Source organism: Rhodopirellula halodulae, from assembly GCF_020966775.1.
GTDB lineage: Bacteria > Planctomycetota > Planctomycetia > Pirellulales > Pirellulaceae > Rhodopirellula > Rhodopirellula halodulae.
In genome coordinates, this window is the sequence record NZ_JAJKFV010000029.1 from 1035413 (window position 1) to 1150755 (window position 115343).

The 115343-nt window shown below is 56.4% G+C and carries 52 protein-coding genes (1 of these 52 cut by a window edge); 17 read left to right on the forward strand and 35 right to left on the reverse strand.

Going from position 1 to position 115343, the window contains the following annotated elements; translation table 11 throughout:
• Positions 1–608: the 5' portion of a cysteine desulfurase family protein gene (locus tag LOC70_RS16850; RefSeq protein WP_230255156.1), read on the reverse strand. It extends 526 nt beyond the left edge of the window; the window shows 608 of its 1134 coding nt (coding positions 1–608); its start codon is at positions 606–608; its stop codon lies beyond the left edge, outside the window.
• A gap of 231 nt (positions 609–839) precedes the next feature.
• Positions 840–1352, reverse strand: coding sequence for an SET domain-containing protein (locus LOC70_RS16855; RefSeq protein WP_230255157.1), 513 nt, complete (start codon positions 1350–1352; stop codon positions 840–842).
• Positions 1353–1603: 251 nt separating this feature from the next.
• On the opposite strand from LOC70_RS16855, the gene LOC70_RS16860 reads away from it, so the two are divergent.
• Entirely contained in the window at positions 1604–2377 is a 774-nt protein-coding gene (locus LOC70_RS16860; RefSeq protein WP_230255158.1) for a hypothetical protein, read from the forward strand.
• A gap of 58 nt (positions 2378–2435) precedes the next feature.
• Here LOC70_RS16860 and LOC70_RS16865 read toward each other — a convergent pair whose 3' ends face one another.
• The 5 genes from LOC70_RS16865 to LOC70_RS16885 all read right to left on the reverse strand — a co-directional run bounded on the left by LOC70_RS16865 (position 2436) and on the right by LOC70_RS16885 (position 5972).
• Positions 2436–4073, reverse strand: coding sequence for a flagellar M-ring protein FliF C-terminal domain-containing protein (locus tag LOC70_RS16865; protein WP_230255159.1), 1638 nt, complete (start codon positions 4071–4073; stop codon positions 2436–2438).
• A 10-nt stretch (positions 4074–4083) separates the two neighbouring features.
• Positions 4084–4470, reverse strand: a complete 387-nt coding sequence (gene fliE / locus LOC70_RS16870) for a flagellar hook-basal body complex protein FliE (protein ID WP_230255160.1) — start codon at positions 4468–4470, stop codon at positions 4084–4086.
• 64 nt (positions 4471–4534) lie between these two features.
• Entirely contained in the window at positions 4535–4954 is a 420-nt protein-coding gene (flgC, locus tag LOC70_RS16875) for a flagellar basal body rod protein FlgC (RefSeq protein WP_230255161.1), read from the reverse strand.
• Positions 4955–4987: 33 nt separating this feature from the next.
• The gene (locus LOC70_RS16880; RefSeq protein ID WP_230255162.1) at positions 4988–5548 is read right to left on the reverse strand and encodes a flagellar basal body rod protein FlgB; all 561 of its coding nucleotides are present in this window, start codon (positions 5546–5548) and stop codon (positions 4988–4990) included.
• A 1-nt stretch (position 5549) separates the two neighbouring features.
• Positions 5550–5972 carry an ATPase gene (locus LOC70_RS16885; protein WP_230255163.1) on the reverse strand — a complete coding sequence of 141 codons (423 nt, stop codon included), beginning with the start codon at positions 5970–5972 and terminating at the stop codon, positions 5550–5552.
• A gap of 516 nt (positions 5973–6488) precedes the next feature.
• Here LOC70_RS16885 and LOC70_RS16890 point away from each other — a divergent pair.
• Positions 6489–7424: a S26 family signal peptidase gene (locus tag LOC70_RS16890; protein ID WP_230255164.1), complete on the forward strand. Its 936-nt coding sequence runs from the start codon at positions 6489–6491 to the stop codon at positions 7422–7424.
• Between the two features lie 62 nt (positions 7425–7486).
• Here the strand turns inward: LOC70_RS16890 and lexA are convergent, their stop codons facing one another.
• Entirely contained in the window at positions 7487–8089 is a 603-nt protein-coding gene (gene lexA, locus LOC70_RS16895; protein WP_230255165.1) for a transcriptional repressor LexA, read from the reverse strand.
• A 386-nt stretch (positions 8090–8475) separates the two neighbouring features.
• Positions 8476–9249, reverse strand: coding sequence for an undecaprenyl-diphosphate phosphatase (locus LOC70_RS16900; protein ID WP_230255166.1), 774 nt, complete (start codon positions 9247–9249; stop codon positions 8476–8478).
• A 184-nt stretch (positions 9250–9433) separates the two neighbouring features.
• Between LOC70_RS16900 and LOC70_RS16905 the strand changes: the two genes are divergently transcribed.
• Entirely contained in the window at positions 9434–10393 is a 960-nt protein-coding gene (locus LOC70_RS16905; protein ID WP_230255167.1) for a DUF368 domain-containing protein, read from the forward strand.
• Here the strand turns inward: LOC70_RS16905 and rnpA are convergent.
• From rnpA to LOC70_RS16950, 9 genes are all read right to left on the reverse strand, one after another.
• Complete coding sequence (gene rnpA / locus LOC70_RS16910; protein WP_230255168.1) at positions 10376–10759, reverse strand: ribonuclease P protein component; 384 nt, start codon at positions 10757–10759, stop codon at positions 10376–10378. The genes LOC70_RS16905 and rnpA overlap by 18 nt on opposite strands.
• Before the next feature lie 45 nt (positions 10760–10804).
• Positions 10805–12115: a dihydroorotase gene (gene pyrC / locus LOC70_RS16915; RefSeq protein ID WP_230255169.1), complete on the reverse strand. Its 1311-nt coding sequence runs from the start codon at positions 12113–12115 to the stop codon at positions 10805–10807.
• On the reverse strand, positions 12112–13140 hold the full coding sequence (locus LOC70_RS16920) for an aspartate carbamoyltransferase catalytic subunit (protein ID WP_230255170.1): 1029 nt from the start codon (positions 13138–13140) through the stop codon (positions 12112–12114). Before LOC70_RS16920 ends, pyrC begins: the two co-directional genes overlap by 4 nt.
• Positions 13141–13158: 18 nt before the next feature.
• Entirely contained in the window at positions 13159–13614 is a 456-nt protein-coding gene (locus LOC70_RS16925) for a DUF423 domain-containing protein (RefSeq protein WP_230255171.1), read from the reverse strand.
• Entirely contained in the window at positions 13611–14789 is a 1179-nt protein-coding gene (gene nadA, locus LOC70_RS16930) for a quinolinate synthase NadA (protein WP_230255172.1), read from the reverse strand. The genes LOC70_RS16925 and nadA overlap by 4 nt, the downstream gene beginning before the upstream one ends.
• A gap of 212 nt (positions 14790–15001) precedes the next feature.
• Positions 15002–16276 (reverse strand): aminotransferase class V-fold PLP-dependent enzyme, encoded by a 1275-nt coding sequence (locus LOC70_RS16935; protein WP_230255173.1) that lies wholly within the window; start codon positions 16274–16276, stop codon positions 15002–15004.
• Complete coding sequence (locus tag LOC70_RS16940) at positions 16276–26826, reverse strand: PVC-type heme-binding CxxCH protein (RefSeq protein ID WP_230255174.1); 10551 nt, start codon at positions 26824–26826, stop codon at positions 16276–16278. The genes LOC70_RS16935 and LOC70_RS16940 overlap by 1 nt, the downstream gene beginning before the upstream one ends.
• Positions 26823–30965, reverse strand: a complete 4143-nt coding sequence (locus tag LOC70_RS16945) for a hypothetical protein (RefSeq protein ID WP_230255175.1) — start codon at positions 30963–30965, stop codon at positions 26823–26825. The genes LOC70_RS16940 and LOC70_RS16945 overlap by 4 nt, the downstream gene beginning before the upstream one ends.
• 350 nt (positions 30966–31315) lie before the next feature.
• Positions 31316–31663 carry a hypothetical protein gene (locus LOC70_RS16950; protein ID WP_230255176.1) on the reverse strand — a complete coding sequence of 116 codons (348 nt, stop codon included), beginning with the start codon at positions 31661–31663 and terminating at the stop codon, positions 31316–31318.
• A 197-nt stretch (positions 31664–31860) separates the two neighbouring features.
• On the opposite strand from LOC70_RS16950, the gene LOC70_RS16955 reads away from it, so the two are divergent.
• The 4 genes from LOC70_RS16955 (at position 31861) to LOC70_RS16970 (ending at position 36373) form a co-directional block, all read left to right on the forward strand.
• A complete protein-coding gene (locus LOC70_RS16955) occupies positions 31861–33201 on the forward strand; it encodes a sensor histidine kinase (protein ID WP_230255177.1) in 1341 nt (446 codons plus the stop codon).
• A gap of 79 nt (positions 33202–33280) precedes the next feature.
• The gene (locus LOC70_RS16960) at positions 33281–34690 is read left to right on the forward strand and encodes a S41 family peptidase (RefSeq protein WP_230255178.1); all 1410 of its coding nucleotides are present in this window, start codon (positions 33281–33283) and stop codon (positions 34688–34690) included.
• Between the two features lie 211 nt (positions 34691–34901).
• Positions 34902–35282 (forward strand): heavy-metal-associated domain-containing protein, encoded by a 381-nt coding sequence (locus tag LOC70_RS16965; protein WP_230255179.1) that lies wholly within the window; start codon positions 34902–34904, stop codon positions 35280–35282.
• Positions 35283–35416: 134 nt separating this feature from the next.
• Positions 35417–36373 carry a sirohydrochlorin chelatase gene (locus LOC70_RS16970; RefSeq protein ID WP_230255180.1) on the forward strand — a complete coding sequence of 319 codons (957 nt, stop codon included), beginning with the start codon at positions 35417–35419 and terminating at the stop codon, positions 36371–36373.
• Between the two features lie 50 nt (positions 36374–36423).
• Here the strand turns inward: LOC70_RS16970 and LOC70_RS16975 are convergent, their stop codons facing one another.
• Positions 36424–36975: a hypothetical protein gene (locus LOC70_RS16975; RefSeq protein ID WP_230255181.1), complete on the reverse strand. Its 552-nt coding sequence runs from the start codon at positions 36973–36975 to the stop codon at positions 36424–36426.
• A gap of 486 nt (positions 36976–37461) precedes the next feature.
• Between LOC70_RS16975 and LOC70_RS16980 the strand changes: the two genes are divergently transcribed.
• The 4 genes from LOC70_RS16980 (at position 37462) to pepT (ending at position 41445) form a co-directional block, all read left to right on the forward strand.
• Entirely contained in the window at positions 37462–38481 is a 1020-nt protein-coding gene (locus tag LOC70_RS16980; protein ID WP_230255182.1) for a sugar phosphate isomerase/epimerase family protein, read from the forward strand.
• Positions 38482–38733: 252 nt separating this feature from the next.
• Entirely contained in the window at positions 38734–39411 is a 678-nt protein-coding gene (locus LOC70_RS16985) for a DUF4190 domain-containing protein (RefSeq protein WP_230255183.1), read from the forward strand.
• Between the two features lie 160 nt (positions 39412–39571).
• Positions 39572–40210: a DUF3299 domain-containing protein gene (locus LOC70_RS16990; RefSeq protein WP_230255184.1), complete on the forward strand. Its 639-nt coding sequence runs from the start codon at positions 39572–39574 to the stop codon at positions 40208–40210.
• The gene (gene pepT / locus LOC70_RS16995; RefSeq protein ID WP_230255185.1) at positions 40207–41445 is read left to right on the forward strand and encodes a peptidase T; all 1239 of its coding nucleotides are present in this window, start codon (positions 40207–40209) and stop codon (positions 41443–41445) included. Before LOC70_RS16990 ends, pepT begins: the two co-directional genes overlap by 4 nt.
• 19 nt (positions 41446–41464) lie before the next feature.
• Here pepT and LOC70_RS17000 read toward each other — a convergent pair whose 3' ends face one another.
• From LOC70_RS17000 to LOC70_RS17050, 11 genes are all read right to left on the reverse strand, one after another.
• Positions 41465–42481, reverse strand: coding sequence for an esterase/lipase family protein (locus LOC70_RS17000; protein ID WP_230255186.1), 1017 nt, complete (start codon positions 42479–42481; stop codon positions 41465–41467).
• Positions 42482–42614: 133 nt separating this feature from the next.
• Positions 42615–44759: a trypsin-like peptidase domain-containing protein gene (locus tag LOC70_RS17005; protein ID WP_230255187.1), complete on the reverse strand. Its 2145-nt coding sequence runs from the start codon at positions 44757–44759 to the stop codon at positions 42615–42617.
• Entirely contained in the window at positions 44756–45742 is a 987-nt protein-coding gene (locus LOC70_RS17010) for a S1C family serine protease (protein ID WP_315857307.1), read from the reverse strand. Before LOC70_RS17010 ends, LOC70_RS17005 begins: the two co-directional genes overlap by 4 nt.
• A 65-nt stretch (positions 45743–45807) precedes the next feature.
• Positions 45808–47700: a S1C family serine protease gene (locus LOC70_RS17015; protein WP_230255189.1), complete on the reverse strand. Its 1893-nt coding sequence runs from the start codon at positions 47698–47700 to the stop codon at positions 45808–45810.
• A gap of 64 nt (positions 47701–47764) precedes the next feature.
• Positions 47765–49021 carry a hypothetical protein gene (locus LOC70_RS17020; protein ID WP_230255190.1) on the reverse strand — a complete coding sequence of 419 codons (1257 nt, stop codon included), beginning with the start codon at positions 49019–49021 and terminating at the stop codon, positions 47765–47767.
• Positions 49022–49774: 753 nt separating this feature from the next.
• Positions 49775–51121: a flagellar motor switch protein FliM gene (gene fliM, locus LOC70_RS17025; RefSeq protein WP_230255191.1), complete on the reverse strand. Its 1347-nt coding sequence runs from the start codon at positions 51119–51121 to the stop codon at positions 49775–49777.
• Positions 51122–51128: 7 nt separating this feature from the next.
• Positions 51129–52433 (reverse strand): glutamate-5-semialdehyde dehydrogenase, encoded by a 1305-nt coding sequence (locus LOC70_RS17030; protein ID WP_230255192.1) that lies wholly within the window; start codon positions 52431–52433, stop codon positions 51129–51131.
• Between the two features lie 170 nt (positions 52434–52603).
• Positions 52604–75190 carry a tandem-95 repeat protein gene (locus LOC70_RS17035; RefSeq protein WP_230255193.1) on the reverse strand — a complete coding sequence of 7529 codons (22587 nt, stop codon included), beginning with the start codon at positions 75188–75190 and terminating at the stop codon, positions 52604–52606.
• Positions 75191–75288: 98 nt separating this feature from the next.
• Complete coding sequence (locus tag LOC70_RS17040) at positions 75289–93696, reverse strand: Ig-like domain-containing protein (protein WP_315857308.1); 18408 nt, start codon at positions 93694–93696, stop codon at positions 75289–75291.
• A 546-nt stretch (positions 93697–94242) separates the two neighbouring features.
• Positions 94243–95592 carry a DEAD/DEAH box helicase gene (locus LOC70_RS17045; protein WP_230256182.1) on the reverse strand — a complete coding sequence of 450 codons (1350 nt, stop codon included), beginning with the start codon at positions 95590–95592 and terminating at the stop codon, positions 94243–94245.
• A gap of 182 nt (positions 95593–95774) precedes the next feature.
• Positions 95775–96851: an ABC transporter substrate-binding protein gene (locus LOC70_RS17050; RefSeq protein ID WP_230255195.1), complete on the reverse strand. Its 1077-nt coding sequence runs from the start codon at positions 96849–96851 to the stop codon at positions 95775–95777.
• 742 nt (positions 96852–97593) lie between these two features.
• On the opposite strand from LOC70_RS17050, the gene LOC70_RS17055 reads away from it, so the two are divergent.
• Positions 97594–101403: a hypothetical protein gene (locus LOC70_RS17055; protein WP_230255196.1), complete on the forward strand. Its 3810-nt coding sequence runs from the start codon at positions 97594–97596 to the stop codon at positions 101401–101403.
• A 15-nt stretch (positions 101404–101418) separates the two neighbouring features.
• Here the strand turns inward: LOC70_RS17055 and LOC70_RS17060 are convergent, their stop codons facing one another.
• Positions 101419–104256: a PAS domain-containing sensor histidine kinase gene (locus LOC70_RS17060; RefSeq protein WP_230255197.1), complete on the reverse strand. Its 2838-nt coding sequence runs from the start codon at positions 104254–104256 to the stop codon at positions 101419–101421.
• Entirely contained in the window at positions 104249–105331 is a 1083-nt protein-coding gene (locus LOC70_RS17065; protein WP_230255198.1) for an ABC transporter substrate-binding protein, read from the reverse strand. The genes LOC70_RS17060 and LOC70_RS17065 overlap by 8 nt, the downstream gene beginning before the upstream one ends.
• 488 nt (positions 105332–105819) lie before the next feature.
• Here LOC70_RS17065 and LOC70_RS17070 point away from each other — a divergent pair, with 488 nt between their 5' ends.
• Together LOC70_RS17070 and lpxK are read left to right on the forward strand one after the other, a co-directional pair.
• Positions 105820–108441 carry a DEAD/DEAH box helicase gene (locus LOC70_RS17070; protein ID WP_230255199.1) on the forward strand — a complete coding sequence of 874 codons (2622 nt, stop codon included), beginning with the start codon at positions 105820–105822 and terminating at the stop codon, positions 108439–108441.
• Complete coding sequence (gene lpxK, locus LOC70_RS17075; RefSeq protein WP_230255200.1) at positions 108438–109535, forward strand: tetraacyldisaccharide 4'-kinase; 1098 nt, start codon at positions 108438–108440, stop codon at positions 109533–109535. The genes LOC70_RS17070 and lpxK overlap by 4 nt, the downstream gene beginning before the upstream one ends.
• Here the strand turns inward: lpxK and LOC70_RS17080 are convergent.
• Both LOC70_RS17080 and LOC70_RS17085 read right to left on the reverse strand, forming a co-directional pair.
• Entirely contained in the window at positions 109508–110725 is a 1218-nt protein-coding gene (locus tag LOC70_RS17080) for a RimK family alpha-L-glutamate ligase (RefSeq protein WP_230255201.1), read from the reverse strand. The two genes, lpxK and LOC70_RS17080, sit on opposite strands and share 28 nt — an antisense overlap.
• A gap of 83 nt (positions 110726–110808) precedes the next feature.
• Positions 110809–111360, reverse strand: coding sequence for an ATP-dependent zinc protease family protein (locus tag LOC70_RS17085; RefSeq protein WP_230255202.1), 552 nt, complete (start codon positions 111358–111360; stop codon positions 110809–110811).
• Between the two features lie 300 nt (positions 111361–111660).
• Between LOC70_RS17085 and LOC70_RS17090 the strand changes: the two genes are divergently transcribed.
• On the forward strand, positions 111661–112509 hold the full coding sequence (locus LOC70_RS17090) for an SDR family NAD(P)-dependent oxidoreductase (RefSeq protein WP_230255203.1): 849 nt from the start codon (positions 111661–111663) through the stop codon (positions 112507–112509).
• A 10-nt stretch (positions 112510–112519) separates the two neighbouring features.
• Here the strand turns inward: LOC70_RS17090 and LOC70_RS17095 are convergent, their stop codons facing one another.
• Positions 112520–113278, reverse strand: a complete 759-nt coding sequence (locus tag LOC70_RS17095) for an MBL fold metallo-hydrolase (protein ID WP_230255204.1) — start codon at positions 113276–113278, stop codon at positions 112520–112522.
• Between the two features lie 284 nt (positions 113279–113562).
• On the opposite strand from LOC70_RS17095, the gene LOC70_RS17100 reads away from it, so the two are divergent.
• Together LOC70_RS17100 and LOC70_RS17105 are read left to right on the forward strand one after the other, a co-directional pair.
• Positions 113563–114411, forward strand: coding sequence for an ABC transporter ATP-binding protein (locus LOC70_RS17100; RefSeq protein WP_230255205.1), 849 nt, complete (start codon positions 113563–113565; stop codon positions 114409–114411).
• A 41-nt stretch (positions 114412–114452) separates the two neighbouring features.
• Positions 114453–115232, forward strand: coding sequence for an ABC transporter permease (locus tag LOC70_RS17105; RefSeq protein ID WP_230255206.1), 780 nt, complete (start codon positions 114453–114455; stop codon positions 115230–115232).
• The last annotated feature ends 111 nt before the right edge of the window (positions 115233–115343 follow it).

Genomic DNA, 115343 nt, shown 5'->3' on the forward strand with positions numbered 1-115343 from the left:
ATCGCCAACGTGTCGACACCGAGTTGTGTGACATCGATGGGAATCTTTCCAGCCGCCGAAGTTGCGTCGCAATGAACGCGGATGCCGCGATGGCGACAGCGATCGGCAAGCTCCTGAACAGGTTGATCGGTGCCGAGCACGTGGTTGGCAAGCTGCAGGCAAACCAGCTGTGTCGATTCGCGGAAACGTTTTTCAAATTCGTCCGCATCCACATGGCCGTTGGAATCACAGGGGACCAGTTCAACGTCCCATCCCATTCGTCCGAGTTGCAGTGCGGCCTGCATCGCAGCGTCGTGCTCGATCGTGCTGATCAGCAGGTGCGGCGGGCCTTCGACGGGATCGTAAGTTCGGTCACACTCCGCGGCACCGAGGATGCCAAGATTGTTGGCTTCGGTCCCACCACTGGTGAAGACCAGCTCAAACGGTTCGCAACCGATCAAAAAAGCCACCGATTCGCGGGCGCTTTCGATCGCTTCGTTCACCGCCGACGCGTGGACGTGTGATTGCGTCGGCAGCATGAAGTGCGTCGACCAATAGGGCTGCATCGCTTCGATCACCGAAGGAGCCATCGGTGTGGTGCGATTGAAGTCGAGGTAGATCAGCGACACGGCGGGAAAAACATCGGGAGCAAAGCAATGGACGCGAATGTTCCAGATTAACCCCTTTGCTCCACGATTCCAGCCACCGCCCCTCCAAAACCGTCTGCGGGGAAGGAGCGTGACCGGCGGCGATTCAGCCTACTTGCGACTTTCGCGGAATTTGCGAGCTCAGCGGGTGAGCCAACGCTACTGATCACTCACCAGGCCCCCTGCATTGCTTTGTGCTCTGCAAGAGAGAGATCAGCGAGGTTTGTTTTTCCGGCCTTTCGCCAGACGCTTCATCTTTTTGACTTCCTCTTGTGCAACCACCCATCCACGGCAATTGCGGGCACCGCACTGGCATTTAGGATTCCAGTCAAAGGCTTCCCACGCGTAGTCGAAAGTGATTTCAGTTTCAGCCTCGATGTTGCAGATCGCGACCACGCCCAACGAAAAATCCGTTAACTGAACCAATTCGCAGTTGGGACTGCACGAATGGTTCATGAACGCGCCGGGAGTGCTGGGTTCGAGGTACCAGTCCTCGTGCAGATCCATGACGTATTCACTGCCTTCGTAGTGCTTCTTGTTGATCAGTTGTCCTGTGACTTCAAAGACCAATTCACCCGGTTGAAATTGCCTTGCTGCATAAACACCGAATCCGCAACGGCCCGTTCCTTTGACTTCGATGTCATCGTCGTAGTAAGAGCGGTAGGCATAATCTCGATCAACGACAGCTTGGAGCTTCTTGCGGCGTTGTTTATCCAGTGCGGACATTCGAATCTTGGCTCGAGAAAGAGAGGGAATTCAGGGACGGATCTCGCAAGCATTGCGAAAGCAGAGCCTGTCGTCAACGAGCAAACATGTGAATTTGTAACGGCGTTAACGGTGGCACGACCATCAATCAGATTGGAACGAATGTGCCGACTACGCGAGACCACAAAGAAAGGGTTCACAGTGGAGGGGGGGCATGTCGATGCCACCGATACCGCCTCGATTGATTGGTTTCCAATTCATAGGAATGTCCCATGTCGCGTTCGTTGTTCTCCTTTGGTTTTGTAGTGGCCTGTGCGATGGTCGGTACAACAGCTCACGCGGACTTGGATTCCTTGCTTGGCAAGTGGACCCAAGAGGCGTCGGAGGAACAAGCAAGCGGTGATTCGCTTGTGTTGAATCATGCGAACGAATCTGATGTTGTCATGCCACAACATTCTGTGGTTGCCAGTTCGACGCAAACGGTGTCGTTCCCGGGCCAGCCATCGCCGGTCATCAATCCTTATGTGGTTCGTCCATCCGCCGATTGCGGTGGATGCGATTCAGCGGGACCATGCCAAACGCCAGGATGCAGCAGTTGCGGTCCAAAGTTCAACTTGCGAAAGCACTTTGGGGCCGGCTGCAGTTCATGCGGTGAGTTGGTGGAACCTGGGTGCCAAAGCTGCTCTTCGTGCGGATTGGGGGCTAAGTTGAAGGGCTTGGCGAGCAAAAAAGATTGCAACACTTGCGGCGAAATCGTCGAAGGTTGCCAAGCTGGTTGCAATGTCGGGTTGAGCGAATGTCGACCTCACCAGGCACCAGCGTTGCCACCGCCGAGCTCCATTTTGGAATACTTCCGCAGCCGACCTTCGTACTCCGGCATCTGGGCAGGCTACGCGGATGAGACTCGCACCCGTTGCCGCAACACCAGCCCCCATGTCATCGGCAATTGCGATTGCACGGGAGGACATGCACACGGTCATGGTTGCCAGAATGGTGGTTGCCAGCTCGGTAATTGCCAATCGGGTTGCGACAGCTGCGATCACTGATCGGCCACTACACAACGGCATCGACTGCCGCATCGCGGTGAAGGTGCACGCAGTTGGTTTAGGCGGCCTCGCCGACCCAGCTTCGGATAACGTTGGCGGCAACCTCAGGGTTGCCTTCAACCAGCGTGACCAGTTCTTCCTGCAACGTTCCACCTGTGATCTCCATCGCCTCGACTTTTTCAGGCGACTCTTCCACGTTGATCGGTGGGGCGGGTAATTCCAATCCAAATCCTTCTTTGAAGTCCGTTGGATCGGCGTTTCCGCCCAACGATTTCACGCTGCTGCGAGCGATAAAGAGTGCCGCGGCAGCCAAGGCGAGCATCGCCAAAGTCTGCCACGAATCCGACAGCCATGAGATGGCAATGGCGGTGGTGGCGGGTGCATCCAATTCGGGTTCGGGCAGGTCGATGTAGTCCCAGACTTGCACCAATGGGAACCGGTCTTCACCAGCAGCGACATCGGGAAGCAACGCCGTCACGGCTTGCTGGATTTCGGTCTCGGTTTGTTCTTTCAATGCAACCAAGTCCGACGTTTCCATTGGTGTGATGTCATCGACCGTTGCGTCCGGATTGCTTTCCAGTTGCTGCTTCGTCCAAACTTTCTTGTAGTAACTTCGCGGCAGTCCGATCGAGACTTTCACGCGTTTGACCGGCAGGCCCGCGAGTCGGATGGTTTCGTATTCTTGACCCGCTACACGGTTGCTTGATCGCTCGTCTTCTTTGGTCTTGGTGGTTTGAGCCGACGCATCCAGTTTGACGGGACGGTTGCTGCTCAATGCATTGGGCTGGGCTCCCGGGACTCCGCCAGGCACCGGGCGTGAGGATTCCGTCTCGCGTTTGCGCGAGGTTTCGTTGAGCGTGGTAGGCTGATCCGCGTAGGTCAGCTTGGCTTTTTCGGTGCTCATGGTCGGATCAATTTCCACGTGGGTGGCCACGTGAATTTTTCCGTATCCCATCAAGTGATTGCGAATCTTTTGTTCGAACCGCAGTTCTTCTTCGCGACGTTTCCGAGACAATGGATCGTCGTCATCGGCCAGTTCGAATGTCGAGTCACCATTGGTGTCCGTGACGACGACGTCGTCTGGTGACATGCCCGCAAACGAGGATCGGACCATGTCTTTGATTTGCATGATGCGAGCGCGCGGCAGCGGATCCATGCCTTCAGGTTCAACGGTGACACTTGCTGATTGAGGCCTTGCTCGCGAAAGTCCCATGCGTTCGCCTTGGTCGTACTCCACCGTTGCGGTTCGCACATCGTCGAACATCATGATGCTGCGAGCGATGTCGCGAGTCTTCGCGTTCAATTGCCGAGCCATGCGTTGTTCATTGGATTCGAACGGCGTGGCTTGATCGATCGCGGCTTGCACGCTGGTGCGAAGCGAAAGCGGAAGGGAGGCGGAGCTTTCGAGAGCCTTCAAGAATTCGCTGCGTGACTCGATGGGAATCTTGATGCGACGACCGTCGCGAACCCAGCCGCGAAGATCGGCGTTGCCGAAAGCAACTTCTGCTGCGTCCAGGTCGCGTTCGCTAAAGGTTCGACCGCCCAGCAAGTATTCCGTGCTCGTCGTGGTGCTTCCACGCACCAAGAACCCGAGCGCCAACACAATCGCGGTCAGCAGCAGTCCCGCGATAATTCGCGAGGGGACTGGCATCGATGCGTAGACGCTGCGGAACTGGTCGAGTGCGTTTTGAAGCATGGCGAACTAGTTAGATCTGAACTTGTTGGATTTCGCGGTAGGCGTCCATCAGCTTGTTGCGAATCTGCATCAGCATTCGAAACGCCAGGTCGGCTTTTTGAACCGACGTCAACACTTCCGCTTCGTTGACGTCGCCGCCGGTGAGCATGGAATGAACCATTGCGTCGGCGTTGTTTTGCATCGCATTGACGCCTTTGACTTGGTTGATCAAAAGGTCGCCAAGTTCGCCGAAGGCGGAGTCATTGGATGATGCGTTGGTTGCGTCTGGATCCAGCAACGAGAACGCTTGATTGTTCTGCGTGCCTTCACTTTGTCCCGCGCTGCCCATCTGCGATGACGTACCACCTTGCAGTTGGCTGAAGGTGGGCGGCGGACGGAACGAAGCGACGGGACGCATGGAAAATCAGTACGGCAGGGTTTGGGAAACGGTGCATCCCCGGCTCATGTGAGCAGCAAATGGTTTAGGCCAAGATGGTGAGTCGTTGTCGACTCATGTTCTTGCTGATTTCGATCACGCCCACGTTGGCCTCGTAGGCGCGAGTGCTCTCGAGTGCGTCCACCATCTGCGTGGTCAGGTCGATGTTAGGATAGGCCACGTAGCCTTCCCATTTCCCTTCTTGGATGGCCAGCGGATGTTCTGGCTGGTAGCGGTAAAGCGGCTCCGATTCGTCAACCATCACTTCCGAGACTTTGACGCCGGCCGCTTCGCCTGGGCTGGCGGTTTCGTCGGTTTGAAAGACAACTTGGCGAGCTTTGTAGGGGCTTGGGTTGCCGTTCTCGTCCACCAGCGACGAGATGTTGGCAATGTTGCCTGAGATCGCGTTGAGCCGTGTGCGTTGAGCCACCAACGCGGAGGTGCTGATATCCAGTGCACTGATCATGGCGATCTCCAAAAGGAAAATGAGAAGTGTGTGTTAGGCACGTTCGGTGATGGCCGCACGAAGCAGTTCGAACTGGCTGCGGAGCGTCGTCACGGCTAAGTCGTGCAGGTGTTGGTTCTTCGAAATCTCGGTGACTTGTTGTTCCAGGGACACGTCGCTGTTGTCGTGATAAACCACCTGCTCCATGGCTTCGCGAGGACCGGTGAATTGGTCGTCGCGGGTGACGGATTCGGTCTTTCTGGACGGACTCAAGGCGGAAAATTCGTTGGCGGGAATGCCATCGCTGACTGGTCGTGGCATCCCCACGGATCCACCTCGAATCGGGCTTTCGAACGGGTGAGTCACCCATTCGGGGATGTGTCCTTGGGAAAGATCAGGTTGGGTGATTGAGTTGGATTCCGGTGTCGGTTTGCCTCGATCACGAATGGATTCGGCCAACGCGGTTTGGAATGCGTTTTGGTCCAGATCGCGACTGCGATAGTCCGGTGTGCTAATGTTGGCAATGTTGCCCGCGAGCAATTCGTGGCGTCGTTCGGTGAACGCCAACGTTTGCTCCAACGCACCAATCGTGGTCGATCCGACTGGATTGAACATCTCAAGCAGCTCGACGTTGGGCGGCTTGGTAGCGTGGGAACTTGACGGTTACGGCGCCACCGCCTTGTGGGCAATCTTGCCAATTCAGTTCGGCGGACAATGCCGCGGCAATCAGTGGAAGCTTGCAAGCACGCGAGGCGACCACGGATCCGGTGTCGGCCAATTCAATCTCGACGCCGGTATGAGTCTCACAGCCGGTGATGGTCAGTTCGCCACCTTCGGGCATCTCCAGCAACGCCTGGCGAACCAGGCTTTCCATCAGCTGGCAAAACGAGGGGTGATCGACGGGGAGGCGAAGGGACTCGTCCATGTCGACTTCCAGGCAAACAGGTGCCGGGTGAGCGACCAACATGGGTGAAGCGAGCGTTTCCACCAAAATGGCTAAAGGCGGATCGTTGTCGCGACCGATGAATTGATGTGACATGATAGGTTTCCGATGGCGTTCCATTTTGATCGCATCCGTGCGTTCTCGTTTGCTGTTAGCGTTCGAGAGTGGTTTGCCGCAAGATCAATCTTTCTCGGATACCGTTTTTTCATGGTCTCGCCATCATCTCGCGCGAATCGGTTTCGCGGGCTCCGCTTCGGCTCGCGGCGAGGCTGGCTGACCCTCAACGCCGCATCGGCGGCAATTTTGATCGATGGATGTCGCCGATCGGAAGAGGCGTTTCTGTTTCAGGTCGCCGGTCCTTCGATGGCACCCACGTTGTGGGGTCCCACGGTTCGATTTTTATGCCCGCAATGCTCGATCGAACATCGCGTGGACCATGGCGTCTGGCAGTCGCTGATCTCGCAGCAATCGGGGGCGAGTTCACGAGCTCGATCACGTCCACTTTGCTGGCACTGTGGGTATGACCTGTCCGATATAGACGACCAACTTGTGTCGCAGTGTTCTTCGACCGTGTTGCGAGTACGTTCCATTCAGAGGGATGAATTGAAGGGAATGCTGCGGAAAACCAAAGAGGGTGCCGCGGCCACTGAAGATTCGCCCATGGTATTGCTGCGTCATCAAGGTCGGTTGCACGTCAAGCGATTGATCGCAGGACCAGGACAACACGTTTCTGCTGACCTTCATTCGCGGCTACGCGTCGATGGGCGATTGGTTGCCAGCCCAGGGGAGGTTCGCATTCCAATTGACCAAGATGTGCTCCGAGTGGGGGCGATCCGATCACGATGGAGCGAGGCAATTGCCGGGCCCGGTGGCGGTGCCCAATTGGAACGGCAAGACGATGCTCGATGGTTTCTGAAGCCGGCCTCGCGGGAAGAGAGTTCGGGCTGGGTGTGGCTGATCTATCACCACCGCAACGTGTATCGTGGGAACCGAAGCAGCCGAGTGTTGGACGATTGTCCCACGAATTTAGGCTTGTCGAGGCGAATGATGCCGGTCAGTTCGGTCGGTTTGCGGTTTCGTTTTCGGCGGCGCGAGGGGAGTGACTCCGGCCTGATCGCGAGTGGTCATGATGCCGCCGCCGGTAGACTTCAACCGGTTGTGCAAGTTATGCGTTGGACCTTGTCCGGGCCAAGAATGGACCTCGTGAGTGACCTTGATCGTGGTGTGTTGGAGCTTCAGCCGCTGCCCTTGAACTCAGTCCCAGAAAATTCGCGATGGGACGATTCCGGTCTGGGGGACTGGCTGCCGGAAGTGACACCGGAGGCTCCCGTTGCTTTGGGGGTCGATCGTCGACTTTTTGCGGAGATCAGCGAACTTCAACTCTGGCGCCGGATCGAGTATCGCGTGGCACCCGAGACGTCATGGGACCTCGGAAGTGATCATTGGTTTGTCGTCGGGGACAATGTTCCCGTGTCGATCGACAGCCGGACTTGGGGACCGATCAAGACTTCACAAATACTCGGCGTGTGCACGGTGCTGGGAGAATGATCGACGCAGGCGGAGCGTGCGGGAGGGATCACAGCACTGCGTGAGGTATCAAACCGCGTTCGTCAAAGAACGGTGCGGACCGAAGCGACCGCGACACCGACGACTTTTGGATTGGGGACCGTCATCGAAGCCGAGTTTGGATCACCGTTTCGAAGTTCCACGTGTCCATTGGTCGGATGCCAGTAGCGAAGCGAAACCGCACCGGGCATCGTTTCCACGGCGGCGAGCTGTCCCGCCTGCACGCTGTCTTGCTTATTGATCACGATGTAGTCGCCATCGTGAATTCCTTGACTGACTAGAGAGTCGCCTGACATTTGAACAACGAATCGATCCCCGTTGGCCAGGATCTTGCCGAGGTCCACCACTTCTGTGGTTTGCAAGTTGATGTCGGTCGGTTGGCTGCGAACGATGCCGGCCATGGGAAGACCGGTCGGCGAACGTGCGTCTTCGCCGGTGAGCTCAATCGCTCGCGACTTGTTCGCTTTTCGTGTGATCAAGCCTTTGCGTTCAAGAGCACGCAAATGGCACATCACACCATTGGGGCTTCGGATTCCGAAGTGCTCGCCTATCTCCCGAACGGTTGGACCGTAGCCTCGTTCCCGGATCAAAGATCTGACTAACTCGTATACCTCTTGTTGTCTCTCGGTCAGTTGAACGTTTGCCATAGATCTTCGGGAGGGGCATTTTTGGGGTGGGGCAAAGGAGTGATTCCGTCACTCTTCATAAAGCGTAGCATGGGAATCACTTTGATGACGGAGATTTTATCGATGGTTTTCACATCGACTACGTCAGTTACAAAGTGCAACTCATTGCGCCATGCCGCAAGCGAAATTTGGTTCCCGGTCCCTGCTGGTTCCCATAAGGGTGGTATGTGCATTCTTAACCGGCTCAACCACGCCGGCTTACTGTACTGAAGAACACATTTGTGGAGGAATCAGTGGATCCCCTTACCCGCCGATTAGGCAGTCAGAAAGAAGTTCGTCCAGCGGGCGAAAAATGCAGCATCGCGGATCCACCATGTTGAAAACTTTTTAGAAAAAAGTAGATACCGTCAGCGAAGGCTGTAAGCAACCACGAAGATCCCAGCCGGAATGCACCAATAGGCGAACCAATGCAGGCGGTCTTCACGACTCCAGCGAATCAGCCATTTCAGAGCTGCGATGCCGACCACAAACGCGACAGCGGCGCCGATCAGCAAGGCGGCCAATGAGGCTCCGCCTGATGTTCCGTCTTCGATCAGGTCCTTGATCGCCAAAACGGTGGCACCCAGGATTGCCGGGATCGCCAGCAAGAAAGAGAACGTGACCGAATCGTCGCGATTCAATCCCATCAACCGACCACCTAGGATGGTGGATCCGCTGCGGCTGATTCCGGGAAGGATGGCGAAGGCTTGAAAGCATCCCACCAAGAACGCGGGGGCCAGTCCCAGTTTGTCGTAGGTGCCGTTCTGAGGTTTTAGCCGTCCCAAAATGATGAGCATCACGCCAGTGACGATCAGCATCGATCCGGCCAACAATGGGCTGCGAAGGACATGTGGGAATTGAGATTTGATGGTCAATCCAACCACAACCGCCGGTAAGGTGCCAATCACCAACGTTGCAATCACGCGTCGGTCCTTCAGCAGCAACGCCCAAATGCGCTGCCAGAACACCACCAAGATCGAACCCAACGTACCCGCGTGAAGAATGATCTCAAGCGTAACCGACTCACCGAGGTCGCCCAAAAAGGAGCCAAGAATCACCAAGTGCCCGGACGAACTGATCGGGAGGAACTCAGCGATTCCTTGTACGATCGCCAAGACGATGACGCGAATGAGTTCCTGCACGATTGGGTGTCTCGATTAGAGTGGGCATGTGCGTTTGGACAGTTCGATCTAAGGTTACTTGGATCCTTCCTTCGACGGCATCCTGCAATTCAATTTCACCCCGCTTCCTCTTGTTGACGTGACCACTGTGAACGCATCCGCCGACTCCGACTGTTCTGCCGACAAAAGCGATTGTGACGAATCGATGGCTCCGAAACGTGACCGCGTTTCGATGGACCTGCTGAATGTCTTTCGTGGGTTCTGCATGGGAGCCGCTGACACGGTCCCCGGTGTCAGCGGTGGTACGGTTGCTCTGATCCTGGGGCACTACGATCGGTTGATCAAGGCCATCAGTCACGTGGATGGCACCTCGTTGGGAATGCTGCGACGCGGGCGATGGGGCGAACTGTTTCGTCGTTTGGATCTTCGGTTTCTGATCGCATTGGGGTTGGGAATCGTGATCGGGATTGGTGCCCTGGCCGGATTGATGCACTGGCTCTTGCAGCACCGTGTCAATGAAACGATGGCGGTGTTTTTTGGACTGGTGCTCGCCAGCGTGTGGGTCGTGCGACGCAACGTGCAGTCTTGGACGGGCCCTAGGTGGGGCTTGCTTTGCATCGGCGCGTTGGTGGCGTGGGGCATCTCCATGATTCCGGCGACCAATGGGGACGCCAGCTACGGTTTCTTGTTCGGTAGCGCTTCCCTCGCCATTTGCGCGATGATTTTGCCGGGAATCAGCGGAGCATTCATCTTGTTGTTGCTCGGCGTTTACGAGCCCGTGATTGGAATGATCAAGAGCGTGGTGAAGGGACAGCTCGACGCCGTCGTACTCAGTCAGCTTGCCGTGTTCGCGTGCGGTTGTTTGTTCGGTTTGTTGGCTTTCAGTCGATTGCTGAATTACCTGTTGCGACACCACCGCGATGGCACCATGGCGGTTCTGATTGGATTGATGATTGGTTCCGTTGGACGCCTTTGGCCACTTCAACGTGTCACACCAGAAACCGCTGAGTTAGAACTCAAGTATCAAGAGTTCCAGTGGGTTTCTCCTGCTCAATACGACGGAAGCGTGTTGTTGCTGGTCGTGCTCGCCGTCATTGCGGCTGCCGTGGTTATTTTTGCGGACCGGACCACGAGGCGGCTTCAGGCTTCAGCGGTTGCGGCTTGATTGTTCGCGTCGCACGGCGCGGGCGAGAAGTTTGGCAAAGCCTTGATGAATACGTTCCCAATCGGCCGACACATCTTTTTTCGGACGCACCACAAAGTCGTATCCGGTTGGCAGGTCGGCTTGGTGCAAACGAAAGGACTCTCGAATCAAGCGTTTCCAGTGATTGCGAACAACTGCGTTGCCAGTCTTCTTCGGAATGGTGATTCCAATTCGTCGAGGCGATGTGCAGGATTCGTCCTTCCGAATTGCGAAGGCGACTAGGCAGTCGTTTGCAGCAACACTTCCGCGACGCAAGGCTCGTGTGAAATCGCGGCTGCGAACAACGCGAGAGGTCTTGGGGAACTGTTGTGAGTTAGCGGAAGCCATGCATTTCCGATTGGTGGCGGAACTTCGATCGACGGTGAGCTTGCCTCACGTCGCCGAGCATTCAGGTTGCAGTTGGAATTTTAAACGTCCGTCGACCAGGGTATGAGTGACGCGGGCGGACAAGGTTCGCCCTGCCATCGGACTGGATCGGCAACGCGAACGGAACTCGCGTGGATCGACGTTCCAAGATGCGTTCGGATCGATCACCGTGACGTCAGCGTTCTCGCCGATCGTGAGGCTGCCACCGGACACACCCGCAATGCGAGCGGGGGCGACAGAGAGGCATTCGATGGCTCGACGCCAGTCTAAGATTCCAGCCTCGATCAAATCCGTCGCGACGGCTGACAAAGTGGTTTCCAGGGCGCTGGCACCAAAGGGAGCCAAGTCCAAATCGTTGGCTTTCTTCTCGTGGGCTCGCGGCATGTGTCCCGATTCAATCGCGTCGATCACTCCATCGGCGACGGCTTTTTGAAGAGCTTCCACATGCGAAGGACTACGCATCGGCGGGTGCACCTTGTATCTCGAATCGTAGGATCGCAGCAATTCGTCACTGGCAAACAAATTGTGCGGGCACACCGAAGCTGAGATCTGAATGCCGCGTGATTTCACGCGACCAATCATGTCGATCGCGCCCATCGTGCTGACGGGGCCAACGTGCAGTCGTCCTTTGGTGGCTTCCGCCAAACGGACGTCACGTGCGACCGCCAAGTCTTCGGCTTCGGTGGGCAATCCCTTCAGGCCCAAGATCAAACCGATTTGCCCGTCGTGCATGACCCCGCCTTCGGCCAACTCGGGAACCTCGGGCCGGTCAAAGATTGGCAGGTCAAACATGCGGCAGTAGTCGAGCGCCCGCTTCAAGAGCGCGTCGTTTGACATCGGCCGCGGCGAATCGCTGAAGCCCGCTGCACCAGCACGAGCCAGAATGCCAAGTTCCGCCATCTGTTCGGCTTGTCGTCCTTTGCTCAGGCAAGCAATTGGCAACACGCGAACGCCGTCCACTTCTTGAGCGATTTGACGCACCAACTGAACTGATGCGGCGGAGTCCATCAACGGTTTGGTGCTGCTGCAACAAAGCACGGTTGTGTAGCCGCCCGCCAGTGCCGCATCGCTTCCTGTTTGAATGGTTTCATCTTCTTCGCTGCCGGGTTCCCGCAACTCGGTGGCCAAGTCGACCAATCCGGGAGCCACGATTTTTCCCGACGCATCCAAACGCTGTGCATCTGGTGGAAGGTCTCCATCGGAAGTGTCGAGCGAGTGGACTTTCCCGTCGTGCAGCACCAAACGAGCAACCCGATCGACACTGTTTGCCGGATCGATCACCCGACCGCCATCAATGACCCAAGTGGAATGATTCATGCGTGAGTCTCCGAGCTTGCTGCGTTGTCTTTGGCGTTGGCGAGCAGCCACAGGGAAGCCATGCGAACCGCGATTCCGTTGGTCACCTGTTCCAGGATGACCGAATGAGGCCCATCGGCGACTTCGGGGGTGATTTCGACGCCACGATTGATGGGGCCGGGGGCCATGATCAGGATGTCATCTTTGGCGAGTCGCAAGCGTTGACCATTCATGGCGTAAAGCGCCGCGTACTCGTAAACGCTTGGGAAGGGGCGTGCCTTTTGTCGTTCAAATTGAATTCGCAAAAGATTCAAAACGTCACATCGGTGAACGATCTCGTCCAAGCGATGGGCGACTTCAAAGCCAAGTTCTTCCCAGCGTGGGCTGACCAGCGTTGGCGGTCCGCAAATGATCACGTGAGCCCCCAATTTGCGAAGCCCCCACAGATTGCTGCGAGCGGTGCGACTGTGAGCAATGTCGCCGACCAAAGCCACGGTCATGCCGGAAAAAATTGTCTCTGGGTCCGCGGATTCGTTCCGCCAATCTGAGCCAATGCGGTGCTGCAGGATCGTCAGCATGTCGAGCAAGCCCTGCGTGGGGTGCTCATGCGGTCCGTCACCCGCATTTAGAACACAGCAATCCAATTCGCGTGCGAGCAGGTGAGGTGTGCCGGGGGTCGAGTGACGTGTGACCACCCAATCGACACCCATCGCTTCGATGGTCTTGGCCGTGTCGACGAATGTTTCGCCTTTGGCAACGCTGCTGCCGCTGCTGCTGAATTCAACCGTGTCCGCGCCCAACCGTTTGGCGGCCAGCGAAAAACTGTTTCGAGTCCGCGTGCTGTTCTCGAAGAACAAGTTGGCACAGGTTTTCCCCGCCAACAGCGAGACTTTTCGACGACAGCCGTCTGTCATCGTTTTCAGTTGATCTGCCGTTCGAAGAATGGCCAGGATTTCGGCCGCGGATAGCCTTTCCAAGTCCAATAGATGCGGGTGCTGCCAAAGAGCCGGAAAGGACAACTGTTCGGTCGAAAGCGATGCATTCATGGGCGGAAGTTTAAAGCATCAATGTCTGGTCGACGAGGCTCTCAAACCAACAATCAGCAACCAAGCCAGGATCCAGCAAACTCCACCGATGGGTGTGATCGCACCCAAGACCGGCGTGTTAGTTGCAACCAGAACGTAAAGACTGCCGGAAAAGAAAATGACCCCCGCCAACATCAGCCAGCGAACAACGTTGAAAAAACGAGTTCGCGGCAATGAAGAAAGCGTCAACGCCAGCAACACCACCGCGTGGGTCAGGTGATACTTCACGCCGGTTTCAAACTGTTCTAAACGCCGGGCCAGGGTTTCTGCGTCCACGCCAGAACTCTCGAGAAAGTCAGGCAGACCGTGTGCCCCAAAGGCTCCGATTCCAACGGCCGACGCACCAACCAAACTCACCAAGACCAATTCGCTGCGAGTCGGTGCGTTCGATGGAGTCTCGGATGGGATTGGTGCTGATTCAATAGACGAGGTCATTTCACAGCCAACATGCGTTCCAATGCAATCAGGCTCCACTTCGTCGTTTCTTCGTCGACGCGAATTTGGTTGACCAAGTGCCCGTCACGCAGATTTTCGAGCGTCCAACAGAGGTGGGTGAGGTCGATCCGGTACATGGTTGCACACATGCAAACGACGGGACTGAGGAAATGAATTTCTTGTTCGGGGTGCTCGTCTTTGAGTCGATTGACCAGATGCAATTCCGTCCCGATGGCCCACTTGGTTCCGGCGGGTGAGTTCTTCACCGTTTGAATGATCTTGCCCGTGCTGCCACTGACATCCGCAATGTCGTTGACTTCGCGAGGACATTCTGGGTGCACCAAAATTTTGATACCGGGATGCTCGGAACGAAAACGGTTCACATGTTCGGCGCGGAACATTTGGTGAACGCTGCAGTGGCCCTTCCAAAGAATGACACGACTGTTTTCGATTTGTTCGTCGCTGTTTCCACCCATCTCCAACGCGTACGGATCCCAAACCGGCATTTGGTCTTCCGTGATTCCCATCGTCAGAGCGGTGTTGCGGCCCAAGTGCTGATCGGGAAAGAAGAAGACTCGTTGTCCACGTTCAAACGCCCATTCCAGCACGGCCTTGGCATTGCTGCTGGTACAAACGATCCCGCCATGTCGACCACAGAAAGCTTTCAAACTGGCGGCACTGTTGATGTAGGTGACGGGAATCACTTGCTCGGTATCGATCACCTCCGACATGTCTTCCCAAGCGGCTTCGACTTGTGCGATCGCTGCCATGTCCGCCATCGAGCAACCGGCGGCCATGTCGGGCAGAAGCACGTCCACTCGCCGACCGTCGCGGGCCTCCAATCGGTCCGGACGGTTCGCGAGGATGTCCGCCGTTTCCGCCATGAAGTGAACGCCACAGAACACGATCGTGCGACAGCTTTGGCTCTTGGCGGCCATTTCGGACAACTGATAGCTGTCGCCGCGAAGGTCCGTGTGCGCAATCACCTCGTCCTGTTGATAGTGGTGCCCCAAGATCAGCAGTTCGTCGCCCAATTCCTGCCGGACCGCTTCAATGCGTTGCTGGAGCACTTCGTTTTCGAGCGAACGATAGGGCTTGAGCGGATGCAAAGCGTCCGTCTCATCGTTGCCGGAAACGGGCGGGGTTGGAGGCGTCGTGGTGGGCAAATCAACCATGAAAATTTCAATCAGTGTGGAGGCGGCGAATGTGGGTTTCGCGTCACTGCATCATTGAAACCGATCAACATCATTGTTTCCATGCCCAACTTCTTTCGATCCGGTAATGACAGTCAATGACTGCTCAAATCGCAGGAATTTGGACCGCGAACTCGGGCGAATCGGCATCAGACTGTTGGGAGATTGCCTGGCGACGGCGAAGAGGGGCTGGCTCAACAATCCAGGCCGCGGAGTTGGCGGGCAATTTCGGACACCGCGTCGACGGCGCGAGCGATATCGTCGCTGGTTGTCCCATGGCCGCCGCTGAGCCGCACGGTGCCGGTTGACTCTGTCCCCAGATGGTGATGGATTCGACCCGCACAGTGGTGTCCTGAACGGACTTCGATGCCGAATTCCGCATCAAGGATTGCGGCCGCGTCGTCCGGTGGCAGGTCGGGTCCAAAGTCGATGCTGGCGATCGGAAGTGGCCCCGCATTTCCAATCACGCGAATGCCCTCGATGGAACGAAGACCGTTGTGCAGCTGTTGCGAGAGACGCGAAAGTTTGGATTCGTCCGATTCGGTTTGGTCGGAGTCCGAGTTGCTCCTCGTCAACGCCGTCGAAGTGGACGATTGCAACGCTGCGATCCATCCCGCCATCGCGGGCAAGTTCATCGTGCCCGCTTCGAACTTATGCGGCATCGAGTTCGGCATGTCATCGTCCAAACTTCGATTGCCGGTCCCACCCTGCATCCAGGTGCCAACGACGTTGTGCCAGTCCGAATGAAGGTACAACGCACCAATTCCCGGTGGCCCTCCGCAACCTTTGTGAGCTGGAACCGCAATCGCGTGGGCATGGGACAATGTCGCCGAAACGGGCAGGTAGCCGAAAGATTGAGCGGCATCACAAAGGAAAAAGACTCTTTGTTCAGGGCTTCTGGATCGATTGATACGCTCGATCTCAGAACCAATTTCGTCGTTCGGTTGCAAGGTTCCCGTCACGTTGGAGACATGCGTGATTGCAACCAGTCGCGTGTGCGCTTCGATCCTTTGAATCACATCGCCTACCTGCAGTCGTCCTTCGGTGTCGCATGGGATCTCTTCCAAAGCTGCGTCCACCGTTCGAGCCGCAGCGACGATGGGGCGGCGAACAGCGTTGTGCTCCATGGCAGAGACCAGGCAATGCGATCCACGTTGGACATGCTGGCCAGGGCCGATCAATCCATGAATGATCGCGTTCAACGCTGCCGTGCATCCCGAGTGGAAGCTGATGCAAGCATCCGATTCGGCATCGAGTGATGAAGCCAAAAGGTTTCGCAGCGATCGGACGATTTGATCTGAACGCTGAGCCGATCCGTAGTTGCCTCTGGATGCGGAAGCGCCGCCATGAGTCAAGAAATCGGTCATCGCATTCGTGACCCCCGCCGCTTTGGGCCAAGATGTGGCCGCATGGTCAAGATAAAGACGCGAAGGAGACGAGCCGGATTCCGCGTTGTCAGAATCTTGCATCAGGAACCTTCGGCGTTGTAACGCCAGCGTTTGAGGTAGGCCACCAAGTCGGCCATTTGTTCGATCGAAAGGGATTGTTCCAACCCGCTGGGCATCAAGGAAGCATCCATCGATCGGAACGATTCAATGTCCTGGCGTTCAATGTGGCGAAGTTTGGTCTCGGCCTCCAGCAGCGTGACCGAATCTGTATCCTCGCTGGAAAGCAAACCGGACACAATCTCCCCGTCCACCGTCAATACTTGGTACCGCGTGAACGAAGCGTCAATCGCAGCGTCCGGGTTGAGTATCGCGAGCAAAAGTGATTCCGCCGACTTGGTTCGGCTGTCGCTGATATCTGGTCCGACCACGTGCCCGACACCTTCCATGCGGTGACAATTGGAACAGTGCTGAGCGAACTGCTTGCGTCCGTTTTCAACATCCGCTTGCCAGAATCGTTCTGCGACAACGGCGTATTCCTGCAACACCTTGGCTCGATCGGCCGGAGGAGCGAATGTTGCAGCGACCTGTTCCCGAATGCCAGCGTCACGATGCCGACGCAGGGTTTCGAGTGATCCCGCGTCCACGAACGTCCGGGGCAATTGGCCGCTTTGAATGGACTGCATCAGCCAACCAGCAAACTCTGGACTGGCCTCTGCGTGGCGGCATGCCACTCGCCGCTCGCTTGGTCGCCAAGTTCCTGAATGCCGCAACAATTGTTCTTGCGTCCAGTCTTGGTCGTGTTGCAACAGGATTTGCAGAACACTCGACCGCAACGCCTCGGGGGATGCTGGTTCGAGCTGAGCTCTCAGGACATCTGAATTTAAAGCAACCAAACCCAGGAAGGTCACGGCATCTTGCTTTCGATCGATCGATTGCGATGGGGCCGACAAGCAGTTCTCAGCAAGGGATTGTAGATCCGCCAGCCACTCGCGGTTGCCGAGAACAAGCGTTTTCCTAGCGACGACCGGCGTTGTGCCACGCACCCAACATGCAATTGATGTTAGCTGGCTGAGAGCGTCGTCCTGCTGCTGGATCAAGTCGAGGGTTTGAGAAAGATGTGACGCCGCGGATTGCTCGAGCCAGGTTTGGACCAATGGTGACGTGGGGGAGAGCGTTTGCCGTGATTCATCAGATGCTACCAGGACGCGACGAAGCAACTCAAATTGCATTGAGGATGGAATGGTCGTTAGCAGCTTACCGATCCAAGCGGACGATTCTGATTCACCGGCAAGTCGTTCGAGCTCTGAGATGACTTGGTGGAAGCTTTCTGACGAAGGATCCTGCGCGATTTCTTGGCATCGCGAAGTGTTCAGGAACGACTCCAAGGCCACTTGGCGGACTAGTGAGCTGGGATCTCTCAATAAATCGAGTTGTACGAGTTCTTGATTCTCGCTCGCGGGATCTGACATCGACGCGGCAATGGCTCGAAGTCGAGGTTCTTCGCTCCCTCGCAATCTGTTTCGCTGTGATTCCGTTAACTGTCCCGATTTTGCCAAAGTGAGAGCCAATCTCGCCTGGGTCGCGGTGGGAATCGATTCCTCTTCCAAGACGGCTGCCATGGACGCCAATGTCTGGTCCGCCCAGGAAGTCTCCGGGGCGCGGCGTTCGGCCATCAGATGAATGAGAAATTGGTGCCCCAAGGTTCGCCGCACAGGGTCGGCGGATCGAAGCGATTCCAAGGCCGATTTGATCGATTGGATCCGCACGGGAGAACGCTTTGCTGGCGTTGGTGTCATTCGCCAGATACGCCCGAGGTCTGTTCCGTACCTTGTGTCCGGCCGTTCTTTCAGCTCGTCAGGGGCCCAGTCGGGATGCTCGATGACGGCTCGAGCCATGTCCACCACAAGCACGCTGCCGCCGAGGTCGGCGACGAGATCGACCGGGCGAAACCAAGTGTGTGTGCTGGCAAGCCATTCATTGTGATGTTGAACTCGTTGAGATTGCCACGTGTCACCACTGAACGAGAGTTGTTGGCGTTGGACCGCCGAGGCCGTGGGTTCGCACACGTAAAGCGAATCGTCGTCGTTCGCGAGCACTCCGCAGGCGGCACTGAACTGGCCGGCATGCAGGTGGCTGGTTGTCCACGCGTCGGCGAGCGGACGTACCAAGGAGTTTTCTCCCGTGGACGCAACGTCGTGAATCGCGTCGCTGGGGGATAAACGAGAGCGATCGACCGTTTGAGCTTGTAGGACCGCCTGGATTGCCGGGTTCCGATTGCTGCATCCAATTCGTCTTCCGTAGTCGTCGACGGAAAGACCATGTTGGCTGTTTCCGGTCACCCTGCCCCACTCGCCGGAGATGGGATGGAAATAGAAGTCGTGTTTCGTCAACGCAAGCGGTTCCTTTGCGACCGAGAATCGTTTGTCGACCGACTCGACCGATCCACCTCTCAAACCGTTCGCAACGTAGATGCATCCGTTGGGGCCGAGGACGGGGTGATTGGCTCGTAGTTGTTCGTTGCCGATCGCGAATCCATGGAACCATGTTTCGACCTGGTCCGCATGGCCGTCACCCGTCGTGTCTTTGTGCCAAGCAATTTGGCCGGCGGAGGTGACGATCGCGCCAAAATTCCAGTTTTGTTTGCTGCCATTGATCGCGGTTTGGTGCGATGAGAATGAATCCGCATCGGTCGCCACGGGCCATGGAAGCACCCCGGTTGCGAAATCAAGTTGAGACGCGAACGTCTTGGCTTGGTCCATTCGTCCGTCACGATTCGTGTCGGTCAACACACGAATGCGACCATGTCGCTTCGATGGGGCGAGTGGGAGCGGGTAGTCGGCCATCTCGACCACCCATAGCCGGCCTTGTGGGTCGAACGCGGCGGAGACCGGATCGAGAATCATCGGTTCGGACGCCACCAGTTGCAATTGCCAACCATCATGGAACTGGAGAGACCTTTGAACTTCGTCAGCAGTGGGAGCTTGTTCGGTTTCCGCAATGATTCGTTTTGGCTTCGCTTCAGCTTCCTGAGCGGCGAGAGTGCTCGTGGTGCAGAGGAAGCCAAAGAGAATCGTCAATGCGGATGCCCAGACCCGCAGGCGTTTTCGTAGCGGCGTCCAAAGGGACTCGAATCCACTCAGCATGATCGCAGTGACCATCAAGGCGATCGCGACTGGGAACGGTGCCAGCACCAACGCGATGCATCCCAACACAAAGATCCAAGTGGAGGGATGATTCACCAGTTGATGCATGCGTTGCACCCAGTCGGCTTGGTGCGAATGATTTCGGCTCGGTTGCAACCGCAATACAATGAGCAGTCCAGCGCTGGTGAGCAACAGCAAGGCACGCATACCATGTTGAGCCCACGCGAGCGACATTGAAGTGCGAGGTTTGGACGACCATGGTGGTGGAAAGCTCGGGTCGCTGGACCAGTACTGGCTTGCGGTAAGCCAGCGATCTGGATGATGTTCCGTCAAGACAGCAGACCATTGCCCGTCAGCAAACATGACTGTTTCGGAAGTACGCCACCAGGCATCTGATTCGTTGGCGGCATAACGCTGGACTTGCAGGGAAAGGTAGGCCTCCATTTCGTCCCAACTAAAAATCGCATCAGCGGGACGTGACGAGAACTCGTTCGACATTTGTTCGAGAGATTGCGATTCGGGTGCGTCCGCGTTCAATGGATCAAATCCAACACCGGCCGAGCGACACAGTGCATCATAACGTTGCAGCCAGGTTCGAATCCAAGCCGCCACCTCTTCGTCGCGTCGGTCGGCTAGCGAGTCAGCGGTCGCCGCGATGGAACGCACGGTGTGCGTTGCCAAAATCTGCCAACGCTGGGATGGCGTGATTGCTTGCCAACGTAATTGCGAGGCAGCGTCTTTCTGATCCGAGTCCGAGCGTTGACCCTGACGCGAATCAAGTGGGGCGATGGTGGATGCCTGTTGCAGATTTCGTGAGAACTCGGCGTGATGATTGCTTGTCAGGCGAGAAGTCAATCGGGTGAACGTGTTCTGCTCCGCCGAGTCGAGTTCTTTCCAGCCGAGCATTTCGGCGCGATCAAATTCGGGCGTGAGCTCGCTGAGGATTTCAATTCCTTGGCTGAGTCGACTGAGCGGCAGTAGGAATTGCAGTTCCTGATCGTCAATCGGAACGATGTCGGCAGGCAAACGATTGACCCAACCTGAAATGAACCGGACGCCATCAGGAAGTTGCAGCGTAAGAGAAGACGCATCTCCCGGTAGGATGTCGTAGCGGCTGATCATGTATCGATCGTCCAAGACTTGATGATCGGCTAGCAGTGCTCGAGCGACATTGTTGGTCTTTCGAAGCGGTTCGAGTTCGACGGACCAATTCTCGTTGGAGACGCGAAAGAAACTCACATCGTCTTGAAGTGAATCTGATTCGGATTGGTCTTCGCCGGATTCTAGCTGAGTGAGTTCCCACCGTGGGCTGACCAAAGGATCCACGCCGTTGGTTTCCCATCGGATCGCCGCGTTCGTCAACCGATTGGGGACCACGATATCCATTCGCGATCGTTGGGCCATCAACACTCGAATCTTCGGCACGCTCACTCGGACCAAATCCCCGGCTGCCAAGCGACTGGTGAGACGAAGGTGGCGTATGTTTTTGTCCGCCATTCGAATGCGTAAAACTTGGCGTGCCGGCGTCAGGGTTGGTTGACGCGTCGACGCACACAGCGGTTGAATTTGCAACGCATCACACCAACGAGATGGCATTTCGACGTCTAGGAAGTCCGGTTTCCGTTTCGATTGAAGTTGGATGTCCGTTTGGGCTGTCCATCGACCTTCTTCCCAACGCAAGGAAACTCGGGTGTCTGCAAGAAATGGATGTTGTGATTGATTGACTCGGAACTGTGCGTTGCCGAGTTCGTCGACCACGGAGCCTTCGACTAGCCAATCGTTGACGAGTATTTTTCCCGCCGCCAGCATCGCGGCTGGACCCGTTTCAACGTCCGTTTGATTGGGAGTGGTTGGTTCGGATTTCCAACGAATCGTGGTGTCTTCGGCACGTGAAAGGATGACGTTGTTGCGAGACTGAACCGGTTGGGATTGATGGACAGGAGTGATGTCGATCAGACCCAGCCGAGTGTCTGAATTCTTTGGAATTGTAAGGTTGGCATCCAACTCCAGTTCTAAACCGCGACCCTCATGTTGGATCAACAAGCAATCGCGATTGCCCTCACGAATCAAGGTCCAGACGCGGCTTGCTTCGAGCGATCGTGCGGTCTCGCTGGATGCTTCGTTTGTGGTTGAAGAGTTGTCAGCGTTTTCGTTGTTGGACGTGGCCGCCGCGTTTGCAGAAGGACTGGCCAAATTCGACGGGCGATCATCCGGAAGACCAGGTTGACGGATCGTCCAATCGAAAAGTTGTGTCTTTGGTGGGAGCACGACTTTGATCAGATTGGGCTGGAATTGAACCGGTGTTGTCGTGGTTTCTGTGGAAGGGGATGCGTCGATTGTCGTGGGCGCGATGGTTGCTTCCAACCTCATGTGTTGGCCGCTGGCGTCCAAATGAATCTCTTGTCTTGATTCGATCACCAATGGTCGTTCGGCTTGCAGTCGAATTCGAACCGATGGAGGTGACCCCGAACTCTTGGAAGCTCGATCAATGCGGCTGATGGTGCCAGTCCATTGTGCGTAGAACTGCTCGGGTGCGGTGCGTTCGATGCCCAGAGAGACCGGCCACACAGGCAGCAGTTCGCTGGAAAGCGTCCACGCCACAAAGGTCTCGCCAAACGATTGTCGCGACGGTGTGGGAATGCTTTGATCGCCGGAAGCATCGATCCAGCGATTGGTGAGTTCGACGTCCGGGCAATTCAATGTGCGTTCGCCCGAAGTTTCTTCGGCCGATGGTGCTTCTTCGGCGACGGACGTTTCCTCATTGCTCGATACGTCATTGCTCGATCCGTCTTCGTCGTCGTCAAGTTGGTTTGCTTGCGACCAGCTTTCGCTCAAATCCCAAACCAAGCGAATGGGCAGATCCGCCTCCGATACTCGTGTGAGTTTCCATTGGTGAGTTTCTCGCTTCAGGACCCTCCACGCCCGTGAAATCAGACGAGGCGTTGATCTGGTGTCGGGATCAAACCGAAGGACGACCTCGCCTCCGGAAGGGACCTGTTGCAATGGAGCCAGTTCACACTCGACCGAACAGTGACGCGAGGTGGCGTTGACCCAGTACCGCCGTCGCCACTGCGACGCAAAGTTCCAAGGTGCGGTAGAGGTGTCGGGCGATGCGTCCTCCACGGAAAGGAAGCTGGGACTGGCTGGCGATACGCCGCTGGCCAACGCGTCCGCGGTTGGCTTGCTCTGCACTTGGATTTGAAGTCGTTGGCAGGGACCGATGGCGAATTGGTTGGAGGAAATGATGCCAAATCCAATGGCGCGGTCCACGGTGGGCCAGGCCACATCGTCCGTCACCACGCGAAAGTTCGAAATGCGATAGTCGCGACGAATCACCAAGCGTGCTTGCGGCAATTGTGGCAGAGTGATCTCAACGAGCGTGCCGTTGGGAGAGTGAGTCGTTTCGCAGCGCAGACGCACACGCAAATCGAATTGAGTACCGGAAGGAACCACGACCAACGTGCCGCCGCGTTCATCGCTGGCGCGAGTCAATACGCGAGTGGTATCGTCGGCCCGCACCAAGACGACTTCTTCGACGGTGTCCAAAGGAAATGGGAGCCGAAGCCGACTGCTGACGCGCGGCGTTTCCAATGCAAAACGAGCCACCAGTTCGATGGGTGAGTCCTCTTGCAGCAAACTGATGGCACGTTTCGAACGTTCGGACGTAAAATCCAATTCATAGCTGGCCTGCGAGAACGAGATCGGTTGTTCACGTTCGTCCGGTCGTACCAGAAACAAATCTTCGTAGAGTGATTCGGGAATGTAGGCCTTGTCGCCCATCGGCTGATTTTTCGTGTCCAGCGGAACCAGAATGTCCATCGTCTGTCCGAAGACTGGTCCAGTGCCAAGTGCCGAGAAACCGAAGAGTGACAGCCAGATCAGGCACGACGGCAACAACGCAGAGCTGGAAAAGTCGCTGGTGGGATCTGATTCGGCGGTCTTGGAAGCTGGCGTGCCGAAGTTTGATCGAACTCGTGACCGTGACGAATCGGACGACGTGGCTCGGCGGGCGAGTTGCCAGTGCTGGGTTGCAAGTTTCAGCAGTGCGAGTGTCAGCGGTAGTGCGACCCACGCGGTCATTGAGACAAACGTTTCCGGCCACAGCAAAACGGCGAACAGCGAGAGAGCCAAACCGCAAGCCAGCCCCCAGCGTGCTTGCCAACCGACCCACAGGCTGAGTGCCAGGATGCCCAAAGCGCTCACCCAACCGATCCCGATGACCCATTGGAGGAAAATCAATCGTGGGTGTTCGTCGGAACCAATCCAAGGAAGAATCAGGCTGTCTTCCGCCGGGGTGATGTTGAGCTGGTTGCCAAGCGTGAGTCCAACCGCTTGAAGGTCATTGACTCGTGTTTCGCGAATCCATGATCGTTCAAAGGACGTCGTGCTCCAGTGAACGTCCAGCGTCACGGCACCCGTCGCCGAGGTAGCAAATCGAAGGTGATGCTGACGGGTGTGTTCTGGGATCGCTTCGGTGCCATTGAGTTCAGTGCTGATCAGATGAGCGTCCCAAGGCAACGAAACCTCGATGGGTTGAGTCGCGACCATTTCAAAACGAGTGTGGGCGATGTCCGTTCCGCTGGCGGACGCGACGACGTGCGTGTTCTGACGAAGCACGAGATTCGACGGAGGCGTTTTGGACCGAGTGTTGATCGAGACGACCAAATGAGGTGTCGACTCATATCGGTAGCGAAGCAAATTTTCGCGAGGCGATTGCTGAAGAGAAGGTATTCCGACAAGTTGCGGGGTGGGGCGTGCCAACTGAAGACTAGAATTGATTTGCAATTCGCAGGTCTGCGAAGTGGCCTCCGAGAGTCGAAACAGACCAACATGGAAGACTTGTTGCGTCTCGTCGTTTCCGAGTTGACGTGTGGGCGTAGAGTCGTTGGCGTATGTGCAGATGCCAATTAACGTCGACTGATCACCGAACGGACGCGGAACCGGAATGGTCCACTCGAACCATCCAGATTCCGATGCAGGAGATTCTGGATCGTCCATCGGCAAGTTGGTTGCGGCCGCGGATTCGTCGTTTGGAGTGGTCAGGGATTGGCGATTGGGCAAGGTTTGCCGTGGCACCCACACGCGTTGGATTTCGTCTTTCGCAATCGAGGTCGGAGTCGCTGAGTCCGTCAGTTGAACTTGCCAGTCGATCTTTTCTGGCGGGAAGTCTTTCGACTGCGACGCCATGCGGACTTTGATGCGGCGGGCAGTTTGCGGCAGCCCTTCGACTTGGATTCGGAGTTCCTGCTGCAACCCGCGAGGCACCATCGTTAAACGCGAGAGACAGGAGCCCGTGATAGTGCTGTCGGGAGTTTCCAGCGTCAGCGGCGGCGTTTGGTCGATGGCGTGACTCAATACAATTGCATCACCAGGCAGCGGCGCGAATTCACGACGTTGTTCAATGGACAGATCCGAGAACTCGATTCGAGCTGGCGAAATCGCAGTTTCTGCCGTCCAACCCATGTCGGCCGGCGGGATGACCGCTGCGGTCAATTGGCCCGGGCAATCCACCACGCGAATCATCCAAAGCGATGGGATCTGGGGCTGGTTGGGCGGACGACGACGCTGGCCGGTGGCGCGGATCGTCAGCGTCGGGCCCCCATTGTCATTCGTTTCGACCTCGTCCGGTCCTGGCCAAATGGTCAGTCGCCGCCCGCGGCGATTGGGGGCGTTGATGGCAACCGTTCGCTGGTTGGTACCGACGGAGATGCTTTCAAATGTGAATCCGTCCTGTGCTTCCAACTGAATGGGGACAAGCTGATCGTCAGTAAGTTTGACGCGAATCACGCAGCGAGCTTGGATCGTGTTGTCTTCGATGAGGAAGCGAGCTTGGTGGTCGGCATAGGAAGCAATTTGCGATTTCGCGAGTTCAAGTTGCCAGGATCCGATCAGTGGTTCGCCGTCGACGGTCTCGTCTTTGCGAAACAAAGTGGCTGCGGCGGAGGAGTTGATGGGTGACGGACCGGTCGCTGTCCAAATGCTATCGCCGCTGTCTGTCGTCGCGTCTGAATTCAGTTTTGAATTGCTGGCTGGTGGTGTGGTTTGCCAGCCATCGGGCAGATCCCATCGTGCGACATTCAAATGGCGAGGCATGGACCACTGGATTTGCCAGGGCGTTGCGGAGATCAATGTCTCTGACGAGAACACTGGTTCGGGCAAGTTGATGTGATTGGACTTGGACGCAACCGGAACGGTTCCTGTAACGGTGATCGTTCGTGATTCGGTCGAGGACACGTCCTCAACATCCGCTGGCACATCCAGTTCAACTCGTGTTGCCATCGTCGACGTTGAATTCGGCGAATCGGCCACCGTGACGTTGCCGACGGGCTCCGCGTGGAACGAAACCTCGCGGTCATCGACCCGGACTTCGGTGACATCACTGTGAAGCCAGATCCACGCGGGAATGGACTGGATCGGTTGAGGATCGATCTTCAAACGGGCCTCCCAACTCAGCACGGATCCGTCAAACCGGTAGGTCATCCGGCAATCCCGCAGGACGGTGGCGGGGTTCTCCGTGGAGGCGGGAGCGAACCGTGGCCGAAGACGCAGATCCAATGTTTGAGAGCCAGCGGATTCCAGGAAAACCCAACGTTGCGGTTCGTCGTCCGAGCCATCTCTCGATGCGGCACTTGATGAGGTCAGCGAAATTCGTGTTGAGTCGGCGGGATCCAGCCACTCCGGAAGCTTGTTATCTTCGACATCGAGCACCACGGCTTGTTCGCACGTCAATCGTTGATCATTGGGTATCCGAATCCAGATGCGTGCGATGACGGTATGGGGCAGCGTGAGATTCCACGTCATGCCGTCCCATGTAGGAGTTCCCTGTTGTTTCCAATCCCAAGCCAGCTCTCGATTCGCGAGAGTTTCTTCGCTGGATTGACTGGCAAGCGTGAGTGTTCCTCCGGAGGTGGATTGGATTTCAAAAGCATCCGAGACCAACTCGCGTCCTGATGCTTCATCCACTTCTCGCAGTCGCAGCACGGCGAAGCTGACTTTCCCGAGAGTTTGACGGTTGCCGGCTTGCTCCGAAAGCTTCATGCGGCTGGCGTTGCTGATCAGCGACCCGTTTCGGATGGTCGCCACCATGTCGCACTGCGTTAGCCCGTCGCTCGATTCGGGATCCGAGTTATCCGTAAATTCCTCGAGTGTCTGAGTGAGTTCCTGGACTGTGATGGGGCGGTAGTCATCGGGGACAAGCCTCGCGATTTGGGATCCAAACAAAGAAATCCATCTTAAAGAAGCGTTGCTCTGAACTTGCGTCGCGAGCGTGTCCCAAGGGGAATCCGTGGCCCGCGGCGTTGTCAAAACTTCTGACGGTTCAGCCTCATCCGGCAACGTTTCTTCGGATGCGTCGGGGGCACCGCTCGTCTCCTGTTCCGCCGGTGGGTCGTCGGCATAAAGCTGGATCGCGTGGGTTGGCACAGCAAGCGTGAACGCGAGCAACAAGAACACACCCCGCCACTTCAGTCGCTGAGGTTTGCAAATCATGATGAGGACCCCGGCGAATGGCTCGCGGTGGCACCCTCCTCATCATAGTCTTCTCGCAGATCATCGCCGGGGACCGAGTCTGGAGATTCCATGTCTTCATCGATTGAAACGCCGGATCTTTGGCGTCGTCGAGTGGAGCCCGTTGACGTGGGGCGAGACTGCGAACCTTTGGCGGCGGATCGGGACCCGGGTAAGGAGCCTTGATTGCGACGGTTCGCGCGAGTGGAACCGTACGGCGGTAGTTGTGCCGATCCGCGCGAGGCGTTCGACGATTGAAGCACTCGATCGGAAGTGGTCGGCGAAATCAGTGCCGAAATCGCGTAGAAGACGATCACCAAGACCAAAGAAATCATGATCAACTGAGCGGTCACGATGACACCGTCGGGAGCAGCCACCAACACGCCCGCCAACACCACCGCCAATAGAATGATGGCAAAGGGGTGACGACTGCGTGGAAAAAGTTGCGTTGAAGCCGCAAGTAACAACGAAATGCTGCCCACCGCCAACCACATCATCGTTCGCGAGATGGTGAGTGCTGAGAACGCATAGGGGTCGCTGGAATAGAACAGGTATTGGTTGCTGGGCACCGTGAACGAGGCGTTGGACGACGCCTCTTTGAGCAGAGCCAGTGTCGTTTGGTTCGATTCAAACGGCGTCGTCACCCATTCGACGAGCTCGGAATCATCCAAAATGGGCTCGCGAGAAAGACGCAGTTGGTCTCGTTGCCACTGCATCATGCGACCAGCCGACGAGGATGCCCAAAAGAGATGCGAATCGGTCGGTACCGAAAGTTGCCAATCAATTTGTGCGGAGCCAACCGGAAGTCGCATCAGAGGTTGAATGGTGGTCCACCACGGGCTGGTTTCGGTTTCCGTCCAAATCCGAACATCCAGCAATGATCTCGTCGAACCGGGATTCGGTGTTGCCGATGTGTTGGTGGAGGAAGCAAGAGTCGCCGAACGACTCGGAATGTCGACTTTCAAGCCGCCGCGGGTCCGAGATGTCGGCACCAAATTGCCATTGAGGCGAGTTTCAATTCGAATGGTTTTCAGTTGGCTTGATAAGCCAATGCCGATTTGTTGTCCGTCTTCGATCACCGCGATCAGTTGTTCATGGCGTGTGCGTTGACCCACTAAACTGCGGATCAACGCTCGCGAAACTCGAACCGCGGTCGTCTCCACGGTTTCTTCTGCGAACTCCAGCGAGAAAGGTGCGTCGGGGATGGACGTGAACGACCATTCATTCAAATTCGCTGCCAAACGTCCGTTCGCATTGGGGCTCAATTTCTGTGCTTCGGGAAGTTGACGCCCATCACTGATTGAGATTGACCACGATTTTCCTTTGCCACCGGTGATGTTTTGCGGGATACTCAACCGATAGTCCGATTCCAACGCGATCTGATCCGCAATCGGTTGTGGGATTCCCATCCAAGCCAAGTGCGATGAGTGCTGGTCTGCGGGCAATGGCGAGGTTGGCGATTCATCGGATGCGGAGGCTGCGGCAGGTGAGTTCGGATCTGTTTCAGAGTTCCGATTGACCAATTGATTAGCTGTGTCGGACGTGGACGTTGGCAGCCAGTTTTGAAGCGGCAAGCGGGAGGTGAGTTCCACCTCGTGATCGCCGGTGGACAAACGCGGGGTGACGATTTCGAAAGTCGACCAATCCTCGTTGGCTTGATCGGTGTCGCGACGGCGGACCATCGCGGGCACTCCGTTGACCACCGCGGACCACTGAGCTCCGTTGGACGCAGATGTGGGGACGACGAAGGAAAGAATGCCTTCCAGGTCGATGGTGCTGGCAAGATTCCAACTGGAATGCGTGATCCACTGGCTTCCCTGTGTGCCCATGCTGGTTCCGCCGGACAGACTCAGTTTCAGTGGTTGCTGACTGAAGTTTCCTACGACGGTCCAAGGCCCATCGACTGATAGCAAACGGAATTGATTCTGTGTTTCGGTACCGGTCCGTTGCAAGTTGTCGCTCTGTGATAGATCGACCGTCCACTGCAGACGTTTGGCGTCTGCGACTTTGATGATGGCTTCGGTGATCGCACTGGAGGATTCATTGGTTTGCAAACGCGGCAGTGTCAGTGCCAGTATTTGCGAATCTTCCGTGATCGATGGTTCGGCGCCAGGTTCTTGCAAGATCTTTTCAGTCGTGATGACATACTCGCGTGGCCATTTGCCATCCGATGCGTCGGCTTGCCATTGCACCAGCCCATCTGAGATGGAGATATCCAGTTCTTCTTCGTCATCATCGGCGGTCAAGTGAGTCAGTTGCCATCCTGTTAAGTCCAGTTGCATGTCTTGCGGATCAATGCCGCTGCCACTGGACTGAACCGTCATGACCGACCGCGCCAAGCGATCTGAAACGGCGAGGTCAATTGCCACGGACAAACGTTGTTGACGTTGTTTGCCGGAAAGCCAAACGGGCAATTGAAACGAGTCGCGAAGAAATCGAAAGCTTTGGGTGCGTTCCCCAACATTGACCGTCGCCGCATCGGATGCGATCGCTTCCACGCCCAAACGAGGACGCCAACGCAGACGATGATCCTCGGCCGTGACGACGGTGACGGTCCCGCGGTGTCCAATCGCGTCCGGTACTCGCGGCAGGTTCATTGCCCACGGGGAGGTGGCAGAGGCTTCCGGGACCGGCAAACGCAATTGCAAGCGAACTTCCACCCGCGAAGTAGATGTCATCGCGTCGGTGCGATCGGTCGAAAACTGAATGCGTTGAGAGGACGACTCGGTTGAATTGGAAGCTTCGTTTTCAGCTTCGCTCAACAGCTTCATCGTCCATCCCGAGTCCGCCACGTCGATCGCTTCGCCAGATTCAAATGCGGCGGTGGTCGCATCCTCGCTCGCGGAGGGTTCAGGGGCCAGTGTGTTTTCACGCGAGACCTCGTCGATTGCCACTTCGGGGCTGCCTAGCAAGACCGCGCGTTCGGGCAGTTCGACGGCGAATTGATCCAATTGGCCACGCAAGTTGCGAACGACCAATTGAACTTGCATCGTCGGTGGATCGGCGGGGGACTCCCAGCGAACGATTGCTTCGGATTCCGTTTCCAAAAGACGAGCGGCTTGCGTGGCCGATGGAAGCCATTGCCACTTGAATGCAAACTCGCCTCCCTGACTATCAATTTCAAACCGAGACGATGCCGTCTCGGCCGGCTTGCCTTCATTGAGAGTCGGGCGATTGGACAGTTGTCGCAAAACCTCTCGGCCATTCCCAACCACTTCGGCTGAGATCAATGGACGTGGGGCGTCTGAGTCGCCTGATCCTGAGTCGCCTGATCCCGAGTCGTTGATCGTGGGCGGCACGATGGCGACTTCCAATCGAGTTGGAACGTCGGGCAACGAAAGTGGCAAGAAACTGGTGCGAGGCCCCAGGCGTCGAACGCGAGTCGACATTCGCATTCGGCAGACGCAATCGATGGGGGCATCGGACGCTGCGGATTCAGCCGGTAAAACCAACTCGTAACCGAGTCCACCATTTCGAGTGGACCCGTTGGTGTTGGATGATGTGGAAGATGCAGCGGACGAATCGAGCGATTCATCACGCGTGGAGAGTTTGTTGGCCGAAACCCGCACGAAGGCTCGAGCGAGTTGCCCATTCAAACGGTCGGATTCGCTTTCGAGAGACTTTGCCGACGCATCGGTTTCGTCATCGGACTTTTCTTGGGTGGAATCTTCCCGTGGATCGTCCGTTACCGCTTCCACGATGGCCGGTTCCAAAAGATGAAACCCATGCAGACCCAGATCAAGTACGATGGGCGACGACGTTCCTTCGCGCGGGGTGCGAGGGTCGATGACGAAATGGCATTCCAGTTCCAATTCCGCGCGTTGTTTCTCAACGCCACCCGTCAAATCGATTCGCTGCAGGGTCGCTCGCCGATCTTGGACCTGGATGCCCTGTTCCAGTCGTCTGAGTCGATCGATCTCTTCGAAGGACATTCTTGGCATGACGACGGGAGTGCCCGATTCGTCCAGAAATAAAAACGCATCCGGGGCAATTCCGCTGGCCTCGCCTCGAATGATCTCAGGAGTGGGAGTCGTCCCCGGCGGTTGAGCGTACGCCGCGACGGACGCCAGGAGAGTGAGTGCCAAACACATCGGTCCCCAAGCGATCAACCATGGAGCCATGTTCCACTTTGGCCGACTATCGCGCAAGCAGCGATCTTTCTTCAGCCGTTCCATCGGCCGCGAAGGGGGGGAAGTCGAGTTGGACGCTGGTCCGGACAACAGGGCACCGTCACAGAATTATGGCGCGTTGAATCAAAGAGAAGAGGCTTCCCAGTTTACGCAAATCACGTGACCGGTAACAGCTTTTCCAGCCACCAGGCTGGTTCCCGCTGGTTCAAAACCGTCAAAACCCGTCTGATTCCAACATTTGGAACAACAAAACACCTTCAGTCACACCCTCGGACGGTGGTGCCCTGCCACGGACGAGGGAGTTTCCCTTGCGAACGCCGCTGGTTGGGTGAGCCGCAAAGTTAGCCCGCGTGACGTCGACGCCAGAGAAAGCGAAGGTAATCGAGCATCATCCACTGAATGATCAACAGCGCGACGGGGCCGGCGAACAAACAGAACTGGCTGAGCTTTTCATTCTCGAACCATTTCACGCCCGCAGCGGCGAGTGCCGACAAACAAGCCATGACGAAGGCACCGTTGATCAACAATAAACCGCACGACAGACCAACGGAACCGAGCGTGGTCAGGCATCCTCCGGCGATGTCGGCCAGAGGAATCGAGTGGGATCCGATGCGTTCTGATTCTTCGGGGGTCGCACCCGCGCGATCGCCACCCGGGCGAGATCCTTGCTGGGAATCAGAAAGCTTCATTGAATATTCTATTTTCGAAACTGCCGAGACCTGAGTCCGGCGTTTAAACTGTCACGTTTGGCGGTGCCTGGATGGATCGACGTGCTTGCGACGAGCAGCCAGTTCAGCATGGCTGCGAACGGCCATTTCAGCATGGCTGTTAATGGATTGAGAAACAACCAGCCATTGAAATCCCGCGATTCATCGTGGACACAGACATGTTAATGAAACAGGACGCTCGCCTACGCCCGTCGCCCATTTGCTTTTCGCAGTCGCCGATCCGCTCGTTCGGCCCCGCCATCGCCGGGATGGTTTTGATTTTGGTGATGGTCGTGGCGGGAGCATCCAGTTGGCTGGTCGGATTGGTCAGCTTGGTGATCATCGGGTTGCTGCTCGTCTTTCGACATTGGCACAGTTCGCAACAGGATGACGCCGTCTCCGCGTTCGTTCGCGACAGCAACGAAGAAGTTCAGAAGTGGCAGGAACGTTTGCGGTGCCTGCATGCGGAAACTCGCCAGAACGCATCGGCGTTGTTGCAGTTGAGCGACGGCGTCATCGTGCTCAGCAAAGACTTCTCGGTTCTGTTGATCAATCCGTCGGCGGTGAGGTTGTTGGGACTGAAAAAACGAGACGCGTTGCTGGGACGTTGCTTCACGGAATTGGTGCGAGTGCCACAGTTGTTGGCTTCCATTCGGTCCGCCGTGAAAGAACATCAACCGCAAGAGTTCACGGTGGAGGTTCACGACCAAGGAACCATACGTCCTTTGCGGGTGCGAGTTGACTTGATCGACACCGGCGAAGAACCCAACTTGCAATTGTCTTTACGTGACGAAACGGAGTCTCGTCGAGTCGAGGAAATGCGGCGAGAATTCATTGCGAATGTGTCGCATGAGCTGAAGACGCCTCTGGCTGCGATCAAAGGATACGCCGAGACGGTCGAGTTGGCGGTCCAAGACGACCCCGACGCGGCACTGCATTTCATGAAGCAAATCACGTCTCAGTGTTTGCGATTGGAACGTTTGGTCCACGAGATGATGCAGTTGGCTCGGGCTCAGTCCGGTCCCGCTAACTTGCACCTGTCGAGCGTTTCGTTGACGGAGATCGTGGAGGATGCCATTCGGACCTACGAGCCGGTGGCCATCGCAAACGATTTGGAATTGGTGCCTGAAGTCTTTCCGGGAAAGGCCAAAATCATCGCCGACCGCGAAGCGACTCTCACAATCGCGAATAATTTGATCGGCAATGCGATTCGCTACACGCCGGCTGGTGGCGAAGTGCGCGTGTCGATTGAAGAGGATGCCGACCGTTGGGTATTGGCGGTCGAAGACACGGGCGTTGGGATTCCCTGTTCAGAACATCAACGCGTGTTTGAACGGTTCTATCGCGGCAGCCGCAACGAAGAATCCGGAAAGGGCGGAACGGGATTGGGGCTGGCAATCGTGAAGCACTTGACGCAGGCTCAAGATGGCGAGGTGTCTCTTGAAAGCGTGCCGGGACAAGGTTCCTGCTTCCGTGTCCGTCTTCCGGCGGTCGCTTCGGCCGAACTGAATCGCGTCTGAGTCGAACCGACGGTAGAGCTGCTGGTCGGACTTGATAGGATGAGGGACACTTGTCATTCATTCTCCTCCGGTTGACGCTATGCTCCCGCGAAATCTGACGTTGCTTTGCACCGTGATGGTCATCTCCTTTGCGTGCTACTTGATGCACCTGCGGACACGGACCGCGATGATGGTTGGCGAAGCGTTGGAGATGATCGATCGCTTTTACGTGGAACCAGTGGATCGACGGGAATTGCTGACTTCCGCGATGGGCGGAATGACCTCCAAGTTGGATCAGCATAGCGAATACATTCCGCCGGTCAGCTACCAAGCCTTTCAGGACACGATCCAACAAGAATTCGCGGGGATCGGCATCTTTGTCGATCAACCCGAAGAAGGCTCGCCCGTTCGTGTGATCACTCCCTTGGTCGGTTCACCCGCACTGCAAGCCGGTTTGTTGCCCGGGGACCAAATCATTGAGGTGGACGGGGAGTATGTCGGCGACATGGACATTCGGTCGGTCAGTGAACGATTGCGAGGCCCCATTGGCACCACGGTTCGATTGTTGGTGCGTCGCGGGGAAGATGATGAGAAGCTGACGGTGCAGCGAGACACCATTCAATTGGAATCGGTGATCGGGGATCATCGCGATGAGGAAGATCGCTGGGTGTATCGTCTGAAGCAACATCCGGACATCGTGTACGCGCGGATGACCAGCTTCGGTGACAAGACCGTCAACGAGCTTCGTGCGGTGCTGTCGCGATTGATGCCCGAGCCCGATGTGTCGGGGTTGATCTTGGATCTGCGTGGCAACGGTGGCGGTTTGCTGACGGCCGCCGTTGACGTGTGCGACATGTTTCTCAGTCGCGGCAAAATCGTGAGTACGAAGACTCGCGGTGGCGTCATTGAAGAGGAGGTGTATGCGACCGAAGGAATATTGGTTCCCGCGAATTTGCCGGTGGCAATTTTGATTGACGAACATTCGGCGAGTGCCAGTGAGATCGTTGCGGCGGCTCTGCAAGATCACCAACGGGCGACCATTGTTGGGATGCGGAGCTATGGCAAAGGCACCGTTCAAAACATCCTGCCGTTGGAATACGGTCGCAGTGCATTGCGATTGACGGTCGCGAAGTATTACCGACCGAGTGATCGAAATATTCATCGCGGAATCGACGACACGGAAGAAGACGAGTGGGGCGTTTCCCCAGACGAAGGAATGGAAGCGGAAATCGCGGAAGAGGATTTACCGCGCTTGGCCAAGTTCTGGGAGGAAGCCTCTTACCCGTCTTTGAAACTTTCCAGTGCCAATGCAATTGAATCTTCCGCATCGACCGATCGTTCGTCGAGCGTTGACTCCGAAAACGGTGAGGCCGACCGCGAAAAATCGGTGGATGGTGAGGCTGAAAACACACCCATTCGATCTGCCTGGGACTTGGACGCACCGCTTCGCAAGGCGGTGGAGGCGATTCGCTCGTCGGATCAGGAAACTCCCGTTGCCGCAGCTGCGTAGAAGGCGGTTGTGAGTGCCGAGCGTGCGTTGATAAGTTGATTGAGGCACTGTTAAGCTGATTCAGTAAGCTGATTCAAAACGTGCGCGGGCGACCGGCCCGAGTTCAGCTAAACTGCTTGATCGGTCTGAAACGTCCGTCCGTTTTGCTGTCGCTCTCGCATTTGACGGTCCCGCCGCGGATCCCCTCCCACCCGTTGTTGAGTTTTCTCCAATGAAATCGATTGTTTACGTCGTTGCTGCTTTGGCTGCTGTTGGAATCATGGTTGCGATTTCCTCGTCACCAAAGGACGGACCGGTTGAATCGGCCGAACCCGCAACCGCCGTCGTGGCGACGCCGGAAGTGATGGCCGAAGCGGGCTCGCTGACGTTGGAAGTGCCTGAAATGCACTGCCAATTCGCTTGTTTCCCGCGAGTCCAGGAAACCTTGCAGAAAAACGATGCCGTCAGCGAAGTGGTTTTGGTCGACCAGCCCGACCCCAATGCGTTGACCGTCAAGAAAGTCGTCGTCAAGTACGATTCGGGTTTCGATGTGACCGCGGCCCTGGCGGATCTCCACAAAGAAGGTTTCTCATCCGCACAAAAGGTTCAGTAGGCTTTCCGCCTCAACATAGTGATGCACCGGCCGGTGGTTCGCTGCCGGTCCGATGCCCCTGTGAATCATTCCGCGGGCGGCGTTGCATTGGCTGAGTTGAATCGGGAAATGATCGTTGACCGGAGGACGAATACGTGAGTGAGTCACCGTCTTCCGCAAGGAACGCTGATAGTGAAACGTCCTTTCATGCGGACGTAAACGCGGAATCAAAGACCGGCGAAGTTTGTGGCGTACTTTTGGTCGGGCATGGGACTCGCGACCCACGTGGGACGGAAGAGTTTTTCCAACTTGGCGAGAAGCTTGCCGAGCGGATGTCCCACCGCTTCGCAATGCGATCGATCGTCCAACCTTGTTTGTTGGAGTTTCAATCGCCCACGATCGAAGAAGGTTGGCGAAATCTGATCGATGCGGGAGCGGGCCGCATCGTCATCGCGCCTTTGCTTTTGTTCGCTGCGGGACATGCCAAATCCGATATCCCAGATGAGATTCGGCGAGTCGCGGAAATCACCGGCACGCTGGATCGGATTTCCGGATTCAGTCGGCCTTTGTCTCGGCAATCCGAACTGATTCGTTTGGTTCGCAATCGACTGGTCGAGTCATTGGGCATCAACCAGCCTTCCAATGATCCGAAGCTTGAGAAGCGAACCGCAGTGGTGATGGTTGGGCGTGGAAGCCTGGATCCGTGCGCGAGTTCGGACATGCGATTGCTGACGGAAGTTGCACTTCGCGGAAAACCGGTGATCGACGAAATTGAGAATCGTTCGGCCGCTGGTCTGTCTTTGGCAGATGCGGCGTCGCTTTCCTCGGAGAGCGTGGCGACGACGTTTTACGCGATGGCTGAACCTCGTTTGCCTGATACGTTGCGACGCATCGGAAAGAGTGGCCGTTTTGACCGGATCATCGTGCAGCCTCACCTGTTGTTTTCAGGGCGGCTCTACGATGCCATCGTGCGTCAAACGGAAGAGGCCGGGGATGAATTCGACGAAATCGAATTCGTCGTTTCGCGGTATCTGGGGCCGGTGAAAGAGGTCGCGGACGCGATTTTGGCTCGCGTCGAAGAGGTGGTGAATCACCGCGTTCAAATCGTTTGAGCTCGCACTTCGTCTCGCGTTGTTAATGGCCAACTCGAAAGCTCGATGAATCAGTCGGGAAGTCGTCGACGATGTCGGGGGCGTTTGGCCTTTGGCAATTCCGCCTGGTGCTCTTCTTGGTAACGCCGTCGTTCGACGGGCGTCGCGTAATACGTCAGGTACGTGTCGTTATCATCCAAGCAACGCCATTCCAAACATTTGCCGGGAACGTCGATCTTCTTTTCGCAGGCGGGCAGAATGTCGCGATAGATCACTCGGTACAGTTCGCGATCCGACAAGTGATCGGTGTAGGTGAGTTTGATGTTCTGCGAGTGAAGTTTCTGGATTGTTTGACGCAATTCATCGGCGAGTGCTGAATCGTCCATCGAGTCCGGCGAAGGAATTTGCAGCGGCGGATCAAACCAATGAGCGATCGCCAGTGCAGGGGCACGTTCCCAAGCGAGAATGGAAGCGAGGTACTCGTTCTCTTGTTGGAGCGGCATGCTGCGCGTGGTCGGATCGTCGATGGACTCATCTCGATACGGTTCCAGCTCGTCTCGCAGTCGAGCGTTGGTGAGAATCAAATCCACCTCGTCGATCATCGGCTGACTCGTTTCACTCATGTCCTAGTACCCTTCGTCCGTTGATTGTCACTTGTGACCGGGACCCGCGTCCCGCACTCCGTTTTGATTTGCGTCGATGCGACTCGCGTCGACCCTTCCAAGCTATCCAGGCCGGCTCGACGCTCAATCTAGAATTGAGTCAAAACGGTGAAGTCCACGCTTTTTTGCCAGGCGATGAGTGTCTTGATCGATACGAACGTCACGATTTACCACGTTTCAGAGCTCCAATCGCTGTCGCCGGCATCTGGTTTTCTGGTTCGCATCGGCATCTGGCCGTGAAACGACGGGACGTGAAACAGCGAAGCGTGTGTCCTGCGCCCGTCAGCGCTACAATGGAGCCATCGACAAGTGACTAAGGACTCGACGCCCCCACCGCGATGAACCGCATGTCATTGAGCAGAGTCTGGCAAAGATCTGGCAGAGCTCCGCAATCACAGCTTGAGAAACCCGCGAAAAAACCAAGACGATCGCAACAAAGGTCCATCCATGACATTCGCCGACAACCAATCATTCCAACACCAAAAAGCACGTTCCACATGTAAGGAGGGCAGCCGTCGCCGCTGGCTGAAGCAAACCACACTGGCGGGGCTCGCTGCGGGGACCGCGGGTGGTTTGTTAAAACCGGATCAGCTTGCATCGCAAGAGGTGGAATCCAATGGGGCGGATTCGAAACGCCGTCCCAATCCAATCGCCGTATCGACCTATTCCTATTGGCGATATCGCGAGGACAGCAAGTTGACGATCGAGGAATGCATCGATTTGGCGGCTGATGCCGGTTTTGACGCGGTCGAGGTGCTGCACGTTCAAATGACCGATGAATCGCCCGCCGCCCTTCAGCGAATCAAGCAACGGGCGTTTCGCAATGGATTGAGCCTTTGCGGAATGTCGACTCATCAATCGTTCGTGTCTCCGGATGCGGCCGAGCGTCAAAAGAACATTGATCACACGATTCATTGCATCGAGCTCGCCTATGCGATGGGGATCCCGACCATCCGAGTGAATACGGGCCGCTGGGGGACCTCTGGCAGTTTCGATGAGTTGATGGCGAACAAGGGAATTGAACCAACGCTGGAGGGCTACACCGACGAACAAGGATTCGGCTGGGTGCGAGACGGGTTTGAGAAGTGTTTGGCGACGGCCGAAAAATGCGGGGTCGTCATGGGGCTGGAGAACCACTGGGGACTTGGGCGAACGGCGGACGGAGTCTTGCGTGTCATTCGTGAGGTGGATTCGCCCTGGTTGCGAGCGACCTTGGACACGGGCAATTTTCTGGAAGACCAGTACGAGCAGTATCAGAAACTGGCCCCTGAAGCCGTGTTCGTGCAGGCCAAAACCTACTTCGGTGGCGGCACCTGGTACTCGCTTGAGATCGACTACGATCGAGTCGCGAAAACCCTTCGTTCGGTCGACTACCGCGGTTACATCTGCCTGGAATTCGAAGGCAGCGAGGCTCACGAAACCGCGATTCCCAAGAGCCTCGCCATGCTGCGTGAGGCGTTCGCCTAGGTTGAGAAGCCACCGCAAAAGCTCTTGCCGTTTGGTTTCAGAACGGCAAGATTTGGTCGGTTGCGTCCATTGCCGGAAGCGATAAGGGGTCGGATGGGCGACCTTGCCCACTGGCGAAGCTGGTGTCCTCGGCGTTGAATTGGCAAGTCCGGATCGGTTCGATTCGGTCCGAACCCCTCGGCGGTCCTGGCCGTAGCATCACCGGTTCTCCTTCTCTTCCATCTTTGTATTGTCACGAATTGGATCTGGGTTATGTCCGCTGAAGTTCAGTTTACAGGGGCCGCTGACGCTGCTGAATTTCCATACAAAGCAATCAATCGCGGTTCGATCGCATCGTTGGTGTTTTTGGGGCTCGCCCTGCCAGGGCTGATGGGGACCTTTTCCCCCATGTTGGTGCTGGCCGTTCCCGGCATTTTGGCCGCAATTGTGGCTCTGCGAGCCATTCGTCGATATCCCGACGAGTACAGCGGGGCGGGAGTCGCGAAATTTGGGTTGGTCGGATGTTTGCTGCTGTTCGTTGGCGGCATCGGGTTCCACACCTACACTTACTTGACTGAAGTCCCCGACGGGTACGAACGCGTTGCGTTTTACAAGTTGCAAGCGGAGCCCAACGGACCGGATCAGCCGACAGAAGACGCCTTGTCCATCGACGGCGATGCTATTTTCTTGAAGGGGTACATTCACCCCAGCAGCGGAAGTGGAATGCTCCGGCAATTTGTGCTGGTTCCAGATTTGGGAACCTGCTGTTTTGGCGGAGATCCGCGCAGCAGCGACATGATTGAGGTGACGCTTCCGCCAGGCGAATCGGTGCGAGCCGGTTTGACCAAACGCAAGTTGGCCGGAACCTTCCGAGTCAACCGAATTCCACAGTCGAAGGACGACTTCAAGAATTCGATGTTCTACAAAATCCGAGTCGACCAATACGAATGATCTGTTGGTCGTCCTGACGATTGCGGGGTTGCGAGGCGGCACGCCGCGTTGAGTGGAAATGCGGTGGGCGTTTGGCGGTGGGAGTTGCTAGGATGTGGTCCCAAACGCTTGGACCAATGCTTCACGAACGATCAACTCACACCAGATGGACGCTCGTCAGATGAAAACTCAATTGCCAACCACACGTGCGGCAATCGCGTGGATGCTGATGCTCGGATCTGCGGGAGGAGCATTTTCGACTCTGGCGGTTTCGGCTGATGAAGCTTCGCAAGAGACGACGCAGGAAGAGCGTACCGCAACGGCGCGTTCGATCATCGAACAACGCCGCGCCGCGATGCGAGGTGATGCGAACGGACGCGAGAAAGTCGAAATTCGCAAAAGCAGCCCGGCTGATCTGGCCAAAGGCGACATCACGTTTGACGACTTAACGTTTGAAATTCAGAAGGGCGAGGTTTTCGACAAAGAAAAGTTGACCAAGGAAATCAAATTCCTGGATGGTCGCAACGTTCGCCTGCGTGGCTACATGCTGCCAAGCACGTTGTACAAAGAAACAGACATCGATCAGTTTGTACTGGTACGTGACAACCAGGAATGCTGTTTTGGTCCCGGGGCCGCGTTGTTTGACTGCGTCATGATCGAGATGCAGCCGGGGCGCACAACGGACTTTGTTCCACGTCCGGTTACGGTGGAAGGAAAGTTTGTTTTGGATACCAAGACGTACCGCTACCCCGGCGGAAAAGGCCCTGACGGTGCATCGCACTTGGCAATTTTCCGCATTGAAGGGCTGCGTGTTCGATGATTCAGACGGATCGATTGCTCGAGCGTTTCCTACGTTACGTCAAAATCAATACAGCAGCGGATCCGCAATCCGCAGCCTACCCCAGTTCAGAACGACAACGCGAATTGGCAAGTTTGTTGGCCGAAGAACTGCGTGCGATGGGTTTGGACGATGTCTCGATGGATGAACACGCGGTCGTCATCGCGACGGTGCCGGCAACGGTCGAAGGGAATCTGCCCACGGTCGCCTTGGTAGCTCACATGGATACCTCGCCCGAGGCACCCAGTGAATCGGTCAATCCTCAGGTCGTGCAATCTTACCCGGGAGGCGATTTGCCGTTGCCGCACGGGAACTCGATCACCGTGGACGGCTGTCCCGATTTGAAGGACATGGTCGGACAAACGTTGGTGACGACGGATGGTTCAACGCTGCTAGGTGGTGACGACAAAGCCGGTGTCGCGATCATCATGGAATTGGCGCAAACGCTGGTCGAGAATCCATCGCTCGCGCACGGTCCGGTTCGCGTGGTGATGACCTGCGACGAGGAAGTGGGACGTGGAACCGAAAAGCTTGATTTGGAGCGACTCGACGCGACGGTGGCTTACACGATTGATGGGGGCGGGCATGGTGTGATCGATGTCGAAACCTTTTCGGCCGATGCCATGACGTTGATTTTTCAAGGTCACAACATTCATCCCGCCATCGCAAAGGGGCGGATGGTTAACTCGCTTCGTGCCGCGAGTGATTTCGCGGCGTCACTTCCGCGGGACAATCAGACTCCGGAAACCACAGACGGGCGTGAAGGATTCATTCACTTGCACGATATCGTCGGCGGTGTGGGGCAAACTCGCGTGGAGTTGATTCTTCGGTCCTTTGATAGCGAGCAATTGGACACCTATTCCGAGACCGTCACCAAACTGGCTCACGATGCGGTGGCCGCGTGGCCTGGAATGAAAGTGGACATCACCCGGCGTCGGCAATATCGCAACCTAGGTGATGGATTGGCGAAGTTGCCAGAATCGATCTCGTTGGCGGAAGAGGCGTTCACGAAGATCGGTGTTGATTCGAAACAAGCGATCATTCGCGGCGGGACGGACGGAAGCCAACTGACCGAGATGGGGCTGCCGACTCCTAATCTTTCTAGCGGGCAACACAACATCCACAGCGTGTTGGAATTCGCGAATTTGGATGAGATGGTTTTGGCGACGAAGCATTTGGTCGAACTGCTGCAACTGTGGAGCGAGAAACGTTGCTGAGCCAAATGAGTTGATTGGTTCAGTGTTGCTCGACGAAATGGATCGTCCACGATTGGACGTCCGGTTCATCCATCAAGAACGAGTGGAGCACAGGGACTTCGTGAACCGTTTCGGCACCGTTGAGCTTGGCTTCTTCCAAGCTGACAACAAAGTCGCCCTTGCCATCCACCAACGGATTCGCGACCGGTGTTTTCACGTTGCCCGCCACGATCGCGAATGGAAAGTCGGGCGTTGCCAATTTGGATTCGACTTCCACCCAGCGTGAACCCAATTCCATGGCTCCAGGGCCGGCCACCAAGCCGAACACACCGGTTGGTCCCAAGCGACGAGCAATGGCGGCGCCGTGGTTGGGTGGCCCAAGCATGACCATCGAGCGAAATCGCGGCAGCAAGTTCTTAGGGTCTCCATTGGCTTGCAGATCGCCGATCAGATGACGCGTCACGATGTTGCCCATGCTGTGACCTACAAAGGCGAATTCGGCTTCGGGGGATTGGCTCTCGAGGACTTCTCTCAGTGCTGTTGCTGACTCGGCGAGCGATCCACGAGTGCTGGCGTAACCAAATCGGATGGTCTGGTCGAAGCCAGCGTCATGGAATTGAGATTCCAGTGACTTCATGCAGTGGTCCGTTCGCATCAATCCGTGCAGCAGAACAACCACGGGCCGATCGCTCGGGGCGGGAGCGGCGGGTTCAATCGCGTCGAGGGCGGTTTGCACGTCGCTGCGGCTTCCCCAAGCTCGGCGGACATTCTTTGGGTCCAACAGTCGCCAGTGCTTGGTCAGTGCGTTTTGTTGAATTCGGTATCCTCGACGGTGCAAGTGATCGGTCCAAAGCTGAGCCCCACCCATGGTGGGAAGCGGGACGTTGATGTTCTGTGCCATGGTCGTGCTCGTAGAAAATCCGGTCCATCGATGCAGCCCAGCAATCCCGAACACCGTCAGTGCACCGGCCACTGCGACTCGGCGAGTCTTTTGACTCGTCAACCACTTTTTGATCGTTGTTTTAGCGTACAGCGAAGTTCGTTGAAGGAAATTCATGAGAGTGTCTGGCTGAGAGAGCTGAGATTGGGCTGCTTCTAAACCAGTGACCGTCGACTCCGAATCGCTGCGCAGTGAACGGTGCTTTTTGGGGATTTTTCTTCGTCGGCTTTCACCAACCAAGACATTCGGCCTACATCGCCAACAGTGAACGCGTCCATTGGAGGCACAATTCGCGGTTCAAGGTGGGGCTGGTTTGCAGCGGGCATCCGATCCGACGAAGCGTTTCTGCCCAGAACGGGACCTCCGCTTCCGGTGGAAGTGGAATCAGCACGCGGAGTAAACGCGGGGGACCATCTTTGCGAAGCCGAACTGCGGGAGGTTGCGTTTGGTTGGAAATGGCGACACCGGCAAAGACATTTTCGGTCGAAAGCGATGCTGCTAATGCCATTGAGTCGGCGGGGTTGTCTTCCTCTGACATCGTGAAGGCACCACCACCAATCAGGGCAACGGAAGAGGCATTGGAATCAAAACGCTTCAACGAAGCGGCGGTTAGTTTGGAAATCGCATCGATCTCGGTCGGACGCCATTGTTCATCCGATTCACTGCAGATCACGCAAACCGCGACGGATCTCTGGCGAGTGATTTCTTTCCATGATTCGAGTATTTTGGCCGGATCGCGATCTTTGGGTGGCACCAACAAAACCGCCAAAGGCACGGCGGCGTTTTCGGACGAGTCAGCCGCGTCGGCGTCAACGGTTCGTTTCGGGAACCAGAGTGCAGCTGCGTTGGTGATGTCGGGCAGCTGCAGCGTTTCTGTCTCCCAGGTTTCGGTCGCATCGGAGGTCTGCTTTTCCAGTTGCAGCCGTGTCAAGGATCCGTCGAGCAAGATTGGTTTTACATCGACCGTCTTGGTTTCGCCTTCGCGAAGAAGTTGGAAGTTGATTGGTTGGTCAGGCTCTGACGCCCACACACGTTGACGGAGCGTGCTGAGGTCGTTGATCGCGGATCCATCCATCTCGAGCAAGGTGTCGTTCGTTTGGAAAATTCCATCGGCCGGAGATCCCTTTAGCGTTCCGGTCACGACGACCTCGACCGTACTCACGCTACTAGGTTCCGAATCGGAGTCGGCGGTCGAAGCTTCGGGAATCTCGTCAGCGGCGGCCTTTTCGGTCGCCAGCAAGCCAATGAACTGAGGCTGCAGCGGAGGAATCGAAGCGATCATGGTGGCTTGCGTCGTTTGGACTTCGCCCTCACGTTCATATTCAATCGTGATCTCTTCGCCGGCATCAAAGGGACCAAGTGCCAGTTTGATTTCTTGACGACGGCGGACGGGCTTTCCACCGATACTCTTCAACACATCGCCAACCCGCAAACCGGCTTTGTCAGCAGGCGAACGTTTGCGGACAACGCTGAGCCGGGTTCCGTCGGCGTACGGATCGGAACCTGCGATCACGAAGCCGAGGACTCCGGGCTGGATCGTTTCACCGTTTTTCAATCGATCGAGTTTCGTTGAAATGATGCTGCTGGGAACTGCGAAAGCGATGCCCGAGTCGTACCAAGCCGTTGGGTCTTCCGCCCCGCCTTCGCCGACCGCCGGAATCACTACGCCGCGGAATCGCCCTTTCAAGTCCAACAGTGGACCGCCGTAGAAGGCTGGTGAAATCCTGGCGTCCGTTTGCAGCGACGTGCCGTCCAAACGACCGGTGGCAGACAGAATTCCCGTGCTGACCATCGGCGTGTTCGACTCGCCGTATCTGGCAACGGCGATCAAAGTCTCGCCAATGCGATCTTCGGTCGGTTCGGAATTCGCGAAAGTTACAGGTGTCCACGACGCATCCGTTGCTGCAACTTTCAGCAGCACGAGGTCACGGTGTTCATCTCGCGCGACAATCGAAGCTGGGTAACGTTGTCCATCCGGAGCGATCACGATGATGCTGGCAGAATTGCTCTTCGTCACCCACGACGAGGCAAGGATGTGTCCATCCGCATCGACCACGACGCCGGACGTCGGGGCGTCTTGACGGACTTCTCCATCAGCCTGCATCACGCCGATTACCTCAATGGTCACGACCGAGTTCAGCGTTTCGCTCGCGATTTTCCGGACCGCTTTCGCGAGAGTGCGTTGGTACTGAGACGCGGTTGGATCTTGCGTGAACGCGGCAGGGGAAAACAGCGGCAAAATGCAGCATAGGAGTAGCACTCTCGTTGTAAAGCGGCTGAGCCACTCGTCTTTCAATCGCTGGCGAACAAGCTGAGATTGCTCAGAGGCGATGGGATCGTTCTGCATGCGAGATGAACAACAGAAATGTGCGTTGGTTGTGGAAATCAATCTCATGGTCGCACCACTCGCTCAAGGATCTCATTACCGCGTTGCACGATGAGCGTGACAGAATCGCGTCGATCAATTCGCCGAAGTTGGTCACGAAGTGCACGTTGATGAGCGACTCTTCGTCCATTGATCAAAACGATCAAGTCATCGGGACGCAGGTCCACTTTGGATGCCGATGAACCGGTCTGAATGAAGTCAATGTACGCGGGTGTGTTTTCAAGGACATCGGGAATGAGTCCAATCCCCAAACTGTCCGGCGAATGAGATTTCTCCCGAGCAAGCAGTGGATCACTCTCGTCAGGCAAGGTGGTTTTCCGCCCAGCAATGATGTCACCGATGGGTTTTTTGAGAACGCTCGCCGGGATGGCGTAGTTCAACCAGACGCCGGTTTTTCGGTCTCGCAGTTCTTTGCCTAACATCCCCAAGATCGCTCCGTTGGGATCGACCAACGCGCCGCCCGCGGCACCAGGGTTGTTGGCCACCAGATCGAGCAGCAAGACTTCTCCGCGATATGGCGTTTGGAAGGTGCCTCGTCGAGCATCCAAGTTCGTTCTTGCCGCGACACGCCCCTGCATGACGCTTGCGGTTTCATTGCCAGTGGCGATACCGAAGAGGTTGCTCACCGCCAAAACGGGATCACCCCAATTCAGATCTTCCTGGTCAGAAAACGTGAAGAAAGGCAGCCCATCGGCCTCCACTTTCAGCACTGCCAACTCCAGTGAAGGTTCGAATCCGACAATGGTTGATTCAAATCTGCGTCCATCGTGCAGTATCACCACAGGATCCACGTCCAAGACGTAGCTCCATGCGGTCGCGATGTGGCCCGCGGGGGAAACCAGAAAGCCACTTTGGTAGGCTTCCAAGCCGGACAACCCGCCCGCCCCGTAGATCTTGACCATCTTCGGTTGAACTTGGTCCGAGGGTCTTGCCATTGACGGCTGAGCATGAGCCGTGACGTGACATTGCAACGCAATCAGCAAGAAAACCATGATGAAGGGCGAGCGAACAGGGGAGAACTTGCGACGGTTGGTCGCGTTTGGTTTGGAGTTCATGCTCATGCCCCTTCGTCAGAATTGTCGGCTGAGTTTTCGTTCGATTGCATTTGCCAATCGGTGATTTCTAAGGACAAGACGGTGGTCAGTCCGTAGCGCAGTTGAAGGCGGTGCGGTAGCTGGTCTTCCTTCGATTCAAACCAAAGTTCAGCGGGGTCTGTATCCGTGCCGGCCACGGCTTCAATGACTTCGAGTCGTCCCGTTTCTGGATGCTGTAAGAAGCGATGTTCCAAATCAGCGTGAACGGCAACGGTCACATCTCGCAGCGGTCGTTCGCCGGCCAGCGGCATGGTGCCCCAGTAGTATGTCTCACCAAATTTGTCCGGTCCCAAATTCAGCATTCGCTGCAGTGCATGCAAACATGCCAATATTCCCGCGTCACGTTGTTCATCGACGACTCGAAGCAGTTCGTCGCCGCGCGTTAAGCGTTCCGATTCGTCGCCGATTATCAGTTCATAGCCATCGTTGGAAAGCAGCAATTCAAATTTCGAAGCGGTCTGATCCGCCGTCACCGGGATGGTCTGGCCTGATAACTTCCAGCTTGATTGGCCTGCGTCTTGTCCGGGGAACTTGTTTCTCAAGCGATTGATGAAGCCATCCTGCTTCAAACGATTGTAGAAGTAGTTGGCATAGCCTTCGCGAATTTCAATGCGTTTGGCGGTCTCATCTGGAATGGGATCTCCCGCCGCATCTCGCATGACTTCTTTGCGAGCGTCTTCCTTCGTGTCTGAGGGCTCCTCGCGATCGGAATCCGGTGTCTGTTTGTTTTGCGGGTTAGGAGTGTCACCTCGTTCGCTATCGGGACCGATCGGCTTGGGCGGAGCGGGGGGCGGAGGTGGCAAAGCCGATTTCATTTTCTGAAGCAGTTCCGAGCCGCGGTGAACGCTCGCCAATCGAACCAGGGTTTCAATGCTTTGTCCCTCTTGGCGATACGTGATGGGGATCCGCCAAGATGCGGGAAATGTTGCAAGAAGGTTTTGAACATCGTTTGCGGTTTGAATGACTTGTCCATCGATTTCGATGATCTCGTCGCCGTATCGAAGCCCGCGACGATAGGCGTCACTGGAACTTAAAATGTTGGTGACACGAACGCTGCCGTCTTCGTCGGTGCCCACGGTAGCACCCAAGGTGGCGTGATCAACGATACGTCCGCTGAACAAACATCCCAAGAAGTTTTGAGCTTGGTCGCCGGATATCGCATAGCCCACGCCAACGTTCACCCGTCCGCGTTTTTCAAAGGATGCGCGTCCGATGACTCCGATCAAATCGCCCTGGTTGTCATAAAGAGGCCCACCTGAGTTTCCTGGGTTGATCGACGCATCCGTTTGAAAGCAGTTGCCGTATTCCAGCAGAGTTCCTGAGGGGTACTGGTAACGTCGAACGCCACTGATGATCCCCGCAGTGACCGTGGGTTGCAGGTTGGTCGCCAGAAGGAACGGATTGCCGATCGCGAAGCACCAATCGCCGACTTGCACTCGACGGCTTGGGACGAATTTTGCGGTCGAGAAATCGTTTCGCCCCAGCAGTTGAATGAGTGCTAAGTCGCCCACAGGATCAATGCCAACCACGACCGCGTCGTACACCTTGCCATCCGCCAAGCCGCATCGCATGTAGGTTCCCGCGGGGCTGCTGACGTGAAAGTTGGTCAGTGCGTATCCTTCCGGCGAGATCAATACGCCGCTACCACCACCACCGCCACCGGGGACAAAGACCATCACGGTGGACTGCTTTGCTTTGGCGATGCCTTCGACGCGAGCCGACTCGAATTCTTCGATCCATCGCTGCTCTTGTTCTGTTAACGCGTTGGAATCATCCGCTTGTGTTGCCCCGGGCAATATTGCGAGGCAAGCGATAACGATTCGCGAAAGTGCGGAACCGAAGCAGCGAAGAAGCATGGCGAATCGTGAAGCATGAAGGATCAAAGGCGATGGCAGCGTGCCAAGTCAAAAAGGGGACTCTTCATTTTAACAAACGGGCACCCAACCACTCGACACGATGTCCCAATGAATTGCCGAGGTCGCTGTCCGAGTTCGTCTCCGTTTCCGGCAACGTAGTTCGCAAGGTCACCTGACGATGATTTTCCATCGGGAGAGCGAAACCGATGGGCTCTCGATCAGTCAGTTCCTTTGTCCAAACCACCTGGTCATCGAGCAGCACGGAGACGACCACGGGAGTGAACTCATCCACCTCATCAGCGATGCGAACCGCCGCGACGAGTTGTTGGTAACCCTCTGGAATTCGGACCACATGTTCGGACTGAAATTGGGTAACGACGTTCTTCTCCATCGGTTCGGCACCGAACCAAGTAGATGCCAGGTCATCACCCACCAAACGGTTCACCGCGACGGAAGCACTCGAGCGAGCCACCTCGGCCTCGCTCAAGTAAAGGATGCCGCCGGAAAACTGAAGCGACATCACCTGCGACATCGGGATCGAATGCGACAGATTGGATTCGAGCGAAAATGTCAAAGCGTTGGTTTTCGAATCCCAAGCAACCGAATCCGCCAACCACTCCGAGCCCCATTGATCATTGACGCGGATCGACTTTTGAGGCCGATCCCCCGGGGTGTTTGAGAAGATGACTCCCTCAAGTTTCGACAGGGGAGCTTCTACCACATTGCCGCCCAAATCGAACGAAACGGATTCACGGGTGATGCCGAGAATGGTTCCTTCAATCGCGTCGAGCGAGTCGCCCTCGCGGCGGATCACCAAACGGTCTCGTCGTTGCGGTTCTTCGATCAATCCCATCCACGTCGGATCGGTACCAGGGCTGGCGGCTCGGAATCGAACGGAACGAACGGTTTTGATTGGAACCGAAAGTTCCGGCTGACCAACCGACCGGATCAAGAGCGATTCGGATTCCATGGAAGCAACGGCGGCTGCAATCACAGATCCGCCAGCAAGTGACACTCGGGTGGGAGGGCTGGTCCGGGCGATGGTGTCGAGCTGGATGCTCGCGAGTTCGGTGAGCTCCAGTGAGAGTGCATTGTCTCCGGAAAGGCCGACTTCCACTTTCGAACCTGAAAGCTGTTGCAACTGTCCTGACTGAGTGTCCCCTTCGATCGTCTCAATTTGGACATTGAGGCCGGATTGTTGGTTGGAGCGGTTTTCTTGAGCTTGAACGAGCGAGTGTTGCCACGACGCGTTCAGCATGATCCACGTAACTGCAATCGTGATCAGAGTTTGAACGTGCAGGTGCCGAAGCGTGCGATTCATTTCATCAACCGGTTCGCGGAAATCCATTCGGAGGCAACGTCGAGGAAAACGTTCCGTACCAGAATACCCACCTTCGCCAACCGAAAGCAGGTCAAACTCAGTGTTTCGGATCTCCGAAGTGCACGCGTGAGCACTTCCGCGTGGGACTGCGGTTCGCGGGTCTTCACGGAATCTTGGTCGTTTTTGATCCTTGCCGCCCTGCGAATTGGGCGCTAACATGGTAGCGACTTGAGGCTTCAAAGGCTGCTTGCGTGAATTGAGTTTGCGTTGAAGCGGAGTTGTGGTTACTATTTTCACTGTCAGAACGGATTTAGCCAGCAGGCGGCTGGGAGAAGAAAGGTTAACCATGTCCATTCGATTCAATCAATCCTGCCCCACTTGTGGGCGGCGGATCGATGTTCGTGCATCGTTACTTGGATGTACCGTTGCGTGCCAACATTGTGGAGCCGAATTTACCGCCAGCGTGAACGGAACCGCTCAGCCAACTGAGTGCTCCGACGAGTTGCTGGACAGGGTGGAGGCTGCCATTCGCCGTGCCGAGACCGCCGCCACCAAGAGCGACGTAGCACGACCGATCGTTTCGCCGACCAGTCGGTGAGTGGACGGTTGGTTGTTGGCAAGTGCGCGATCGCCTTCGTGAGATGTGACACTCCATCGGTCACTGACGAGCCGATTTTCTGCAATGGCGACCGGTGCTGTTGAAAGGAAGGCATCCATCCAGCCAAACATCTTTCAACCCTGCACCTTGTCAGCTCACTTCGGCTGAGCCGCTTTGGCTTTGACTGCGGGAGGTGATACTCCGGCGGCGGGATTGCTTGGTGGTTGTGTCACGCCAACACCCTGAGCGGATTTGGCCGTTTCCAAGACGTTTTCGAGGTCCGTCTGAGTCGGATTGTCAGTGATTTCAATATCGAGTTCCGCGGCCAACGATTGCTTTTGGGTGGACTCCTCTTCCAATTCGTCGCGTCGTTTGGGTTCGATCGTCGACTGAATCTGGATCGCTTTTTTGCCTTTGAATGCCCCCGCGATGGCGGCGAACTTGGGAACGTCTTGCACGGATAGCTCCAGCGGAGCGCTGGCTTCTTGTTCGGTTGTGATGATGTCACCGACGGCCAGTTCCAACAGATCGCTGGTTCGAATTTTGGAGCGGGCCAGTGTGACGACGACGTCGACGGGTGCCGCATCAATGCTGTCGGCAATGCGTCGGCGAGTCTGTTTCGTCGGATTGGTTTTGCCGTAGCCGACCCAACCGTTACGAGACAGTTTCGCGTTGTATTTCTCAATGGAATTGAACGGGATGCAGAGGTTCATCATGCCTCGGTTTTTGCCCAGCAAGACCTCAAATCCCACCAAAATCGCGACTTCGTTGGGAGGCACGATTTGGGCCAACTGTGGGTTGCTTTCCGTGGTGTGGATCGTCGGTTCCAAGTGGATCACGTTCTCCCAAGCGGGCACGATTTGCTCGAGGAAAAGATCCACCACGCGGCACATGAGTCGGGTTTCGATCTCTGTGAGCGGGCGGCGAATGGTTTCGCCAGGAACCGGATCGCCGCCGAGCATTCGGTCGATGATGGCGTAGGCCAAGCCGGGGGCGATGTCCAGAACCCAGTGGCCTTCCAGCGGCAATGGTTTGATCACGTTGAAACAGCTGGGGTTGTCCAAGCTGAAGACGAACTCGCTGTAGGTCAGCTGGTCAACGCTGAGTAATTTGACCTCGATCATCGTCCGGAGCAGTCCGGAGATCGATGCGCCAAAATTCCGGGCGATGGATTCATGCAACGAATGCATCGCCCGCATTTGGTCCTTGCCAACCCGCTCAGGACGCTTGAAATCGTACGCGGTCACCCGGGCGCCGCTGGGGACTCCGGGCGAATAGGGTTTCGCGTCCGTGGGATGAGCCGATCCAACCATTGGCGTCGGCGACGGCGATGGAGAAGCGGGCGGAGGCGGGGACGCCGAGCCCACGGTTTCGGTTGGGTCGGGAGCGGCTGAGTCGTTCGTTTCTGCGGGTGGATCGGGAGTATCCGAATCCAAATTGGCCGATTCCATGGCCTTGAGCAGATTCTCGACTTGATTTTGACTCAGTGATTCGTTGGACATCGTGTCCTCAGCCTCTTATGTGACCGTTCCCACGTACGATGTACTTGTAGCTGGTCAGTTCCCGCAACCCGCATGGGCCCCTGGCGTGAAACTTATCGGTAGAAATTCCGATTTCGGCTCCTAAACCGAACATTCCGCCGTCATTGAAGCGAGTGCTGGCATTCACCATCACTGCGGAACTGTCCACCAATGCCGTGAAGCGATCGGCGGCGGCGATTTGGCTGGTCACGATTGCGTCCGTGTGTCCGGAGCCATAGTGATTGATGTGTTCCGCAGCTTTTTCCAACGAATCAACCACCGCGACGCTGATTTGCGGGCCGAGGAATTCGGCTCCGAAGTCGGATTCGGTCGCTGGGACGCCGTCTGGGATAAAAGCGGCTGCCCGTTCGTCCACCCGCATTTCCACACCTCGACCGGTCAAACGTTCGGCTATGGCGGGAAGTGCATCTTTGGCGATCGATTCATGCACTAGCAAGGATTCGCAGGCATTGCAGACGCCCATTCGCTGGCATTTCGCGTTCTCGATGATGTTCACCGCCATTTCGATGTCCGCCGATTCATCGACATAGACGTGGCAGTTTCCGTCGTAATGCTTGATCACCGGCATCGTGGCTTCGGCGGCGACTCGCCGAATCAGGTTCTCGCCTCCGCGAGGAATCGTCACATCAATGGAATCGGAGAGCTTGAGGAAGTGGCCGACAGCGGCCCGATCAGTCGTCCCGACTAATTGCACGGCGTCGTTGGGAATGCCGACGCTTTTTGCAACTTCGTGCATCACATCGACAATGGCGCGGCTGCTGTGCATGGCTTCTTTTCCGCCACGCAAAATGACAGCGTTGCCGCTCTTCACGCAAATTCCCGCCGCGTCCGCGGTCACATTGGGACGGCTTTCGTAGATAAAGAACACCACGCCCAAAGGCACGCGGCGTTTTTCAATTTGCATTCCGCCTGGACGTGTGAAGCCGTCCAAGACTTCTCCGATCGGGTCCTTTAGAGCCGCGATTTCACGTAGTCCTGTCGCGATCCCATCAATTCGATCGCGATCGAGTTTCAAGCGATCCACCTGAGCGTCGGTGAGACCGTATTTCGGAGCGTGTTCAAGATCGAGTTGATTAGCTGCCACGATCTTGTCGGTGGCGTTGACCAAAGCGTCAGCGGATTCGATCAGCCATTGGTCCTTGAGCGTGGTGTCCAACGTTCCAAGGACGCGAGACGCAGCTTTGGCACGACGGGCAACGTCCGCGCACTGAGCGGCGAGGTCGTCGCTGGATTGACTTTGAACGGTGGTGTCGGTCGTTGTGGCGGTCGACATGGGAACCTATGGGTTCAGGTTTCGTTTGCAGAGATCGTCATACGAAAACCGGCTGAGTTCGGGAATTTCCCCAACTCAGCCGGCAGGTTTCATTGTCTGGCATTGTCTCGTGAAGGTCAACGTCAACGAGACACTCGGCCAAACGAGACACTGGGCCATTCAGGTCCGAATCAAAGCAGTTTGGCCATCGCCGCATCGACGGCGGATTGCAAGTCCTTGCCTCGATCTTCGCCGGAGGATTCTGAACCCTCACCGTCGGAATTTGCCGTGGCGATGCTGTTCAGGACATCGTCGCCGAGGTTGGAGTTCGCACCGGAAACCAACTTTTCGTTCTCCGAAAGGATCTCGAACAGTGGCTCACCCGCGGCGGGATCCGAACCCGTTGAGGTCGACAATCCTGTCTGGGCAGTGACCGTTGATGCTGCGGAAGTTGCCACGATGGACTCGCCGGCCGGTTCGCCATTGCCGCTGGCATCGCGACGGTTCAGTTCGTTGATGACTTGAAGTGCATCCAGCGAACTGATGCGAAGGTCACCGCTGACATCGTAGTAACGTCCAGGTTGCGAAGCGTCTGGCCGACCGTTGTCACCCTGAGTCACCACGAGATCTTCTGACACCGTTGGGGTGTAGTCCGCAGGGAAGGACGAGAATCGGTTCAAGTGGTTGATGATCAGCAAAGCGTCCAAAGCGGAAACTTGGCCATCGTCGTTTACGTCGGTGTTCAAGTCAGGGTTTTGCAGGCGGCTGGTTACCACTTGCAAGGTGACCGTTGCCAAACCACTTCGTCGTCCTTCCTGATCAGCGATCGAGTAGTCAAACGTATCGCGTCCGGTGTAACCCGTTGCAGGGATATAACGCAGGGTCCCATCACCAACATTTTGGATCTCACCCGCCAGTGGTTGGCGTTCGATCTGAACGGAACTGAAGTCCAGCCCATCCGCATCTTCAAAGTTGTTGGCGATGTTGATGATGATGGATTCGTTCAGGAATCCGGTGCGAACGGTATCCGTTCCCGCCGGTGCAGCGTTCGGACTGATGGTGACCGTTTCTTCCGCGCTGAACGTTCCTTGATCGTCCGCCACGATGTAACGGAATTCGTCGTTGCCCGGGAAGTTCGTGAACGGCGTGTACGTGATCGTTCCCGCATTCGGGTCAATGGTCACGCTACCGAACGCCGGTTGCTTGGTCACCGTCAACGAAGCCGGGTTGATGGACCCGTCCACATCGACATCGTTGTCCAAGACTCGGATGACGGTGCTTCCAGGGCTTTGCAACGTTGGCACATCGGGTTCTGTGACCGGACCGTCGTTGACGCCCGAGACACTCGCTGAAACCAAAACGGAATTGCTGGTTCGAATCGGAGTCGCTGCGGCACCGGCGCGGTCCGCGACGGCGTAAGCGAACGAATCATTCAGCGGTGCCGAGTTTGGCGTCAGTGCTTGCAATTCAGCGGATACGGTCGGATCGTAAGTGATCGTTTGTGTCACCGGGTCATAAGTGACCAACGCCCCACGCAACGAGAATTGCGGTGAGTTCATCACGATCTGCAACTCGTCAGGATTCGCGTCGTTGAGGTCAACATCCGCGTCGTTGGCGAGCAACTCAGCAGCCGAAATGACTCGGATCGTGTCTTCGTTGGTGCTGAAGAAGTCAGGTGCAGGAGCGGGGAAATCGTTCACGGGTTGGATGTTGATCCGCAACGTGACCGGAGCACCCGCCAAGCCTTCGCTGTCGCGAGCAACCACTTGCAGATCCACTTGGCCGTTGGCATTCGATGCTGGAGTGAAGCTGAGAATGCCGTTTGGCGAGATCTGAGGTTGTCCCGTTTCGGTGAACAAATCCGCGTCCTCGGGGTTCACGGTCGTGACCTCGAACGTGACGGACTGAGTGGATTCATCAATCGGACCAGGCGAGATATTCGTGGCCCATTGAGTGGTAAACGGCCCACGATCCTCTTGCACCTGAACCGTTGGTCCAGCGGTGAAGGTTGGTGCGTCGTTGACCGGATCCACCGTGATGGTGAAGGTGCGAATGGTCGACGCGTTGATGTCACCGTTGCCGCTGTCGTTCGGTCCTTCGTCGAACAGTTGCACGGTGAAGGTGGCCGAACCGTTGAGGTTCTCGGCGGTGGTGTACATCAACGTCGCATTGCCATCGGCGTCAATCGATGCCGTCGGCGGGCTGACGAACAGCTCAGGGTTGTTGGAGGTCTGAATGATCTCGAAACGCAGCGGCTGTCCATTGCCATCGCCGATTTCATCATTGGCACCGGGAGGTCCGGCTTGCACGTTGGTCGCCCAGTTCTCAATCACGACGCTTCCGTTTCCGCCACCGTCGTTTTGGTCTTCGTCGCTGGTGACATCGCCCGCACCACTAAACTGCGGTGCATCGTTGACAGCGAAGACTTCGAAAGTGACCGTTCCCGAAGCGATGCGAGGCTCATCAATCGGAACGCCGTTGTTACCAACCGGGACGGTGACACCATCGTCGGTGACCGTGTAGATGAAGCTGTCGGTTCCAACAAAGTTCGCACGCGGCGTGTACTGGAATCGAGTGATCTCGCCGTTCTCTCGGATCGGCGTGAGTGTTCCACCCTCGGCCGTGGTCACCGGGGTTGGCGTGGTCAACGAGAGCGATTGGTTGCCACCTGGCGTGTTGTCCGCTGCCTCGTTGTCCGGACCGACATCGAAGACATCGAGCAAGCCTGGAGAAGTTCCATCGCCAGTGACCAAGACATCGAAGGTGCCGTCTTCCGACAACGAGAAATTCAACGGATTCGATCCGGCAGTGCTGAATTCATCTTTGATCGTTGGACGATCGTTCACTGGTTGCACATCGATGGTCAACGTGACCGGCAAAGACGATCGCAAGTCACCGCGGGTGCTGTTCTCTTGCTCGTTGGATCCAGGCAAGATTTCAGTCAACACGACTTCGAATTCGAAGGTGCCAAACACGTCGGCTTGTGGCTGGAAGGTCAACACACCGGTGTTGCTGATCTCTGGGCCTTGGATGAAGAAGTCTTGCAACTCGTCGTCCAGGAAGGACAGCGTTTTTACGGTGAATTGGACTTCTTGTCCGTTGATGAAATCGACTTCATCGAACGCACTCAGTGGTGGGCCCGCCGCGATTCCAACGGCGAAGTTGTTGATCCGTTGAGGAGCTCCATCTTCGGCGACTTCGTATTGCAGCGTGTTGGCAACGAACTGAGGTCGATCGTTGACGGGGTTGAGATTCAACTGAACGATCGAAGTCGAGCGACGTCGGTCCTGGATCAGTGTTCCCGTGTCGGTCGAGTAGGTCTCGCCATCACCTGGGAAGTCATCACGAACTTCAAACTCGAACGAGTCAAACGGGTTGCTCGGATCGACCGTGTTGTTGAAGTCCACCGGAGGCGTGTAGTTCAAGCCGATCAGCTGATTGCCTTCGAACCTCGGCGTCAGGGTTCCACCCAACGCGGTGCGGTCCGGGAAGTCGAACAGCTCGAGTTGTTGTGGTCCGCCGATTGGGAAGCCGACGTTCAACGATTGGGCTTCGTTGTCCGCACCCACCGTGTAGATGTCCAACAGACCAATGCGTTGGTAGGAACCAACTTGCACCAAGGCTTCTGGAATCGCGCGGCTAAGCGGAATGAAGTAGTTGCCCGTTGTGACCGCGTTGGCCGGATCGCTGCTGCCGGTTGGCTGCGTGTTGTCTTCGCGAAGCGTGTACTGAATCACGGCTTGGTCGTTGAAACCGTCGCCGTCCGTGTCGGTGATTCCGCTGATCGCATAGGCTTCATCCGGATCGTTCGGCACCGAATCACCGGTCAGTCCGTCGCGAATGCGAGGAGCATCGTTGACCGGACGCACGTTGACCGTGAAGGTGGTCGCCGGAATTTGCGAAGGAGCGATGCCGCTTTCGACTGGATACAGCTCGAACGTGGCCTGACCAACCTTGTCGGGGTTGGGAGCCACGGTCAGCGACGCTTCGGTTTCACCGCCCACGTAGTTCACCACAGGCAAGCCATTGAGCACACCGTTGGGGTCGGCGACCAAGCGGACTTCGAACCCGGTGACGATTTGTGCCAGCAGTTCGTCGGATGCCGTCGATGTGGCCGAGAAGATTTCGGTCAGGAAACCAGGGACGGTCGTGGTCGACAGGTCATCGCGTTCCAACACATCGACCGTGTTCAGATCGTTGTTGAAGACCGGAGGGTCGTTCACTGGATCCACGGTGATGGTGATGGTGCCAGCCGCGATGGACTGACGAATGTCACCCACGTCTTGTCGCGTTTGAGCGGGCGAATCGATGCGGGTGAAGGCATCGTCTTCGATCGTGTAGAGCAACAATTCACGCGAGGCAAACGGCAGTTCGCTGTTGTAGTTTTCCGCCGGATCAAACGTGACGCCACTGAAGTAGCGGCGGTCTTGTCCATTGACCTGAACGGTTTCCACGGTGAACGTGTAGGCTCCGCCGGCATCGCTGTCGATCGTGGCCGTTGTGGCTCCAGCGGGAACCGAGTTGATGTTGATCGCATTCCCGTTAGGAGTCGAGAACGAGATGATTCGGAGCGATTGTTCGTTCTCGTTGAACGGTGCCCCCAATCGGTTGTCGAACATGCCGCTTGCGTCGGCCAGTTCACCCATTCGGATCGCCGAGATCAACTGCAGCGAGACCAGTGATTGGCCGCTTGGAGTTCCCAGTGCACCGGTATCCGCCAATGCGGCGACGCCTTGAGCACGCAATTGTTCTTGCAGTGTCGTTGCAACGGTATCGGCTGAATCACCGACCGTGAACGGAACGATCACATCAGCACCCGCCGAAGGTTGTCCCGAAAGACTGAATTCGACGACATGAACCACGCCAGCCACATCCGAGATCGTGAACCGTTCGCCGTCGATCAAACGGTCGCCGGCTGGAACCAGAATATTGGTTCCATTCAGTGTGATACTGGTCGGCGACAAGGATCGCGACAGGGTATCCGAAGTTCGCAGGGTGACCATGTTGCCGTTGGCGAAAGCACCGATGTCCAGCGAACGCAGGACCGCGGCCAAATCGGTCGCGACGTCATCAATGGATCCGGCTGGATCGTATTGTACGACCGCGTCATTGCCTGCACTGAGGTTGCCAGTGGTGTTTAGCTCGATCCGACGAACCACGTTGTTCTCGTCAGTCAGGCTGAACGATTGACCGCTGACCAAATCACCGATCACTGGCAAGACAATGTCGGTGCCGTTGAACGTGATCGCGGTTCCCGTCACATCGACCGAGGTGATGTCCACCAAATCAACTTGCCACGATGTCAGCGTCACCGGTGTGGCGGTGACGCCGCGGCTGGTTAAAGCGGCTTCCAAAGCGGCAGAGATTTGTGCTCGTGAATCGGAGGCAGTGTATTGCACGAGTACAGCATTTGGATCACTGAGCGTCGTTCCGGTGCGGAACTCGGCGACAACGGTGGTGCCATCGGTCAGTTCAACAATCAAGGCATCGCCGGACTGGATTCCGCTTCCGGCTGGAATGATGACATCGGAGCCATCTGGAACCAAACCGGTGCCCGCTCGGTTGACGCTGAGCTGAGCCACGTTGTCCATGCGGATGCGGAATTCTTGTTGCGTTCCCGCTGTCTCAACCGCACCGAAGCCAGCTTGTAACATCGCGTCCGACAGAGCGTTGGCAACTTCTTCGGCGGTGTCGGAGTCGCTGATCGATACAGCAATGCCATTGTTGATCAGTACCGATCCGGTCTTCGTGAAGACAAATCGTGATGGCGTTCCTGTGCTGTCGGTGAGTGTCACCACTTCACCGTCTTGGATCAGACGACCTTCTGGAACGGTGACGCGACCGGCAGCCGAGTCCACGACAACGGCGTTTTGACCCGCCACGAACGCCAGTTGACCGGCGTCTTCGAAGGTCACTGAATCTCCGTTGAGAGTTCCGCCGAATCCGACCGAGCGAAGCGTCAACTCCAATCGAGATGCCAGCACGTCTGCGGTTTCGCCATCAGTGAACTGGACAACCCGGTCGGTTCCAATCGATGGTGTTCCAGTGCTGTTGAATTCGATGACCACTCGACGACCATTCGCGGCCGTCAGGATCAACGTCTCACCTTCTCGCAACTGATCTGCGTCGGCCATCGTGACGCCAGCAGTGGTGGCCACGATCGCGGAAGGAGTCACGTTGACTCCGCTCAGGATTTGAACATCGCTCAGCGTCAACGCCGTGTCTTCCACGGTGCTCGCGAAGCGGTCGTACGCCACCGGTGCATCGTTGACAGGTTCGACGAAGATCGTTGCCGATTGCGTGATCGCGATTCCAGCCGGCGTGCGATTGCCACGATCCGTGTCATCGCTGACGTCGCCCACCGAGGTGTCTTCATTCACACCGCTATCGATTGCGGTGTAGGTGAATTCGATCTCGCCGTAGACGTTTGGAGCTGGCAGGAACGAGATCTCGTTGGTGTTGGTATCAAGGGTCAATGTCCCTTGAGTTGGATCCACCAGCGAAACACTGGTGACCATGACTGGTGCGTCATTGCCGTTGGCTCCATTGTTCTCGTCATCGGCACCAACGGGCCCAGCCATGTCGTTGCGGGTTAGGTAGGCCGTGGGGAAGACCAACAAGGTGTCTTCAGTTGGCGTTGGAACTGCTCCACCGAAGAAGCTGGTGTAATCCGTGTTCGGATCACCGTTTGCATCCGTCAAACCAACGTAGTCTTCGGCCAAGACTGGAGCGTCGTTTTGCGGGGTGACACGAATGCGTGCGACCGCGGGTTGCGAGATCGGCGAGATAGCGTCGAACTGATCGCGGACCCCGTTCCCGATTCCTAGCACATCGCGTTCGGGCTGAGTCAACGAATTGTTGAGGTTCGTCTCTAAGTCAGCCGGCAATTGCGAGATGCCGTTGTCGATCAATGTGAAGGTGAACGCGTCGACGGACAGACCACCGGCAACGGTGCCGTTGTCACTGTTGAAGTCTTCCGCTGGCGTGTACGTGATCTCTGTAATCCACTCATTCGTTGGATTGAAGAGAGCCGTTAATGTTCCGCCTTCTGGCGTCGGAGCGACGGCAAAGCGGTTGTCTTTGTTGATTGTCACACCACCGGCGGTGATCGAATGAACAAAGATGGTTTGGTTGTTCTCGTCCTGGACATCGGTGTCCGAACCAGGATTGAACTGAGCGTCCGCATCGGCAACCGCACCACGAATCAGATCGGATGCCGGGATGGTCAGCGGGTCGCCACCATTCGTGGCGGTCGCTTCCACCATGACGAACGATTGGTCCGTCGCACCGGGGGCATCATTCTCAGGAACGACATTGATCGTGACGGTGCCACAAACCGGAGGATCGCCAGGATCGACATCGCAATCGATGTTGCCCAGGTTCTGCTGGGTCGACAAACGGTAGGTAAACGTGTCGACGCCGTAGAAATCCGGGTTCGGGATGTAGCGGAAGCTGCCGTTCAGGTCATCGTCCGCATCGGTGTCGACCACCAATGTTCCGTTGGAAGGTTCATCGACCACGAAGTAGCGAACCGGCAACAACTGCCCGGCGCGGTTCGCGGGACTGATCAGCCCCTGCGATGCATCAACGCTGAGCGTCGCATCTTCGAACGCTGTGTAGGAACGTGGTTCTGGTTCAGGCAAAGGAATGGGCAAGACGGAGACCAGGTAGTCTTCAACTTCACCACCAATCGCAACGCCATCCGGACCGAGGTTGCCGGCATCGTTCACGCGGAATCGAGCCCATGTGTCGAATGGCAAGGTTCCCACGGACAGCGGCGTGGTGACGTTGACGATGTTGGTGCCAGTGGTCACAGGCACATTGGACAGAACGTGCTCGTCCTCATCAAAGGTTCCACTACGGTCGAAGTCGATCCAGCCATTCAGTAGACCGCCACCCACAACATCGACGGCGATGTCCGTGCCGGCTTCGTCGAATGGGTTGAGGAAGCCCAGAACCTGATCCGCGTTCAGCGATGTCAAGACTTGGCCACCAGCACCGGGTTCACCAAAGACGCGGTAGAAGTTCAGACCGTCGTCGAATCGAACGATCGAAACACCGTCTTCGTCGTCGATTGCACGAACTCGGATGCCTTCCGCATTGGTTGGGTGAGTCAACGCATCGACTCCGCCACCGGTGAAATCCAGTTGAGGCCGAATCGCGGTGAGCAATGCGATCTCGATTTCTCGCAGCGTGTTGTTCGTGTTGAACAAGACCGGAATGTTTCCGGGCGATGGGTTGGTTGCCGCGTCCAAAAGCTCGAACGTGAAGGTTTCCGTTCCGACCACCAGTTCGATGGTATCGCGGACCGTTGGCATCGCGGTGATTTCGATATCGATGATGTCCGTTCCCAAGGTGATCGAAACCGCTGCGGAAGCGGTGGATGCTGAGATCGGAATCGTGACATCATCGCCAATGACATCGTTGGTTGCCGAATTGGACGGTGTGCCATCGGCTTCGGTATCGATGCTCGCACCCAACTGGATGGAGCTGCCATCGTTAACGACCGCATGCCGCGCACCGTTTCCAGGAATGCTGCTATTCAGCGGGCTTTCGAGCAACGTGCCATAGCTTGCCGGTGCATCACCGAAGTCGAAGCGGACTTCTGGCATGATGATGGTGAATCGAGTCTCATCATTAATTCGCGTTTCTCGAACGGGATTGCCAGCGATATCAGAGACCGCGGGGATGCTCAGGCCGTTCGCATTAACCACGCCATCGCCGGTGAACTGCGCTGAGACCGAGTTGGCTCCATCGATCAGCAAGGTGCCTCCACCGGGAGCGAAAATTTCCAGGCCAAGGTTCGCGTTGAGGATCGTTCGTTGCAACGTTGCCGCAACCGACGCTTCGCTGAAGTTTGCGGACGGCAAGAAGTCAACCGGAACTGCTCCGCCGCTGATACCACTTTGGGTCAGTCCGCTGGTGCCGGTGGTGATGGTCGTCACCGTTCGCGTTTCGCCCAGGGCAACCATCGCGGAGGCTTCGTTCAATTGGATCGAAGTGCCATCGACGTTGGGTGACAATTCGTCTGGGTAAACCGCACCGATAACGGCAGCGATCTTGCCGGCAAGTGTTGCCGCGTCATCGCCCGCTGTGATCAGGATCAAACGATCCGCGCTGGTCATGGAAGCATCGGTGGTGAACCGGAAGGTGGTCGCCACTCCGCCAACATCCAAGCTGAACGTCGTGCCGTCAACGTCGCTACCGGTGCGGCCATTCGGCACGGTCAACGACAACGAAGCGGTGACGCCGGGAGCCCCGTCTCGCGAAAGTTGCGAGTTGGTGATGTCGAGGACATCGCTCGTCAAACCGCCGAGAAGGACGCTGCCTTCGCCGGTCGCTTGAGCCGCGTCCAAACCAAGTGCAACACCACCGACCGCGTTGACAATCGACTGAGCAATTTCGTCAGGCGTGTCGGTTCGCGAAATCGGAACCTGACGCATGGTGTCGGTTTCGACGAACGAATTGCTGTCGTCAAAGACGAATTCGACGGTGGTTCCGTTGCTGGTGTACGTGAAGCTTTGGCCGGATTCCACACCCGCGTTGGTTCCAACCAACTCCATGCCAGAGAAGCCGGTTCCCAACGTGACTGTGTGACCGGAAAGCACGCCCAGTTGGATCGAATCGAATCCAATCGCGCGAGGTGCAAGGTCCAGTCCAGCTTGGACAGAATTGATGGCTGCCAAGATGCGGTCGCGGATGTCCGCGATGTTTCCGGCACCTGCCAACTCGATGGCAACATTGCCCGCTGCGGTGGATCCTGTGAGGTTGATCTCAAAGCTTTGGCTTGATCCGTCCGGCGCGGTGATCGTGAAGACGTCGCGGTCTTGGAAGCCAGTGGTGACGTCCAGGATTCGCAACATCGAGGTTTGCGGAACCGTGATGGACGTGCCGCTTTCAAACTCAAAAACAGTTTCCCGTCCAGCCGAGTCAACCACGGTGACCTGATCGCCATCCGCGATTTGGTCTCCACTAACCGCATCAAAGGAGATACGGGGTTGGTTGTTCAGTGTGATCTCGTAAACCGCATCTTGACGCCAAAGACCAGCCAGTGGGGTCAAGCGAATGGTGCGGCTGTTGGCGCTGTAACCGAAGGTGAAGTCTTGGTCGGGCAACAGTCGTCGACCATTTTCGGTCAACAGGACCGAGTCCACGGTAATGGTTTCCGGATCAGGGCCGGTTCCCGATGGATCCACCAATTGAATCTCGAAGAACTCAACGGTTTGTGTTGGGTTTGTCAGACGAACGAACGAAGATCCCGGGTCTGTGTCACCACTGTTGACGTTCTGCGAGGCAGCTTCCACTCCGTCCGCATCAAACGGATTGATCAGCAATGCAACAGGTCGTCCATCATCCGCGCGGTCGAGTGCACCGCGGTCAATGAAGACGTTGGCACCGACACCACCAGACGAATTGGATTGTCCATCAACACGAGGTTGACCATAAGCGTCAAACGAAGGTGCGATGATCGGCGAGGCTGCAATTCCAACTGGATTCTTCACCGTGTTGAAGAAGTTGTTACGGTCTGGGAGCGACGCGAATGAGCTGTCGATGATCGGGCTGTTTTCGACCGGGATGAAGATCGAACGAGACGGGTCTTGGAAAAGAGCCGTTCCGTCTGGAATGACAATCGACGAACTGGCAATCGGCAACGTCGAGTCGGTGTTGTTTTCGTGGAATGCGTTACCGCCCACGACCGTGTTACCAGATGTCACCGTGTCGACTTGGATACCAACATCAAATCCAGAGATGACGTTGTTCAGCAATGTCGGGTTGGCGCGACCATTGACCGTGATGCCGTCGCCACTGCCTTGGTTCACGACTGTGTTATTGACGATTCGGCCGAACAGGTTGGGTGCGGGGCTCTCGCCATCATCGAAGGTTCCGCCACCGAACAGGATGCCGCCAGTGCCGGAGTTCGAAACCACGTTGTTGATAATCACCGCCCCAGGGACCAATCCGGTCGGATTCTCATTGCGAAGCAAGCGAGCCGAACCTGGCAATGTGTCCTGCGTGACACCGTTGGACGTGTTGCCTTGCCCACGATCGCCAAGCGTCGCGGAGATGCCGTAGTTCGATGAGTCACTGATAATGTTGCTGCTGATGATGATCTGACCTTGATCATCCGTTCGGTTCACATCCGTGGTTCCGAATTGGTAGTCCACCATCAACACATCGCGATCCGGGATGCGAGCCGAAGCCGCCGCGTTCGGACGGATCGTCAATTGGTATTCACCGAATTGCTTGTCGATCTCGCTGACTGGTCCGCCACCGAAGAGAGCATTGCTGCTAATAACCACATCGTAGAACCCATTGGTCGGTGCAGTGAATGTCAGGAATGCGCCACCGAGGGTCTCGCCCGGAGCAGTCGAAGGCAAGAAAGAGGAACTTCGAACCAGGTTCGCGTTGAGATCAAAGTCTTGACCGGAAGCCAGCACCGAAATCACCGGCAGTCCGAGCGTATCGCCCGCCTTGGTGAATCCGAGCGTGTCCACGTCGATGTCAACCGATTGATTCGCTGAGAGATAGATACGAACAGAGTCGTAATCCAACAGCGGGTTGGACGAAAGAATGGTCAGGTCATCGACCACGTTGCCGTCCGACACACCAACGTTGACGGCATCACCAATTTTTCCAACACCGACGAAGGTGTCTACGTCGCCGTTGACGAAGCCTGTCACAGAGGATTGTGCCGTTTGATCCCCAAAGTTGACGTATTCAACCGTGTCTTCATCGTGGTCAACGATTGCGATTCGTCGGCTGGTGGCATTGCTGCCGTGCGTCTCCTCAGCAACCAAGTCCATTTTGATGAAGCGTCCACCACTCGGGTTGACCGAGATGGCATCGCCGAACAGTTCCACGCGAGTGGAATTGGAGGCGCCTTGTTCCGCACCGTCCGCATTCGCAGCGGTGATATTCAACACGTTCTGGACTTGCGGCGAGTTGATCGCGTTGCGAATTGCTCGTGCAACGGCGGCCGGATCGGTGCTGCTCGGATCGAATGGAACTCGGACGTGTCCGGTTTCAACGCCGTTTGTATCTAGAATGCTGTCAAATTCAAACGTGAGTTGATAGGTGCCATCGTCGAGCACAAAGGTGTCACTTTCGGTGACAGTCGAATCCAGGCTGGTGCCGACATCAATCAAGGTGTTGCCAGCGGGAGCGATGAGAGTCACCGCGCCATCGACCAAGCGATCGTTTGAATCGAATGACCGTCCCAACCCAAAGTCTTCGTTCAACTCCAGATTGATCGGGTCGTAGTCTTGAGGCACTCCGTATTCGTCTGCCGTGCGGATCTCCAGAGAGTACGGACCGACCAACGTTTCGTTTTGACGTTCGGGTTGTTCTGCTTGCGGATGTGAGTCCGGCAGGAATGAAGGATCAAAGACGTAATTGGTGTTGCCCACTGGAGCGTTGATGACCATTTCGCCACGTTCGGCCAGACCAATGATGATGTCATCGATGTAGACACCTTCCACTTGGTTGTCATCAGCACCAGCGGTGCGGATTTGGCTGGTTGCATAACCTGACGACGCAGACAAGCCAAACTCGTCACCAGGCATGGCGATTGCGCCAGGCCCGAGGATTCCACCGAGCCCCTCTGGTTGACTCAGACCATACGAGCCAATGTCGAGCGCGATAGCGTCATACAATCGCAAGGTGTCGCCACCGTAGATTGGGTACTGATCAGCAGACGCAATTTGATTGAAGCCGGTCGCAGCCGACGCGATTCGGCCAAAGCCCTCCGCAAATGCTTTTCGCAATTGTAGGGCCACTTCGTCACCAGTTTGATCGACAGAAACCAGGATCGGAGTGGGCCGCGTGTCGAACGGGCTGTTGATATCTGGATCAACGGACGACTCGTACGAGACAACCAAAGAGTTCGCATTGGAAAGTTCAACCGATTTTGCATTCAGCAAGTGAACCTCACGGTTGTTCACGATGATCGGTTGCAACTCTGGGTCGAGAGCACTGACGACCCTCTGAGCGAGTTCTTCCGCCGTGTCATTGACGTCGTAGAAAATTTCGGTCGGTGAGGCGGGCGGCGTCGTGACAAATGTGTACGACTGCTCGTTCAGTGTGAACGGATCATCTTTGCGGAATACGGTGAAGGATTCGCCTGGAACAATCTCGCTGCCTTTCGGCAAGGTGATTGGAACCGAATAGGTCTGGATATCCGTTTGAACGAAGCTGGTAACGGTGGTTGACGAGGTCAGAAACACAAAATTGATGTTGCCGGCCAAGCGGAAACCATCATCGTCTTGGTCCAGGTAAGCCTGGAAGTTGTTTGACTGTTCGTTCAACGCCCGAACGATATCCGTCGCAACTTCTGTCGCTGTCGAGGTGCTGTTGAAGTAAACCAAGATGTCACCTGGGTTCGGCACACTGAGCCCTTCTCGAACCAGAGTGACTGTGGTGCCAAAACCGAAGTTGGCGAAGAGGTTGATCTCTTCGCCATGGTGCAACAGATCACCAGTCGGCAAATCGATGTCCCAGATCAGGCTGGTATCGGTGACCGCATTGGTCGTGACGGAGGTCCCGCCGTTATTTGATGTGACACTGGTGCCTGCAATCGACAGGACATTGCCGTTAACCACCGCACTGAAGCGAGCTGGCAAGTCCTCGAAGATTCGACGTGCGAGCGTGGAACCGGCCGTGCCCGCGTTGTCATCGGAGAATGGAATGAAGCCATCACCAACAACATCAGGAGCATCACTGTCGACGAATTGAACGGTGTATGAGAAACCGTCCGGGTCAACAAACGTTAGCTGTTCATTGTTCGCGATCGACGCGCCAGCTGGGATGGTGACTTCGATTCGAGCTTCGTTGGCAACCTCTTGCGCGACCGTGATGTTGGTCGGGGCCGGAACGAAATCCAACGTGGTGGCATCGTTCGCAAAGACCAGGTCTCCGGTCGACGTCACGTACGCTTGTGTATTGCGCGGCAGTTGTTCGAGGATCTTTTCCGCGATATCGGCCTTCGTGTCTGTTGGGGCAACAAACACTTCGCCTGGGAAGAATGTGGCGGGGGCCACTGAATTGTCCACATTCGTGTAGACCAACGTCGTCACCAAGTTATCGGGGCCGGTGACTTCGATTTGCTCGCCGACTTCGAAGGTGGTTGCAGTCGGCACAATCATCCGCGAGAGATTGGCTTCAATTTCGACTGGCGTGGCCTGTCCGGCGGCGATGTTCCCATCGACTAGAACGCTACTGGCGGCTCGGAAACTCACTCGCCCATTTCCGTCGAAGTAAGGGGCGAGCAGCGAATCGACCGATGCGACCACCGTTCGCGCCACTTCATCCCGCGACATGCCGACATTGAAGACGACTTCGTTGAGCGGTTTGGGGGTTGCGGATGGAGCGGCCACGAATGTGATCGCGACGGGGCCTTCCGGACCGTTGACAATCAGCTCATCACCAATCTCCAAATCGGCTCCGGATGGGAAAACCACATCACGACCGAGGATCGTTTCGTACTGGAAGTTGTAGCGACTGTTGAAGTCATCCAGGTTGAAGAAGATCTGTTGAAGTTCTGGGTCTTGGAAAGCGACCTGGAAGTCAACAAAGCTGTCAGCACCCTGAAAAGAAATGACCTCGCCATCTTCTAAATTCTTCCCCGCGGTTCCGCTGACGTTAATGGACCCAAAATGAGTCCGCATCGAACCTGCGGTGGAGAAGTCGAATCGAATCTGAACGTTCTCGTTTCCGGCAAGCGACGAGACATCGACTCGAGCCTGACGCCAATCATTTCCGTCGTCGAACAATTCTTGGACGATAACGCCGGTTTCATTGAAGTAGTCGTATTCGTCAGCGTCAGCCAATTCGCGATAGTTGTTGTTGGTGGCCAACAATTTCCACTCACCGTCGTCTCCTGAGCCGAAGACACGGAAGGAATCGTTCTGGGCTCTTGAGGGTGTGTAGTCATCATCACCCTCAACATCGACGAAGTAGCTGAAGTACAGCGTCGGTTTGTCGGCTGCGTTGACCTCACTCAGATTGAATGGCTTCGAGACAATTGAACCTTGGCTGCCGCCAGGCGCGATTTGCCCGAGGTTGTCACCGTCGGCTCTTGCGATGGTGTTGTCATCGGCGTTTCCAGTGACCTCAAAACCGTAGTAAAGAGTTGAACCGCCAAACGTGCGAACACGCGTTTGTGACTCATCAGGATAGAGGCCTTGGCCGTCGTCGAGACGACGGTCTGGGCTAACGTGCCACGGATTGTTTTCCAAATTGCTGAAAGCAATCCCGGTGACGGTGCGTGAGAAATCGCCAACAGCCGAGCCGATGTCGAACTGCATCTGAATGGCAGAACGACCGTTGTAGAACACGTTGGCTGGACGGATTGATTGTCCATCCAGTTCGAGAGCATATAGCCAACCATCGGAAGTGGCCGCAAAAATCGTCTGCTGCAGTCGTCCACCTTCAACGCTCTGTGGACCGAAGGAAAGACTTTCAAATTGTGGGTAGGATTCGCCCGTGAACGGGTCGAAGCTGGCGGTGGTGTGATTCGGATCTGCAACGACTCGGCCATAGTAGGTCGTTTGAATCACACGGTTGTAGCCGGCCAGTTCGATGTTGTCCGTCGGCGCCGGAATTGTGTCGTTAGGACTGAACGTATGAATTCCGCCGAGGTCCGTCGCCGCCAAGAAGGTGTCGTTCGATAGAGCCCCATTAGGGATGTAGGCCATGCCTGTGATGTCACCACCATCAGCACCGGTGTCGTAGATAAAACCGGTATCGATCACGCCGTGCTCAACATCAGGCGACGTGGTTCCGTAGAACGCTCGGTAAGGAATCGTTCCGTCGAAATTGCGGTGTGCATTTGTGTTGGTGCTCCCCAGCGATGTGATCTGACCATTGGACGCAACGGCTTGATACAGCAGGTTGCGCGTCAGTTCGTCAGGGATCTCGCCGAACCGTCCGTTGTTGTCGCGTTCGCCGACCAGGAAGAAGCGTTCGTTGTCACTGACTGCCGATGTATTGATGCTGTTCCCGGCAGGGCCAGGTTGGAAAGCCATCGCGTGGATGTCGAGCTGAGCGTTGTCGTCTCCTTCAAGGTCCGTGCCGGCTTGATTGTTGCGTTGGAAGGTGATGCCATCATCACCGGCACTGCTGGCCGCACCGTTGAACGGACTGATGTTCAGGAAGTTGCCAACGTTTCCATTGTTTTCTTGTCCGCTCTGCGGACCGAGGCTGTAGGAGAACAACTCGCCGTCGCGACGGATTGCCAAGTCACCGGTGGGTTGACCGGATTGACCGATCAAACGCTCCACTTTGCCTGTGAACGGGTTCACGCTCAGAAGAACGCTGTTGTTGTTGCCGGTGATGGCACCATCCAGCGAAACGAACAAGCGGATGTCATCAAATGAGTACGGGACGATGGACGACTCATCAAAGACAGGTTCGACGACAGGGGCTTCGGCCGCATATTCGAAGATTCTCGATTCAAACTGGCGGTCAGCGATCACAGTCGCGCTGGTTCCAAACAGCGAGTCTTCCGCGATGCGGCGAACCGAGTTGATCGGCATCAAACGCGTCAGCGGACTTGACGTGTTCGGATTGAAGAATTGGTCCAGTGCTTGTGGCACGGCCACTTCACCCGAAACCGCGACGTAGTAGGTGCCTTCGGGTAATTCGACCGGTCCGATGTATGCGTCCAAAACGCCAGCGGATCCACCATCCAGATTTTCCATGTCGACACCGTTCAGCGGTCGACCCTGGTCGTCGGCGATGTTTGAATCACGGCTGTGCAGCACCAACTGTCCTGCCGCGTTGTAGACGGCGATGGATGTGTTCACCCGGCCCAACGCATCGGCATAGTCAATGTCGAAGGTTGCGGTGACGAAGCGGTTCTCACTGTCGAACACATCGGGCGAAATCTGTTGGGCAACCAAGTCCACTCGGTAGACATCCACATCTTCGATTTGGACGTCCAAATTGGTGGAATCGATGTTGCCAATCTCGCCAGTGATGACGAGAGCTCCTCGATCGGATGTCAGCAGATTGCCAACCGTTTGTGCACTGCCTGTGTTGAAACCGAGACGGTTGTTCTCGGTTTCGATCGTTCGTTCGTCGCCGCTGTTGCGATTGGCTGGGGTCGGATCGATGTAGCGGACCGCTTCCCCGACATCACCCACCAAAGGCGAGTGCAACGGAGCTCCGGAGACCGCAATCGCGTCGGTGGCGTAGCGGATGTCGGCAAGCTGAACTGTGGAGCCAGCTGTTTCATCGGTTTCACGCAGACGCAATGAAAGCTCGTATTGGCCTTCGGTCTTTTGGTTCAGTGTGCGAACGCGAACGAAGTAGGTGTTGTCACGCTGGGTGTCACCCGGCAACACAACACGGAATCCCGCATCCAACGAGTTGGGTGATTCGACGAATCCGTTGCCTGTGCGGAACAGCGGTCGGACGTCGTCCACCGAGACGCCATTGGGAAGGTTCGGGTTGACGTAGAGTTTGGATTGGTCCGTCGTGGAAACTTCCGCGTCAGACAGTTCGGAGAACGAATCGTTGCTGCTGGCAACCACGTCTTCGTTGACGTTGATCAATTCGACAACGGTATCCAGACCAAAGGAGGTCTCGTCGATGTCGATGAACAATTCCGTTCCACCCGTCGCGGTGAAACGAAAAACGTCTTGATCCTGAGGGGTCGCCAACGTGCCTCGAATGTTGAACCCGAGTCGTTCGTTTTCATCGCCGGCGTATTCATCGCGGGCCAAGTCACCAACGACTTGAGCGTCATCTGGGGTCGAGTTGACAGTGATGTCCGACGCGATGGCTCGTTCGTTTTCCAGAACGTAGGCAACGTTTCGGTCATTGATGTAAGGCAGTAACTGCAAACCTTGCCAATCACCGGCGGCCGGGTCGGTCGCATTGGCTGCCGTTTGCAACAGAGCGCGCCCATCGGGTGTGTAGCCCGCGCCCACTGTGACGTCGTTGATGCTGGTCAGAACCACTGGGTTGCCGGGCGTTCCGAGAACTTGCAGCGTTCCACCAATTCGATCTTCGATGTCCAGCGGTCGTCCGCTGCCGATCAGCGTTCCGTTGGGACCGAACTTCACGACCAAACTCTGACCAACGTCACTCTTGAGTTGCAATCCACCGTAGAAGTGATTGGTCATGCTGACGACGGAACCTTCCACGACGTGAACGATGTCGGTGTCGTCCCAAACACTGTCTGTCGTGATGATCTCGCTGCGCACTCGCAGTCCGTTCAGCTCGTTGAGGTCCAGCAAGTTGCCGGCGATCAACGGACCTTGGTTGTCCAGGTCGGTGGCGATGATGTCGCTGGGGCCGGTGGAACGGCCCATGTCCAACACGTCATCAAAGTTCAACGCATCGGGGTTGATGCTGATTGCTGCGCCTTCGTTGTCAGCGATGACATTGTTCAAGATGATGGGTTGGCTGCCACGAACGAAGATCACCGATTCGTCATTGAATCCGCGACCTTCACGAGTGCTGGTGTTGGCAAAGCCATCCGCGTTCCTTGTGAACGTGGAGTTCGTAACCCGCACATCAGCTTGCAGAATTTCGAGTGCATTGAATTCGGTGAATCCACCTTCAATTGGGCTGGTACCGCCCCCGTAGCGGATCTCTGCGAAGTCGAGGCTAGCCGTCGTGTCTTGACGGAAGACCAAACCACCCCAATCGCCGGGGGCACCGACGCTGGGACCGTTGTTGTTGCTGTCGAAGGTACCGCCGGCACCGTAGGTGTCGTCCGAACGCGAAGTGAAGATGACTTTGTTGCCATCGTTGCCTTCCGCGTAGAAGTCGGCACCAAAGGTGGCTTCGATGCGTGCCAACTCCGATTTGACAATGATGCCCGGATCGATTGACAAGCGAGCGTCGTATTGAGGCAGAAGCTTGGTGCCGCCATTGATATCGTTGCCCAACTTTTCGCCCAGCAAGCTGGTGGCCGCGAAGTCGACGATGCCTTGATCCACGAAGCTGGTTTCGTCCAGCATCAAGCGTGCGACCAAGATGTATTCGCCGGTATCGGGTGACGATCGATACAGGTTTCGCCCGACGAAGCCTTCCGCGGTCGGTGGCAGGTTGTTCAGGAAAATGCCGTCATTGCGAGCGACTACCTGCATGGTGCTCGCCTCGCTGGCCTTGCTCTCGCCACCGTAAGCGTCGACGTAGGTCATGCGGTAGTCGTAGGCTCGGTTTTCCTGCAGTTCGCTGGTGCCAACTGGTCCAGCGAACGTCGAAATCGCAATGCCGCTGAGATCTGGAGTTTGTTCGCTGTTGAGAATCCCACCGCGAGTCGTGCCATCGTCCACATAGAACGTGGCGCGGCGATCCAATTGGGTCACTAGTTCATAGCGAACCACCCCAGCCGGAGCAGAGAGATCCAATCGATACAAATTGCGTCCCGCGAATTCAGCCGGTGCCGACGGCAGGTTGCTCAAACGGACAGCGCCGGTTGTCGAAGCCACCGAACGAGTTGCCAAACTGGCCAAAGACTCATCGCCCTCTTTGGTGACGTAGGTCATGACATAGTCGTAGGTTCCGTCCGCCAGCGATCCGCCGGCGGTCGACGTTTGAACCGTCACGCTCAGTACGTCCGGCCGTTCTTCCAACAGAACCGGTCCACCGGGATTGCCCTCGATGGTCAACACTTCGCTGATGGCGTGGACGATGTCGTGATCGTCAAAACGTCCACTGACCGACATGGGCTGCAATTCGCCCGCGGCCGGTGTGTCGACTCGAACGAACAATCCGTTGATCGTGTTGTTGATCAACGTATTGCCGGCGATTTCTGGTCCGACACGTCCGTAGTCGCTGGTGAACGAAGCGACCGATTGATATCGCGGCGAGTGGAAGTTGGTCTCGCGGAAGCTGTCCGGATCGGCGCTCATGGCCGCATCCGCACTGTTCATGATGGTGTTGTAGATCAACGTCGGACGACTCTCTCGCATTTGCAGCGGAGTCACCACGGGCGCGTTGGTGTCGATCTTGCCACCGCCGTACTGCATGTTGGCATGCGAGACGTAGTCCAGGAAAATGCCTTCTGTTTCCCAGACGGGGCGACCTTCGGCGAAGTCAAAGTCGTTGCGGAACTCGATCCCAGCCCAGTGTCCCGTCGATGGAACGGTTGGAAGTGGGTTGTTGTCGATCCCGATGGTTGGGTCGTCAAAGCTGGTGAAGAAGACTTCCCCGGCATCCTTCGCAATTCCGTCGGAGTCGACCAGGATGGGTGTTCCCAAAACCTGCAAGGCAGCCAGCGATCGGTCCTCGTCAACCGACTCACTACCCACGCTGATCTTGGCGGTGCGAAGTTTCAAAATCGCCCCGGCGTCGATCATCACGGTGACGCCTTGAGGCACTTCAAAGACGTCGCCGTCATCAAGGGCTCGGTCACCGGTCCCGCCGCGTCCGATTTCGTAGGCGGGGTTATCGCCCACGGTAGAGATCATGTTGTCGGCACCGGCGCTGGGCAGCAAGCGAACAATGTCACCGGGTTCCGACAGCTCGAATGCGCGATCAACCGTGCGCACCGGTGCCGCGAAACTTCCGTCGTTGGTGTCGTCGCCGTCCGCGTCCTTCAAAACGTAAATGACTCGGGGCTCGTTGGCCGCAGAAACTTCGCGAGCTGTGCGGAACCAGAAGTTGAACTCACCGCCTTCGACATCATCCGCGTCGCCATCCAACCGCGATCCAGCGGTGTCGGTGATGGTGTTGTCGGAATCGGGTTTGAAGGTGACACGAAGTTGATAAGCACCTTCGGTTCGTCCACCGAGTGCGCTGCCTTCCACTTCGCCGTTGTAGGAATCATTTCCCGTGCTGCTGATGCCAAGCACATAGTCGCCCGCTGCAACGTCCACCGAAACCAGCGAGTCGTTGCTGAAGAAGTCGTCGTTCGAGGCGACCAACTCGTAACTGGTTGGATTGGATCCCGATGCGGGGACAACGCGGTAAAGCTGAATCAGCGTGTCCAGCAAGCTGCTGTCGTCCAAGCGTTGAGCGAAGGTTTCTGCGGTGATGCGGCCTTCCTCGGTCACGTTGAACGAGTAGAAGTCAACATCGTCGCTTTCCGGACGATGCAATGCTTGGCCGAGCGTGATGTCGCTTTGGCTAAGGAACTCAGGTTCGGTGGGCAGGTTCGGGAACGCATTGCCAGAGAAATCGGTGAACCCGACCGAATTGGGTTCATCCGGGCTGGATCCACCTGCCGCGACGCCATCGGGCTGTTCAAACAAATCACCGATGCCGATCACATTCCCGATGCCACGCAAGGCTTCGACAAACCAGCTCGGGCGAGAATCGGGCGACAACCCATAGCCATCGAACCACGGTTCACCCGCGTCCATCACCAACACGCCACGTGTCGGATCTTTTTCGTTGACTCGATACAGGCTATACGGAGTGCCTTCACCCGCACCCGTGTCGGCAGTCAGCACGACGGCTTGCAAGTCACCCGTGACGATCTGCAGACCGCTGTCTTCGGTCTCGACAAACTGGATGCCCATGCGTTTGGAATACAGGTCCAGGACTTCGCGCGCACGTTCCTTTTGAGCTTCCGTGATCGCGTTGGAAAGCTTTTGCCCTTGAGTGCCCGTGCCGTACAACTCCGCGAAGTTGTAAGGGTAGACGTTGATGCCTGTCGTGGTGTCGACTTGCTGCGTCAGTTGCCCTTCTCGGCGGTATTCACGCAGACCGGCGGCATCGTAAGCACCGGGCCAATCGGGAATGACGTCTTTGGCGGATCGAATCAATCCACCGTCGACCAACACACTTTGAGACGCGTTGCCAAACGTCGTTCCAAGTGACTGCGCATTGCTGAATGTATCGGGCAATTCGCTCGCGGTGATTTCGCTGGGTGCCGCTGGAATCGCGTCCCCGCGTCCGATTCGCAAACGGAACGTGCCGCTTCCGCTATTGGATTGTGGGCCTTGCAAGACATCCGTTCCGGAAACCACATCGGGCAGTTCCGAAAGATCGCTGTCAAAAGTCAACGTCGCACGATTCAGCGCTGGGTCGTACTCGACCAGAGTCGGGACGTAGACCGGATCGTCAGTGTTCTCCACCGTGTCATTGGTGAAGATCAACTTGTAGTAGTCAGGATTGACAACGGGCAGTTGCACGGCGTCCGTCGATCGGACGATGCCCGCGTTCAGGTTCGACAACGGGTCATCGTTGAAATAGACGTGCACCTCATCGCGAGCCTGCACACGCGTGTTGCCATTGAGCGACACGGGCTGCGGCACGACGGCGACGACCTTGGGACCGACTTCGATTTCAAAGTCGATGTTGACCGCGGGACGCTGTGGATCGTCCGGTTGAGCTGGCGTGACCGCTTCGCCCGATTCATTTCGCAACGCGACCACACCGTTGGTCGTGTCGTCGTAACCCGAGATCACAATGCGGTAGCGATCGTCGGACAGTGTTTCTGCAAAGCGTGCAACAACGACTCGGCCGCCGGTTTGGTCTCCCTCAAAACCTAAGAAACCGGGCTGAATCGGATTGTTGAAATCTTCGCTGTCGAACGTGCCGTCACCCCCGGCGGCAACAAAACGAATGCCGTCCAAAGTGCTGCCGTCGACTTGCGAACCACCGTCGAAACGGAACGTCAACTCAGACGGGGCGACGGACAGAACATTGTTGTCGTTCAGGTCAAATTGAGATCCGGTGTTGGCCGCCACGCTGACCAATCGGGGCCCACTGACAATTTCCGCTGCGAGCAATTCGCGTCGTTCGAGTGTTTGGTGGTGCAAACGGCGAGGTTGCGTCGAAGAACTGCCGCGTCGGCGAAGATTTCGTCGTTGGGTCATGGGTGACCGATGCCTTGCAGAATATGAATCAAAAACGGGAGGGAATAATGGGGCCGACGTCGGGAACGAAAAACGTTCCCGACGTGGATTCATTGATATTAGTTGTGATCGTTCTCGTCCGAGAACAAGTCGATCAAGGCGGAGTCAATGGCTCCACCCAAGTCGGCGGTCGAATCCGAAAGAGACGATTCTAAATCGTCCGCCAACTCGTTTGCCAACAAATCGGTGCGTTGAGACTGAGTGGAATCGATCTCGAAGCCTACGGAGAGCAGACTGTCCAGCGAATCTTCCGTGGACATCATCCATTCACCCGCTGCCTGACGGTCGCTGGTGTTGGTCGATGAAACCGGGACTTCGTTGGTGGCTCCCACAGCAACAGAGGCTGCAGAAGCGAGCGTTTGGGTCGCAGCAAAACGCCCCGCTGCCGAAGAATCGAACGTTGTCGCGACGATGGAACTGCCGTCGGCCAGCAACGATTCTCCATTCGGGTTGCTGCCATCGACCGAACGAGCGTTCAGTTCGTTGATGACTTGCAACGCGTCCAAGGCCGAGATTCGACCATCGCCGTTGACGTCGTAGTAATCAGGCGGCGAGGTTGGAATCCGATCGATCGTCAGGTCCGCACTTGGATTGTTCGGGTCGCGAAGTTCGTCGCGGTTCAGCAAGTTGATCACTCGCAACGCGTCGATCGCCGTGACAAACCCGTCCGCCGTCACATCGAAGCGATCCGATGGGTTTTGGTAAGCGGATTGCCCAAAGGTGATGGTGACCGTCACCGGAGGACTCAAACGACCGGTGTTGTCCTGCACGCGATACGTGAAACTGTCGCCGGTTGGCAGTGGGTTCAACAGGCTCGATTCAGGATTGAACGTGTAGATGAACGTCCCATCATTGTTGCCATCGAGCGAGATCGTACCGTACGTCGGTTGTGTCACCGACCCAGATGCAATCGACAAGGTCGAGTTGAGATCCGGATCGAAATCGTTTCGCAGCAGTCCCAACGCTGGGTCAGAGATTTCCAAACGGCCACCCAGTGGCACGGAGTAGGCGTCTTCAACACCGGTTGGGGCATCTTCTGCGGACAAGACCTGCAACTGGAACTGGTGAGTGGCTTGGAACTGAGCGTCGCGAGCCGACAGCTCAATCAAGACTTCACCGGACTGGTTGGCCCGCGGCGTGATCCGAAGCGAGTTGCCAAAGAATTCGATCGATTGCACCAACGGATGCGACGCGATTTGTGCCGCAGTTGGATTCACGATCGACCCCAGACGAGTCACCGTGTAGGTCAACGTGTCGCCATCTGGATCGAAGAACACCTGGGTGAGGTCTTCCACCGCGACCTGGTCTTCGATGATGACCAATGGATCCAGGCTGCCCTGAACCACAGGGGCGTCAGGCGAACCGGTCACGGTCACTTGAATCGTTTGATCCGTTGTCAAACCAGATGGATCACGTGCGGTGATCAAGAACGGGATGTCGTCGCCGTTTTGGAATGGAACAAAGTCCAGTGTCAACTCGTTGCCACTGATCGACGGGTTGAAGACCGAGGTGCCTCCCGTTGCGGAGACCGTGTAGGTCAACGTGTCGTTGTCGGGATCGTCGAACCAAGCATTCAAGTCGAACGTGACCTGCTCACCCGGTTGTTTGCGTTCTTCGAACTGCAGCGTCGTTTGACCGGCAACACCGTTGACGCCGACAAACTCAGGAGCATTGTTCACGCTGCCGACGTTGATCGTCACGGTTGCGGTGGAAACGCCACCTTCCGAATCTTGAACCTGATAGGTGAAGCGATCCGTGCCACTGAATTGACTTCGTGGCGTGTAGATCAGCTCATCATCATCCGTGGTGGCCGTGCCTTTGTCGTCTAGGCGAACCGTTCCACCCGATTCGGTGAAGCGATTGTTGATGACTTGCCCGTTCACGATGCGTTGGAACTGATTCGGAACCAGCGAGATGGTTTGCCCATCGGCTTGTTCGTCGGCAGGTCCGGCCGAATCGTTGTTCAGGATGCCACCCGTTCCAGTCACCGGAATGTTCAACGGGGTGTCTTCGTTGGTGCTGTACGAATCGTTCACCAAGCGAGGATTGTCGTTGATTGCTGAGATGACAATGCTGACACGTCCCACGGTTGCGGCGGTCTCGCTCACGATCGGATCTTGGCCAGGAGCTTCCCGGTCGGCGACTCGGTAGATGAACGTGTCTGGCGTTGCACCGTTGTAGTCCGCCGGAGGCGTGTACAGGATGGTGCGTCCATTGTTGGTGATCGCCAGCGTTCCACCTTGCGTGGTTTGGAACGCGGTGGAGCCTGTGCCAGCGAACTGGAAGAACAATTCTTGCTCGTTCGGCTCCGATCCTGGGCCGGCCAAGAAGTATGGATCGATCAATTCGGATGCGTTGAAGACAACCGGGCCGAGCGACGTTTGATCCGCTTGGCTGACAACGTTGTCTTCCAAGATCGATCGGGTCGTCAACACATCGCTGGGTTGAACGCCCGTCTGCAACGTTGGGGCATCATTGACCGGTGTCACCGTGATGGTCGCGGTGATCGGTACGGAGCTGACCAATTGACCACCAGGGTTGCCCGGCGCGATGTCGGTGGCTCGGACAACAAAGGTCGTTTGACCAGAGAAGTCCGCATCGGCATCGAAGGTGAACGTGCCATCGGAGGCAATGTTCAAGATACCGGCCACACGTGTCGGATCGTTGATGTCATACAGCGTTCGCATGCCGACGTCGGAAGCGAAGATCGCCACGTCCTGTCCATCGGGATCGGTCACCTGGCTCACCAATCCATCGTCGTTGCCGATGGTTGGTGTCAGGGTGCCGGTGGCATCAATGGCCTGCAACGTTGCACCTTCCGCAACGCTGTAGTTGCGGTTCGCGGCGGCGTCGCTGACGGTTGGTGGCAATCCGGGAAGCAACGTGACCAAGTAGTCTTCAACTTCACCCGACAATGCCAAGCCGCTCGGTGACAAGCCACCTTCGGTCGACACGCGGAAGCGAGCGTACGTCTGAGTCACACCGCTAGTTGGAGCGGGGGCCGTGTCAGGGAACTGAATGATGAACTGGCGAGTGATCTGGCCCGGGGTATCAGGATCGCTCTCAAACTGGATGTCTTGCAAGACATACTCGCCCGCGTCGTCCCAGTCACCATCGGCGTTGAAGTCGATCCATGCTTGCAGGACGCTGCCAGGCGAAGCGGTAACTTCGATTGGTGTGATCACACCTGGGTTGATAATTCCACCCGGGTTGGTCGCACTGGAGAAGTTCACTCCGTCCTCGTCATCACCGCTGAAGGTGACGGTATACACACCGTTGACAAGGGCAACGGATCTTTCAGCCGGTTGAAGCGGGCTCTGGTCGATCGCACGCAAGATGGCGTCGGCGATGTCTTCTTCGTTGATCAATGCGTTGACCACGTTTCCGTTTTCGTCCAACGCGTCGATTGAGATCGCGAAGTTGTCTTCGTCGAAGCGGCCGTCCACGTCGTATTCCAAGGTGGCTTGAACGCCGCCGAGAGTAAGCGTGATCGTTTCGCCATCGAACAAGTTCAACGACGAGAAGTTCGATGGGTTGACGGCAATTTTTACGTCGCCACCCTCGATCGTGTTAGAGAACAACGTGTTCGGAAGAGGGTCGCCCGCAGCGGTCAATGGCGAAACGTCGATGGTGAGATCGTCGCCGTCGGCCGTGCGTACTGCCAAAGCGTCGGTTTCGGCGTCGACTCGGTAACCCAAGATCGGATTGTTGTCACCACCGATGACGTGACGAGGACCGTCCTGGGCCAGAGTCGTTGGGTAACGACCCGGAACACCAGCCACCGGATCCGGAGCGTCACCGAAGTCCAATCCGATGCCAGGCATCAGGATGGTGAACTGCGTCGAGCGGTCTTCGCGGTTGGGTGCCAGCGGGTTACCGGCCAAGTCTTTGATTGCAGGCAGATAGTAGTTGCTGACGGGACCGTCGATGATCGATGCGTTCTCGATGAACAGCGTCGAGCCGCCACGGTTTTCCGCGACCAACGTCGTGGTTTCGGGCTGACCAGGAGTGTTCACACCCTGCAATGCACGCAAGATGCTTCGTTTGACGTCTTCCGAGTTGTTGTCGGGTGAGATCGGAATCGCGATGGCACCGCCGGGGACGCCGACGACATTCAGCGTGGTCGATCCAGAAATGTCGACTTGAGTACCCGGCAAATCGTTCAGTTGCACGGTACCAGCGTCCACATCGGCTACCGGCATCAATTCCTGACCGGTCGCAGGATCAATTGCGAAGCGAAGTCCACCACGGTTGTTGCTAATCGTGGCCGCCAAGCTTTGAGCGATCTCGCCGATCGAGCTGCTGGAGTTGAATGTGACTGGCACGTTTCCAGGACGGACACCACCGCCGCCATCGCTGAGTTCGAATTCGAATGAGATGTCGACGTCGCCTTGACGCAGGCGAAGGACTTCGCCGTCGGCCACGATTCCGCGATCGACCGAGATGCCTGGAGTTCCGGGAACGGACAAGCCAGGCAAACCGTTGTTGTCGACGCGGTCGCGATCGATTCGGCCCAAGGAGATTTGGTTGTTTGCGTTCACGGTTGCGGTCATGTCCGCGGGTGACGCATTGATGATCGCCGCCAAGTTGGTCGCCAGTGTGGCACCGTTTTGGTTCGAGTCATAAGGAACCAAGATGGCTCCTGGGACAGCGGTGACCGCGTTCAATCCGGTTGGCAAGACGAATTGCAGGATGACATCGTTTCCGGCGTCGTCTCGCAGGATGAGCACGCTGCCGTTGGTAATGCTGAATCCGCCGAGTTGTGGCATGGTCAACAGCAGCGGGCCAAAGACCTGAACGGTGCTGCTTTCCGTGACGCCGGGTTCGCCGCGAACTTCCAGCGAGCTGCCGGCACTGACGGTGATGATCGCCGGTTTCGGAATGACGTCCTGACCGTTGACGGTGATGGTCTCGTTGGATTCCACCTGAACTTGACCAGGAGCGACCACACGGGAACCGGTGGCCAAACCTTGAATCAGGTCAGCGGAGTTGTTCAAGGCGTCGCGAACCGCGATTGCCAAATCACCTGCGGTGTCGGTCAAGCGGAATGGCAAACGGAGGTGACCGGGTTCGACACCGTCAGAGGTGTCCTGTCCGTTCTCATCCTGAGTGATCAGATCGAATTCGATCGTGCGACGCACTTCGAACTCGGAAGTCTCGTTCAGCAAGAGTCCGCCGTAATCGGATTGCAGCGAAGCCGTCACGCCGGTCGGCAGGTTCAAGAAGACGAATTGGTCTTGGGCAACCGGATCCGCAACCAGGTCCGTGTTGCGAAGCAAGCCAGCCAAGCGACGAGCGAATTCGTCACGCGAAACCAGAACGAGCGTCTCATTTCCGATGTCATCGACCACTGTCTCGGTGATGTCCAAGACGAAGCTGCCAATGGTTGGAATCAGGACGGTTTCATCGGCACTGATCTGAATGCGAATGCGTTCGCCAGCACTGGTTTGCAGGACAACCACGCTGTCGTGCAACGTCGCTCCGAAATCAGCGACCGCCAGACCGGCGGGATAGGCCGTGCCCAATTCAATGGAGGTCGAAACCGTTGCCGGGGTCTCGGTGACACGAATGATATCGCCATCGCTGACCGGTCGGCTGACGCCGATGACGGACAACTGACCCGTCGCAATGTTCACGAATCCGTTGGAGGGCAGGTTTAGGTAAACGCTGTCGCCATCGACCGTTGGAACCAAGCCCAGGGCCGAGTTCTGAAGCGTCGTCGCGATGGTCTGTGCGAGCTCGGCGGAGGTCAATGCGTTCGGTGCGGTCGTGATGACCACGGGGGTGAAGGTTGGATCACTGAGCGTTCCGTCTTCGGTGAATTCGAAGGTTCGCGTCACGTTGCCATTGCTGACGATGAACGTGTCGCCCACCTGCACACCACCGAATTCGGTGCCCTGCGAGGGAGCTTGCAAAGCCAGCGTTCGCGAATCTTGCTCCAGTCCACCTGCGGAGGTGTCCACCGTGTAGCCGGCGGGTGAGCCCAGCACAACTCGAGCACCATCGACCACAACTTCAATCTCGAAGTCTTCGTTGCCAACGAGTGCTGAGTTGATTGCCGTTTCGATGTCGCGAGCGATGCGTTCGCGAATTTCTTGGCGGCCTTCTGGCGTGTCGACTTGCGTCTCAGGCAGGATGATCGGCGTGGCGTCGCCCAAGACGGTGCCATCACGATCAAACTCAAACACCAAGACATCATTGTCGTTGTTGCTGATCCGGAACGAGTCGCCATCGCTCAGACCACCGGCGTCGATCCCAACTTCGGGGACAACCAAGGTCAAGGTCTCGGGCAAGAACAACTGGTAGCCCGATTCGAATTCGAAGACGACGGTGCCGCCATCGGAATCGGTGATGCGAACTTGGTCGCCATCATTCACTTCGCTCGGATCAGGAGCGACGATCACGCTGCGATCGCGGTTGTTGAGCGAGATGCTGTAAGCATTGCCCTCTCGCCAGACTCCGGCCAGTGGTGTGAGCGTGATCAGGTTGCTGGTCTCGTCGTAATCGAAGGTGTAGTCGATGCCCTCGGTCAACAACTTTTCGTTTTCGAAGACAGCGACGTTGGCACCCACGGGACGCAGGCCATCAATCCCAGCGACCACCACGGTGTCGTCGTCAATGCCGATTCCGGTGAATGGGTTGGACGAATCGCCCGTGTCACGCAACTGAATGGTGAAGTTCTGTTGGTTGCCACCGGTCAGACGCAAGAAGCTGTCCGCCGCATCGCCGTCACGACCTTCCGAGTCGTTGTCCAATGGATCCTGCAGCGTCGCCACGGGACCGTTGAAATCGGCCAGTTCGATCGCACCACGGTCGATGAACAGGCTGCCGCCGATACCGGATGGAGGCGCGGCCAAATCGTTGTCAGCACGCAGCACACCGTTGCCGTCGCGGGTCGGTGCGAGAATGTTGCTGGTCCCCAGACCAACGCTTTCTTTCACGCCGCCAAACGCATCACGTTCAACGATCGAGGTGGCACCGGTGTCGATCGCCAATGAGAACAAGGCGGGCACGAAGTTGTCGCCGTCCGCGTTGACGAACAGGACATCGTTGTTGCCAAGCGTCTCGTTGAAGTCGTCTGTTCCGCCGTTGATATTACTGGGCCCGTTTCGGCCATCCGTCGACAAGCCAACGCCGGCGTTGTTAACGCTGTTGATATTCTGCCGGAACAGTGTCGTGGCAGGCTGGTCATGTTGGAACAGGTTGTTGGTGACAACCACTTCGGACGGCTTGGCATGCAAGTCCTGCCCCGTGGAACTGAACCCGAGGAATTTCGTTTCCTCCATCACGACGCTTTGGTTCAAATTCGACAACACATTATTGATCAATGTGGCGCTGCTGCCACCAGTCAACAACACGCCGGTTTCGGGCAGTAGTTGATCGAGTTCGGTACCCGGTTGGGGATCCAAACGCAACGGTGTCGTGCCATCTTCCGGCGGAATGATTTCTACTTTCGCAGCGTTCTTGATCAGTAGGTATTGCTCGGTTGCACCTGCACCCGTGCTCAACGCGGCGGGGCCAACACTGTTGACTTGTCCGATGCGGTCGTGGCCGTATCCATATTGGAAGTCTGATCCAGCACCGAATGGGAAAGGAATTCGGAAGTTGAAGTTTTCCAGTCCGGCTGCGCGACCTTCCTCGCCACCGATTGCAGTCGCCTCGACACGAGTGATTGGACCGGAGGTGGCTCCAATGTCATCGTCGATTGGGCCATTGTTGAATTCATGGTTGGGGAGCGGCGGACTGGTCAGTGTCGAACTGTCCGCAAGACCTTCGCCGTTGATTGCGGCCTGCAGTGCTCGCATGATTTCCGAGGTGCGATAGCCGTTATTCGGTTGAACGGGAACATTGACAACCGTTTCGCCGTTGTCGTTGGTTCTAGCGCCACCAATGGTCCCATCGGTGAACAAGAACCGGATCGAGTTTGTGGTGCCAGGGGCAACGAAGTTGTCGATGCGATCTGGGATCTGAGTGATGACGACGGAGGTTCCAACCAAGTCAGCACCGGTGGTTCCCAAGTTGCCCCCATTTCGAGTCAGGACTTGATCATCGATGCTCAGCACGAAGTCACGTGCAGCGTATGCCTCGATTGCGATCGTATAATCGCCCGTGATGTCGTTGCTTCTGGCTCGGCCTGACAACGCATTTGGGTCGTACTCATCGTTGGACTGCAGCGAGACAGCAACGTAGTACGTGCCCTTCGACGTCGCAGTGTAATCCATGAATGGGTCGACCGCACGCAGATTGGGCTGCGTGTCGTCGGCCGGGTCATCTACATCAGGACCCGGGTCGACGTAGGTGTCTTCCTGCGTCGGATCGGTTGCAGTTTCCAAGTGCGTCGGTGCAACACCGGATCCGTTCGATGCCACCATGACTCCATTGGAATCGAACAGCCGCAGAACCAAGTCGGGGCCTTCAGGGATGTCTAGGGCAAGGTCCTCGGCCAAGGTGTCGATATCGACGGTCAGACGGTCTCCTTCACGAAGTTCAACCTCGTAGAAGTCCACATCTTGCTGAGCGGTCAACAACGTGTCGCCGTTGCCGATGGTGCCGTTCGTGATGTAAGCACCGTTGTGAGCTTGGCCGACCTTCGTGTCGCGAGCACCACTGATCAGATCGTCGCCATCCACCCCGTTGATAATCGCGGCTTGTGAAAACTGAGACTCCGTGCCGTCCTGTCCGTAGATCGTATTGTTAACGATCCGCGAGAACGGTTGAGGAGCTTCAGCAACCGCAGCCTGACTAGCGGTGAACGGGTTGAGTCGGTTGCCCTTCGCAAACGAGGTGTCGAAGTAGACGCCGCTGACGCCTTCGAGAAAGACAGTTGGGCTTGGGAACGAAATGTCGCTGAGATAGCGGTTCTCCTCGAGCTCGCTACCGTTCACAATCGACGGCCCAATAGTCGGCTCGACCAGTTGCACCAAGTCATTCGTTACCAGAATGCTTCCCTGAATGGCTTGGTAGATCGCCATCATCACTTCGTGACGCGTGTGGGCGTAATCACGGTTGTTGTAACCCACGAAGGTACGACGGTAGAAAATAGGCACGTGCCCATCAACATGTCCATCGCCACCGTCCTCGGTACTTCCATCGACACTCGGATCGCCGGAGATGTCGTCGAACTCGAAGGTCACACGAGTACCGGCGGCATCGATCGTCATGGTCAAACCATCGCTGATCAAATCGCCAAATCCGAGGTCACCGATGAAGTCGCCGATCGAGAAGGAGTCGATCATCCATGGACGAGACTCACCATCGACCTTGATGCCTGTGTAGCCCGCACTATCGATCGTGTTGTTGACGATCGATACCGAAGGCGCCAAACCACCGACCACGGAGTTGTTCAGCGTCGGCAGGTTGCGGACGCTACCTGGCGTCGTGTTACCGATTGGTGGTTGCTGCAGATACTCGTTTTCGTCACCGAAGAAAAAGTCGGTATTGTTGAACCCGAAGAAGTTTCCAAGGTCCAATGCGAACTGCGAACGAGTTTTGATGTCTTGTGGGTCGACACCTCGGTCACCGGGTTCACTCCAGATACCAATCGCGTGCACGTCGCTGATCTTATTGGAGTCGATGAAAACCTGATCTTGGCGGCGTTGGACATTGGTGTCACCGATCGCATTGCTGTAAATCGCTGGCAAGCGGAATGGCGTGCCAGCAGGAACGATGGGTTCTGATGCATCCGGAACGTCGGCGGCACTATCGACTTTATAGAAATCGCCTACAACCGAGTCGGATAGCGCGATTCGAATGTCGTTGTTTCCACCGATAAGATCACCCGACGAATCGGTTGCAGTGATGGGAACTAAAGCTTGAACCGCAGGCAGGTTGAAGGCGGTTCGCATGCGTTCCGCGACCTCAATTTGTGTAGTCACACCGCTGATGTCGATTGGGATATTACCAGCGACCACTGAACCTGTGCTGTTGAACTCAAACGTGACACTACGGACGTTGTCCGACATCGAGAATGTGTCACCATCGCTGATTTGCGAAGGGTGGGGTGCAACGATCGTCATCGTCCGTGCCAATCGATCGTTGGTATCGAACGTCGTGGTCGGCGTTTGAATCGTTGCCGAAGTTGTGGTTGTGTAGTCCTGACCAGGGCGGATTTCCAACTGGTATTCGCCCAGCACCGATTGCGACGCACCAGTGAATCCGGTCCGTCCAGATGCTGCTCCCACAACCATTTCGCCACGCTCGGCAAAGCCGACAATGAAGTTGTCCAGATACAGACCTTCGCCGCCAAATACAGGGCCGGTACCAGCGGCCAAGTCGGTGTCGTACTCGAATCGAATCACCACGTTGGTGTCGCCAGCGAATTGACCCAAGTCCAGGCGTGCTTGGTACCAATTTTCCGCTGCGTCTTGTTGCAGCAATTCACCGTTGGTTCCGGCAATACCGGCCGCGTTGCCAGCCAAGACGGTGTCGCCTTGTTGATCGCTGCGAGCAATGACTCGAACTTCATCGTTGCCGATGTCGCTCAGCAGATAATCGAAGTACAGGTGAGGTTGGTCTGCATCGCTGTAGCCCGACAAGTCGAACGCAACGCTGTCCAAGTCGCCGCGAATTTCAGATCGATCGAAATACAGCGATTGGTTGTTCGGATCGCCACCGTTGACCACGTGGTTCTCAACCGACACGTTCAGTTCATACGTGCCCTGCTGTGGGCGGTCGTCAACGTCCAGCGAGAAGACCTGCGTATCCGGATCGTACGCGGTGTCTTCTGGCGAAACGGCGACGTAGTAGACACCCGCTTGCAAGAACGTTTCGATGTATGGGTCATCTGAGAACAGGCTCAACGCGTTCCCGAGACTGCCTTCCGCACCATCGCTGGTTGGTGAGAAACGGTTGGTTGCGATAACCGTCCCAAAGGCATCCAGTAGCTGCAGTTTTAGGTCGACACTATCGCTCTCGAAGTCCTCGATATCCGGGTCGATGTCGATGCCACCGAAACCCGGGTTGGCGTCATACGCGTATGGGATCACGCCGTTGTCAATGTCGAGGATCACTCGCGAGCCATCAACGGGAACCACAAACTGATAAACATCGACCACCTCGTTGATGGTCGTGCCCAGCACCTTCGTGTGTGGGATCTGTTGTGAAGTGTTGGTTCCAAATGTGTTGCCCACATTCGGGTCGTCGTTCAGGCTCCAACCCAGGCCGGCCTCGAGATCATCCGCCGTCAGCAACGAATTGTTGGTTTCGGTTTCGAACGTGATGCTGTCAGGGAACAAGTCCACATTGCGAGAACCGTTGAAGGTTTGTTTCGCGTTGTGCCCCACGTCGCGTGCACGATTGAGCGTCGTTGACCATCCGAACGGTAACACACTGGTGTCGATGAAGAATGGCTCGATTGGAGCATCCGCTGTCGTCTGGATCGAGTTGGCAATCTGGTCGTCAACAATTCGCAAAATGGAATCGATGGGTTCCAACCGGACCAATGGGTCGGACAGGACATCAGGTGTCGTTCCCTCGCCTGTGACAGCGACGTAGTAGGTTCCTGCTCCACCGGGCATCGCAATCGGACCGATGTAAGGGTCGCCCGAATCGATGCTACCGCCTTCCAGCAAGTCAATCGGATCGTCACCCGCTAGCGTACGGTCTTCTAGAATGTTGCTGTCGTTGCCAACCAATACCAAACGTGGCTGAGCATCACCGTCTTCACCGTCTGGATCGTAGAAGACTGACAACATGGTATCAGGACGATTGAAGCCATCGGCATAGTCGATGTCGAAGATCAAAGTGTCTCGGCTGACGGCACCCTGTGAGCCCAGCACGTCGATTTGGTAGTGGTCGATGTCAGACAGATCGTCTAACGCACCGCCGACGCTGATCACACCGTTGCGACTGGCCAAGGTGTTTCCGAGATACTGAGCACGTTGACCTGGCGTATTAAAACTGGTGACAGCGATGTCATTGCTCGAAGCGTTGCCGAGTTGCTCATTCTCTTGAGCTTCGCCCAACAGTGGTGAGTTGGCCATTGCACCGCGGACATGGATTCCGTGGTTGGCGTAGCGAATATCAGCGAAACGAACCATGCTTCCGCTGAACTCTTGCTCTTCACGCAAGCGAACTTGGAAACGATATCCGCCTCGGGTCAAACCGCCTTCGGCGTCGTCTGGGTTCACCGAGGCACTGCGGACTCGGATGAAGTAACTCGACGAATTACCAACGGGACCGGGCAACGTGATGCGGAGGCCCGCGTCGCGTGGGTTGACGGTGTCGTAGTCCATGAACCCATCGAAGTTTGCATTGGCTTGCAGAGGACCCGCGAGGCCTTCTGCACTTGGATCCAAAATGTCAACTTCGGCATCGCCATTGAGTTCGTCGAATGAGTTGTCACTGCGAGCGATGACGGTCCCATTGGGATCAAGAACTTCGAGGACGGAGTCCAGCGTGAACGAGGTGTGGTCCAAGTCCACCCAAATCTGGGTTCCAGCTTCCGCGGTGAAGGCATACGTGTCGATGTCGTCGGCTTGCGAGAGGAAACCTTCGACTTCAAAGCCCAATCGGTTTTCTTCGTCGCTGTAAAGCTCGTTTGGTGCCAGCGTGCCCAGAGCTTGTGCCGTGACGACCGATCCATTCAGGCCGGGGCTGATCTCCGACTTCAACTCGCGTTCGAGGATGAATTCGATGTTGGTGAAGTTCGAGTTCTCATCGAACAAAACACTTCGCCAATCGTTCGAGTCCGGACGGCTCGAGAACGAATCACCATTGGTGTCCAAGAATGCCGTGCCATCGGGCATCAAGCCAGCACCGACGGTATCGTCAGCAATGCTGGTCAAGACAACCGGCGATCCCGGCATCCCGATGATTTGAACTGTTCCGCCGATACGGTCATCGATGTCGCCGACGGTACCCGTCGCGGTCAGGCCGGTTCCGCTTGTGGGGCTGAACGCCGTTCCCGAACCGGACAACTTGACGACCAAACTCTCCTCGGCGCGACTGAACAATCGCAGGCCACCGCTGCTGTGCAGGTTGCCGACTTCGATGCTGTCAAACAGCATGTGCACGATATCAGTGTCATCCCAAATGCTTTCCGTGGTGAGCTGGCCACCGCGAATTTCGAGGCCGCTGAGTTGACGTTCCGCAGCGGCACCGTTGGCGACCACTTCGTATCGGTTGAGTCGGATCAACGGGCCGTAGTTGTCATCCAGCTCCGAGAAGTTGTCGACGGAACCCGTTTGGCGACCTAAGTCCACCACGCGTTCCGCGGTCATCGAGTTGCTATCGATGTCGATGATGCTGCCGCGGTTATCGACAAATTCATTGCCAACGATGATTGGCTGGCTGCCACGGACGTGAATCGTGGATGGGGTGACACCAGGACGACCGAATCGGCCGACCGCACCCGCACCGTCTTGTCCGTCATCGTTGAACTCGAATCGTGAATTCACAACGCGGGCGGTGGCTTGTTGCAATTGCAGCGGCACAAAGCCGCGGCTCTCACCGCCGGGGATCAAACTCACGCCACCGGCGTAGGCGATCGTGGCGGAATCCAAACTGACATGAGCATTCGGGCTGGCGTAGATGCCGGACCAGTCGCCTCGTTCAGGATCAAAAACGGTGCCCGTCGCGTTGTCATTGCTGGTGTCGAATGTGCCACCGGCACCAAAGCGATCGTCCAGCAAGCTGGTGAAGACAACCGGACGCTGAGCGGTGCCTTCGGCGAGTAGCTGCGTGCCGTGGCCAAGTTCAATGCGTGCACCGTTGAGTTTGACAATCAAACCTGGGTCGATCGTCAACGACGCATCCAGACGACCGCGAACGCCGTCCAGATCCGTGTCGAGAAGCGTGCTGTTGTCGACCGTTTGGCTGCCATCATCGACGAAGGTTTGACGCGTCGAATCTAATTGTGCGACGAACACGTAGTCGCTGGTTCCCGGGACGCTGCGGTACAAGCGACGCGCAACGAAGTTGCTGACATCACCAATCGCGGGAAGGTTGCGAAGTTCAATGGAGGAACCGCTGAGCGTGGCGGGCACCACAAAGTCGCCACTTGGATCGCTCGGAGCCGATTCAAAACCGAATACGTCGACAAACGTCATGCGGTAGTTGAACGTGGCGTCTTGCAGATCGCCGCCCAGATTCACGTTGCCCGCGGAACTGGTCAGGTCAGGACGAATGCCATCCTCGATGCTGCCGCCGGGAGTGCCAACCACGGACAGGTTTTCGGCCAGGTAGTGAACCACGTCGATGTCGTCGAAGCGACCGGAAACCGTCAACTCACGAGGCGGCTGATTCGCAGTCGTTTGAACTCGAATGAACAGACCGTTGATGCTGTTGTCGAGCAGTTGATTGGAGTAGATGTCCGGACCAATGCGATCGTAGTCGGCAATGAAGCGTCCAGCGACTTGGAATTTCGGACCTTGGAACGTGGTTTCCTCGAACGTGTCTGGTGAGGCGCTGATCGCCGCATCGGCACTTTGGGTGATTTCGTTGAACGAGATGGTTGGGCGACGTCCAATCATGGTGATTGGATTGACCAACTGTTGAACCGCATCGATCAACAGGTTGCTGCCACCGCCGAAGCGAATTTCCGCATGGTTCACGCGGTCCATGAAGATCCCTTGATCTTCCAGCGAGCTGCGTCCCTGAACGGAATCAAAATCACTGCGATAGACGATCCCGCCCCAATCTCCGGGGCCGGCTGCTGGGGCGATTCCCGCGGCGGAGGCGTCCACACCACGATCACGCATGCTGGTGAGGATCACGCTCCCGTTGGTGTAAGCCGAGAGTGCGTCGGACTCGTCCGTCAGCAACGTTGTGGTTGGTTCGAAGTTCGGGTCGGTGAGGTCGTTGTCCGTGGACAGTTGGACCAAGCGAGGCGTGCCGAGAACTTGCAGCAACGATCCACTACGGTCGATCTGCAAACTGCTGCTACCGACGCCAATGCGTGCGCTGCGGAACTTCAAGGCGGCACCCGCGTCGATCACGGCGGTGACGCCCTTCGGGATTTCCATGTTGCGTCCGTCTTCCAGGACGCGACCGCCGGTTTCCGTGATGCCGAACTGATAGCTGAAGTTATCCGCTTCCGTCTCGATGTCGCCGTCCACGCCACCGTTGCCGATGATTCGGACTTGATCGCCTTCACGAGCGATGGAGAACGCACTCAAAACATCGGTGCTGGCGATGTTGTTGATAGGCGAGTCGATGCTGCCGTCGGCCTGTGCCGCACCCAGTTTGTCGACGAAGATTGTGCGGCCGTGGACCGTCATCCCGCGGAAATCGTTAGACGTTTCAACGGAGCGATCACCGGTCAATTGGACCAATGATCCTGAGCCAACCACCGATGCGGCAACACCAGTGATGCCGGTTAGCAAATTGATGCTGGTGGCGAGTTCGTTTGCCAAGCCCGCAGCCGGCGATCCGGCACCGACCGTCGCGTTGTACTGAACCACAACGCTGCCGGGGACAGTGCTGCTTTGGCCGATCGGCACAAATTCATAAACGCGGCGAACACCTGATCCGCTGACGATCTCGATGGTTTGGTTCGGCGTGATCGCATTTCCGCTGAGTTCAAATTCCAAGATGCGTTCTTCGGGACGCGTTTGGAACCAGAACTGATGCAGTCCTCCGGGCGCACCGTCCCCATCGCCATCAAGCGGCGTGCCGGGGACACCATTGCGGTCACCCGCGTTGTTGCCGTCCAAGTCCATGTCGCGAAGCACATTCACTTCGTCAACATTGGGATTGAATTTGACGAGCAGCTCGTAGTCACCCTGCGATGTGCCGCCAAAGCCGCTGTCCGGGATCAGCGGGTTGTACTCGTCGTTGCCGCTGGCGGCGACACCGATGTAATACGTGCCTGCACCCAAGGACGCGGTTAGGAAGGAATCTTCGCTGAAGTAGTCATCATTGCGGCTGAGTTGTTCCAGTCCGCCGCCACTGAGGCTGATGGTGCTGAAGTCCAGCACTTCGTTCGGACGCGAAATGTCGGTGGACGCATCGCCTTCCACCAGTGTTGCCTGGACCAACGACGAAGCAAACGGATCGTTGTTGATCGCAGCGATCAGATCGGAAACCGGAACGTCACCAACGCTGCTGCGACGAGGCACATCGAGCAAGATGACGTTGCTCAGTGGCTGACCATCATCACCATTGCGACGCAGGACGCGAATCGCATCATCGTTGGCGGCACGGTCGCTTTGAACAAACTCGATCCGAGTTTGATTGCCTTCCGCTCCCGCCGCGACGGCGGTGAACTGAATGGTCAACGAAGGACCCAGGTCGAAGTCAGAGGTCGCGGTTGCGGCGACTTCTTGGAACAAGGTCAACGTGGTATCGAGCAAGCTGGATTGCGCCAAACGTTCTGCAAACGTTTCGACGGTTAGCGTGCCGACGCGGTCCGCGTCATTCAGGTTGACTTCGAACCGGTACATGTCGATGTCGACGCTGTCCGGACGATAGAGGTGCTGGCCATGAAGCACGTCCGCGTTCCCCGGGAAAACAGGTTCCAGGTTATTCAGGGCGGCTTCGGTCGCGGGATTGATGGTGTCGTTGAGGAACGTGAACGATCCGTTCAGCAAGTTCTCAGGTGGCAACTCAGGAGCGAACTCCAGACCTAACAGCAAACCGACACCCGCGGCGGCTTTGCGAGTGAAGTCTTCGCCGTAGGCCGTGCCAAAAGTGACTTGGTTGCTGAAGACGATCGCCGGATCAGCAAACGTTTCGTCAACGCGAACATTCGCATTGATGACGTTGAAGCCTTGCGAATTGGCCAAACGGGTGTTGTCGCCGACGGCGAACGTGATGCCTTCGGACACCGTTTCACGGAATTGAACGCCGATCTTGGTCGACCACAGGTCCAACACTTCTCGAACGCGGGTGCGTTGGCGTTCGGTGATTTGGTTGCTGAACGTCGTGCCACCCGCTGCTGCGACGCTGGCTTCGAAGTTGTAAGCAATCTCGGTGATGCCGTCCGTGGAATCAGCGCCGAACAATGGGTTCAGGTGTCCAACAAAGCCGGTGTCGACATCTCGGTGACCGGGATCATCGTTGCCGCCGGGGAGATCCAACGCGAACGGCATCGGCGAAATCGATTCGCGGATCAGAACGCTGGCCAGTTGGCCGGTCGATCCCAATTCACCCAAGTCGTAGGCGGTGGTCAGCGTGCCACCCAGACCCACCAATTCGAATGCGCTTCGGTTGGTCAGGCTGAGCGGAAGATCGACGGAACCAAAGCTGTTCGGATCCACTTCGATCAAGCCAGCGACCGACGGCGTGCTCGCCACCGCGACGCGAAGATCGTTGACCGTCGGTGTGTCACCACCAAAGTCGACCACAACGCGGCCGTTGCCATCGAGGCTGACCGCCAAACCGCCGGCAGCGGAATTAACGAAGACGACCGAGCGATCAGGCTGGTCTTCGCCCAGCAGAAGCGAACGCACTAAGAACTCACTGCCACTGTTGTCCAAACCAATGCTGGTGAATGGACGTGGAATGACCTGGGTGGGCTGCAGTTGCAACTCGGCGGATGAGCTGATGGCATTGCCGATTCGCAAACGGAAGGTACCGCCGCCAACTGGCACTGCAAAACTATCTTTGAACGCGGCCAGGTTGGCTTCCGCTTCGGCAACCGAAGGCGTGCCTGCGACCAGGGCGGCTTCCAGTTGACTGAGCTGAGCGCTGTCGGCGGCTGTCAGGACGGCTTCGTCGAACGACAGTTCATTGATGTCAGTGTCGAAGAACAATCGAGCCGTGAAGGTTTCTTCGTCGTAGACGACCTTGCTGGGCAGATAGACAACGTCGTCGGTTGTGCGGACCGTGTCTTGCGTCAACAGCAGTTGATAGAAACGTGGGTTCTCAGCCGAACGTGAGGTGGGATTGCCGGCCGCGTCGTTTTCGACAAACAGCGGGTCTTCGTTGAAGTAAACAACGACCTCATTGCGGTTCTGCGTCAGGCTGCCGTCTTCGTTGCGAACGACGGGTTGAGGAACCACAGATTCGATCAGGGCTCCCAAGTCGAGATCGAAGTTGATCGTCTCAACTCGTTCGCCTGGCGTGCTGGGAACAAACAGTTCGCCGTTCAGGTTTCGGATCCCGACAATGCCTTCATCAGGATTGTCGTACCCAAACAGCTTGATTTGATAATCGTCGTCGGGAAGGTTCTCGGCGAAGCGAACAACGATCTCGTTTTCGTTAGGATCGCCCAGCGAAATCGCACCAGGTTCGATCACGATGCGTTCGTTGAAGTCTTTGTCGCCACCGGCGCGGCTGATCTCAATGCCGCTCAGCGTGTTCGGGTCGATCTGTTGAGTCTCGTCGAAACGGAACGTCAACACGCGAGGAGCTGTTTGGCGGACCGTTCCGTCGTCAATCAAGTCGCCTTGGTTCGGCTGCACGCCGATCAATTGGGGACCGGCGAGCAATTGACGTGCTTCGAGCGACTCGAGCAGATGACGTCGACGCTGAAGTCGGCTTGCGCCGCCGCGTTTGGACGCCTTCGACCGACGCCGTGAAGGCATCGCACCGGAGCGATCGCTGGAGGAAGCATTATCTGTGGACGGAGACACTGTGTTTCGCTGACGCGAGGTCATAGACCGAACCTTCTTGGCAGACCAGAGATTGGGTCATCGATGGCTTCCAAAACAGCCATTTTTCAACCCAATCCGCCGAACTTGATGTGAATCTCGGAGCTCCGATTTCCCACGAAAAACGCGGTCAATCGAAGATCAGTCGTGGATGACAAGGTTGATCCCACGGCGTTGCTTGCGACGGCACCGACTGTTAAGTCAGGCAATTTGGGCACAGCTCGCGCGATCAGTCCGCCGAGTATAGTTGGGGTAAATAACGCCGCAAATTTTTGCGTCATCGTCACTTACCGCAGGCCAACCTCGCCGGACAAATGTGCCAATTGCACCGATTCTGATGACAGAAACGACCGACTCGATCAGTCCCGTAGAGGGGGCGGTTCGCGGCGGGAAAGAAGCTTCGCGTCATACAGCCGTCACAATTGACACATTCTTGCGTCAGTTGGACGTTGGCCCCGCGAAAAAGTTCCCTGGTAGAAATCAACGCCGCCGGGGGCGTTTCCGTGTCATAGGGTTGAGGGTCCGCTTTGTCTCTTTCTCCGGAGCGGGCGCTGCTGCCGCCACCGCTGCGGCCTTCTCTGCCGGAGTTTGGAAACCGTCCAATTTGTCCTGAATGAGCAGCTTGTTAATGCGCTGTTCGATGCTGGTCAGGATCTCGCCTTCGCCGGGAACGACAAAGGTGTACGCCACACCATCGCGGCCCATTCGGCCGGTTCGTCCAACGCGGTGCACATAATCATCGCAGTCTTGCGGGACGTCGAAGTTGACAATGTGTGAGATCGTACTGATATCAATTCCGCGACCCACGACATCCGTCGCGACCAACAGTTTCAATTTGCCATCTCGCAGATTCTGCAGCACACGGTCTCGCTCGCGTTGTTGCAAATCGCCGTGAATCGCACCGCAGGCCGATCCGTATTCCCGAGAGAGTTTTCGGTAGAGCCGATCGGTTCCGCGTTTGGTGCGGCAGAATATGATCGCCTGTTCAGGTTTTTCTCGCTTCAGTAGCGATTCCAGCAGGTCAAACTTTTCGTCTTGCGCAATCGTGAAGTAGCGCTGTTCGATCGTGTCGACCGCCATTTCGTCTCGGCAGCAATCGATCACGATGGGTTCGTGCATGTAGCTTTCAGCTAAACGGCGGACGACCGGTGGAAGTGTTGCGGACAGCAGCAACGTTTGGCGGCTGCGAGGGCACTGACGCATGATCCGCTCGATCTGAGGCCGAAACCCAATGTCGAGCATTCGGTCAGCTTCGTCCAACACGACGCACCAAACCTTGTGAGTCCGCAGGGTGCCGCGTTTGAGGTGATCGTGGACACGACCCGGGGTGCCGACGACCATTTGGACGCCGTTTTCCAGTTGCCGCAATTGGCGATTCATGTTCTTGCCGCCGGAGAGGACGGCGATTTCTGTGGGGACGCCACGAGCGAGCCTTTCGGCCTCACTGGCGACTTGGTCCGCCAACTCACGCGTTGGAACGATCACGATCGCCTGGGGATCACGACAATCTTCCAGCGAATCGAGTTGTTCCAGGATCGGAATGCTGAAGGCGGCGGTTTTCCCGGTGCCGGTGCGAGCCTGCCCGATCACGTCTTTGCCATCCAAGGCATGCGGGATCAACGCGCCTTGGATGGGTGAGGGTTTGGTGAAGCCTGCTTCGGCGACCGCCCGACGCATGACTGGTGAAAGATCCAGCTCGTCAAAGGACTCGACGTCGGTGGGTGTTTCCACCGGGCCGACGGATTCCAAAAGGGCGATGGTGTCGACCGGTTCTTCGAAGCGTGCCGGCCGTGATCCGCGTCCTGTACGCGGTGCTCGTTGGTTTCTCATTCTGTTCATGTGAGAAGTCTATCCGGTGCTTCCGAATTGCGACACTGAGTAGACCGACCCGAAAGCCATTTTTGTTGACTTCCGGGCGTCGCTGCAAGAACCCGCCTTGGCCGGTCTTGTCTGTCGATTCAGCGTTGGCAGGCCCCTTCAACGAGGCTTGCCTGCGCGTTCGGGTTTGTCGCTCAGTCGCTGGCGATCGCCGGGCTGAGCAACCGTGCGTAGGGTTCCTCGTCTTGGTTTTCTGCCGTGGCGACGAAGACACCGGTGTCGATGAAGGCTTCTGGCGTTTCGCCACGCAGGTGAGCCGCCATCGTTTTGACGGCTTGGTAACCCATTGCGACAGGGTCTTGGAGGACAATGGCGTCGACTTCACCGGCGGACAGAGCGTTTCGCAGGGAGTCGCTGCTGTCGAACGTCACCAGTTTGACTTTGCCAGCCAAGTTACGTTCGCGAAGCGCTCGCAGAACTCCTTCGGCGGTGGGCTCGCAAACGGTGTAGATCGCATCGACTTCATCGCCAAAGCGGTTCAGCAAGGCTTGAGCTTTGTCGATCGCCGATTCGGTGGTCGAACCCGCGTACTGATCGCTGCTAAGGACTTCGATCTTGGGGAACTTTTGCATTTCGGCCAAGAAACCTTCTTCGCGTTGGTGCGTGCTTTCGCTGCCCTTTTCGTATCGCAGCACGATCACCTTGCCGCTTTCTTCGCCGAGGCTCTTCGCCATGGTCTGTGCGGCGAGTTTGCCGCCTTCCAAGTTGTCCGTGGCCACGTACGAAACGTAGTCACCCGAGTCCGTGTTCAATCCGCTGTCAAAGACCACCACGGGGACTCCCGCACGGCTTGCTTCTTTTACAGGACGGACCAATGCGTCCGCGTCCAAGGGGGCCAGCAAGATGCCATCGACCTTCGCGTTCAAGAAACCTTGAACGACGCTGATCTGTTCGTCGCGATCGTTCTCTTTGCTTGGACCGCGAAATGTGATTTTGGCATCAATCTCTTGGCCGGCTTTTTCGGCACCGTGTTTGACCGATTGCCAAAAAATGTGAGTCGTACCCTTGGGTACGACCGCGAAATGCAACGTGGAGTCGTCTTTGTCGGTTTTGGTTTCCGCGGGAGGTTGGCAGCCGAGACTGGTCACTAGGAAACACATGGTCATCAATCCGCACCCGCGAATCCAGGTGCTGGTTTGTCGCTGCTTTGATGGGAATTGACCACGCGAAGCCCCCAAACGAGTCGCACGTCGGAAGGACCACGCGAGCATCGAGAATGCAGCACGGATTGGATATGCGGGATGGCCTGTATGGACGGGCGCAGATTTCTGCGCTTTGGAGTGGGGCGTCGTTGTCATGAAGGAACGTTGTGTAAAAGAAATTCAAGAAACTTTCGACGCGAATTCTAAACGATTTTCGGGACCAAAATGGGTTGGCTGCGGATCGCTTTGACGAAGACTGTGGACTTTTTGACAACTCGGCTTGACCCACGAAAGCGGCCCCCGCTAAGTTTCCCCCATCGTCGCAAACGGACCTCCAACCCGGTCCGCTTTCGACGTGCGATGTTTCAAGATTGCACTTCGCATTGGTCGTCTTTGGATTCATTCGAGGATTGGCTGCGAGGTTCCCAAAATGTTTTGTTTGGTCACGGATTGACCTGGAAAGCCTTGGCAGGATTTTGAGATAACGGACGTTCGAAAAGTGATCACAAGGATGTGCTCACTTGTTCGAACAAACCGACCACCGGCTCCCGGAAATGTAGCGCGTTGTCCTCCGCCCCCCTAGGACCTCGTACTCTCCGGGAGCTTTTTTTATGCGCCGACCGAAGTGGCGGGCTGAGTTGTTGCGTCTCGTGCGAGTGCGAATCAGGCCAGGGTTTTGTCGCTGCAAAACAGGCGATTGGTTCACGCAAAAAACGTCTCTTGGGTGGATTCGCGAAAAAGGGGTATGCTCTGCAAGATCGTGTTCAGATGGATAGAACACGTCTTCTCTTCATGGATGGAATCGATGGCAATGCGACGCAAAGCGGCCAGGGACTTTGATCTCGATGCCAAGTTTGGTGTCATGGAACGCTCGCAAGAGAACCGGACTCGCCGGCGTCGTGAAGGTCGGCTTCGTCGTCGCCGGACGGTGGTGTTGGTCCTGCTTGTGTTTGCCGTCCTTTCAATTGCGGCCATGCCGAGTTTGGTCAGTCATTCACCCATCGGGCGATCGCTGCTGGTCAGTACGCTGGATTCCTACGACCTGGATGCCGAAGTCGATTCGGTGCAGCTTGGTTGGCTGACCCCACTTCAAATTCGCGGGCTAAAACTGTCCGGTCGGCGAAGCGATTCGCAAGTGGCGGTCGACGAGTTGCAGACCTCCCTCTCGATTGGTGACTTCTGGTCAGGGGATCCGCAATCAGGTCGCTTCGGCGAGATTCTGCTTCGTGGTGTGAATGTTACCTGCACGGTCGAAGACGGAATCACTTCGCTTGAAAACGATCTGCAAACACTGTTGGCCCCGTCGGACGAGCCTTCCCAGATCGTTCCCGAAGGCGTGGTCAAACTACAAGACATCACGGTGGACGTCACCAACGCGGGAACTAATCAGACTTGGAAATTGAGCCAATCGCACGCGGTCGCCACACTCGATCCCGTTTGGTTGGATGTGACGTTTGATGGTGTGCTGAGCCAACCGGGAGGCGGTGATGGTTCGATGGCGGGACACATCAAATCTGCCATGCAACCCACTGCGACCTCCACTGATGCTGAACAGTTGTGGGTGGAGATCAATGCCGAGTCATTGCCGTTGTCAGTCCTGACCTTGGTTCAACGACGGTTCCCACAAAGCGAATTGCCCACCGCCATCACGGGAGATGTCTCGGGCCAAACGCAGTTGACGCTGAGTGCATCGGGCGAACCGAATGTTTCGCTGCGTCAGTTCCAAGTCAGAAACTTGATCGCCGCGGACATGCAAACCGGCAAGCGATTGTGGAACAACGAATTGGCGTCTTTCAACGGCGACCTGCAACTGTCCGGTGGACGTGTCTACGCCCGACAAGTCGACGCGAAAACCGATTTCGCGAATGTTCAGATGAATGGTTCGTTCCCTGATTCAGTCTCCTTGGCTGGGACGGCGACCAACCCGTTGGCTTGGTTGAACCAAGTGGATGCGACAGCAACGGTGCAGATCGATTTGCCTCGGTTGCGTCGTGCGTTGCCCGAGTTGATGCCGCTTCGTGAAGGCGTGCAGTTGAAAGCTGGTGTCGTTGATGCCCGTATCGAACCGATTGTTGGTGCACCGGCAAATGCTTCCTTGCAACGAGAGACTCGCCGTCGTCGTTTACTGGTTCGAACCGGGGTCATCGAAGCTACCTCCAAACAAGGTGATGTACGCATTGCACCGGTGGATGCCGTTGCCGTGGTGGCGAGCGATGCTCAACACCTATTCGCCGAAGAGTTTCAACTGCAAGGCCCCTTTGCCGCGATCAATGGGCAAGGCGATTTGCGAAACGGTTCCGCCAATGTCGATGTGAACTTTGGGAAGCTGGCCAGGATTCTGCGTCCTTTGATCGATCTCGATGAACGTCGATTGGAAGGCAACGTCCAGGGCGCGTTGACCTGGAATGCTCAGCCCGATGGCCTGTGGCGTCTGCGAGGCGATGGCCAGATGACTGGCGTGGCGATCGAATTGAATCCGGGCCAGAGTTTCGAGCCGTCTTCACTTCAGTCGAATTTGGACGTGACCGGACGCTGGCAAGCCCAAGGCGGTTACTTGTCCGAACTGACCGGCGGACGCCTGAGTTTGGTTGGGCAAGGATTGGAATTGGATGTGGAGTTGGTCCAATCGATTTCCGGCCTGGACGCGGAACGTTTGATTCCGCTGCGGATGAACGGGCAGGGACAAATCAACGCCGTTGCTCAACTGTTGTCACCATGGATTCCATCACCTTATGAGCTGACCGAAGGCGGTTTTCGCTTTCACGCTCGAGGTGGGGTGAGTCAATCCGGGGCGGCGTTATTGGAGTCCGCTGACGCGCAATTGACGTCGGTCGAGGTGCCGGTTTCCAACCAGATTTGGGAACAGCAGTTGGTCAAACTGCACTTCGATGGCAAAGCGAGCTACCCACAAAACGACGTCATCATTCGTTCGTTAACCGTCGCCGGGGATGCGGCGTCGGCCGCGGTCCAAGGTGAATGGATCGGTGGAATGACCGATATCGAAGTCGCTTGGCAAGCGGAGCTGGAACGATTGCAAACGAGCATGCGGGAACGGATCGCACAAGGATCGTCTCAGACGCGTTTGTCCAATTTGAATCAAGCTTCTTCCGTGCGATCGGTGGCGTACCGAGGTGACAATGCAACTTCACCCGATAGTGAATGGCTGTTAAAGGGCAAGATGGAAGGCAACGTGGTGGCCACCGGTGATGCCGCTGTTTTGTTCTTGGATTCGCATTTGACCGGTCGCGGGTTTGAGTTGGTGGAGACGCAGCCAGCGGCATCACGCAATGTGCGGCCTGTTCAGCGTGTGGTGTGGTCCGAGCCCAATTTGAAAGTCGACGGGCGGGCGGAATGGAAGATCAACGATTCCGCGTTGCAGTCAAAGTCGCTGCAAATCGCGGGCGACTGGTTCGCCAGCACGTTGGGCGGAACCATTCAGTGGAAGGGCGATCAACAAACGGTCCAGCTCGAGGGCCCGGCAAATTTCAAAATGGACGAAGTTGCCAAACGTTTATCGCTGCTAACGGGCACATCCATCGTGGCCGAGGGGGTGCACCCAACGCCGCTGAAGCTGGAGTACTCGCAAGTCGGTGATCAGCCATCCAAATTTCGGATCAATGGAAGTTTGGGGTGGGAAAGTGTTGATGCCGCGGGGATGTGGTTCGGTCCATCTTCCGTTCCGTTCAACATGACGGAGTCCGTGGTTTCAATCGCGCCGAGCACGATTCCTGTGCTTGGACCAAGCCGTTCGATGACGCCGCGTTACGGCCCTCAGGTCGCGCCGCTGGACTATGACGCCAACGACCCATCCACGTTCCAAACGAGCGTCGATCCCTCGGCGTCCTATGGCAAGCTGTTGCTCGCCGGCGACGTGCATTATCGACCCGCGATTTGGATCGACTTGAAACCCGGGCCAGTTGCCAAAAACGTCAAGCTAACACCGGAGATCACGGGCAAGTGGTTGAAGTATGTTGCCCCGATTGCATCGGATGCAGCGTTGATCGATGGGACGTTCAGTGCAACGGTCGAAACCGGAATGGTCTCGATAGATGATCCGCGTCAGTCCGTCATTCGTGGGCGGTTGGATGTCGATCAAGTTCGCATGAATGCGGGACCGCTGGCCGACCAAGTGATTGCGGGAGCCAGACAATTGCAGGCGATGGCCGCGATTGGTTCACGGGTCAATCCACCGCGAAGTGGCCGCACGCTGATCACCATGCCGGCACAGACAATTGAGTTCAACGTCGCGGGTGGGGCGGTGGATCACCGCGCGTTGTTGCTGGAAATCGATCGTGCAAAGGTCACCACCAGTGGTCGGGTCACCATGGACGGTCAACTTGATTTGATCGCTCAGATTCCGTTGGATGCGTCTTGGATTGGAAACGATTTGAGTTTCTTGACGGGACAAACGATCACGGTTCCCGTTGGCGGAACCTTGGACCGTCCCCGATTGGATTCGTCCGGGATCCAACGGATTGTCGCGGACATGGGAACTCGCGCCGCGCAAGAAGCGGGAGCGAACTTCTTGCAGGAACAAATCGGCCGAGGACAGCAGCAGTTGGAAGACAGCCTGAACAAAGGCTTTGAGAAGCTTCGAATTGACAAACTGTTCGGTCGGTGAGCGATCGTTTGCTAATCACCCAATGATGGCAGGCGACATTTCCGTCGTGTCCGTGATTGGAAGTGCCGGTGTCGCGACAGGTTCGGTTGCGCTGTTTTGTTTCTGACGCGGCAAGGTCAGCCGGAACGTGGTACCCTCGCCCACCGCTGTTTGCAGTTCGACCTGTCCGTGATGCAGCTTGGTCACCACGTCGTAGGTGATCGACAAGCCTTGCCCGGTGCCTTTGCCGACTTCTTTGGTAGTGAAGAAGGGCTCAAACACTTTGGCTTTGACTTCGTCTGGCATGCCCGGGCCATCGTCCGTTAACTCAACGTAGATGTTTTCGTCGTCGAAGTGTGTGTCGATGGTGATGTTTCCGAGATCGCCACGCCCGTTTTCTATCTGTTCGCCAATGGCGTCGGCTGCATTGACGATCAAGTTGAGAAAGACCTGGCTGAGTTCGGCGGCCAAGGCATCGATTGTTGGCAAGTCTTCCGCGAGAGAAAGCTCGACCAAGGCCAGTGTTTTCCATCGGTTGCGACTAAGAATGCTGGCATCTTGGATCAGCTCGTTGATGTTGGTTGGGCTCTTGGATTGGGAGCCCGGGTGCGACATGACTCGCATGGCGCGAACGATTTCGGTCACGCGGCTCGCGGCGATGGAAGATTCTTCCAAGGCGAGCGGGAACTGCGAGCGAATGAAGTCAAAACGGTTCTTTTTCAGCATCTCGTTGATGGCGTCAAGCCGCGATTCCCAACTCTGCGGTCCTTTCTCCAGCAACTCTTGATACGCGTCGACGACGTCCAGCAAGCGGCCGGAGTAGTCCTGCAAGAAATCAAAATTCCCGCAAATGCACTGCATCGGTGTGTTGATTTCGTGCGCGATGCCGGTTGCGAGTTGGCCGATTGATTCCAACTTCTGAGCTTGGTTGAGCTGGCTTTCAAGTTGCTTGTAGATCGTCATGTCCGTCGCACAGGACACAAACGCGAATCGCGAATCGTGTTCGATCGTTAAAGTGCGAACGTGCACCGGATATGTCGTTCCGTCGGCCCGGGTGAGGACGGCTTCGTATTCGACTTCTTTCAGTTCACCCGATATAATTGGCGCCAAGTGCTGCGCCAGATCTTTTCCGTTGGCATCTTGCATGTAGTTGCAAAGCGACTGTCCTCGGGCGTCTTGTTCTTCCACGCGAAGGTTGTGGCAAGCGGCATGGTTCAGTTCCAACAGCTCAAACGTCTCGGTGTCGAAGACGTAGATCTCGCTCGGGCATTCGGCCTGGATTTTGGCCAAACCATTGAGCCGTTCTTCGGCCGCCTTGCGTTCCGTGATGTCGATGTAGGTGCCAACCAAACCAACGTTGTCACTTTCCAAGTTGCGAAGTGGCGTCTTGCTTGCAAGCACCACCGTCTGTTGGCCACTGGATTGGGTCTTGGTTTGCTCTTGGTTCTGAATCGGGATCCCATATCGCATGATGGATTGATCCAGCAGCAACTCGTGCTCACAGGTTTCTGGATTCCATGGAAGGTCTTCGTCGGTGAGTCCAACCACATCGGATTCCGATTCGAAGCCCATCCACTCGCTGAACGAACGGCTGCAGCCTTGGTAGCGACCTGATTCATCTTTCCAGTAAAGCGGAATCGGCAGATCGGATACGACGGACGCGAGCAGAAGCTTTTCGTTTGCCAATTCGTTGGCAGTCTTGTCGATCTCGTCCACTTGTTTGGCGATGTCCTGTGACACTCTGCGTGTCAAAATCCAAAACACCAAGACGATCAACACACCCGAGGCCAGGTTCACGCTCCAAACGGTGCGGAGCGTTCTGGCAAACGTTTCGGTGTATTGGTTTTTGAGCCGGTCACCAGCAGTCGCCAGGTTGCTGCGTTGCAGATCCAAGACGTCCGCATGCTGGGCTGCTTCTTCGACCAACGTTTGACGTTCGTCCGAGGATTGCGCCAATGCGAACTGGATCGGCAACATGCCCACTCCGGTGGACTTCGTGTCCGAAGTATTTGTCAGCGGTGCGAAGATGAAAGATTCAATTTCTTCAATCGTCTGGGACTCTCCCCATTCCTCGCTCGATGCTCCGAGGCGGAGCAGAAGCGGACGGATCTGGTTTTGACCGATGTCCGCCAACTCGTCCACATTCGGATTCATGCGGAGTTGGCTCAAGTGCAGCCGAAGCTGTCGAAGGTCGCCACTCATTTGATAGGCCAGTGTGGAACCGGCACAGTCATGAAGAATGGTTTCAATTGGCTGAGGTTGGTCTGTGAAGTGACTTCGCAGACCAATCGCGAGGCGGAGGCGGTGGACGCCACGCTGTTCGTCGGCCACTTTCAACAAGTTTTCGAGCAAAGAATCCAGTTCCGCGAAACGATGCTCTGAAGCTTCGGTCAGTTTTCGGTGGCGATGATTCCAAGCCGAAGCACGCTCACTCCAATCAACCAGCGGATTGAGGTCGATCCGCAGTTGCTCTTCCTCCGGAAGGTCCAGTTCGTGATTCAGGGATTCGAAGATCTTTTGCACGCTAGATAGCTTGGTCTGCCACTCATCGATTTCGGCTGACGCGTCAACATCAGACGCCACATCGTCATCGGATGTCGGGGAATCAGACAGCAGTTGTGTCCACTTGCTATTTCTAGCCACCGTCGCCTGGCTCATCGCAAGTCTGGCTTCGTTAACTTGCGCTTCGATCATGTTGGCCTTGGATCGGCTTTCTTGGTGCCAATTCAAAAGTGCAGTCGAAATGGCCAAGATCAGAACACCACTGCATACACCCGTGAAGCTCAGCCATCGGACTCGTCTTTGAGCGATGTGTGACTTTTGCGTCGCTTGAGGTCTCGCTGCTTCCGGCGCCGGGTGGATTGACTTACTCATGATCAACTCCTTCCCAAGAAACCGGGTGACAACCATCGGCTCCAATCATCACCGGCCAAACACGGCCGCTGGCCTGATGATCATCTGGACCCAGGGTCAACGGAGTGCCCAAGCCAAGATCAAAACTTCCGAGTGCCTCCAAGGCTTCGGTGATTCGTGAACGGGTGATGTCGCCTTCGATGGAATCGATCGCTTGGACCATGATCCGGCCAACGATGTAGCCCTCCAGTGAAACGAAAGAGAAAGGGACGTCGGGTGAATGGGCACGCATCGCGGCTCGATACTGTCGCACCAAAAGCAGCTCGCTGTTGAAGTGTGGAACGACTTGCGTTGCAATGATTCCGTTGGCTTGTTCACCCAGGGATCGTTTCAGCGATTGTGATCCGACAAAGGAGACGGCCAAGAACTGCGGGTGAAAGTTGTTTTCGCGAGCCAGCCGAACCAGTTTGGAACATGGCCCATAGGTGCCCACCATGATCACGGCTTTGGGAAGAGGTTGGTGCAACAGCAAGTCAGCCAGTCCGTCTTCTACGTGCGATGTGTTGCGTCGATACCTGCCGTGCGCGACGCTGGAAATCTTGACGGCTTGGTGATTGCGGATGGCTGCGAGTCCTCCGAAGAAGCCATCATCGCCATAGCTGTCGTTTTGAGTGAAGAAAGCGATTTCTTCCGGGCGAATTCCGTTGGCGATCAATGCGTCCACCATCGCGGCCGTTTCCTCGGCGTAGCTGGCTCGATAGTTGATCACCACGTCGGGAGTGCCCGCTTTTCGCAACGCACTTGCACCGGTGAAGGCGCCGAAGAATGGCGTTCCGGTTTTCTCGGCGATTGGAATCGCGGTGATCGCCGTTGGCGTGCCGACGTTTCCAACAACCGCTAACACTTGCATCTCTTGAGTCAATCGATGCATGTTCGGGGCGGTTCGGGCGGGCTCGTAGCCGTCGTCCAACGCGATCAGTTCAAGTTTTCGTCCCCGTAGCAGTTCGCCCTCGTTGGCTTCGCGAAACGCTGCCAGCACCCCATGGCGCATTGCGATCCCGAGTTCGGCGGATGGTCCCGTCAGAGCGGTCGACATGCCGATTGGAAGGACCGTTGCGGTTTCCTTGATTGACTGGTCCGAAACGCTTTCGGTCCGATCGGCATCGACGCGTGCCACGAAGAACAAGCTGCAAAAAATAGCGGTCGCTGCGATCTTCCAGCATGGACGGACGCGCAGCATGGCCCCATAAGTCTTCATCAAAGTGCCCCTTTTTCTTGAATGACTTGCTAGGAGCCTAGCTCTGAAAAGCCGATGCTTCTGACCACGGGACAACAATCCGCCCGCACAGGCGGTTGTGGAAAGCACTCGTGCCGAACATTCCAATTGCACGGCAAAATGGCCGGGTGCAGGTGTAGAAATGAGCCCCCTCGAACACTTGGTTTGCGATTGCTCAGAGGTCACCCGAGTTCACGGATGAGTGAATGACGGCTCGCAACTGTGGTGACTCTGATTGCGAAATCTGTCCCTGGTGGTCCTGGACTTCGGGCAGCCGTAAACAGGTCGGTTGTGCTACAAACATGCCCATGAATGCCAACTCGCACCTGACGCCTGATACGAACGACGCCCCAGCCGCTGAAGTTGATCCCGATCTGGATCGCGACACGCTGGCGGGCGAATATTTCGAGCTGCTTCCGTACGAGCCCTACCCCGTGCAGGAAGAGGCTTTGCTCGCGTATTTCACCGGTCAAACCGAAGCCGCCGAAGACGGTCCGGCCGCCCAGCACGGTGTGTTGGTCTGCGCGCCGACCGGAACGGGTAAAACCATGATCGCGGAAGCGGCGGTCTATGAAGCGTTGCGGACCGGGAAGCGGATGTATTACACGACGCCACTGATCGCATTGACGGATCAGAAGTTGGACGAGCTGCGTGAATCCGCGGTCAGGTGGGGATTCTCTGCGGACCAGGTCGGCTTGGTGACCGGGAACCGAAGCGTCAATGCGGACGCGCCGGTCCTAGTCGTCGTCGCGGAAATTTTGCTCAATCGACTGCTGAATCCAGAAGCCTTCGAATTCGATGACGTCTCGTGCGTTGTGATGGATGAATTTCATTCGTTCAACGATTACCAACGCGGGGTGGTTTGGGAATTGACTTTGGGACTTCTTCCAAAACACGTTCGCACGTTGTTGCTCAGTGCGACGGTTGGCAACTCAGTCGCGTTCACCGGTTGGCTCCGGAAAGCCCACGGTCGCAATCTTCAGTTGGTTCAAGGAACCGAACGAAAGGTCCCACTGCAATACGAATGGGTGGACGACGAACTGCTGAACGACTTTTGTGAAAAGATCGCTGCCGGGGACGAGGAAGAGCGACGAACACCAGCTCTGCTGTTTTGTTTCAGCCGTTCACTTTGCTGGACCAATGCGGAGATGCTGAAAGGCAAATCGCTCATCGATAAATCGAGACAAAAGGAATTGGCGGACATTCTGAACGCTGCCGATTTCAGCAATGGAGTGGGACCGAAACTGAAGCAGATTTTGATGCGAGGCGTCGGTGTTCACCACGCTGGAATCTTGCCTCGCTATCGTCGGATCGTCGAAGAGTTGTTTCAAAAGAAATTGCTGAGCATCTGCGTCTGCACCGAGACTCTCGCGGCGGGGATCAACTTGCCCGCGCGAAGCGTGGTGTTGCCGAATCTATTGAAAGGTCCGAAAGACAAAAAGAAATTGGTTGACATCGCGTCGGCCCAGCAAATCTTCGGTCGCGCCGGTCGACCTCAGTTCGACGACCGAGGGTACGTTTACGCATTGGCTCACGAAGACGATGTCAAAATCAATCGTTGGCGGGAGAAGTACGATTCGATCCCCGAGGACACCAAGGATCCGGGATTGTTAAAAGCCAAGAAGCAACTCAAAAAGAAAATGCCCAAACGTCGTGCGGGCGAATCGTATTGGACAGAATCACAATTTGAACAATTGCAAGTCGCGAAGTCAGCGGACTTGGCCAGTCGAGGCAAAGTGCCGTGGCGATTGCTCGCGTACCTGTTGTCGAAAGATGAGGCGGTCCAGCCCATTCGGGATTTGGTGGATCGGCGATTGATGCCGCCGGCTCGGATCGAGGTTGCCCAAAAAGACCTCAACCGGATGTTGATCACGCTTTGGTCAGGTGGCTACGTCGAACTGGATCCGCTTCCGAAAATCGCGGCGGAAAAGAAGCCCACGCCAAAAGGCACCAAGCCCGGTCAAAGCGACAATGCGAAAGTGGAAGAGCCACCCGCCACGGGAGGTTTGTTTGGCGAACTGCTGGACACAATGCGAGCCAGTGAGGCGGAGACCAAATCAGAAGAGAATGAAGAGTCGTCGGAGCCCGTTGATGACGCCGAGGCACTCGCCAAACGGGGTTACGAACTTGCCGACTATCATCCGGTCAAGGCAACACCGACGGTCAGACTGGAACGCCTAGTTCAGTTGAAAAGCGTCAACCCGTTGCTGGGTGTCTTCATCGCGGATCAATTGGCGGATGCCGATGAACAAGAACGCATCGCCGTGTTGGAAAGCCTTTTAGAGGTCCCGGGGTCCGTTGCGAAATTCGCGAGAATGCCGTCTTACGATGTCATGCCACCGGGACAACTGGCTCGCACACGATTGGACACTCAGTTGCTTCAGCGAGGTCTGGCGACACCGGAGGAGCTCGGTGCTGGCCCCGAGGAGGAGGAAGAAGAGGTTCGCGATCGTGGGTTTGGCCGGGTGATGTTCGAAGAGCCAAAGGTGTGGCCTTTGACGATCGGAGAAAAACTGCTGAGACTGTTTCGCGATGAGTTTCCTAAAGTGGACGATGTGCAGGTTCGTCCGGTTTGGATTGTTGGGGAACTGTTGGAGTTCGGTGGCGATTTCAACAAGTACGTCACCGCTCGCAAACTTCAGAAGGAAGAGGGGATTCTCTTTCGTCACTGTTTGCGAATGATTTTGTTGTGTGACGAGATGGCCAATGTGCCTCCCAAGGGAACCACGGTCGAAACGTGGGAGGATTGGTTGGATGACATTGCCGACACGTTGACGGAAGCTTGTCGAAGAATTGACCCGCAAAGCACCGATGAAACACTCAGCCAATCCGAATCACCGTTGACGGATGATTTGGCGGGTGGACGACGAAACGCTGGCACGAAACAGACGTCCGTGGCCAGCAACGAAGAGGAAAAAAGCGAAGCATGAGTTGGGACTACCGGCCGCTTTTAAGCGGGCAACGAAAAGACCCTTTGTCGACACTCGCTCGTGGAGCACTTTGGTGCACCAGTCATTTTTATGGGCTGGGGGCTCGGTATCGACGTCGACAATACGACACGCGAAAACGAGAGATCTGTTCGGCCGACGTGCCCGTGATCAGCGTGGGAAATTTAACGACCGGCGGGACCGGAAAGACTCCCGTGGTCGCGGATCTTTGCCGGCGACTACGAGCAATGAACCACCGCGTGGCGATCATCAGTCGCGGATATGGGGCGGGCGGTCAAGGTTTCAACGACGAGGCGCTCGAGCTTCAGGAACGTTTGCCTGACGTGCCGCACGTGCAACACCCTGATCGAGTGGAGGCGGCTCGGATTGCGGTGGAAGAATTGGCGGCGGAAGTCTTGGTGATGGACGATGGGTTCCAACATCGAAGGTTGAAACGAGATCTCGATATCTTAGTGGTCGACGCGACTTGCCCGTTTGGGTTTGGTCACGTGCTTCCGCGAGGCACCTTGCGGGAACCCATCGACAGCTTGTCTCGCGCCGATTGGGTTTTGATCACTCGAGTGGATCAGGTGACCGAAGAAGAGGTTGCTGAAATCCGATCGACGATCGCGCAGTACGCGCTGGACTGCCCCATTCTCGAAACGGAGCATCGACCGTCGACGGTTCAGAACTCGTTGGGCGAATGGGAACCCGTCGAATCGCTTTGCGACCAAAACGTCGCGTTGATTTCCGCGATTGGCAATCCAGGAGCGTTCAAGCAAACGGTGCAATCCTGTGGAGCGAACGTCGTCGCGCACTATCGTTTGCCTGACCACGACGCGTTCGAGCGAAGCACACGCGACAAATTGCGTCGGTGGGTGGAGCAATTGAAATCAACCGACCAATCACCGGCACGTTTGTTGTGCACTCACAAGGACGCGGTCAAACTCGCCACCGATGCGATCGCCGGCGTACCACTGGGATTCATTCCCATTGAGTTGGCTTACCGGACGTCCGAAGAGCCGCTGCAGTTGCGGCTAGAATTGATGATGGGTGGCGCGGTGGACAATCAATCGTCGCGAGATGATTCCGCTTGAATTGCGGCGGCCGAGTCGGGCAACCGTTTGATCTTGGGACGACGTTGTTTGCGAACTTTTTCAGGCACCATCCCACGCATGGCTTCCAGCTTTCCAAAGCAAAGCAAGCGATCGTTGGGTTCCAGCGTTCGCTTCAATCGAGGGTTGGGAATCACCGTCGTGCCTCGATACAACGTCAACACGTTGATATCAAGCTCCGGCAATCCTGATTCGTCGATCGATTTGCCAACGTATTCCGATCCATCGCGAACGTGCAATTCCGTCACTCCGTAGCCGCGACTGACGGTCAAACGTTGTCGCACGTCGACTTCGGGGAAGTCCACTTGAGCCGACATGTAATCGATGATCGCGCCGGCGATGTCCAGCTTGGTCGCCGACTCGATGCCTTCTAGTCCCGGGGAGGAATTCACCTCCATGACCTGCGGCCCATTGGTTCCCTCTAGCATGTCGACGCCCGCGACTCGTAGTCCCATGATTTGAGCGGCACGCACGGCCGTTTCCGCATAAGTCTCATCGAGCACAACTGGTTCGGTTCGTCCACCACGGTGAACGTTGCTACGAAACTCCGCCCCAACCGCAACGCGACGCATGGCCGCGACGACTCGGTCGCCAATCACGAACGCCCGAATGTCTTTGCCTCGACTTTCCGAGACAAATTGCTGAACGAGCACGTTTTGCTTGGTGCTTTGAAGCGTTTCGATGATCGCTTCGGCGACCTTGACGTTCTCGGCCAAAATCACGCCTACGCCCTGGGTTCCTTCCAGCAGTTTGATGATCACCGGCGAACCGCCCACGCGTTCAATCGCAGGAAGAATGTCTTTCCGGTCTCGCACGAAGGTGGTTTTGGGGATGCCGATTTGATGACGTGACAGGATTTGCAAACTGCGAAGTTTGTCACGCGAATTACTGATTCCCGCGGACGAGTTCGCGCTGAACACATCCATCTGTTCGAACTGGCGAACAACCGCGGTGCCGAAGTAAGTGATCGACGCGCCGATGCGAGGCAGCACGCCGTCATAGTCACTGAGTTGCTTGCTGCGGTAATAGAGATCGGGTTCACCCTCGGCCAAGTCGATTGCGAATTTCAGGGTGTTGAGGACTTTGGCTTTGATGCCACGTTGCTCCGCGGCTTCAACCAAGCGGCGGGTGCTGTAACAACGAGGGGAGCAGGACAGGATGGCAAGTTTCAAGGGACGACTCTTATTTGGATCAGAAAGAAGCGGCGTGTGAGAGAGGGCGACTCAAGCGGATGCAAAGCGACCACGCGGAAGAGCTAGGACGGCGGAAGGTCGTGTGAAGTTGGCATGTTCGAACCCGCCGGGCGTTTTCGTTTTCGGCGACCTGCCAAAAAGGACGCGGCCGAGTCCACCAGGAAGCGATTGCGGATGGCTTCGCGACCCACCAACATTCGGAATCCCATCGAGTCGCGATTGGCCAAGGTCAGATCCACCATGATGCGACGCCGAAGGATTTCGAGCGACGTGCGGATCACAATTCGTTCGCTCGTTTCGCCGTTGCTGCTGCGGACGTGACGTCGTTCCAAGATCGGAACGTCGGCTTCCACATGCACGTCGTCTCGCTTCTGAACCGGATGGATCGAGAAACGAACTCGTTCGATGTCACCGTCAAAATAAGTCTCCACGTCGAAGGCGTGCAGCGAGCTTGAGCGGGCGCCAGTATCAATCTTGGCTTTGACGTGCCGCACCTTCAGTTCCGGCAAACCGACCCATTCTCTCCATCCGATGACCACCAACGGATCGGTCGGAAGCAGTTTGGATCGTGTTGTCGGCGTGTCTTCTGTGTCGTGGCTAGGATCGTTTGTCATGTGCCGTGCCGTGGGGGCGGGATCGCCATTGGCGAATGAAACAGATCACTCGGGGCTGACCACCTGGTTCAGGTGGTGCTTGGTGCCTCGGTTTGCCAACGGGGACAAATTCGAGCAGGGATATCGTTGCAAATTGACGACTCACCAAGGTCAGCGTCAAGTCAACGAACAAAGATTGGCCGGCGAAAGGCCAGTTCAATCAACGAAAGAGGTCGAGTTGGCTATACTTCTCTTCACTTTTGCAGCAAAATGGATGCCCAATGAGTTTCCGGATTGCCGTTGTCCCCTGGAGCCGAATGAATGTCTGCTGAATCCCCCGAGTCCGCCTCGCCTGCTTCCTCCACGCCAATCCTTCAGGGAAAACGCGTCCTGATCTCGGGAGCCTCGCGTGGAATCGGCCGCGGAATTGCTCTGGAGATGGCTTCGGTGGGGGCTGAGGTTACGATCAATTATCATTCAAACGAAAGCGAAGCCGAGGACGTCGTCCGCGAATGTGAAGCAATGGGAACCACGGCTCACGCGGTTGGGGCTGACATTTCGGACGAAACCAAGGTTCAGGAACTGGTCGACCAAGCTTGCGAGCGGATGGGCGGACTGGACATCGTTGTCAGCAACGCGGCCTACAGCGACCGACATTTGATGTTGGAGTCGGACATGGATGAGTTTCGCCGAACCATCGATGTCAGCATGTGGGGAGCGTTCCACCTCGTGCGATGCGGTGCTCGGAAGATGGTGGATGCCGGCAACGGTGGGAACATCGTGGTGATCAGCAGTCCCCACGCTCACATGCCGATGCCGGGTGCGATGGCCTACAACATGGCCAAAGCGGCCAACGATCAAATGGCTCGCACCGCGGCGGTGGAACTGGCTTCCCATCGAATTCGCGTGAACATCATTCACCCGGGGTGGATTGATACTCCGGGGGAGCGGAAGTTCTTTCAAGAAGAAACTCTGCAGACAGAAGGAGCTAAATTGCCGTGGGGGCGTCTTGGGCAAATTCGTGAAATCGGTCGTGGTGCGGTCTTCTTGTGTGACCCCAAGAGCGAATACATCACCGGCAGCACGCTAACCATCGATGGCGGCATCCAACTTCCGTGGCGAGAAATGTATCGCGTGGAAGAAGCCCGTCGTGAACCAGTTGGCTCGTGATCGAGTCGCGTTAAAGCGAGACGCATGTTCCGTCATGAGCGATTTGAACCTCACAAGGCAAATCGCGGCAGGCGTCGGACAGTTCCAGTTCCGCAATCGGGTTGATGTGCGTTAGCAGCAATTGCTTGGGAGTCGTTCGTTTCGCGATCCGGACGACTTTGTCCAGGTAACAATGGCCGGTCTTTTCCGCCCAGGATTGATTCTTGTCATCGAAGTTGCACTCGTGCATCAGCAGGTCAACGTCGGACATCCAATCTAAAGTAACGTCGTCTTCCGCACCCAATGTGTCCGTGGCGTACAGCAATCGAGTGCTCGAATCGGAGCCATCGGGCAATTCGATTTTGTAAGCGACCGAACCGCCCGGATGTTCCTGCGGACGCCACGAAAACGAAGCGTCTTGCATCTGCCAAGTGTCGTTCTCGTCAATCGACTTCCACGTCACCGGAAGCTCGACGGGAAAGATGTCGGGGTGAAACAGATGCTCCCGAATCGAATTCAGTTTTTCGCGTTGCCCCCAAATACAAACGTCTTGAACGGGACGTTGGTAGAGAATGTCCAACAAAAACGTGAGCCCCACGATGTGATCGAGATGGGCATGGCTGAGCAAAATGTTCAGATGATCTGTTTGGATCAGGTTGGGCAATCGGAAGATCCCGGTCCCGGCATCCAGAACCAGTCCACACTCAGGGACGAAGTAGCACGAGGTGTGACGAGATTCGTTCGGGTGATACCCTGCTGTTCCTAGGCAATGCAGTTCCAATGTCTTCATCCAACTTTCGGTGGGCCGTCTGATTCAACTGGCCGATGGCAAATGACCTTGTGGCAATCATCCCGCGGATATCAACCCTGTGTGGGCGGGTTCGCGGGTGCCTATCCTATCATCGCAGCCCATCCGTGTATGTGTCGATCACGAACGCATCGGATCCCAGATTGCCGCGAGTTCCAGCTTATCGGTGTCATCGAGCAATCAGGCTGATTGAAATTCCAAGTCGCAACGTCTGAATTGTCACGTGAGCCCCGATGTGCCCATCCGCTGAATCTGATGACGTCCCGTTGAGCTCGAACAAAGAATCTCCGCTCGGACGCTCGCCGCAATCGTCGCAAGCGGTGATCTGCAAGAATGCCAGTGTGGTCTTCCCCAATGACGTCAGAGCACTTCGCGATGTCAACCTGTCGATTCCCCAGGGGGCTCGAATCGCTTTGGTGGGGCCAAGTGGCTGTGGGAAAACCACCTTGCTACGCGTGATCGCCGGATTGCAAACGCTGTCCGCTGGCGAATGTCAGCGGATGGAAGTGAAAGAGCGAGAGGAAGGGCAGAACGACCGGCGACGCTGTGCGACTTCATTTGTGTTTCAACAGCCCGCCTTGCTTCCGTGGGCAACCGTCCAAAGAAACGTCGAGTTGCCACTCAAGCTTGGTCGACGCGGTGCGGACGTTGACCTTGCGACCGGGCAACAACGTGTCAAGGATGTATTGATGGAGGTCCAACTGGACGACGTAATGAACAGGTTTCCGCATCAGTTGTCCGGTGGCATGAAGATGCGAGCTTCGATCGCGCGAGCTTTGGTGACCAATCCCGATCTGTTGCTGCTCGACGAACCATTCGCGGCGCTGGATGACCTGCTGCGAAATCAACTCGGACGTTTGGTCACCAAGTTGTGGCGCAGTCATCGATTCACCAGCGTCTTGGTGACCCACAACATCGCCGAAGCGATTCAGCTTTGCGAGAGAATCGTTGTGATGCATCGCGGACGTTTGGTCACGCAGCTTCAAAATCCGCTTCGCGAGAAAATGGAGTCCTCGGATGTCAGACGCAGCCCCGAATTCGCGGACTTCTATGGAATGATCAGCGACACATTGGAAGCGGCTGCCAAGTCCGATGATTCGGGGGACCCGTTGTGAAAGAATCCCGCCCATCGAGCGACCTTTCGAAAGAGTCGGGAATGGTTCGCTCGCACGAATTGCTAATGAGCCTGGTCTGTGTGGGTGTGGTTGCCGTGTTGGGCATGATCCTGTGGCACGCTGCCGTCGTCGTGTTCGATCTTCCAAAGTTGTTGTTGCCGACACCTCAGCAAGTCGCGGAGGCCGGATGGACGCATCGGTCTGAGTTGATTCGTTCCGGAGCGATCACGTTGTGGACAGCCACCGTGAGTTTGATGGTGGCAATTGTGTTCGGAGGCGGTTTATCGATTCTGTTCAGTCAATCGCAACTGCTCCGCCGTGCCTTTTTCCCGTACGTGATCTTTTTGCAGACCGTACCAATCGTCGCCATTGCTCCACTGCTGATTGTTTGGTCGGGGTACGAATTTCGAACCGCGGTGATCGCGACGGTGGTGATTTGCTTGTTTCCAATCGTCAACAATGTGACGACCGGGCTGATGTCGGTTCGACCGGAACATCGGGATCTGTTACAGCTCTACGGAGCCACTCGCTGGCAGCGACTTGTGTACGTCCAGCTACCAACGGCCGTGCCCTATTTGGTTTTAGGGGCTCGCGTGAGCAGTGGATTGGCGGTGATCGGTGCGATCGTTGCGGAGTTCTTTGTCAGTAACGGTGCTGACTACGAAGGGTTGGGGGCATTGATGACCGGTTGGCAAGGACGAACCATGACCGATGCTTTGATGGCGGCGTTGGCCGTTTCAACTTTGCTAGGATTGGTGCTGTTCGGTGGCGTCAATTTGCTGAGTCATTGGTTGTTGAAACGCTATCTGAGAGTCGACTGATCATCACGTTGTCGCCAACTTCGGAACCGCCGGTTGTCGTTGAAAACTTTCGGTTGGATGCCATCGGCGTACAATTTCTACAACTCCTTCAGTTTCGAATGACACATCAGT

Excerpts from the sequence above, each read along its gene's own strand:
- LOC70_RS16855 (WP_230255157.1), bottom strand. The coding sequence starts at position 1,352 with ATGTCCGCACTGGATAAACAACGCCGCAAGAAGCTCCAAGCTGTCGTT.
- LOC70_RS17035 (WP_230255193.1), bottom strand. The coding sequence starts at position 75,190 with ATGACCCAACGACGAAATCTTCGCCGACGCGGCAGTTCTTCGACGCAA.
- LOC70_RS16945 (WP_230255175.1), bottom strand. The coding sequence starts at position 30,965 with ATGGCTCCATGGTTGATCGCTTGGGGACCGATGTGTTTGGCACTCACT.
- LOC70_RS17030 (WP_230255192.1), bottom strand. The coding sequence starts at position 52,433 with ATGTCGACCGCCACAACGACCGACACCACCGTTCAAAGTCAATCCAGC.
- LOC70_RS16880 (WP_230255162.1), bottom strand. The coding sequence starts at position 5,548 with ATGTTCAATCCAGTCGGATCGACCACGATTGGTGCGTTGGAGCAAACG.
- LOC70_RS16885 (WP_230255163.1), bottom strand. The coding sequence starts at position 5,972 with ATGTCACATCAATTCATCGGTCGCGACAACGATCCGCCTTTAGCCATT.
- LOC70_RS16940 (WP_230255174.1), bottom strand. The coding sequence starts at position 26,826 with ATGATTTGCAAACCTCAGCGACTGAAGTGGCGGGGTGTGTTCTTGTTG.
- fliE (WP_230255160.1), bottom strand. The coding sequence starts at position 4,470 with ATGCGTCCCGTCGCTTCGTTCCGTCCGCCGCCCACCTTCAGCCAACTG.
- LOC70_RS17090 (WP_230255203.1), top strand. The coding sequence starts at position 111,661 with ATGTCTGCTGAATCCCCCGAGTCCGCCTCGCCTGCTTCCTCCACGCCA.
- pyrC (WP_230255169.1), bottom strand. The coding sequence starts at position 12,115 with ATGAATCATTCCACTTGGGTCATTGATGGCGGTCGGGTGATCGATCCG.
- LOC70_RS16920 (WP_230255170.1), bottom strand. The coding sequence starts at position 13,140 with ATGAATGCATCGCTTTCGACCGAACAGTTGTCCTTTCCGGCTCTTTGG.
- LOC70_RS16950 (WP_230255176.1), bottom strand. The coding sequence starts at position 31,663 with ATGAAGCTTTCTGATTCCCAGCAAGGATCTCGCCCGGGTGGCGATCGC.
- LOC70_RS16965 (WP_230255179.1), top strand. The coding sequence starts at position 34,902 with ATGAAATCGATTGTTTACGTCGTTGCTGCTTTGGCTGCTGTTGGAATC.
- LOC70_RS16975 (WP_230255181.1), bottom strand. The coding sequence starts at position 36,975 with ATGAGTGAAACGAGTCAGCCGATGATCGACGAGGTGGATTTGATTCTC.
- LOC70_RS17010 (WP_315857307.1), bottom strand. The coding sequence starts at position 45,742 with ATGGTTTTCTTGCTGATTGCGTTGCAATGTCACGTCACGGCTCATGCT.
- LOC70_RS17000 (WP_230255186.1), bottom strand. The coding sequence starts at position 42,481 with ATGAATTTCCTTCAACGAACTTCGCTGTACGCTAAAACAACGATCAAA.
- LOC70_RS16865 (WP_230255159.1), bottom strand. The coding sequence starts at position 4,073 with ATGCTTCAAAACGCACTCGACCAGTTCCGCAGCGTCTACGCATCGATG.
- LOC70_RS16960 (WP_230255178.1), top strand. The coding sequence starts at position 33,281 with ATGCTCCCGCGAAATCTGACGTTGCTTTGCACCGTGATGGTCATCTCC.
- LOC70_RS17020 (WP_230255190.1), bottom strand. The coding sequence starts at position 49,021 with ATGAATCGCACGCTTCGGCACCTGCACGTTCAAACTCTGATCACGATT.
- LOC70_RS17065 (WP_230255198.1), bottom strand. The coding sequence starts at position 105,331 with ATGTCGACCGCTCTGACGGGACCATCCGCCGAACTCGGGATCGCAATG.
- LOC70_RS16990 (WP_230255184.1), top strand. The coding sequence starts at position 39,572 with ATGAAAACTCAATTGCCAACCACACGTGCGGCAATCGCGTGGATGCTG.
- pepT (WP_230255185.1), top strand. The coding sequence starts at position 40,207 with ATGATTCAGACGGATCGATTGCTCGAGCGTTTCCTACGTTACGTCAAA.
- LOC70_RS16955 (WP_230255177.1), top strand. The coding sequence starts at position 31,861 with ATGTTAATGAAACAGGACGCTCGCCTACGCCCGTCGCCCATTTGCTTT.
- LOC70_RS17045 (WP_230256182.1), bottom strand. The coding sequence starts at position 95,592 with ATGAGAAACCAACGAGCACCGCGTACAGGACGCGGATCACGGCCGGCA.
- LOC70_RS17050 (WP_230255195.1), bottom strand. The coding sequence starts at position 96,851 with ATGCTCGCGTGGTCCTTCCGACGTGCGACTCGTTTGGGGGCTTCGCGT.
- rnpA (WP_230255168.1), bottom strand. The coding sequence starts at position 10,759 with ATGGCTTCCGCTAACTCACAACAGTTCCCCAAGACCTCTCGCGTTGTT.
- LOC70_RS17060 (WP_230255197.1), bottom strand. The coding sequence starts at position 104,256 with ATGAGTAAGTCAATCCACCCGGCGCCGGAAGCAGCGAGACCTCAAGCG.
- LOC70_RS17040 (WP_315857308.1), bottom strand. The coding sequence starts at position 93,696 with ATGCCTTCACGGCGTCGGTCGAAGGCGTCCAAACGCGGCGGCGCAAGC.
- LOC70_RS16985 (WP_230255183.1), top strand. The coding sequence starts at position 38,734 with ATGTCCGCTGAAGTTCAGTTTACAGGGGCCGCTGACGCTGCTGAATTT.
- lexA (WP_230255165.1), bottom strand. The coding sequence starts at position 8,089 with ATGGCAAACGTTCAACTGACCGAGAGACAACAAGAGGTATACGAGTTA.
- LOC70_RS16860 (WP_230255158.1), top strand. The coding sequence starts at position 1,604 with ATGTCGCGTTCGTTGTTCTCCTTTGGTTTTGTAGTGGCCTGTGCGATG.
- LOC70_RS16935 (WP_230255173.1), bottom strand. The coding sequence starts at position 16,276 with ATGCAAGATTCTGACAACGCGGAATCCGGCTCGTCTCCTTCGCGTCTT.
- nadA (WP_230255172.1), bottom strand. The coding sequence starts at position 14,789 with ATGGTTGATTTGCCCACCACGACGCCTCCAACCCCGCCCGTTTCCGGC.
- LOC70_RS17105 (WP_230255206.1), top strand. The coding sequence starts at position 114,453 with ATGGTTCGCTCGCACGAATTGCTAATGAGCCTGGTCTGTGTGGGTGTG.
- LOC70_RS17070 (WP_230255199.1), top strand. The coding sequence starts at position 105,820 with ATGAATGCCAACTCGCACCTGACGCCTGATACGAACGACGCCCCAGCC.
- fliM (WP_230255191.1), bottom strand. The coding sequence starts at position 51,121 with ATGTCCAACGAATCACTGAGTCAAAATCAAGTCGAGAATCTGCTCAAG.
- LOC70_RS16980 (WP_230255182.1), top strand. The coding sequence starts at position 37,462 with ATGACATTCGCCGACAACCAATCATTCCAACACCAAAAAGCACGTTCC.
- LOC70_RS16890 (WP_230255164.1), top strand. The coding sequence starts at position 6,489 with ATGCTGCGGAAAACCAAAGAGGGTGCCGCGGCCACTGAAGATTCGCCC.
- LOC70_RS17005 (WP_230255187.1), bottom strand. The coding sequence starts at position 44,759 with ATGAGATTGATTTCCACAACCAACGCACATTTCTGTTGTTCATCTCGC.
- lpxK (WP_230255200.1), top strand. The coding sequence starts at position 108,438 with ATGAGTTGGGACTACCGGCCGCTTTTAAGCGGGCAACGAAAAGACCCT.
- flgC (WP_230255161.1), bottom strand. The coding sequence starts at position 4,954 with ATGATCAGTGCACTGGATATCAGCACCTCCGCGTTGGTGGCTCAACGC.
- LOC70_RS17055 (WP_230255196.1), top strand. The coding sequence starts at position 97,594 with ATGCGACGCAAAGCGGCCAGGGACTTTGATCTCGATGCCAAGTTTGGT.
- LOC70_RS17015 (WP_230255189.1), bottom strand. The coding sequence starts at position 47,700 with ATGCTTCTTCGCTGCTTCGGTTCCGCACTTTCGCGAATCGTTATCGCT.
- LOC70_RS16925 (WP_230255171.1), bottom strand. The coding sequence starts at position 13,614 with ATGACCTCGTCTATTGAATCAGCACCAATCCCATCCGAGACTCCATCG.
- LOC70_RS17095 (WP_230255204.1), bottom strand. The coding sequence starts at position 113,278 with ATGAAGACATTGGAACTGCATTGCCTAGGAACAGCAGGGTATCACCCG.
- LOC70_RS17085 (WP_230255202.1), bottom strand. The coding sequence starts at position 111,360 with ATGACAAACGATCCTAGCCACGACACAGAAGACACGCCGACAACACGA.
- LOC70_RS16905 (WP_230255167.1), top strand. The coding sequence starts at position 9,434 with ATGGCTCCGAAACGTGACCGCGTTTCGATGGACCTGCTGAATGTCTTT.